96 protein-coding genes and 1 pseudogene (1 of these 97 running past the window's edge) are annotated in these 114,704 nt (G+C 72.5%); 53 read left to right on the top strand and 44 right to left on the bottom strand.

The features are described 5' to 3' along the window. From ACF09C_RS05100 to ACF09C_RS05055, 10 genes are all read left to right on the top strand, one after another. A protein-coding gene (locus tag ACF09C_RS05100; protein WP_362412797.1) for an Rrf2 family transcriptional regulator crosses the window boundary here: on the top strand, nt 1–243 show its 3' portion. Its footprint begins 216 nt before the window's first position; 243 of the gene's 459 nt are visible here — the last part of the coding sequence; its start codon lies beyond the left edge, outside the window; it ends in the stop codon at nt 241–243. Nucleotides 244–408: 165 nt separating this feature from the next. Beyond that, complete coding sequence (locus ACF09C_RS05095) at nt 409–504, top strand: putative leader peptide (RefSeq protein ID WP_392088883.1); 96 nt, start codon at nt 409–411, stop codon at nt 502–504. Nucleotides 505–654: 150 nt separating this feature from the next. After that, nucleotides 655–1,755 carry an aliphatic sulfonate ABC transporter substrate-binding protein gene (locus tag ACF09C_RS05090; protein WP_392088881.1) on the top strand — a complete coding sequence of 367 codons (1,101 nt, stop codon included), beginning with the start codon at nt 655–657 and terminating at the stop codon, nt 1,753–1,755. Between the two features lie 145 nt (nt 1,756–1,900). After that, nucleotides 1,901–2,749: an FAD binding domain-containing protein gene (locus ACF09C_RS05085; protein WP_392088879.1), complete on the top strand. Its 849-nt coding sequence runs from the start codon at nt 1,901–1,903 to the stop codon at nt 2,747–2,749. Continuing rightward, nucleotides 2,746–5,499: a molybdopterin-dependent oxidoreductase gene (locus tag ACF09C_RS05080; RefSeq protein WP_392088877.1), complete on the top strand. Its 2,754-nt coding sequence runs from the start codon at nt 2,746–2,748 to the stop codon at nt 5,497–5,499. The genes ACF09C_RS05085 and ACF09C_RS05080 overlap by 4 nt, the downstream gene beginning before the upstream one ends. 157 nt (nt 5,500–5,656) lie before the next feature. Then, nucleotides 5,657–6,115 carry a molybdopterin-dependent oxidoreductase gene (locus tag ACF09C_RS05075; RefSeq protein ID WP_392088875.1) on the top strand — a complete coding sequence of 153 codons (459 nt, stop codon included), beginning with the start codon at nt 5,657–5,659 and terminating at the stop codon, nt 6,113–6,115. A gap of 40 nt (nt 6,116–6,155) precedes the next feature. Continuing rightward, nucleotides 6,156–6,548, top strand: a complete 393-nt coding sequence (locus ACF09C_RS05070; protein WP_392088873.1) for a molybdopterin-binding protein — start codon at nt 6,156–6,158, stop codon at nt 6,546–6,548. Between the two features lie 108 nt (nt 6,549–6,656). Beyond that, nucleotides 6,657–7,808, top strand: a complete 1,152-nt coding sequence (locus ACF09C_RS05065; protein WP_392088870.1) for an acyl-CoA dehydrogenase family protein — start codon at nt 6,657–6,659, stop codon at nt 7,806–7,808. 28 nt (nt 7,809–7,836) lie between these two features. Next, entirely contained in the window at nt 7,837–8,622 is a 786-nt protein-coding gene (locus ACF09C_RS05060; RefSeq protein ID WP_392088868.1) for an electron transfer flavoprotein subunit beta/FixA family protein, read from the top strand. 33 nt (nt 8,623–8,655) lie between these two features. Next, nucleotides 8,656–9,612 carry an electron transfer flavoprotein subunit alpha/FixB family protein gene (locus ACF09C_RS05055; protein ID WP_362412825.1) on the top strand — a complete coding sequence of 319 codons (957 nt, stop codon included), beginning with the start codon at nt 8,656–8,658 and terminating at the stop codon, nt 9,610–9,612. An 85-nt stretch (nt 9,613–9,697) separates the two neighbouring features. On the opposite strand, the gene ACF09C_RS05050 is transcribed toward ACF09C_RS05055, so the two are convergent. The 7 genes from ACF09C_RS05050 to ACF09C_RS05020 all read right to left on the bottom strand — a co-directional run bounded on the left by ACF09C_RS05050 (nt 9,698) and on the right by ACF09C_RS05020 (nt 20,017). Then, on the bottom strand, nt 9,698–10,096 hold the full coding sequence (locus ACF09C_RS05050; RefSeq protein WP_392088866.1) for a Zn-ribbon domain-containing OB-fold protein: 399 nt from the start codon (nt 10,094–10,096) through the stop codon (nt 9,698–9,700). Between the two features lie 139 nt (nt 10,097–10,235). Beyond that, nucleotides 10,236–10,952, bottom strand: coding sequence for a TetR/AcrR family transcriptional regulator (locus ACF09C_RS05045; RefSeq protein WP_392088863.1), 717 nt, complete (start codon nt 10,950–10,952; stop codon nt 10,236–10,238). Nucleotides 10,953–11,039: 87 nt separating this feature from the next. Beyond that, entirely contained in the window at nt 11,040–11,801 is a 762-nt protein-coding gene (locus ACF09C_RS05040; protein WP_392088861.1) for an SDR family NAD(P)-dependent oxidoreductase, read from the bottom strand. Between the two features lie 180 nt (nt 11,802–11,981). After that, complete coding sequence (locus tag ACF09C_RS05035) at nt 11,982–12,188, bottom strand: hypothetical protein (RefSeq protein WP_362412837.1); 207 nt, start codon at nt 12,186–12,188, stop codon at nt 11,982–11,984. Further along, a complete protein-coding gene (locus tag ACF09C_RS05030) occupies nt 12,185–12,418 on the bottom strand; it encodes a hypothetical protein (protein ID WP_362412840.1) in 234 nt (77 codons plus the stop codon). The genes ACF09C_RS05035 and ACF09C_RS05030 overlap by 4 nt, the downstream gene beginning before the upstream one ends. Before the next feature lie 67 nt (nt 12,419–12,485). Then, nucleotides 12,486–18,680, bottom strand: coding sequence for a DNRLRE domain-containing protein (locus tag ACF09C_RS05025; RefSeq protein ID WP_392088858.1), 6,195 nt, complete (start codon nt 18,678–18,680; stop codon nt 12,486–12,488). Between the two features lie 182 nt (nt 18,681–18,862). Further along, complete coding sequence (locus tag ACF09C_RS05020; RefSeq protein ID WP_392088856.1) at nt 18,863–20,017, bottom strand: acyl-CoA dehydrogenase family protein; 1,155 nt, start codon at nt 20,015–20,017, stop codon at nt 18,863–18,865. A 131-nt stretch (nt 20,018–20,148) separates the two neighbouring features. On the opposite strand from ACF09C_RS05020, the gene ACF09C_RS05015 reads away from it, so the two are divergent. The 3 genes from ACF09C_RS05015 to ACF09C_RS05005 all read left to right on the top strand — a co-directional run bounded on the left by ACF09C_RS05015 (nt 20,149) and on the right by ACF09C_RS05005 (nt 21,811). Further along, nucleotides 20,149–20,754: a TetR/AcrR family transcriptional regulator gene (locus ACF09C_RS05015; RefSeq protein WP_362412846.1), complete on the top strand. Its 606-nt coding sequence runs from the start codon at nt 20,149–20,151 to the stop codon at nt 20,752–20,754. Nucleotides 20,755–20,918: 164 nt separating this feature from the next. Continuing rightward, entirely contained in the window at nt 20,919–21,584 is a 666-nt protein-coding gene (locus tag ACF09C_RS05010) for a TNT domain-containing protein (RefSeq protein WP_392090214.1), read from the top strand. Further along, a complete protein-coding gene (locus ACF09C_RS05005) occupies nt 21,581–21,811 on the top strand; it encodes a hypothetical protein (RefSeq protein ID WP_392088854.1) in 231 nt (76 codons plus the stop codon). The genes ACF09C_RS05010 and ACF09C_RS05005 overlap by 4 nt, the downstream gene beginning before the upstream one ends. Nucleotides 21,812–21,826: 15 nt before the next feature. Here the strand turns inward: ACF09C_RS05005 and ACF09C_RS05000 are convergent, their stop codons facing one another. The 7 genes from ACF09C_RS05000 to ACF09C_RS04970 form a co-directional block, all read right to left on the bottom strand. After that, nucleotides 21,827–23,044, bottom strand: coding sequence for a GNAT family N-acetyltransferase (locus ACF09C_RS05000; RefSeq protein WP_392088851.1), 1,218 nt, complete (start codon nt 23,042–23,044; stop codon nt 21,827–21,829). 35 nt (nt 23,045–23,079) lie between these two features. Next, nucleotides 23,080–24,411, bottom strand: a complete 1,332-nt coding sequence (locus tag ACF09C_RS04995) for a glycoside hydrolase family 6 protein (protein ID WP_392088849.1) — start codon at nt 24,409–24,411, stop codon at nt 23,080–23,082. 106 nt (nt 24,412–24,517) lie between these two features. After that, on the bottom strand, nt 24,518–25,654 hold the full coding sequence (locus tag ACF09C_RS04990; RefSeq protein ID WP_392088847.1) for an XdhC family protein: 1,137 nt from the start codon (nt 25,652–25,654) through the stop codon (nt 24,518–24,520). Between the two features lie 43 nt (nt 25,655–25,697). Beyond that, nucleotides 25,698–27,173, bottom strand: a complete 1,476-nt coding sequence (locus tag ACF09C_RS04985) for an NCS2 family permease (RefSeq protein WP_392088844.1) — start codon at nt 27,171–27,173, stop codon at nt 25,698–25,700. Nucleotides 27,174–27,455: 282 nt separating this feature from the next. Next, nucleotides 27,456–29,858 (bottom strand): xanthine dehydrogenase subunit D, encoded by a 2,403-nt coding sequence (pucD, locus tag ACF09C_RS04980; RefSeq protein WP_392088842.1) that lies wholly within the window; start codon nt 29,856–29,858, stop codon nt 27,456–27,458. A gap of 2 nt (nt 29,859–29,860) precedes the next feature. Further along, the gene (locus ACF09C_RS04975) at nt 29,861–30,454 is read right to left on the bottom strand and encodes a (2Fe-2S)-binding protein (protein ID WP_392088840.1); all 594 of its coding nucleotides are present in this window, start codon (nt 30,452–30,454) and stop codon (nt 29,861–29,863) included. A gap of 2 nt (nt 30,455–30,456) precedes the next feature. Continuing rightward, nucleotides 30,457–31,347, bottom strand: coding sequence for a xanthine dehydrogenase family protein subunit M (locus ACF09C_RS04970; protein ID WP_362017410.1), 891 nt, complete (start codon nt 31,345–31,347; stop codon nt 30,457–30,459). Nucleotides 31,348–31,731: 384 nt separating this feature from the next. On the opposite strand from ACF09C_RS04970, the gene ACF09C_RS04965 reads away from it, so the two are divergent. From ACF09C_RS04965 to ACF09C_RS04955, 3 genes are all read left to right on the top strand, one after another. Further along, the gene (locus ACF09C_RS04965; protein WP_392088838.1) at nt 31,732–33,426 is read left to right on the top strand and encodes a PucR family transcriptional regulator; all 1,695 of its coding nucleotides are present in this window, start codon (nt 31,732–31,734) and stop codon (nt 33,424–33,426) included. 447 nt (nt 33,427–33,873) lie between these two features. Then, nucleotides 33,874–34,086, top strand: coding sequence for a hypothetical protein (locus ACF09C_RS04960; protein WP_392088836.1), 213 nt, complete (start codon nt 33,874–33,876; stop codon nt 34,084–34,086). Nucleotides 34,087–34,255: 169 nt separating this feature from the next. After that, the gene (locus tag ACF09C_RS04955) at nt 34,256–35,044 is read left to right on the top strand and encodes a hypothetical protein (RefSeq protein WP_392088834.1); all 789 of its coding nucleotides are present in this window, start codon (nt 34,256–34,258) and stop codon (nt 35,042–35,044) included. Between the two features lie 60 nt (nt 35,045–35,104). Here ACF09C_RS04955 and ACF09C_RS04950 read toward each other — a convergent pair whose 3' ends face one another. Then, nucleotides 35,105–36,907, bottom strand: coding sequence for a WD40 repeat domain-containing protein (locus ACF09C_RS04950; RefSeq protein ID WP_392088832.1), 1,803 nt, complete (start codon nt 36,905–36,907; stop codon nt 35,105–35,107). 192 nt (nt 36,908–37,099) lie between these two features. Further along, nucleotides 37,100–38,074 (bottom strand): GntR family transcriptional regulator, encoded by a 975-nt coding sequence (locus ACF09C_RS04945; protein WP_392088829.1) that lies wholly within the window; start codon nt 38,072–38,074, stop codon nt 37,100–37,102. Between the two features lie 148 nt (nt 38,075–38,222). Between ACF09C_RS04945 and ACF09C_RS04940 the strand changes: the two genes are divergently transcribed. Together ACF09C_RS04940 and ACF09C_RS04935 are read left to right on the top strand one after the other, a co-directional pair. Further along, nucleotides 38,223–39,080: a (2Fe-2S)-binding protein gene (locus ACF09C_RS04940; protein ID WP_392088827.1), complete on the top strand. Its 858-nt coding sequence runs from the start codon at nt 38,223–38,225 to the stop codon at nt 39,078–39,080. 227 nt (nt 39,081–39,307) lie between these two features. Further along, entirely contained in the window at nt 39,308–40,402 is a 1,095-nt protein-coding gene (locus tag ACF09C_RS04935) for a DUF2637 domain-containing protein (RefSeq protein ID WP_392088826.1), read from the top strand. Between the two features lie 36 nt (nt 40,403–40,438). Here the strand turns inward: ACF09C_RS04935 and ACF09C_RS04930 are convergent, their stop codons facing one another. The 4 genes from ACF09C_RS04930 to ACF09C_RS04915 all read right to left on the bottom strand — a co-directional run bounded on the left by ACF09C_RS04930 (nt 40,439) and on the right by ACF09C_RS04915 (nt 47,892). After that, the gene (locus ACF09C_RS04930; RefSeq protein ID WP_392090212.1) at nt 40,439–40,858 is read right to left on the bottom strand and encodes an ATP-binding protein; all 420 of its coding nucleotides are present in this window, start codon (nt 40,856–40,858) and stop codon (nt 40,439–40,441) included. A 95-nt stretch (nt 40,859–40,953) separates the two neighbouring features. Next, nucleotides 40,954–42,696, bottom strand: a complete 1,743-nt coding sequence (locus tag ACF09C_RS04925; protein ID WP_392088823.1) for a pyruvate dehydrogenase — start codon at nt 42,694–42,696, stop codon at nt 40,954–40,956. A 27-nt stretch (nt 42,697–42,723) separates the two neighbouring features. Beyond that, nucleotides 42,724–44,019 (bottom strand): protein phosphatase 2C domain-containing protein, encoded by a 1,296-nt coding sequence (locus ACF09C_RS04920; protein WP_392088821.1) that lies wholly within the window; start codon nt 44,017–44,019, stop codon nt 42,724–42,726. A 108-nt stretch (nt 44,020–44,127) separates the two neighbouring features. Then, on the bottom strand, nt 44,128–47,892 hold the full coding sequence (locus ACF09C_RS04915) for a S8 family serine peptidase (RefSeq protein ID WP_392088818.1): 3,765 nt from the start codon (nt 47,890–47,892) through the stop codon (nt 44,128–44,130). 233 nt (nt 47,893–48,125) lie between these two features. Between ACF09C_RS04915 and ACF09C_RS04910 the strand changes: the two genes are divergently transcribed. The 3 genes from ACF09C_RS04910 (at nt 48,126) to ACF09C_RS04900 (ending at nt 50,244) form a co-directional block, all read left to right on the top strand. Further along, entirely contained in the window at nt 48,126–49,109 is a 984-nt protein-coding gene (locus ACF09C_RS04910; protein WP_392088816.1) for a helix-turn-helix domain-containing protein, read from the top strand. Between the two features lie 106 nt (nt 49,110–49,215). Further along, nucleotides 49,216–49,698, top strand: a complete 483-nt coding sequence (locus ACF09C_RS04905; RefSeq protein ID WP_362421480.1) for a DUF456 domain-containing protein — start codon at nt 49,216–49,218, stop codon at nt 49,696–49,698. 120 nt (nt 49,699–49,818) lie between these two features. Then, on the top strand, nt 49,819–50,244 hold the full coding sequence (locus tag ACF09C_RS04900) for a PPOX class F420-dependent oxidoreductase (RefSeq protein ID WP_392088814.1): 426 nt from the start codon (nt 49,819–49,821) through the stop codon (nt 50,242–50,244). Here the strand turns inward: ACF09C_RS04900 and ACF09C_RS04895 are convergent. From ACF09C_RS04895 to rsgA, 3 genes are all read right to left on the bottom strand, one after another. Next, nucleotides 50,216–50,656 carry a GNAT family N-acetyltransferase gene (locus tag ACF09C_RS04895; protein ID WP_392088811.1) on the bottom strand — a complete coding sequence of 147 codons (441 nt, stop codon included), beginning with the start codon at nt 50,654–50,656 and terminating at the stop codon, nt 50,216–50,218. The genes ACF09C_RS04900 and ACF09C_RS04895 overlap by 29 nt on opposite strands. A 4-nt stretch (nt 50,657–50,660) precedes the next feature. Continuing rightward, entirely contained in the window at nt 50,661–52,100 is a 1,440-nt protein-coding gene (locus tag ACF09C_RS04890) for a bifunctional transcriptional activator/DNA repair enzyme AdaA (protein ID WP_392088809.1), read from the bottom strand. 88 nt (nt 52,101–52,188) lie between these two features. Beyond that, the gene (gene rsgA, locus ACF09C_RS04885; RefSeq protein ID WP_392088807.1) at nt 52,189–53,316 is read right to left on the bottom strand and encodes a ribosome small subunit-dependent GTPase A; all 1,128 of its coding nucleotides are present in this window, start codon (nt 53,314–53,316) and stop codon (nt 52,189–52,191) included. A gap of 549 nt (nt 53,317–53,865) precedes the next feature. Between rsgA and ACF09C_RS04880 the strand changes: the two genes are divergently transcribed. The 3 genes from ACF09C_RS04880 (at nt 53,866) to ACF09C_RS04870 (ending at nt 56,779) form a co-directional block, all read left to right on the top strand. Continuing rightward, nucleotides 53,866–54,717, top strand: coding sequence for an alpha/beta fold hydrolase (locus ACF09C_RS04880; RefSeq protein ID WP_392088805.1), 852 nt, complete (start codon nt 53,866–53,868; stop codon nt 54,715–54,717). A gap of 188 nt (nt 54,718–54,905) precedes the next feature. After that, complete coding sequence (locus tag ACF09C_RS04875; protein WP_392088803.1) at nt 54,906–55,754, top strand: FG-GAP repeat domain-containing protein; 849 nt, start codon at nt 54,906–54,908, stop codon at nt 55,752–55,754. Nucleotides 55,755–55,951: 197 nt separating this feature from the next. After that, the gene (locus ACF09C_RS04870; RefSeq protein WP_392088801.1) at nt 55,952–56,779 is read left to right on the top strand and encodes a slipin family protein; all 828 of its coding nucleotides are present in this window, start codon (nt 55,952–55,954) and stop codon (nt 56,777–56,779) included. 10 nt (nt 56,780–56,789) lie between these two features. Here ACF09C_RS04870 and ACF09C_RS04865 read toward each other — a convergent pair whose 3' ends face one another. Next, on the bottom strand, nt 56,790–57,905 hold the full coding sequence (locus ACF09C_RS04865; RefSeq protein WP_392088799.1) for a sulfite oxidase: 1,116 nt from the start codon (nt 57,903–57,905) through the stop codon (nt 56,790–56,792). Between the two features lie 166 nt (nt 57,906–58,071). Between ACF09C_RS04865 and ACF09C_RS04860 the strand changes: the two genes are divergently transcribed. The 5 genes from ACF09C_RS04860 to ACF09C_RS04840 all read left to right on the top strand — a co-directional run bounded on the left by ACF09C_RS04860 (nt 58,072) and on the right by ACF09C_RS04840 (nt 65,826). Further along, nucleotides 58,072–58,416 carry a CU044_2847 family protein gene (locus ACF09C_RS04860; protein ID WP_392088797.1) on the top strand — a complete coding sequence of 115 codons (345 nt, stop codon included), beginning with the start codon at nt 58,072–58,074 and terminating at the stop codon, nt 58,414–58,416. Continuing rightward, nucleotides 58,413–60,257, top strand: a complete 1,845-nt coding sequence (locus ACF09C_RS04855) for a trypsin-like peptidase domain-containing protein (RefSeq protein WP_392088794.1) — start codon at nt 58,413–58,415, stop codon at nt 60,255–60,257. The genes ACF09C_RS04860 and ACF09C_RS04855 overlap by 4 nt, the downstream gene beginning before the upstream one ends. Before the next feature lie 63 nt (nt 60,258–60,320). Further along, nucleotides 60,321–61,355, top strand: a complete 1,035-nt coding sequence (locus ACF09C_RS04850; RefSeq protein WP_392088792.1) for an AAA family ATPase — start codon at nt 60,321–60,323, stop codon at nt 61,353–61,355. Beyond that, a complete protein-coding gene (locus ACF09C_RS04845) occupies nt 61,345–65,349 on the top strand; it encodes an SAV_2336 N-terminal domain-related protein (protein ID WP_392088790.1) in 4,005 nt (1,334 codons plus the stop codon). Before ACF09C_RS04850 ends, ACF09C_RS04845 begins: the two co-directional genes overlap by 11 nt. A 78-nt stretch (nt 65,350–65,427) precedes the next feature. Then, nucleotides 65,428–65,826, top strand: a complete 399-nt coding sequence (locus ACF09C_RS04840) for a VOC family protein (RefSeq protein ID WP_392088788.1) — start codon at nt 65,428–65,430, stop codon at nt 65,824–65,826. Here the strand turns inward: ACF09C_RS04840 and ACF09C_RS04835 are convergent. Together ACF09C_RS04835 and ACF09C_RS04830 are read right to left on the bottom strand one after the other, a co-directional pair. Continuing rightward, a complete protein-coding gene (locus tag ACF09C_RS04835) occupies nt 65,763–66,500 on the bottom strand; it encodes a helix-turn-helix domain-containing protein (RefSeq protein WP_392088786.1) in 738 nt (245 codons plus the stop codon). The two genes, ACF09C_RS04840 and ACF09C_RS04835, sit on opposite strands and share 64 nt — an antisense overlap. A gap of 61 nt (nt 66,501–66,561) precedes the next feature. Beyond that, entirely contained in the window at nt 66,562–67,677 is a 1,116-nt protein-coding gene (locus tag ACF09C_RS04830) for a YihY/virulence factor BrkB family protein (RefSeq protein ID WP_362421507.1), read from the bottom strand. 17 nt (nt 67,678–67,694) lie between these two features. Between ACF09C_RS04830 and ACF09C_RS04825 the strand changes: the two genes are divergently transcribed. The 15 genes from ACF09C_RS04825 to ACF09C_RS04755 all read left to right on the top strand — a co-directional run bounded on the left by ACF09C_RS04825 (nt 67,695) and on the right by ACF09C_RS04755 (nt 81,837). Beyond that, a complete protein-coding gene (locus ACF09C_RS04825) occupies nt 67,695–69,341 on the top strand; it encodes an acyl-CoA dehydrogenase family protein (protein ID WP_392088784.1) in 1,647 nt (548 codons plus the stop codon). Nucleotides 69,342–69,597: 256 nt separating this feature from the next. Continuing rightward, the gene (locus ACF09C_RS04820; RefSeq protein WP_392088782.1) at nt 69,598–70,920 is read left to right on the top strand and encodes a GAF domain-containing protein; all 1,323 of its coding nucleotides are present in this window, start codon (nt 69,598–69,600) and stop codon (nt 70,918–70,920) included. Nucleotides 70,921–71,012: 92 nt separating this feature from the next. Then, nucleotides 71,013–71,582, top strand: coding sequence for a GNAT family N-acetyltransferase (locus tag ACF09C_RS04815; RefSeq protein ID WP_392088780.1), 570 nt, complete (start codon nt 71,013–71,015; stop codon nt 71,580–71,582). A gap of 222 nt (nt 71,583–71,804) precedes the next feature. Next, entirely contained in the window at nt 71,805–71,888 is an 84-nt protein-coding gene (locus ACF09C_RS04810) for a putative leader peptide (RefSeq protein ID WP_392090209.1), read from the top strand. 126 nt (nt 71,889–72,014) lie between these two features. Then, complete coding sequence (locus tag ACF09C_RS04805; protein ID WP_392088778.1) at nt 72,015–73,712, top strand: nitrite/sulfite reductase; 1,698 nt, start codon at nt 72,015–72,017, stop codon at nt 73,710–73,712. Next, the gene (locus ACF09C_RS04800) at nt 73,709–73,888 is read left to right on the top strand and encodes a hypothetical protein (RefSeq protein ID WP_392088776.1); all 180 of its coding nucleotides are present in this window, start codon (nt 73,709–73,711) and stop codon (nt 73,886–73,888) included. Before ACF09C_RS04805 ends, ACF09C_RS04800 begins: the two co-directional genes overlap by 4 nt. Next, nucleotides 73,885–74,604 (top strand): phosphoadenylyl-sulfate reductase, encoded by a 720-nt coding sequence (locus ACF09C_RS04795; protein ID WP_392088774.1) that lies wholly within the window; start codon nt 73,885–73,887, stop codon nt 74,602–74,604. The genes ACF09C_RS04800 and ACF09C_RS04795 overlap by 4 nt, the downstream gene beginning before the upstream one ends. Beyond that, entirely contained in the window at nt 74,601–75,188 is a 588-nt protein-coding gene (cysC, locus tag ACF09C_RS04790) for an adenylyl-sulfate kinase (RefSeq protein WP_392088772.1), read from the top strand. The genes ACF09C_RS04795 and cysC overlap by 4 nt, the downstream gene beginning before the upstream one ends. Continuing rightward, a complete protein-coding gene (cysD, locus tag ACF09C_RS04785; protein ID WP_392088770.1) occupies nt 75,185–76,123 on the top strand; it encodes a sulfate adenylyltransferase subunit CysD in 939 nt (312 codons plus the stop codon). The genes cysC and cysD overlap by 4 nt, the downstream gene beginning before the upstream one ends. After that, nucleotides 76,123–77,484: a sulfate adenylyltransferase subunit 1 gene (locus ACF09C_RS04780; protein ID WP_392088768.1), complete on the top strand. Its 1,362-nt coding sequence runs from the start codon at nt 76,123–76,125 to the stop codon at nt 77,482–77,484. The genes cysD and ACF09C_RS04780 overlap by 1 nt, the downstream gene beginning before the upstream one ends. A gap of 203 nt (nt 77,485–77,687) precedes the next feature. After that, on the top strand, nt 77,688–78,794 hold the full coding sequence (locus ACF09C_RS04775) for an aliphatic sulfonate ABC transporter substrate-binding protein (RefSeq protein ID WP_392088766.1): 1,107 nt from the start codon (nt 77,688–77,690) through the stop codon (nt 78,792–78,794). A gap of 43 nt (nt 78,795–78,837) precedes the next feature. Further along, nucleotides 78,838–79,632: an ABC transporter ATP-binding protein gene (locus ACF09C_RS04770; protein ID WP_362421539.1), complete on the top strand. Its 795-nt coding sequence runs from the start codon at nt 78,838–78,840 to the stop codon at nt 79,630–79,632. After that, complete coding sequence (locus tag ACF09C_RS04765) at nt 79,619–80,515, top strand: ABC transporter permease (protein ID WP_392088764.1); 897 nt, start codon at nt 79,619–79,621, stop codon at nt 80,513–80,515. Before ACF09C_RS04770 ends, ACF09C_RS04765 begins: the two co-directional genes overlap by 14 nt. 8 nt (nt 80,516–80,523) lie before the next feature. Next, nucleotides 80,524–81,258: a sirohydrochlorin chelatase gene (locus tag ACF09C_RS04760; RefSeq protein WP_392088762.1), complete on the top strand. Its 735-nt coding sequence runs from the start codon at nt 80,524–80,526 to the stop codon at nt 81,256–81,258. A gap of 108 nt (nt 81,259–81,366) precedes the next feature. After that, nucleotides 81,367–81,837 carry a flavodoxin family protein gene (locus ACF09C_RS04755; protein ID WP_392088760.1) on the top strand — a complete coding sequence of 157 codons (471 nt, stop codon included), beginning with the start codon at nt 81,367–81,369 and terminating at the stop codon, nt 81,835–81,837. Between the two features lie 73 nt (nt 81,838–81,910). On the opposite strand, the gene ACF09C_RS04750 is transcribed toward ACF09C_RS04755, so the two are convergent. Then, entirely contained in the window at nt 81,911–83,050 is a 1,140-nt protein-coding gene (locus tag ACF09C_RS04750) for a hypothetical protein (RefSeq protein ID WP_392088759.1), read from the bottom strand. Between the two features lie 91 nt (nt 83,051–83,141). Between ACF09C_RS04750 and ACF09C_RS04745 the strand changes: the two genes are divergently transcribed. After that, nucleotides 83,142–83,699, top strand: a complete 558-nt coding sequence (locus tag ACF09C_RS04745; protein WP_392088757.1) for a hypothetical protein — start codon at nt 83,142–83,144, stop codon at nt 83,697–83,699. 16 nt (nt 83,700–83,715) lie between these two features. Here ACF09C_RS04745 and ACF09C_RS04740 read toward each other — a convergent pair whose 3' ends face one another. After that, nucleotides 83,716–84,288, bottom strand: coding sequence for a TIGR03086 family metal-binding protein (locus tag ACF09C_RS04740; RefSeq protein ID WP_392088755.1), 573 nt, complete (start codon nt 84,286–84,288; stop codon nt 83,716–83,718). Nucleotides 84,289–84,379: 91 nt separating this feature from the next. Between ACF09C_RS04740 and ACF09C_RS04735 the strand changes: the two genes are divergently transcribed. Next, on the top strand, nt 84,380–85,234 hold the full coding sequence (locus ACF09C_RS04735; RefSeq protein ID WP_392088753.1) for an aldo/keto reductase: 855 nt from the start codon (nt 84,380–84,382) through the stop codon (nt 85,232–85,234). Between the two features lie 4 nt (nt 85,235–85,238). Here ACF09C_RS04735 and helR read toward each other — a convergent pair whose 3' ends face one another. The 7 genes from helR to ACF09C_RS04700 all read right to left on the bottom strand — a co-directional run bounded on the left by helR (nt 85,239) and on the right by ACF09C_RS04700 (nt 94,137). After that, a complete protein-coding gene (gene helR / locus ACF09C_RS04730) occupies nt 85,239–87,389 on the bottom strand; it encodes an RNA polymerase recycling motor ATPase HelR (RefSeq protein WP_392090206.1) in 2,151 nt (716 codons plus the stop codon). Between the two features lie 160 nt (nt 87,390–87,549). After that, nucleotides 87,550–88,104: a DUF1697 domain-containing protein gene (locus ACF09C_RS04725; protein WP_392088751.1), complete on the bottom strand. Its 555-nt coding sequence runs from the start codon at nt 88,102–88,104 to the stop codon at nt 87,550–87,552. Between the two features lie 263 nt (nt 88,105–88,367). Continuing rightward, nucleotides 88,368–89,573, bottom strand: coding sequence for a S8 family serine peptidase (locus tag ACF09C_RS04720; RefSeq protein ID WP_362421565.1), 1,206 nt, complete (start codon nt 89,571–89,573; stop codon nt 88,368–88,370). A 223-nt stretch (nt 89,574–89,796) separates the two neighbouring features. Then, on the bottom strand, nt 89,797–90,993 hold the full coding sequence (gene mgt, locus ACF09C_RS04715) for a macrolide-inactivating glycosyltransferase (RefSeq protein ID WP_392088749.1): 1,197 nt from the start codon (nt 90,991–90,993) through the stop codon (nt 89,797–89,799). Nucleotides 90,994–91,073: 80 nt separating this feature from the next. Next, nucleotides 91,074–92,366, bottom strand: coding sequence for an ABC transporter substrate-binding protein (locus ACF09C_RS04710; protein WP_392088747.1), 1,293 nt, complete (start codon nt 92,364–92,366; stop codon nt 91,074–91,076). Next, on the bottom strand, nt 92,366–93,211 hold the full coding sequence (locus ACF09C_RS04705; RefSeq protein ID WP_392088745.1) for a carbohydrate ABC transporter permease: 846 nt from the start codon (nt 93,209–93,211) through the stop codon (nt 92,366–92,368). Before ACF09C_RS04705 ends, ACF09C_RS04710 begins: the two co-directional genes overlap by 1 nt. Next, nucleotides 93,208–94,137, bottom strand: coding sequence for a carbohydrate ABC transporter permease (locus ACF09C_RS04700; protein WP_392088743.1), 930 nt, complete (start codon nt 94,135–94,137; stop codon nt 93,208–93,210). The genes ACF09C_RS04705 and ACF09C_RS04700 overlap by 4 nt, the downstream gene beginning before the upstream one ends. Nucleotides 94,138–94,286: 149 nt before the next feature. On the opposite strand from ACF09C_RS04700, the gene ACF09C_RS04695 reads away from it, so the two are divergent. Together ACF09C_RS04695 and ACF09C_RS04690 are read left to right on the top strand one after the other, a co-directional pair. Continuing rightward, a complete protein-coding gene (locus ACF09C_RS04695) occupies nt 94,287–95,162 on the top strand; it encodes a phosphotransferase enzyme family protein (RefSeq protein ID WP_392088741.1) in 876 nt (291 codons plus the stop codon). Nucleotides 95,163–95,223: 61 nt separating this feature from the next. Then, a complete protein-coding gene (locus ACF09C_RS04690; protein WP_392088739.1) occupies nt 95,224–96,063 on the top strand; it encodes an alpha/beta fold hydrolase in 840 nt (279 codons plus the stop codon). 26 nt (nt 96,064–96,089) lie between these two features. Here ACF09C_RS04690 and ACF09C_RS04685 read toward each other — a convergent pair whose 3' ends face one another. Then, on the bottom strand, nt 96,090–96,815 hold the full coding sequence (locus ACF09C_RS04685; protein ID WP_392088737.1) for a 3'-5' exonuclease: 726 nt from the start codon (nt 96,813–96,815) through the stop codon (nt 96,090–96,092). 130 nt (nt 96,816–96,945) lie between these two features. Then, nucleotides 96,946–98,196: an SAV2148 family HEPN domain-containing protein gene (locus tag ACF09C_RS04680; RefSeq protein ID WP_392088735.1), complete on the bottom strand. Its 1,251-nt coding sequence runs from the start codon at nt 98,194–98,196 to the stop codon at nt 96,946–96,948. Between the two features lie 443 nt (nt 98,197–98,639). Between ACF09C_RS04680 and glgX the strand changes: the two genes are divergently transcribed. Next, nucleotides 98,640–100,760 (top strand): glycogen debranching protein GlgX, encoded by a 2,121-nt coding sequence (glgX, locus tag ACF09C_RS04675; protein WP_392088733.1) that lies wholly within the window; start codon nt 98,640–98,642, stop codon nt 100,758–100,760. Here the strand turns inward: glgX and ACF09C_RS04670 are convergent. After that, nucleotides 100,744–101,943, bottom strand: coding sequence for an MFS transporter (locus ACF09C_RS04670; RefSeq protein ID WP_392090204.1), 1,200 nt, complete (start codon nt 101,941–101,943; stop codon nt 100,744–100,746). The genes glgX and ACF09C_RS04670 overlap by 17 nt on opposite strands. A gap of 90 nt (nt 101,944–102,033) precedes the next feature. Here ACF09C_RS04670 and treY point away from each other — a divergent pair, with 90 nt between their 5' ends. After that, on the top strand, nt 102,034–104,394 hold the full coding sequence (gene treY, locus ACF09C_RS04665; protein ID WP_392088731.1) for a malto-oligosyltrehalose synthase: 2,361 nt from the start codon (nt 102,034–102,036) through the stop codon (nt 104,392–104,394). Here treY and ACF09C_RS04660 read toward each other — a convergent pair. Beyond that, nucleotides 104,378–105,457 (bottom strand): cytochrome P450, encoded by a 1,080-nt coding sequence (locus ACF09C_RS04660; RefSeq protein ID WP_392088729.1) that lies wholly within the window; start codon nt 105,455–105,457, stop codon nt 104,378–104,380. The two genes, treY and ACF09C_RS04660, sit on opposite strands and share 17 nt — an antisense overlap. 209 nt (nt 105,458–105,666) lie before the next feature. Here ACF09C_RS04660 and ACF09C_RS04655 point away from each other — a divergent pair, with 209 nt between their 5' ends. Continuing rightward, nucleotides 105,667–106,140: a MarR family winged helix-turn-helix transcriptional regulator gene (locus ACF09C_RS04655; RefSeq protein WP_392088727.1), complete on the top strand. Its 474-nt coding sequence runs from the start codon at nt 105,667–105,669 to the stop codon at nt 106,138–106,140. A gap of 20 nt (nt 106,141–106,160) precedes the next feature. On the opposite strand, the gene ACF09C_RS04650 is transcribed toward ACF09C_RS04655, so the two are convergent. Continuing rightward, nucleotides 106,161–108,428, bottom strand: a complete 2,268-nt coding sequence (locus ACF09C_RS04650) for an MMPL family transporter (protein WP_392088725.1) — start codon at nt 108,426–108,428, stop codon at nt 106,161–106,163. A 108-nt stretch (nt 108,429–108,536) separates the two neighbouring features. Beyond that, nucleotides 108,537–109,085: an FHA domain-containing protein gene (locus ACF09C_RS04645; RefSeq protein ID WP_392088723.1), complete on the bottom strand. Its 549-nt coding sequence runs from the start codon at nt 109,083–109,085 to the stop codon at nt 108,537–108,539. Nucleotides 109,086–109,320: 235 nt separating this feature from the next. On the opposite strand from ACF09C_RS04645, the gene ACF09C_RS04640 reads away from it, so the two are divergent. Together ACF09C_RS04640 and treZ are read left to right on the top strand one after the other, a co-directional pair. Next, complete coding sequence (locus tag ACF09C_RS04640) at nt 109,321–110,310, top strand: GNAT family N-acetyltransferase (RefSeq protein WP_392088721.1); 990 nt, start codon at nt 109,321–109,323, stop codon at nt 110,308–110,310. Nucleotides 110,311–110,390: 80 nt separating this feature from the next. After that, on the top strand, nt 110,391–112,142 hold the full coding sequence (gene treZ, locus ACF09C_RS04635) for a malto-oligosyltrehalose trehalohydrolase (RefSeq protein ID WP_392088719.1): 1,752 nt from the start codon (nt 110,391–110,393) through the stop codon (nt 112,140–112,142). Nucleotide 112,143: 1 nt separating this feature from the next. Here treZ and ACF09C_RS04630 read toward each other — a convergent pair whose 3' ends face one another. The 3 genes and pseudogenes from ACF09C_RS04630 to ACF09C_RS04620 form a co-directional block, all read right to left on the bottom strand. Then, the gene (locus tag ACF09C_RS04630) at nt 112,144–113,331 is read right to left on the bottom strand and encodes an aminopeptidase P family protein (protein WP_392088717.1); all 1,188 of its coding nucleotides are present in this window, start codon (nt 113,329–113,331) and stop codon (nt 112,144–112,146) included. 65 nt (nt 113,332–113,396) lie between these two features. Continuing rightward, on the bottom strand, nt 113,397–114,368 hold the full coding sequence (locus tag ACF09C_RS04625) for a hypothetical protein (protein ID WP_392088715.1): 972 nt from the start codon (nt 114,366–114,368) through the stop codon (nt 113,397–113,399). Nucleotides 114,369–114,533: 165 nt separating this feature from the next. After that, a pseudogene (locus ACF09C_RS04620) lies at nt 114,534–114,704 on the bottom strand (IS701 family transposase); the annotation flags it as partial.

The following is a 114,704-nucleotide window of genomic DNA, read 5'->3' as shown; positions in this document are numbered from 1 at the left end:
TCCATCAGCATCGCGGACGTCATACGTGTTGTGGACGGGCCGCTGGTGTCGGTACGCGGCGTCCGCCCACCGGACCTCTCGTACACCGGGGCCGCCGAGTCACTGCTACCGCTCTGGGTCGCCCTGCGGTCCAATGTGCGCGAGATCCTCGAAGGCGTGTCGCTCGCCGATGTGGCGGCAGCGGAACTACCCCTGGAAGTAACCGAGTTGGCGAGCACTCCGGACGCCTGGACGAACCCCTGAGGTAGGCGTGACACATACCTGACGGACGGCCTGGTCTCATCAAGCGAGACCAGGCCGTCCGTCATGTGAACACCCCCTTGGGGCGCGCGCCACCTTCTGCCACGATCCCTATCAACCAGGTAGGAGAACTAGGGATCTGCGGGGGTGGCCGACGTGTGCACGCGAATGTCCGACCGTGCGGTCCGTGTCGCACCCCTGTTGACCTCCCGCCGTCACATCGACCTCGGCCGCCACTCCAGCGCCATCTGTCGGACCGCCTGAGGCCCGTCCGCACTCTGCGCGGATCCGTCCACCCTTTGGGACGCCCGTCGCGCGTTCCCGCGCGTGCGCACCGCCACACCCGTGTCCGTACACCTCCGTACACCTCCGTACGCACCTTCCTGATCACCCAGCTCCCGAGAGGACACCTCCGTGTCTGCCGCCAGACCGCTCACCACCCTGCGTAACGTCGCCGTCATCGCGACGCTCCCCCTTCTGCTCGCCTCGTGCGGCTACGGCTCCGAGACCAAGACCGACGAGAAGAAGGTGGCCGCCGAGGGCGCGAAGCTCTCCGCGGACACGGTCCGGCTCGGCTACTTCCCGAACCTGACCCACGCCACGGCGCTCGTGGGCGACCAGGAAGGCATCCTCCAGAAGGAGCTGGGCGGCACCCAGCTGAAGGTGTCCACCTTCAACGCCGGCCCCTCCGAGATCGAGGCCCTCAACGCCGACTCCATCGACATCGGCTTCATCGGCCCCTCCCCCGCCATCAACGGCTACACCAAGTCCAAGGGCAAGAACCTCCGGATCATCGCCGGCTCCGCCTCCGGCGGCGTGAAGCTGGTCGTCAACCCGGCCAAGATCAAGACCCTCGACGACCTCAAGGGCAAGCGGATCGCCACCCCGCAGCTCGGCAACACCCAGGACGTCGCCTTCCTCAACTGGATCTCCGAGAAGGGCTGGAAGGTCGACGCCCAGTCCGGCAAGGGCGACGTCTCCGTCCTGCGGACGGACAACAAGGTCACCCCCGACGCCTACAGGTCCGGCTCCATCGACGGCGCCTGGGTCCCCGAGCCGACGGCGTCGAAGCTGGTCAGCGAGGGCGGGAAGGTGCTGCTCGACGAGGCGTCGCTGTGGCCCGACAAGAAGTTCGTGATCACGAACATCATCGTGTCCCAGAAGTTCCTCGCCGAGCACCCCGACGTCGTCGAGGCCGTCCTGCGGGGATCGACCAAGACCAACGAGTGGATCAACGCCAACCCGGACAAGGCCAAGGAATCCGCCAACGCCAAGCTGAAGGAACTCACCGGCAAGCCGCTCGGCGCCAAGGTGATCGACGCCGCCTGGCCGTCCATCCAGTTCACCGACGACCCGCTCGCCGCGACCCTCCAGGCCCAGGCCGACCACGCGGTCAAGGCCGGGCTCCTCAAGCAGCCCGACCTCGCCGGGATCTACGACCTGCGCCCCCTGAACAAGATCCTCAAGGGTGCGGGCAAGCCCGAGGTCGCCGACGCCGGACTCGGCACGAAGTAGCGGAAACCTCCTCCGGACGACCTAGGTCGATCCTCCAGGACCCTGTGCGCCACACGGAAGGCATTCCGTGTGGCGCACCAGTCGTTTTCGGCCTTCCGCTCGGGCTTCACTGGCGTGGAAGCAGTGGTCGAAGGGCTGGGGAGACATGGACCTGAACACCGTGACGGAGGTGCGCGACGCCCGACGGCGTGAGCCCTGGCGACCGGGCGACGCGTGGCTGGGCGGCGGGACGTACCTGTTCTCCGAGCCACAGCCGCACCTGCGCCGACTCGTCGATCTGAGCCGGATGGGCTGGGAGCCGCTCGTGCTCCACCCGGACGGCTCCCTCGAGATCGCGGCCACCTGCACGATCGCGCAGCTGTCCCGCTTCGCGCGGACGACGCTCCGCGCCGAGGCGGCGCCGCTGTTCGAGCAGTGCTGCCGGGCGTTCCTGGCCTCGTTCAAGATCTGGAACATGGCAACCGTCGGCGGGAACCTCTGCAACGGGCTGCCGGCCGGGCCGATGATCTCCCTGACCGCGGCCCTGGACGGGGAGTGCCTGCTCCAGTCGCAGGCCGGAACGGTACGCCGGGTGAAGGTCGTGGACTTCATCACCGGCGCGGGGCTCAAGGACCTCGACGAGGGCGAACTGCTGCGCTCGATCACCCTTCCGGCCCGGGCGCTCGCCTCCCGCACGGCGTTCCGGCAGGCCTCGCTGTACGGCCTCGGCCGCTCCGGCGCCCTGGTCATCGGGGCGCTCGACCCGGTGGACGGCTCGCTCGCGGTCACCCTCAGCGCGGCGACCGTACGGCCGTTCCGCCTCTGGTTCCCGCTGTCACCGGACCGGGCGGAGCTGCGCCGGGCCATCGAGGCCGCCGTCGGCGCCGACGACTGGTTCGACGACATCCACGGACTGCCCGAGTGGCGGCGGCACATGGGCTTCCGTCTCGCCGAGGAGATCCGCCGCGACCTGCGCGCGACCACCGCACCGCCGCTCCCGGAGGGGAACCGATGACGTACGAGATCGAGATCAACCGGCGCACCTTCGACCAGGAGCCGCGGGCCGGCCAGTGTCTGCGCACCTATCTCCGGGAGCGCGGCTGGTTCGGGGTGAAGAAGGGGTGCGACGCCGGCGACTGCGGGGCGTGCACCGTGCACGTCGACGGGGAGCCGGTGCACAGCTGCCTCTACCCGGCCGTGCGGGCCGAGGGACGGTCCGTCACGACGGTCGAGGGCCTCGCCTCCCCGGAGGGTGAACTCCACCCGGTGCAGCGGCAGTTCCTCGACGCGCAGGGCTTCCAGTGCGGCTTCTGCACCGCCGGGTTCCTGATGACCACCGCCGCACTGGACGAGGAGCAGCTCACCGACCTGCCCCGCGCCTTCAAGGGCAACATCTGCCGCTGCACCGGCTACCGGGCCATCGAGGACGCCGTACGCGGTGTGCAGCACACCGAACGCCCGTGCGCGGGCAAGGCGGTGGGCAAGAACCTCGGCGCGCCGGCCGGGCCGCTGGTCGTCACCGGCACCGCCCGCTACACCTTCGACGTCGAGGTCCCCGGCCTGCTGCACATGAAGCTGCTGCGCTCCCCGCACCCGCACGCCCGGATCGTCTCCCTCGACACCTCCGCCGCGCTGCGCGTCCCCGGTGTGCACGCCGTCCTCACCCACGAGGACGCCCCGGACGTCCTGTACTCCAGCGCCCGGCACGAGCACCCCACCGAGGACCCGGACGACACCCGCGTCCTCGACTCCACGGTCCGGTTCGTCGGGCAGCGTGTCGCGGCCGTCGTTGCCGACAGCGAGCAGGCGGCCGAGGAGGGCTGCCGGCGGATCGAGGTGGAGTACGAGGAACTCCCCTACGTCACCGACCCCGAGGAGGCGATGGCGCCCGGCGCGCCCGCGTTGCACGGCGACAAGGGGCCCGAGGCGAGGATCGCGCGCGCGGCCGAGAACGTGGCGGGCGAGGTGCACGGTCAGATCGGCGACGTGGAGACGGGGTTCGCGGAGGCGGACGTCGTGTACGAGGAGACCTTCCGCACCCAGCGGGTGCAGCACGCCAGCCTGGAGACCCACGGCTGTGTCGCGTACTTCGAGCCGAAGGAGGACGGCACGGGCGAGCGGCTCACGGTCCGTTCCTCCACGCAGACCCCGTTCCTGACGCGTCGCGCCCTGTGCGCGCTGTACGGCCTGAACGAGGACGACGTCCGGGTCGTCGCGGGCCGGGTGGGCGGTGGTTTCGGCGGCAAGCAGGAGATGCTGACGGAGGACGTCGTCGCCCTGGCCGCGCTGAAGCTGCGCAGGCCGGTGAAGCTGGAGTACACCCGGGCCGAGCAGTTCTACGGCGCGACCACGCGCCACCCCTTCACCATCCGGATCAAGGTCGGGGCGCGCGCCGACGGCACGCTGACCGCCGTCCAGATGCGGGTCGTGGCCAACACGGGCGCGTACGGGAACCACGGCCCGGCCGTCATGTTCCACAGCGTGGGCGAGTCGTTCGCGGTCTACCGCGCCCCGCACAAGAAGGTCGACGCGTTCTCCGTGTACACGAACGTCGTTCCTGCGGGCGCCTTCCGGGGGTACGGGCTCGGCCAGGTCACCTTCGCGGTCGAGTCGGTGATGGACGAGCTGGCCCGGCTGCTCGGCATGGACCCGCTCGCCTTCCGGGAGAAGAACATCATCGGCCCCGGGGAGGCCATGCACAGCCCGATCGGCGAGGAGGAGGACCTGCACATCGCCTCGTACGGCCTCGACCAGTGTCTGGAGGTCGTCCGCACCGCCCTCGCCGAGGACACCAGCGCGAGCGAGGCTCCCGAGGGGTGGCTCGTCGGGCAGGGCACGGCGATGGCGATGATCGCGACCGGGCCGCCGGGAGGCCACTACGCCGACGCGCGGGTGTCCCTTCTCTCGGACGGCACGTACGACATCGCCGTCGGCACGGCCGAGTTCGGCAACGGCACGACGACCGTCCACAAGCAGATCACCGCGGGGGCCCTGAACACCACCGAGGACCGCCTCACGGTCCGCCAGTCCGACACCGATGTCGTCCGGCACGACACGGGGGCCTTCGGCTCGGCCGGCACGGTCGTCGCCGGAAAGGCCGTCCTGCTGGCCGCGAGCTCGCTGGCCGAGCGGCTGCGGACGTTCGCCGCCCGGCACACGGGGGTGGCCCGGCATCTGTGTGTGCTCGGGGCCGAGGCCTTCGACTGCGCGGGCCGGACGGTGACGCTGAAGGAGCTGTACGAGGCGGCGCACGCGAGCGGTGCCACGGACGAGATCGCGGCGGACGGCCACTGGGGCGGGTCTCCCCGGTCGGTCGCCTTCAACGCCCAGTGGTTCCGGATCGCCGTCGACCCGCACACGGGAGAGATGCGCATCCTGCGCAGCGTCCACTCCGCCGACGCGGGCAAGGTGATGAACCCGATGCAGTGCAGGGGCCAGGTCGAGGGCGGTGTCGCGCAGGCGCTGGGGGCCACCCTCTTCGAGACCGTGCGGGTGGACGAGCGGGGCGAGGTCACCACGGCGGCGTTCCGCCGGTACCGGCTGCCGCAGTACGCGGACGTCCCGCGCACCGAGGTCCACTTCACGGAGACGACGGACGCGATCGGCCCGCTGGGCGCCAAGTCGATGAGCGAGAGTCCGTTCAATCCGGTCGCCCCGGCGTTCGCCAACGCGCTGCGCGACGCCACCGGCATCCGCTTCACCGAACTGCCGGTGACCCGGGACCGTGTGTGGCGGGCGATCCACCACCGGGAGCTTGGTGCTTGAGACCGGAAGATGCGTAGCTCCGTCTCGTATCAACCTCACAATCACATAGGAGTAGGCCGTATTTGCATGGCAGACGCGATTCGCGGGCCGGAGGGCCGGGTACCAGTGGGCGCAGTCGCCGCACTGGCGCCCGGCCCGACGTCCTGAGGGGAAGCCGATGAGCACTGGGTCCTTCGACCTCTACGGAGAGGTGGCCCGCCCGGTCACGCTGACCGTCGCGGACCTGCGCCGGGGCTGGGAGCAGCACCGGGCCGAGGTCGTCTTCGACTGCGCGACCGGCGGGGCGCGGCACCACACCTTCGAAGGGCCCCTGCTGCGCGAGGTGGTGAGCGGTACCCGACCCGGCTTCGACCCGGCGCGGCGCAAGGACCGGTCGCGCTTCCTGCTCGCGGTGAGCGGCGGCGACGGTCACCACACCGTCCTTTCGTGGGCGGAGATCGACGCGGACTTCGGCGACGCGCCGATGCTCCTCGCCACGCGGATGGACGACGCGGACCTCGACGAGGCGGGCGCCCAGCTCGTGGTCCCGTCCGACCGCTGCGGCGCGCGGTACGTGAGCGCCGTGAGGCGGATCTGGGTCGGCACCTGCCGGCCGCCGGCCGGCGGGGAGGCCTGAAGGCCGACAGGGAGCCCTGAACCGATCTACGGTGTCGCCCATGCAGTCCTACACGATCGGGCAGGCAGCCCGTCTCCTGGGCGTGAGCCCCGACACCGCACGACGCTGGGCCGACGCCGGCCGCGTCGTGACCCATCGCGACGACAACGGCCACCGGCTGATCGACGGCCGCGACCTGGCCGCCTTCTCCGTGGAGCTGGCCCAGGGCGGCGGCGAGGAGGACGCGTCCTACACCTCGGCCCGCAACGCCTTCCCGGGCATCGTCACGGCGATCGCGCTCGGTGACATCGCGGCCCAGGTCACCATCCAGGCCGGCCCGCACCGGCTGGTCTCCCTGCTCACCCGCGAGGCCGTGGAGGAACTGGGCCTCGAAGTCGGCATGCAGGCCACCGCCCGGGTGAAGTCGACCAGCGTGCACATCGACCGCACCTGACCCCCGCCGCTCGCGGACGCGCCGCTCCCCTGGCCACTGGCGCCCATGGCACTGAGTGTGTTTTGCTGAGGGTACTCAGTGCCACAAGCCTTAGGGGAGCTCACCATCATGGGCAAGGACTTCGACCTGTATCGCCTGTCCGAGGAGCACGAGATGCTCCGGGAGACGGTCCGCGCGCTGGCGGAGGCGAAGATCACGCCGTTCGCGGCGGCGGTCGACGAGGAGGCCCGCTTCCCGCGCGAGGCGCTGGAGGCGCTGGTCGCGGCGGACCTGCACGCGGTGCACGTGCCGGAGACGTACGGCGGTGCGGGCGCGGACGCGCTGGCGACCGTGATCGTCATCGAGGAGGTCGCCCGGGCGTGCGGCTCGTCCTCGCTGATCCCCGCGGTCAACAAGCTGGGCTCACTGCCGGTGATCCTCTCGGGCTCCGAGGAGCTGAAGAAGACCTACCTCGGCCCGCTGGCCAAGGGCGAGGCGATGTTCTCCTACTGCCTGTCCGAGCCGGACGCCGGTTCGGACGCGGCCGGGATGAAGACCCGCGCCGTCCGTGACGGCGACTCCTGGGTCCTCAACGGCGTGAAGCGCTGGATCACCAACGCCGGCGAGTCGGAGTTCTACACGGTGATGGCCGTCACCGACCCGGAGAAGCGCTCCAAGGGCATCTCCGCGTTCGTGGTGGAGAAGGGCGACGAGGGCGTCTCCTTCGGCGCGCCGGAGAAGAAGCTCGGCATCAAGGGCTCCCCGACCCGCGAGGTCTACCTCGACAACGTCCGCATCCCCGCCTCGCGGATGATCGGCGCGGAGGGCACCGGGTTCGCCACCGCGATGAAGACCCTGGACCACACCCGTATCACCATCGCCGCGCAGGCGCTGGGCATCGCGCAGGGCGCGCTCGACTACGCCAAGGGCTACGTCCAGGAGCGCAAGCAGTTCGGCAAGCCGATCGCCGACTTCCAGGGCGTGCAGTTCATGCTCGCCGACATGGCGATGAAGCTCGAGGCCGCGCGCCAGCTCACCTACGCCGCCGCCGCCAAGAGCGAGCGCGTGGAGGGCGACCTGACCTTCTTCGGCGCCGCCGCGAAGTGCTTCGCCTCCGACGTGGCGATGGAGGTCACCACCGACGCCGTCCAGCTCCTCGGCGGCTACGGCTACACCCGTGACTACCCCGTCGAGCGCATGATGCGCGACGCCAAGATCACCCAGATCTACGAGGGCACCAACCAGGTCCAGCGCATCGTCATGGCCCGCAACCTCCCGTAAGCACCCGCCACTTGAAAGGAGCCAGGCCGTGACCCTGAGGATCGCTGTCTGTGTGAAGTACGTTCCCGACGCGACCGGTGACCGCGGTTTCGCCGACGACCTGACCGTCGACCGCGACGAGGTCGACGGGCTGCTCTCGGAGCTGGACGAGTACGCCGTCGAGCAGGCGCTGCGGATCTCCGAGGAGTCCGACGACGCCGAGGTCACCGTCGTCACCGTCGGCCCCGACGACGCCAAGGACGCGCTCCGCAAGGCGCTTTCGATGGGCGCCGACAAGGCCGTCCACGTCAACGACGACGACATCCACGGCACCGACGTCATCGGCACCTCCGCCATCCTCGCCAAGGCCCTGGAGAAGACCGGCTTCGACCTGGTCATCTGCGGCATGGCGTCGACGGACGGCACGATGGGCGTGCTGCCGGCGCTGCTCGCCGAGCGGCTGAGCCTCCCGCAGGTCACCCTGCTCTCCGAGGTGTCGGTGGAGGACGGCACGGTGAAGGGCCGCCGCGACGGCGACGCCGCCACCGAGCTCCTGGAGGCCCCGCTGCCCGCCGTCGTCTCGGTCACCGACCAGTCCGGCGAGGCGCGCTACCCCTCCTTCAAGGGGATCATGGCCGCCAAGAAGAAGCCGGTCGAGGAGCTGGACCTGGACGACCTCGGCATCGACGCCGACGAGGTCGGCCTCGCCGGGTCATGGACCCTCGTCGAGTCGGCCGCCGCGCGCCCGGCGCGTACCGCGGGCACGATCGTCACCGACGAGGGCGACGGCGGCAAGCAGCTCGCCGCGTTCCTCGCCACCCAGAAGTTCATCTGATCCACCGTCACTATCGTTCAGGAGCAAGGAATCATGGCTGAGATCCTGGTTCTCGTGGACCACGCCGACGGTGCGGTCCGCAAGCCGGCACTCGAACTGCTCACGCTGGCCCGCCGGATCGGCGAGCCGACGGCCGTCGTGCTCGGCGCCGGCGAGGCCGCCGCGTCGATCGCCGCCACCGCCGGCGAGTACGGCGCCGCGACCGTGTACGTCGCGGACGGCGCCGAGTTCGCCGAGCAGCTCGTCGTCCCGAAGGTCGACGCGCTCACCCAGCTCGCGAAGGACAAGGGCGTCGCCGCCGTCCTCGTGACCTCCTCGGGCGAGGGCAAGGAGATCGCCGCCCGCGTCGCCCTGCGCCTCGGCTCGGGTCTGATCACCGACGCCGTGGAGCTGGAGGCAGGTGACGAGGGCCCGGTCGCGACCCAGTCCGTCTTCGCCGCCTCGTACTCGGTGAAGTCCCGGGTCTCGCACGGCGTGCCGGTCATCACCGTCAAGCCCAACTCCGCCGCCCCGGAGGCCGCTCCGGCCGCCGGTACGGTCGAGAACGTCACCGTCGCCTTCACCGGCAACGCCGCCAAGGTCGTCTCGCGCACCCCGCGCGTCTCCACCGGCCGCCCCGAGCTGACCGAGTCCGCGATCGTGGTCTCCGGCGGCCGCGGTGTCGGCGCGGCCGAGGGCTTCCAGGTCGTCGAGAAGCTCGCCGACTCGCTGGGCGCCGCCGTGGGCGCCTCGCGCGCCGCGGTCGACGCCGGCTGGTACCCGCACTCCAACCAGGTCGGCCAGACCGGCAAGCAGGTCTCGCCGCAGCTGTACATCGCGGCGGGCATCTCCGGCGCGATCCAGCACCGGGCGGGAATGCAGACGTCCAAGACGATCGTGGCCGTCAACAAGGACGCGGAGGCCCCGATCTTCGATCTGGTGGACTACGGCGTGGTCGGCGACCTCTTCGAGGTCCTGCCGCAGCTGACCGACGAGATCGGCGCGCGGTAGAGGCACTCCCCCGACGGGGTACTCCCCCGACGCAAGCGATCGGCCCGGTGGCACAGAGTGCCACCGGGCCGATCGCTTTCCGGGTTCAGATCCAGCCGTCCAGGGGGACCTCCTCGCAGAGCCGGACGACCGGCTCGTGCCCGGCGACCGCCTCCCGTGAGGAGAGCCGGACACGCACGCCGGGGCGTACCGCGTGCGGCGGTCCGTCGACCCGGCAGCGGACGACGAAGCCCTCGGCCATGTGGACGGGCCACAGATCGCTGTCGGCGGCGGTGACCCCGCGCCGTACGGAGATCACGCCCTCGCCCTCGCTGCGTTCGGGCGCGAGGTCGGTCGACCCGCAGGTCGGACAGAGCAGGCGCTGGAAGGTCGTGGTGTGGCACCAGCGACAGAGCTGGTAGTAGAGCTCGGCGTCGGCGGCCGATTCCTCGGTCCGGACGGCGGTGCCCCCGTTCCTCAGTCCCATGGACCCGGTGTGGAACACGATGCGTTCTCCTTGCACTCGGCGGCTCGACCGTGCATGGAGCAAAGATATGGCACTGAGTGCCATCAAATAAAGACCTCAGTTCCCTCAATTCAAGATACTGAGATCCCTCGGAGAACCCGGCCGAGCCCCGCGCGCCTCAGCCCTCGCCGAGGCTCGACTCCACCTCGCGCACCACCCGCCACATCGGCGTGGACCGCTTGGTGATCACCACCACGACGTCCTCGGCGTCCTCGCCCGCACCCCCGGCGCCGCCGTCGACCGGCTCGCCGCTCCACGTGGCACGGACCAGGTCGAGGGCCCGGTCCACCTCGGCCAGCGGATCGCCCTCGCCGCCGGTGCGCAGCCAGTGGCGCAGGGCGTGGTTGTGGGCGGCGACCACGGAGGCGGCCACCACGTTGGCCCGCAGGGTGCCGTCGCGCCGGTCGGCCCATCGGGTCCGCAGATAGTCGCCGAGCGTCTTCTCGTACCGCCAGACGACCGAGAGCTCGTAGGTCCGCAGCCCGGTCACCTCGCGGGTGAGGCGGTAGCGCTGGACGGAGAAGGTCGGGTTCTCGGCGTACATCCGCATGACGAGGCGGGTGGCGTCGCAGATCCTGACCAGCGGGTCGTCGGTGTCGGCGCTCGCGGCGAGGAACTCGGTCATGTCGGCGAGGCTCTGCTCGTGGTCGGGGAAGACCACGTCCTCCTTCGACGGGAAGTACCGGAAGAAGGACCGCCGGCCGACCCCGGCGAGCGTGACGATGTCGTCGACGGTGGTCTGCTCGTACCCGCGCTCCAGGAAGAGCTGGAAGGCCGCGGCGATGAGGGAGTCCCGCATCGCGGGCTTCGTGGAGTTCGTCGAGGCTGTTCCCATGGCCCGAACCTAACATCCGGAAGCCGACGGCACGGCACTTGGTGCCAGCTCTGCCCGGCACCAAGTGCTATGCGCGCTACGGGAGGGTCAGCGGGCGGCCATCCGCAGGGCGCCGTCCATCCGGATGGTCTCCCCGTTGAGGTAGTCGTGCTCGGCGACCATCGTGACGAGCCGCGCGTACTCGTCGGGGCGGGCGAGCCGCTGCGGGAAGGTGACGCTCGCGGCGAGCCCCGCGCGGATCTCCTCGCTGAATCCGGCCATCATCGGGGTGTCGACGATGCCGGGCGCGATGGTGACGACCCGGATGCCGAACTGGGCGAGATCACGGGCGGCGGTGACGGTCATCCCGGCGACGCCCGCCTTGGAGGCGGCGTAGGCGATCTGGCCGACCTGGCCCTCGAAGGCGGCGATCGAGGCGGTGTTGACCACGAGCCCGCGCTGACCGTGCTCGTCCGCCTCCTGCTTGGCGATGACCTCGGCGGCGAGCCGCATGACGTTGAACGTGCCGAGCAGGTTGACGTTCAGGACCGTGCGGAACAGGTCAAGGTCGTGCGGGCCCTTGCGGCCCAGGACGCGCGCGGAGGGCGCGATGCCCGCGCAGTTGACGGCGAGCCGCAGCTCCGCGCCGTCGCCCTCGATCCGCGCGAGCGCCTCACGGACCGGCCCCTCCTCGGTGACGTCGGCCGCGAGCAGCGTGACGCCCTCGGGCAGCGGCCCGGCCGCGGCGACGGCCTTGTCCAGGTCCAGGCCGTAGACGGTGGCGCCGCGGGCGGCGAGCGCGGCGGCGGTGGCGGCGCCGAGACCGGAAGCGGCGCCGGTGACGAGCGCGGCGGAGCCGGCGATGTCCATGGAACTCCTCGTGGGAAGGTCGTGAGCTGTCGGCGGGTGTGCCTTCGAAGCTGTGCGTGGTCCGCGCCGCTCACAATAGATCCGCGGGCCTGCGGACCGACAGGACCGCCGACACGCGGGAGGGCCGGGCGGCACTCGGCCGCCCGGCCCTCCCTCTCTGCTCCGACGGCTACCGTCGGCTCACTCCTCGGTGAAGTACAGCGATCCCTTCCACCGGAGGTTCAGGACGTCGTACTCGAACGCCATGTCGACGAGCCGTCGCCCCGACCGCTCGGAGATACGGCCGGCGGCCCGGCGCAGCACCGAGACGGGGCTGTCGTCGTCCACGTCCCCATGGACCACGACGCGAAGGGTGGTCACCTCGCCGGAGACCGCACCCCCGCTCATGCGCCGCCCCTGGTCACCGGGTCGGCGAACACGGTGAGCTGCGCGGTCGAGCGCGGGTCGGCCGAGTCGAGCCCGTCCACTCCGATCGCGAACACGTCCCACTTCTCCCCCAGCTTCTCGATCCGGTCCGCCGCGGCGTGCAGCAGATCGGCGACGGTCTCGTCGCTGCCGGCGGGAATGCCGAGGCTGAAGTGATGAGCGGTCCACATCTCCTTCTTCGTGGCTCTCATGCTCAGCTTGTGGTTACGGCTCCTGCGAGCCATCGGTCCTCCAAGGCCTGGTGGTCGAACGGATCGGCTAGCTGGGAAGGAAGAGGGCGAGACGCCAGCCCCAGCGGCTGAAGCGCCTGAAGGCCCGCAGGGACCGGATGAAGGCCTTGCCCACCTTCCGGTTGGCCTTGTAGTGGCTCTGGCGCTTCTGCTTGTTCCGCGAGCCGTTGAACTTCTGGTTCTTCTTGATCTTGTTCATCGCCTTCTTGTAATCCGACGAGTTGTACGGCTTACCGGCGTTCTTGCGATAGTAGGCGTCCTTTTCCTTCTTGCTGAGCGTCTCGGGCCCCTCCAGGCCGTACGCCTCCTGGAGACCACCGTCCCGCCCGTCGAGGTCGAGGCAGTTGACCGGGTCCGCGTCGCAGTACTCGAACGCGTTGGAGTTGCCTCCGTGGACCGGGTCGATCGAGTGGAACCGGCCGACGGCCGGGTCGTACAGGCGGGCGCCCATCAGGGTGAGTCCGCTGGGCGTCTCGCTGGAGCGCTGCTTGGCGCCCAGCCAGTCGTAGCGGACCTGCGCCTGACCGGCGCGCGGGTTGCCGTACTCGTCGCTGTCCAGGGCCACGGGTGCTTCGCCGGCGTTCAGCGGGAGCTGAAGGGCGACATCGCCGTGGACGGTGGTGAGCTGGAGGACGGTGTCGCCGGTCTTGCCCGTGACGGCCGCGAGGTCGCCGGAGACGGACTCGACGTTCCGGGTCACCGCTCCGGAGGCGATGTCCTCGGTGATCCAGCGCGGGTTGTCGCCGTCACCGTCGTAGTGGTTGACGCTCGAACCGGTCTGGGTCCACGTCGAACCGCCGCCCGTCTCGGTCTTCCAGCCGCGGAACCGGAGCGCCGCGTCCAGGGTCCAGGTCTGGCGCTCGCCGTTCGCGGTCTGCTGGTGGGCCAGGTCGTTGGCGTAGTAGCCGACCGTGCCGCCGGGCAGGGCCGTGGTGCGGCCGAACGCGTCATAGGCGTAGCCGGTGTCGACGAGCCGGTCGGCGCTGTCGTAGGTGTGGGTGGTGGTGGTCCCTCCGGTGGTCGGGCAGTCCGCACCGGGCGTGCCGGTCGCGCGGGTGAGGCTCTTGCGGTTGGCGCGGCCGTCGAAGACGTAGGTCCGCCGGGTGCAGAGGGTGTCGGCGGTGTCCTCGGCGGTGGCCAGGCGGCCGGCCGCGTCGTAGCGGTAGACCTGGTCCGACCATCCGGCGTGCGTGGTCACCTGGCGGTGGACGGACCGGGTGACCGTGTCGGAGGCGACGACCGTTCCGTCACTGTCCCGGGTGTACGTCCGGTTCACCGGGGCGCCGGTGGTGTCCTCGCGCACGCTGAGGGTGTAACCGCCGGGCAGTCGCTCGCTGCTGACGGAGCCGTCGGCGTCGTAGACGGCCTTGAAGACACCGGCGACGGAGTCGGTGACCGTCGTGGCGAGACCACGTCGTTCGGCCCCGTGGTCGTAGCTGTAGGTGACGGTCGACGGGACGCTGTCGGCGACCTTGACCTGCCGGTCGAGCAGGTCGTACTCGGTCGTCGTGACGCCGCCGTCGGCGTCCGTGTAGGAGATCGGGCGGCCGAGCCTGTCGAAGGTCTTGGTGATCGTCCCGCCGGTGGGCGAGACCGACTTGACGGCCCGGCCGGTGGCGGGGTCGTACTCGGTGGTCGACTCCGGGACGGCCTGACCGATGCCCCCGGTGAGCGCCACCTTCGTGACACGGCCGGCGGCGTCCTGCGTGGTCGTGGTCGTACGGGTGACGCCGTTGGCGGTCTCGGTGACCTTGGCGGGGGTGCCCCACCAGCTGTACTCGGTGGTGGACGTGGGCAGTTGCGCCGGGTTGGCGCCGCCCCCGGTCACGGCCCCGGCAGGTCCGGTGGAGCAGACCAGGTCGGCCCACTCCGGGCGGCCCTGGCAGGCGCCGGAGCCGGTGGCGGACCAGTAGATGGTCACCCGGGTCCCGGCGTCGGTGCCGGCGGCCCCGGGCAGCAGCTCCTTGGTGGGGCGGCCCTGGGCGTCGTACTCGGTGGTCGTGGTGATCGCGAGACCGCCCGGGTCCTTGACCGTCCGGGTGGGCAGGCCCTTGGCCCAGTCGTAGACCGTCTGGGTGGAGCGGCCCTCACCGAGGACGGTGGGGTGCTCCCGCACCTGGGCTCCGAACGTGGCCTTGGTGATCTGGTCCTTGACCTTGGCGGTGCCGTCGGTCGGGCGACCCGTGTCGTACTCGTTGACGCGCCACTCCCGGGCCGTCACCGACGTTCCGGACGGGACCAGGGTGGTGCTGCCGGACTTCAGGTCGGCGGTGAGTTCGGTACGGCGCAGCGGACCGAACTCCTCCAGGAGACGTGTGCCCGTCCCGTTGTGGACGGAGCGGGTGCTCAGGAGGTCGGCGCGGCCGGCGCCGGTGAGCTGACCGATGCCGAGTTCGGCCTGGACGGCCCGGTCGGCGGCGGTGGTGCCGAGTGCGACGGCCCGGTTGCCCGCGGTCAGCGTGCGCGTGGTGTTCCCGAAGCGGTCGTACTCGGTGGTGGAGACGTGCCCACCAGGCTCGGCGATGTTGACCGGGCGGCCGGAGACGCCCAGGTAGGTGACCGTGGCACGGTGGTAGGAACCGGCGGTCAGGGCGGCTCCGTCGTGGGCGGCGGGCACCGCGTCGGCCGGGAAGACCGCGGTGGCGTCGGTCGGGGCGTCGAGCTGGCCCCAGGCCTTCACGTCGGCCGCGCCCATGCCGTACGGGGCGGTGCCGCCGCTCAGCGGGACGCCGTAGACGACGGAGCTGGCGGCCGTGCCCTCCTCGACGTTCGCGGTGCCCTGCTTGAGGCCGGAGCGGGCCGCCTTCAGGAGCATGCCCTCACCGGCGGTGGCGGCGTTGCCCGCCTTGCCGTAGGTGAAGGACCAGGGCAGTTCACCGGCCGGCGTCAGGCCGGTGACCCGGCCCGCCGCGTCGTAGCCGTACTCGGTCTTCGTGGCCGGGCTGATCTGCGGGTCCCAGGCCTGGCGCAGCCGGCCGGCCGCGTCGTACGCGTACGTCTGGACGGCCTTGGCGGTCGCGGACGCGGCGCCGGGCTCGGTGGACCAGAGGCGGATCTCCTTCACCTGTCCGGTGATGTCACCGAACACGAGGTCGGTCGCCGTCGTGGAGGTCGCGTAGACGAACTCCAGCGCGCGGCAACCCTTGGTGGCGGGGGTCGCCGTGCAGGTGGTCGCGGAGACCGCCGAGGTCGGGGCGACGACCCGCTTGGGTCGGGCCAGGGTCTTGCCGTCGACGGTCACGTTCTCGGAGACCACGGTGGTGGCGGTGTTGGCCAGGCCGTCCAGGAGGGTGGACGAGACCTGCCAGGTCGTGGCCCCGGCACCGGACTTGGTGAACTCGGTGACCGCGCCCTCGGTGTCGGTGAGCGTGAACGAGCCCGCCATGCTGCCGGTGAGCGTCAGCGTCTCCGCGCCCGGCTCGGGGATCCAGCCGGTCTTCGCCGCGTTGGCGGTGAAGTACGTCTCCTGGCCGTCGGTGCCGACCATCGCGAGCGCGGTGTCGGAGGTGCGGCGGATGTGCGCGTACTCCGACTCGACCGACTCGGCGACCGTCCCGGAGACCCACTCCTTGCCGAAGATCGGGGCCTGGCCCTCCTGGCTCCCGGCCTTGAGCGGCTCGCGCGAGGAGGCCGTGCGCGTGACGGAGAGCCCGAACGCGGACAGGTCGGTCTCGGCGATCTCGTAGTCACCGGTCAGCAGGTTCACCGAGCCGGGGCCGATCTCGTCGGTGGCCGCGCCGCTCGCGTCGCGGTCGACGATCACCGTCAGCGGCTCGGTGGAACCGGTCACCGCGCCGGGGCCGGTGAAGTCGGCCTTGATCTGGACCGTGCCGTCGGGGTCGACGGTGTCGGTGGCGTTCCACACGAGCGCCGCGTTCCTGCCGGCCGTCAGCGGCACGGGCCACGCCGTCAGCGGAGTCCCGCCGGAGGTCACCTGCCCCGCGGGGATGGTCACCCAGGCGTCGGCCTCGGAGCGCCGCCACGAGAACGACACGTGGTCGTACGCGGCGGGGTCGGCCTCGGCCACCAGTGGGAGGCGACGGGCGGTGCGCTCACCGTCGCTGGGCTGGACGAAGCCGCCGGGGCCCGCGTGGAAGGTGTGGCCGATCGTCTCGGACTTGTTGTCCGCCCTGTCGGCCGCCCGGACCTGAAGGGTGTGCGTGCCGTTCTTCGGCGGAGTGACGGAGATCGCCTTGGCGCCCGCGGCACCGCCGGTGGGGACCTTGGTCCAGGTCACGCCGTCCAGGGACCACTCGATCCAGTTGTGGTCGGCGGCGGGCGGGGTGACGGTGAAGGTGCCGGCCTGGCCGGCGCCCTTGACCCAGGCGTTCGACGGGTAGTCCGTGGACGTGACGCCGGCCGGGGCCGAGGGGGCGGAGGTGTCGACCGTGAAGGTCTTCCACGCCGACCAGCCCAGGTTGTAGTGCGCGCCGTCGTACGGCGAGGTGCGGAACCTGTAGGTCTTGCCGTTGGTGAGCACCCCGGCCGGGACGGTCACCGAGGCGACCTGCCCCGAGGAGACCCAGGGCGACACGAGGACGTCACCGACCTGGGTGTCTGTGGCCGCGTCGAAGATCTGGAAGGTGCCGTTGACCTTGTCGCCGTTGGCGTCGACGAAGGTGTCCCGCAGCGTGGGCGTCGGCGAGTTGACGACGTAGGCGCCGCCGTAGGAGAAGTACGGCGGGCCGGCCTCCTGCTTGGTGCCCGTGCGGGGCCGGTAGTTGTAGGTGACGACCAGCTTCGGCGGGTTCGACGCGGCGTTGGCGGAGTTGACCCGCTTCCAGCCGGCGACGGTGCTCTCGTCGGTGGCGCGGATGCCCATGCCGCCGGTGGACCACTTGTTGTCGGCCCAGTGCTGGACCAGGCTGGTGACGTTCGCGTTGATCCAGCCGTCGGGCTGTGCGGTGCAGCTCGCGTTGCCCCGGGTCTCGGTGGAGGTGACGTACTTGGCGGCCATGGTGGGCCGGTTGGTCCACCGCGAGGCGGTGCTCGCGTTGTTGGCCGACCAGACCTCCCACGGCTTCGCCGCGCAGTCGGCGACGTTGCCGGAGTGGAAGTTCCACAGCGACAGCTTGGCGTCGGAGACGAGCGCGTCGGAGACCGGGGCGCTGTTCCACGTGATGTACGTCTGCGCCGTGCGCGGCGTGCCGTCGGGGTTCTTGGTGCCGGGGTTGCCGAGGTCGAGTTCGGTCTCGGCGGAGGTGTCGTACGTGACGCCCTGCTGGACGTACGTGTCGAAGAGGTTGCCCAGGGCGGAGGTGGAAGGGTCCACCGTCACCGGGTACCTGGTCTTCGGGTCGGCGAGGAACGCCGGGTCGGGCGTCACGACCAGGTCGACGGTGGCGCCCTTCTGCACGACCTTCATCGCGACCGGCACGGTGCGGGTGTGCCGACCGGAGACGGGGTCGACGGTCGCGTCCCACATCACCGGAGCGGGCATCAGGGCCTGCTTCTTGCTGTTCCGGTCGGTGAACAGCACACTGCCGTCGGCCTGTTCGGTGGCCTTCAGGCCCTTGGCCCGCAGCGGCAGGGTGTAGGTGTAGCCCTCGTCGGCGGGCTTCTGCTTGATCTCGACGAACTGCTCGAAGCCCGTGCGGGTCGCCTCGACGACGACGTCCGCGCCCGGGACCGCGTTGACGTACTCGGCTCGGGTGCCCTTCAGTTCCGGGGCGGGGAGGCCGCCCTTCCACTGGAGGGTGATCTGCTGCTCGCCCTCGCCGAGGGTGACCAGGTCGACGGCCTTGGCCTGCTGGCCCGCGCGGAGCGAAGCGGCCGGGGTGCCGGTCCTGCCGGCCAGTCTCAGGCCCTCGGGGTGCGCCACGGGCTCCACGGTCCCGTCGGAGCCGGCCACGAGGCCCAGGTCGACGTCGCGCCACTGGCCGGTCCCGGGGTCCTTGAACCGTACGGGCCCGGCGGAGATCTCGGAGGTCAGCGAGCCGTCCTTGTTCACCCAGGTGGTGGACGTCTCCGTGCGCTCCGACAGCGCCTCGACGCGCTTGCCCGCCAGCCGGGCCGCGACACGCGCGGAGGCGATGTCCGCCGCCTGCGCGACCACGGGCGCCTGCCGCGGCCCGGCGGCGGGTTCGGCGGAAGCGTCCGTCACCGTCGCGCCGTTGAGCAGCGTGACGGCCAGGGCCATGGTCAGTCCGCCCGCGACATGGCGCAGGCTCCCCCCGGACCACAGCCTCCCGCGCTCGTCGCGCGGGGATATGTGAATCGTCATGATTCCTCGGTCGGTTACTCACATAGGCATCACTTATGTGATGCATAAGCGAAGCTATCGGGGAGGAAATCACGCGAAACGGGAACAATGCCGTTCAAGATCGACAACGGCCGACCGCTCGGGCGCGTGAAGTACGTCACGCCCGGCGGTCGGCCGGTGAACTCCGCCTGCGGGTCGGATGACTAGACGGACAACTGGCGGCTGATGACCAGCCGCTGGATCTGGTTGGTGCCCTCGAAGATCTGCATGATCTTGGCTTCGCGCATGTAGCGCTCGACCGGGAAGTCGCGGGTGTAGCCGTACCCCCCGAGGACCTGGACCGCGTCCGTGGTCACCTTCATGGCCGCGTCGGTGGCGGTCAGCTTCGCCACGCTGGCCTGGCGGCTGAACGGGCGGCCGCGGTCGCGGCGGCGGGCCGCGTCGAGGTAGGTGGCGCGGGCGGAGTCGACGGCGGCGGCCATGTCGGCGAGCAGGAAGCCGAGCCCCTGGTGATCGACGATCTTCCGGCCGAAGGTGGTGCGCTCGTTGGCGTACGCGACGGCGGCGTCGAGCGCGGCCTGGGCCAGGCCCGTGGCGCAGGCGGCGATGCCGAGGCGGCCGGAGTCGAGCGCGCTGAAGGCGATCTGGAGCCCCTGGCCCTCGTCGCCGACGAGCCGGTCGGCGTCCAGGAGCGCGCCGTCCCAGTGGGCGGAGGTGGTGGGGACGGCCTGGAGGCCCATCTTCCGCTCGGGCTTGCCGAAGGAGAGGCCCTCGGTCGCGCCGGGCGCGAGGAAGCAGGAGATGCCGTGGCTGCCGGGGGCGGTGCGGGCGAAGAGCGCGTAGAAGCCCGCCTTGCCGCCGTGGGTGATCCACGCCTTGGTGCCGGTGACGCGGTACGCGGCGCCGTTCGGGCCGTCGTCCACGCGCTCGGCCTTGCAGGAGAGGGCCGCGGCGTCGGAGCCCGCCTGGGGCTCGGAGAGGCTGTAACCGCCGATGGTCTCGCCGGCGAGCATCGCGGGGAGCCAGTGCTCCTTCTGCTCGGCGGTACCGAAGGCGTACACGGGGTGGCAGGCGAGGGTGTGGACGCTGGTGGCGACCGCGACGGCCGCCCAGCGCGCCGCCAACTCCTCGAGGACCTGGAGGTACACCTCGTACGGCTGGCCTCCGCCGCCGAACTCCTCGGGGTAGGCGAGGCCGAGCAGTCCGGCCCGGCCGAGCGTGGTGAACAGGCCTTCGGGGTACGTCTCGGCGGCCTCGTGCTCGTCCACGCGGGAAGAGAGCTCCTTGTCGGCGATCTCCCGCGTCAGGGCGATGAGGTCCGCTGCCTCGGGGGTGGGAAGCAGGCGGTCGACATCCATGGCGACTCCAGTGACACTCGGCCACCAGCACCAGTGAAACGGTACTGTGGGCGGTACGGCAGTACCGTTCAGCGTAGCGCAGAAGGGTTCCGCCGTAACCCCCCGAACGGGTCGACCGGCATACTGTTCAAGTGATCGACACTTCCGCCGCCGGCGCTCCCAAGCTGACGGGCCGCGGCGCGGCCCGCCGGTCCGCCCTGTTCGAGGAGCTGGTGGCCCTTCTGGTCGGCGAGGGCTTCGCCCAGCTGACCCTGGACGATCTCGCCGCCCGGCTGCGCTGCTCCAAGCGCACGCTCTACGGCCTGGCGGACAGCAAGGAGCAGCTCGTCCGGGCCGCCGTGGTCCATTTCTTCCGGCGCGCGACGACCCGGGTCGAGGCGGTCCTCGCGGCGGAGCAGGACCCGGCCGAGCGGCTGGCCGCCTATCTGCGCGCGGTCGCGGCCGAACTGGCCCCGGTCTCCCCGCAGTTCTTCGACGACGTGGCCGCCTTCGAACCGGCCGCCGAGGTCTACGAGCGCAACACCCGGGCGGCGGCCGGACGGGTGCAGCAGCTGATCGAGGAGGGTGTCCGCGCGGGCGTCTTCCGCGAGGTCCATGTCTCCTTCGCGGCCGATGTCATCGCCTCGGTCATGGTCCGCATCCAGCGGCGCCAGGTCGCCGCGGCGACCGGACTCGCGGACGCGGAGGCGTACGGCCAGCTGGCCGAACTGCTCCTGAACGGCCTGCGCAAGAGCTGAGGAACCCCCGCTCGCGCATCTGGCCGATACCAGCCCCTTGTTCGGTCACTCTCCGAAGGTGATCCATTACTGTGTGCGGCGCACCGCCAGCCGACCGTACACAGGGAGATCTCCGCGTGGAGCGCAGCCGTACCGACCTGAGGATCCGTGCCGTACTCGCCGCCATGGGCGTCACCGCCGCCCTCGCCACCGCCCCCGCCGCGCACGCAGCCCCGACGGAAGCCCTCGCGGAAGCACCGGCGGCGGCCCCGGCGGTGGTCACCGCCCCGCCGGCGCCGTGCACCGGCGAGTTCGAGGGCGACAAGCGGCTCGGCCCGAAGTACCTGCCGAAGAAGAGGCAGGAGCCGGTGGGCCCGCTGCTCCGGCACTACCACCGGACCGGGAAGCTCTCCTCGGCGGACTTCCTGAAGAAGTACTGGGAGGGCGAGGCGGACACCGGCAGCTGGAAGTACCCGCCGAACGACGGCTTCGCCGAGGTCAACGGAGAGCTCGACAAGGCGCCCGACCTCCTGGAGAAGGGCGAGCGCCTGGACCGCTTCGGCTCGGAGTACGGCGCCTACCTCGCCCCGGCCGGCGACCTGTACGCGAAGCGCGCGCTGCCCCCGCAGAACCTGAACACCCGGGACGCGGCCTTCCCCTGCGACTACCACCTCTACGAGGTGACCAAGGAGTTCACCGTCTGGGAGGGCGGGATCGCGCCCTGGTTCGAGCAGCCGGGCGGCGGCCGCCAGATCAAGCTGGACGCAGTGTTCCTGAACCCCGGCAAGGGGCAGCGCCTGAACGTCAAGTGGCTCCTGGACAACGGCTACCTGGTGCGCGTCCCCGCGTGAACCGCGCCGAGCTGGCCCGGGCACTCCGCGCCGCCGGAGTGCCCGAGGAGCAGTTCTGGATCGAGGGCGTCCACGAACCGGCGCCCACGCCCCCGGACTTCCTCTACCTCCGGTTCCTGCCGGACGGCCTGTGGGAGGTGGGCGTGTACGAGCGCGGTAGGCACGAGCCGGTCGCCGTCCACGCCACCGAGGCGGAGGCCTGCGCCCACGTCCGCGACCTGGCGTGAGCGACGAGACACCGGCTAGAACTCGTCGCAGGTGTGCGGCAGTCGGGGCGTGCCGAGCGCCGCGTCGAGCGTGGCCGCCGCGCCCGGCGTGTGCTCCTCGACGAGGCCGGCGGCCACCAGGTCCACGGCCTTCGTCCCACCGAGGTAGCAGGCGCCGAGGTCCCGTACGTCGAAGGAGAGGTCCACCGGGTCACCGGTCGGCTCGTATCGGACGCCGTCCGTACCGTCCGAAGTGAGGCGGAAGCGGCCGGAGTTGGCGGGCAGACGGCTGTCGTGCACCTCCAGGACGAGATCGACGGACGCGGCGAAGGTCCGGGCCGTGAGCGCCGCGCGGACGTCGATCAGCCGGAGCCACAGCGCCGGGAACTGTCCGGTGACCCGCACCTGGTCGCGGTCGGCCGCGAAGAGCAGCAGCGGGTCGTCCAGCGGCCGGCCCCAGGCCCGGACGGTGTCGGTCAGGTCGATCGAGGCCAGGTAGCGCCAGAGGGCGGCGGCGACGGCCGGGGTGTCGGCCTCCAGCTCGTCGACGCGGACCAGGCCGGGGGTACGGGCGTCCTCGTCCTCGCCCTTGGTGCGGTAGACGGCGTACCCGGCGACGGGGTCGCCGAGCGCGACGACCCGGGCAGGCGAAAGATCGTCGTCCTCCTCGTCCTCCTCGCGCAGCCACTCGCCGGTCCAGCGCAGCTCGTCGCGGGCGTTGCGGCCCGCCCGCAGCGCGCGGGTGGACTCGAAGTACGGGCCGACGACGGCGGGCGCGTCCGCCGTGTCGACCAGCCGCAGCGGGCGCTCGTCCGGGTCGATCCGCAGGGCGAGGGGCTTCCTGGAGTCGATCTCGACGGTCACGCCCTGGGTGGCGGGACCGAAACCGAACCTCCCGTAGATGGCGTCCTCCGACGCCCAGAGCGCGGCGAGCGGCGCGCCCCGCTCGGCGTACCGCCGGAACGCCTCCTCGATCAGGGCGGTGAGCACGCCGCGCCGCCGGTGGGTGGGGGCGACGGAGACGAGCGTCAGGCCGGGACAGGCGAGGTCCCCGCCGGGAACGGAGACGGTGAAGGGGAACGCCGCGAGGAAGCCGACGAGCTGGTCCCCGTCGTACGCGCCGATGCGGTCGCAGGGCCCGACCATGTCGCGGTGGTGCTTGCGCAGCTCCTCCTCGGGCCGCTCGTGGAAGACGAGATAGGAGAGGTCGAGCGCACGGTCGATATGGGCTTCGGGTACGTCACGAATATCCATGATCGGGACCCTAACCGGCGGCCGGGGCGGGTACGTCACGAATATTCTCGGCCACGCACCTGTCCGGAGGACGCCGGAGGCATGATCGCCGGCTCGGCCAGCCGTACGAGTTCCAGCGCCTGGGCCGGGAACCAGTCGCCGGCCTTGGGGTCGACGGTCCCCCGCTCGGGGTCCTCGGGGCCCGCGGTCCCGCGCAGGCAGTGGCCGTCGGACTCGCCGGGCGTCTTGATCCAGAGCTTGGCGTCGTGGAGCGGGTCGCCGGTCTCGGCGGTGGGCCGGGGGCCGAGTCCCCGCCCGGGCGGGTTGCACCACTCCTGCGGGTCGGCGTGGGCGCCCGGCTTCGGGGTCCAGGGGCCGCGGCCCGCGCGGCTGGTGTCGGTGACGAAGTGGGCGCGGTCGGCGGCCGGCCCGAGGGCGTGCTCGCCCAGCCAGGTCGTGGCCTCGGCCCGCGTCCAGCTCCGCTCGGGGCAGTCCGTGGCCTCACCGGCCCGGGCGACGTGGGCGAGGCAGCCGGAGACGAGGGTGGCGTACCAGGCGCTGTCGGCGTCCGAGTGGTAGTGGGAGACGTTGACCGTGAAGCCGGTGGCCCGGTCGACGCCGGCCTTGACGAGCCGGGGCACGACGGTCTCCACGGCGTGCCAGCCGGGGTTGCCCGCGTCGAGGTAGACCGCGGTCCCGGCGAGTGGTTCGAGGACGTCGACGGCGTGCCGTACGGCGGCGTAGCGGGCGGCGGTCCGGGTCCCGGAGCTGTCGTCCTGGCCGCAGTCGGAGGGCAGCAGGGCGAGGGAGTCGGGTTCGAGGACGACGAGCGCGCGATGGGCGCCGATGCCCCGGGCCACGGCGTCGGTCCAGTCGGTGTACGCGGCGTCGGTGCCGGCGCCGCCCGCGGAGTACTGGGAGCAGTCGCGGCCGGGTGCGTTGTAGAGCACGAGGACGGGCACCGTGCCCTCCCGCGCGGCGGCCTCGACCGTGGCGCGGGCGGTGCGCTCCACCTCGGCGGGGGTGCTGTCGCCGAGCCAGACGGCGTGCGGGGCGCGGACCATGGCGAGCAGCCCGGCGGCCGTACGGGTGTCGCCGCTCGCCGTGAGGTCGCGGTACTGGGCGAGCGCGGCGGGGTTGGCGGCGGGGACGTGGAAGCGGACGGGGTCCGGTGACGCGGCGCTCCCGAGAAGGGTCGGTGCGGCGCTCCCGGAAGGGCCCGGCGCGGCGTTCCCGGAAGGGCCCGGTGCGGCGCTCCGTGAAGCGCCGGGTGGGGCTCCGCCCGCCGCCACGGGCAGCAGGGCCGCGGCCAGCAGGGCGAGGGCCGCGGCGGCGGGGAGCAGGCCCCGGGCGCGGAGGGACGGGACGGCGGTGGAGCGGTGGCGCATGGAAGACGTCCTCTCGGCGCGCTCCGTCAGCGGGAGCGCTCGCGGGAGCGTCGCTCCACCACTCTCCGTGCCCGTCCCTGACGCGAAAGGCCGGCGTGGCGGCCCGTCAGGCGACGGAACCTATCCGTCCGTCGGGGGCGCGTGGGCCATCGTGGTGGATCGGGGTGTGCGCGCCGGTCAGCGACACGCCGGTGCCGCCGCGACGGTTGGCGACGATCTCGGCCGCGATCGACAGGGCCGTCTCCTCCGGGGTGCGGGCCCCCAGGTCGAGGCCTATCGGGGAGCGCAGGCGGGCGAGTTCGAGCTCGGTGACGCCGACCTCGCGCAGCCGCTTGTTGCGGTCCTCGTGGGTGCGGCGGGAGCCCATCGCGCCGACGTAGGCGACGGGAAGCTTCAGGGCCGCTTCGAGGAGCGGGACGTCGAACTTGGCGTCGTGGGTGAGGACGCAGAGCACGGTCCTGGAGTCGACCTCGGTGGACTCCAGATAGCGGTGCGGCCAGTCGACGACGATCTCGTCGGCCTCGGGGAACCGGGCGGCGGTCGCGAAGACGGGCCGGGCGTCGCACACGGTGACGTGGTAGCCGAGGAACTTGCCGACCCTGACGAGGGCGGAGGCGAAGTCGATGGCACCGAAGACGATCATGCGCGGGGCGGGCACGGAGGACTCGACCAGGAGGGTGATCGGCTGCCCGCAGCGGCTGCCGTCCTCACCGATCTCGACGGTGCCGGTGCGGCCCGCGTCCAGCATGGCGAGCGCCTCGCCGGCCGCGGTGCGGTCCAGGGCGGGGTGACCGCCCAGGGCGCCTTCGTACGATCCGTCCGGACGGACCAGGAGGACCCGGCCCATCAGGTCGGCGGGTCCGTCGACGATCCTGGCGAGGGCCGCCGCCTCTCCGGAGACGGCGGCGGCCAGGGCGGCGGGGTAGACCTCGCCGCGGACCGGGGTGACGAGGATGTCGATGATGCCGCCGCAGGTCAGCCCCACGGCGAAGGCGTCCTCGTCGCTGTACCCGAAGCGCTCGACGACGGTCGTGCCGTCCTCGAGGGCCTGCTGGCACAGTTCGTAGACCGCGCCCTCCACACACCCGCCGGAGACCGAGCCGATCGCCGTGCCGTCGCTGTCGACGGCGAGCGCGGCGCCCGGCTGCCGGGGCGCGCTGCCGCCGACCGCCACGACCGTGGCGACGGCGAACTCGCGTCCCTGCTCGACCCACCGGTTCAGCTCTTCGGCGATGTCCAGCATCTCGAACTCCTCAGATGTGTGTGTGGAGGGCGGCGGGGTGGCGTCAGCCGACGCCGAGCCAGCTCTCGATCGGGTGGATCGCGAAGTACACGATGAAGATCGCGGTCAGGCCCCACATGAAGGCCCCGACCTCGCGCGCCTTGCCCTGCGCCACCTTGATGACGGCGTAGGAGATGACACCGGCCGCGACACCCGTGGTGATGGTGTACGTGAACGGCATCAGGACCACGGTGAGGAACACCGGGATCGCCACGGAGCGGTCGCTCCAGTCGACGTGCTTGGCGTTCTGCATCATCATCGCGCCGATGACGACCAGGGCCGCGGAGGCGACCTCGGCGGGCACGATCGCGGTGAGCGGGGTGAAGAAGAGGCAGGCCGCGAAGAAGGCACCGGTGACGACCGAGGAGAGACCCGTACGGGCACCCTCGCCGACGCCGGTGGCCGATTCGACGAAGACCGTCTGGCCGGAGCCGCCGACACCGCCACCGATGACACCGCCGGCGCCGTCGATGAACAGGGCCTTGGACAGGCCCGGCATCCGGCCCTTGTCGTCGGCCAGGTTGGCCTCGGAGCCGACGCCGATGATCGTGGCCATGGCGTCGAAGAAGCCGGCCAGGACCAGGGTGAAGACGATCATGGTGATCGTGATGTAGCCGACGTCGCCCCAGCCGCTGAAGGACACCTGCCCGATGAGCGAGAAGTCCGGCGTGGAGACGGCACTGCCCTTGAGCTCCGGAGCGCCGGAGAACCAGGCGCCCGCGCCCTTCGCCGGGATGTCGGCGACGGCGTTGACGATGAGGGCTATGACGGTGCCCGCGACGATGCCGATCAGGATGGCGCCGGGGATGTTGCGGGCCTGAAGGGCGAAGATCAGGAGCAGGGTGACCGCGAAGATCAGGACGGGCCAGCCCTGGAGCTCACCGAGCGGGCCGAGGGTGACCGGGCCGCCGCCGGGAGACGGGTTCTCGTGGACGAAACCGGCCTTGACGAAGCCGATGATGGCGATGAAGAGACCGATGCCGATCGTGATCGCGTGCTTGATGGCGAGCGGGATCGCGTTCATGATCATCTCACGCAGGCCGGTGACGACCAGAAGGCAGATCACCACACCGTAGGCCACACACATGGCCATCGCCTGCGGCCAGGTCATCACGGAGATGACCTGCGAGGAGAGCACACCGGAGACGCTGAGCCCCGCCGCGAGGGCGAGCGGGACCTTGCCCCAGAAGCCCATCAGCAGGGTGGTCACCGCGGCGGCCAGAGCGGTCGCCGTGATGAGGGCGGGCTGGCTGAGGACGTTGCCGTCCACATCCTTGCCGCCGAGGATCAAGGGGTTGAGCAGGAGAATGTACGCCATCGCCATGAAGGTGGTGACGCCGCCGCGGATCTCCGTCGCGACGGTGGATCCTCTCTCCGAGATGTGAAAGTACCGGTCGAGCCAAGAGCGGCCGGCGGGGACGTTCGAGCCGGAGCCCGCGTCCTCCGAGGCGGTCTTGGGCTCCACTGACGACTGGGTCATGGGGCCTACTCCCAAGGTTCAAAGGGGCACCCGCATAAGACTTTTCGAAGGTCAGAGAAGCTGCGGGATTTGGGATGGTGCATTGGCTGCACGACCCGGGGGACGGCCCGAGACGAACTGGGTGGAACAGGTCGATCTGGTCTTGCTCGGTACTGCGGGTGGTGCTGGTGGTGCTCGGTACTGCTGGTGGTGCTGGTACTGCTGTCCCACGAGTGGGGTGCTCCGGGCGGTGCGGGCGGGGAAGTGTGACGTTCCTGGGAGGCACGCACCGCCCGGAGAGTCCTACAGGGTGCCGGTGAGCGCTTCGGGGCGGACCGGCGTCTTGTTGAGCTCCAGGCCCGTCGCGTTCCGGATCGCCGCGAGGACGGCCGGGGTGGACGACAGGGTCGGGGCCTCGCCGAGTCCCCGCAGGCCGTACGGCGCGTTGGGGTCGGCCAGTTCGAGCACGTCGACCGGGATGGTCGGCGTGTCGAGGATCGTCGGGATCAGGTAGTCCGTGAAGGAGGGGTTGCGCACCTTCGCGGTCTTCGGGTCCACGATGATCTCTTCCATCACCGCGACGCCCAGGCCCTGGGTGGTGCCACCCTGGATCTGGCCGACGACGGAGAGCATGTTGAGCGCCTTGCCGACGTCCTGGGCGGTCGCGAGCTCGATGACCTTCACGAGGCCGAGCTCGGTGTCCACCTCCACCACCGCGCGGTGCGCGGCGAAGGTGTACTGGACGTGGCCGTCGCCCTGGCCGGTGACCAGGTCGAACGGGACGGTCGGGCGGTGCCGGAACTCGTGCTCCTGGTCCACGACCTCGCCCTCGAGGACGTCGGCCAGGTCCGCGAGGACCTCGCCGCCGTCGGTGACGACCTTGCCGCTCTCCAGGAGCAGTTCGGCGGTGGCCCACGCCGGGTGGTACGAGCCGAACTTGCGGCGGCCGATCTCCAGGACGGCCTCGCGCACCTGCTCGCAGGTGTTCTTCACCGCGCCACCGGTCATGTACGTCTGCCGGGAGGCGGACGTCGAGCCGGCGGAGCCGACCTGGGTGTCGGCCGGGTGGATGGTCACCTGGGTGACGCCGAGCTCCGTGCGGGCGATCTGGGCGTGGACGGTGACACCGCCCTGGCCGACCTCCGCCATGGCCGTGTGGACCATCGCGACGGGCTCGCCGTTGATGACCTCCAGGCGCACGCGGGCGGTGGAGTAGTCGTCGAAGCCCTCGGAGAAGCCGACGTTCTTGATGCCGACCGCGTAGCCGACACCTCGGACGACACCCTCGCCGTGCGTGGTGTTCGACAGACCACCGGGGAGCGCGCGGACGTCCGCCGACTCGCCGGCGGAGAGCCACTGCTGCTCCGGCGGGAGCGGACGGGCCTTGACCCGGCGCAGCAGCTCGGAGACCGGGGCCGGGGAGTCCACGACCTGGCCGGTCGGCATGATCGTGCCCTGCTCCATGGCGTTGAGCCGGCGGAACTCCACCGGGTCCATGCCGAGCTTGGCCGCGAGCTTGTCCATCTGCGCCTCGTACGCGAAGCACGCCTGGACCGCGCCGAAGCCGCGCATCGCGCCGCAGGGCGGGTTGTTGGTGTACAGCGCGACGGCCTCGATCTCGACGTCGTCGATCACGTACGGACCGGCGCCGAGCGAGGAGGCGTTGCCGACGACGGCCGGGGAGGCCGAGGCGTAGGCGCCGCCGTCGAGGACGATCCGGGCCTTGAGGTGCGTGAGCTTGCCGTCCTTGGTGGCGCCGTGCTCGTAGTGCAGCTTCGCCGGGTGGCGGTGCACGTGGCCGAAGAAGGACTCGAAGCGGTTGTAGACGATCTTGACCGGCTTGCCGGTGCGGAGCGCCAGGAGGCAGGCGTGGATCTGCATCGACAGGTCCTCGCGGCCACCGAAGGCACCGCCGACGCCGGAGAGCGTCATGCGGACCTTCTCCTCGGGCAGGCCGAGGACGGGGGCGATCTGCTTGAGGTCCGAGTGCAGCCACTGGGTGGCGACGTACAGGTCGACACCGCCGTCCTCGGACGGCACCGCGAGACCGGACTCGGGGCCGAGGAAGGCCTGGTCCTGCATGCCGAAGACGTACTCGCCCTCGACGATCACGTCGGCGCGCTTGCGGGCCTCTTCCACGTTGCCGCGGATGATCGGCTGGCGGTGCACGATGTTCGGGTGCGGGACGTGACCGGAGTGGTGGTCGTCGCGGCCCTCGTGGATCAGCGGCGCGTCGGCGGCGAGGGCGGAGGCCTCGTCCGTGACGACCGGCAGCTCCCTGTACTCGATCTTGACCTTGGCGGCCGCGCGGCGCGCGGTCTCCGGGTGGTCGGCGGCGATCAGGGCCACCGGCTCGCCGTGGTGGCGGACCTTCCCGTGGGCCAGGACGGGGGTGTCCTGGATCTCCAGACCGTAGTTCTTCATCTCGGTCGGCAGGTCGTCGTACGTGAGGACGGCGTACACGCCCGACATCGCGAGCGCCTCGGAGATGTCGATGGAGACGATCTCGGCGTGCGCGACGGTGGAGCGGAGCGTCTGCCCCCAGAGCATGTCCTCGTGCCACATGTCCGAGGAGTAGGCGAACTCACCGGTGACCTTGAGGGTGCCGTCGGGGCGGAGCGTGGACTCGCCGATGCCGCCCTTGGTGTGCTTCTGGGTGACGTTGGTCGGCGTGCCCGCCGGAGCGGTGCGCGTGTTCTGAGCCATGGTCAGACCGCCTCTCCCTGACGGGCGGCCGCCAGGCGGACCGCGTCGAGGATCTTCTCGTAGCCCGTGCAGCGGCAGAGGTTGCCGGAGAGGGCCTCACGGATGTCCTGGTCGGACGGGTCGCTCTGGCGCTCGAGGAGCTCGTCGGCGGCGATCAGCAGACCCGGGGTGCAGAAGCCGCACTGGACGGCGCCGGCGTCGATGAACGCCTGCTGGATCGGGGAGAGTTCGACACCCTCACCGGTCTGCGAGTCGGCCGGCTTGGCCTGCCACTTCTGCGCCGAGTCGAGCGAGGTGCCGCAGCCGCCGGTGCCACAGGCACCGCCCGGATGGGCGTCCTCGCGGTGCTGGGCGTAGTCGGCCAGGCCCTCGACCGTGACGACCTCGCGGCCCTCGACCTGGCCGGCGGCGACCAGGCAGGAACAGACCGGCACGCCGTCGAGGCGGACCGTGCAGGAGCCGCACTCGCCCTGCTCGCACGCGTTCTTGGAGCCGGGAAGACCCATCCGCTCACGCAGAACGTAGAGGAGGGACTCGCCCTCCCAGACGTCGTCGGCTTCCTGCGGACGACCGTTGACCGTGAAATTGACGCGCATGGTTATGCAGCTCCCTCAAGCGTGCGGCCGGTGCCGCGGTACTGCTCCCAGGTCCAGCCGAGCTGACGGCGGGCCATGATGCCGACGGCGTGGCGGCGGTACTTGGCGGTGCCACGGACGTCGTCGATCGGGTTCGCGGCGCCCGAGCACAGGTCCGCGAACTGCTTGGCGATCGACGGGGTGATGATCTTGCCGCTCTCCCAGAAGCCGCCCTCCTCCAGAGCCGCGTTCAGGAAGGCCTCGGCCTCCTTGGCGCGGATCGGGGTCGGCGCGGCCGAACCGATGCCGGTGCGGACCGTGCGGGTCTCCGGGTGGAGCGCCAGGCCGAAGGCGCAGACGGCGATGACCATCGCGTTGCGCGTGCCGACCTTGGAGTACTGCTGGGGGCCGTCCGCCTTCTTGATGTGGACGGTCTTGATGAGCTCGTCGGGCTGCAGCGCGTTGCGCTTCACGCCCGTGTAGAACTCGTCGATCGGGATGAACCGGTTGCCACGTACCGACTCGACCTCGACCTCGGCGCCCGCGGCGAGCAGGGCCGGGTGGGCGTCACCGGCGGGGGACGCGGTGCCGAGGTTGCCGCCGACGCCGCCGCGGTTGCGGATCTGCGGGGAGGCCACGGTGTGCGAGGCGAGCGCCAGGCCCGGCAGCTCGGCCCGCAGGTTCTCCATGATCTGGGTGTACGGGACCGAGGCGCCGAGGCGGACGTTCTCCTCGCCGACCTCCCACTCGCGCAGGAGCTCGATCCGGTTCAGGTCCAGGAGGTACTCGGGCCGCCGGTGGTCGAAGTTGATCTCGACCATGACGTCGGTACCACCCGCGATGGGCACGGCCGTGGGGTGCTCTGCCTTGGCGGCGAGCGCCTCCTCCCAGCTGGCGGGGCGAAGGAAGTCCATGGTGGCTCTCTTCTTGTGCTTCTAGTGATCGGGGGTCGGTCGGTCTGACGGGCCCGGGGGAACGGCCGGCCCTCGACTTCGAAACCATGTTCACGTGCTGTTAACGCGATGTGTGGCCTAGTACACAAGCCTCGCCCGCTCGGGTGCAGTCACCGAAAACATGAAGGAGTTGGCTGGTGACCATGTTCGTCTTGTAGATTCGAACGAACGGCGGTGCTCGGTAACCTCGCCGTTTTCCCCTGGAAACCGTGGCACCAGGCCACCGGCGACAACGCGACAGTCTTCGGGACCGTCGGACGTTCCGCCGCCCCCAGGGGGCACGTCGGGCGAGTACCCCCGAAAGTGACATTCGAGTGACGGACGAGAAGGAACGGCGGCAACGAGATGCGGCTGCGCGCACTGCTGGAAACCGACGCGCTGGGGCTGCGCCTGCTCGGCGGTGAGGACGAGCTGGACCGCACCGTTCGCGGCGTGATGACCACGGACCTCAAGGACCCCAGCCGGTATCTGTCCGGCGGCGAGCTGGTCCTCACCGGCCTCGCCTGGCTGCGGGAGCCCGAGGACGCGGAGCCGTTCGTCCGGATCCTGGCTTCCGCCGGGGTGGCCGCGCTCGCGGCCGGCGAGGCCGAGCTCGGGGACATCCCCGACGATCTCGTGGAGGCATGTTCTCGCCACCGGCTGCCGCTCTTCGCAGTCAACGAAACCGTTGCGTTCGCGACGATCACCGAGCATGTTGTTCGACAGGTGTCCGGCGAACGCGCGGGCGACCTGGCGGCCGTCGTCGACCGCCACCGGCGCCTGATGACCTCCGGTCCGGCCGGCGGCGGACCCGAGGTCGTCCTCGACCTCCTCGGCTCCGACCTGGACCTCCGTGCCTGGGTCCTCTCCCCCACCGGGCGGCAGATCGCCGGGGCCGGGGAGCCGCTGGACGCGGGGCTCGCCTCGACCCTGGCCGGCGAGCACCTGGCCGCCACCCGCACCGGACGGCGCGGCCCGCACCGGCTGAGCGCCGCCGGAATCACGTACTCCCTGTTCCCGATCCGCAACACCGGTCGCGGCGCGGCGCCCGCGGCCCGTGACGTACGGGAGACGGTCCTGTCCGACTGGCTGCTCGCGGTCGAGGCCGACGCGGGCGACTGGCCGGCCGCCCGGCTCGACCTGCTGCAGGGCGTGACGCAGCTGATCGCCGTCGAGCGGGACCGCAGGGACGCGGCCCGTACGGTACGGCGCCGGCTCGCGCAGGAGGTCCTCGAGCTGGTGCAGACGGGCGCCCCGCCCGCCGAGATCGCGGCGCGCCTGCGGGTCGCCGCCCCGGTCCTGCTGCCCGGCCTGGGGACCGCCCCGCACTGGCAGGTCGTCGTCGCCCGCGTCGAATGGGACCCGGAGGGCGGGGCGGGCACGGTGGACACCGGCCCGGTCGCCCAGGCGCTCCTGGAGGAGATCCTCGTCGACCCGGCGACCGTGGGCGCCGACTCGGCCGACCGGATCGCGGTCGCGCACCACGGGGACGAGGCCATCGCCCTCGTCCCGCTCCCCGCGGGCCCGCTGCCCGACAGCGAGGACGAGGGCAGCACGGCGGCCCTCGGGCTGCACGCGGACGCCCTGCTGGCCGCCGTACGGGACCCGCTGTCGTCCGGTCTCGCCGACGACGGCCGGCTCACCCTCGGCGTCAGCGCGGCCGTCCACTCGGCGGAGGGCCTGCGCGGTGCCCTGGAGGAGGCCCGGCACGCCCGCCGCGTCGCGGCCGCCCGCCCGGGCCGGGTCTGCGCGGCGGGCCACCACGAGCTGGCCTCGCACGTCCTGCTGCTGCCGTTCGTCCCCGACGACGTCCGCCGGGCCTTCACGGCCCGTCTCCTGGACCCGCTGCGGGACTACGACCGGCGCCACCGCGCCGAGCTGATCCCCACCCTGGAGGCCTTCCTCGACTGCGACGGCTCCTGGACCCGCTGCGCGACCCGGCTGCACCTGCATGTGAACACCCTGCGCTACCGGGTGGGCCGGATCGAGCAACTGACGGGCAGGGACCTGTCGCGTCTGGAGGACAAGCTCGACTTCTTCCTGGCCCTGCGGATGTCGTAGGGCGGGCCCGCGCCCACGACCCCGCGCGGGCGCGGTCCCAGGGCCCCGCCGCTCCGCGGCGGGTCCACGGGGGCCGCCCCCGCCGCGTCAGGGCTCGGAGCGGCCCCCGTGGGACCTTTCCCGACTCAGGAGGGCCTCAAAGGGGCTTCTCGGGCCGTCAGGGACTCCCAGCCGCCCGTCTCCGCGACGCGCCCGCCGGCCAGGACCGCGATGCGGTCGGCCCGGCGGCCTCTCGGGCAGCTGTACGGGCCCGTTCCGGCGCCGGGGCCCCGGACGGGGCCTCCAGGGCGGCGCCCATCCGGGCGGCGGCCGCCCTGAGACCACCCGCTTGGCCCAGCGCGGCGGCGGAATCCGCGACCGGCGCCAGGCAGCCGAGGGCCAGGGCCGTCGCGGCGGGGGCCCACGGCCCGCTCAGGGCGGGCGCGGCCGCCGCGACGGCCGGGCGGCATGCCCTGGGACGCTGTGCGGTGGCGGGCGATCGCGGCCTCGCCCGGCGCCGCGTACACGGCCGTCAGCCGGGGCGGTCACGGGGAGGTTCATCTCTTCGAGGGAATGAGCCCCCTGACGACCCTGCAGGTGCCGACACCCCTCGACGACGGCGGTCGTCCGGCCCTCGCGGCCCCGGGGAACGGGGCGCAGGCGGACCGGACCGGCCGCTGAGGGTGCCGTCCCGGGGCTCGGACGCACAGCGTCCGCATACCGGTCAAGGTCTTCTCTTGTGAAATCTTTCACCTGACCCCTTGGCCAGCCCCGCGCGTTCGTGCTGAGATGCGGGCTGACCCAATAGCTCAATGGCGCGCTCGGGGAGGGCAATGTGGCGGACACCGCCATGTCTGGTTCCGGAACAACGGGTGGCGACGATCCGGCCCTTGGCTACGGCGGGGCGACCCCGGTGGAGACGGCCATATGGCGTCTGCGCTCACGCGGTTGCTGGACGGACGCGGCAGCTCTGCTCGCCCCCCGCGCGGCGGAACCGGCGGCCGCGCTGGAGCGGGCGGCGCTCCTGATCGAGCGCTGCCTCTACACCGAACAGGGGTGGGCGGACGCGGAGGAGGCGCTGCGGGCGGCCGAGGCCGTGGCGCAGACGGACGAGGAGCGCGGGGCCGCCGCGTGCGAACGCGGCTATCTCGCCTACGCGTCGACGCTGCTCGGCGTACGGGACCGGGCGGACGAGGCGACCGCCGCGCTCGGCCGGGCCGCTGCGCTCATCGGGCCGTCGGCCGAGGGCCGCCCGCTCCTCGACTACCGGCGCGGACTCGTCGCCCAGAACATCGGCGACTCCCCGCAGGCGGCCCGCGCCGCCTACCGGCGCGCCCACGCGGGCGCCTCGGCCCAGGGCGACAGCCTGCTGCTCTCCTCCACCTGGCGGCATCTCGCCGGACTCGCCCTGAGGGAGGGTGAGTTGGCGGAGGCACGGCACGGCTTCGCCGAGTCCCTGCGGATCCGCGAGGAGCTCGGCTACCTGGTCGGTACGGCCCCGGCGCTCACCGCCCTCGCGGACACCGAGACGGAACCCGAGGCGGGTCGCCTGCGCGCGGAGGCGGCCCGCCTCTTCCGTCTCCTGGGTGGCGTACCGACCTGGCTCGCCGCCCAACTGACGCCCAGGCCCGCCATCTGACGGACGGTCGGGCCCAACGGCCGGGCCGCCGCCCCAAGGACGGCGGCCCGGCTGTTCGCCTCACCCCGCCGTCGGCCCCCTGCGGCGCGGCCGCACCCAGCCGGGCACCCGTTCCAGGCACAGCAGCGCCTCGTCCATGCCCACGGCCACCGCTCCGTCCGGTGTGACCGCCACCGCGCGGACCGGTGGTCCCGGACGGAACGGGAGGCGGGCGCGGGTCTCCAGATCGTGGAGCTCGACGAGACCGTCGGCCCAGGCGATCGCGAGCAGCGTGCCCTCGGCGGACTCGGCGGCGTGCAACGAGACGACCGGCACGCGTCGTTCGGCGATCGGGGTGGGTTCCGGGTCCCGGCCCGGGATCCAGCGGCGCACCGTGCCGTCCTGGCCGCCGCTGCAGAGGAAGGGGCCGGTCTCCGTCTCGACGGCCGTCACCGCCGTCACCCGGCCGCTGTGCAGGGCGGCCTGGTGAATGCCCGTCAGGCCGAAGGCGTGGACCGAACCGAGCCGGTCGCCCACCACGACGGAACCGCCGATCGCGGCGAGCGCCGTACCCGGGTGCCGGGTGAGGGTCGCCGCGACGGCGGTCGTGAGCCGTTCGAGATACGGCGGTCGGGGTGCGGGCCCGGGGACGGGCAGCAGCCGGCCCCGTTCGTCGAGGAGCAGGAGCGTGCCGTCCGGTGCGGGGGCCAGCGTCTTGATCCGGCCTCCCGACGGACTCCGCAGCGGCTCGCCCGCGGTCGTCGCGTCGGCCGCGCCGAGGACCTGCACGGTGTCGGACGTGCCCGCGACCAGCAGCTGGTCGCCCGCCGCCCCCAGGGCCGTGACCGGCCCGGGCCACGGCGGGGTCAGGTCGCCGCGCACACGGGTCCACCGCACCCGCCAGGGCGCGTCCGCGGCGAGCCCGCGCAGCGCCGGGCGCAGCCGCGGGTCCGCCCCGTCCCCGAGGGCGCCGAGCAGGACGACGGCCCGGTCGGCCGGGTGCTGGTCACGGCAGAGCGACTGCCCGGTCCGCAGCCACGCCGACCGCAGGCCGCCCCGGTCGTCGCCGGGGCCGGTCACGTACGCGGTGGTGACCCGCAGCGGGTCGGCCGTGCAGACCGCGACCGGATCGGCGAGGTCGACCGCGTGCCGCGCCTCGTACGGCTCCGCCGCCGGCCACCGACCCGGGCCCCACTCCTCTTCCGAGCCCGCACCGTGCTCGGCCCCGTCGCCCTCGCCCGGGTGCGTGCCCGGCGCGGCCGAGTCCGAACCGGCAGCCGCGCGTGCGCCCTTGCCCCCGGCACCACGCCCGTGACCAGAACCGGACCCCGAGCCCGGGCCCCGCCCCGGCTCCGCCCGACCCGCGGTGTCGTCGACGTCGGTGTCCAGGTCCACCACCGTGACCCGGCCCTTCGCCACGAGGAGGTCGTACGACGGTGTGCCCTTGCAGGTCTCGACGACCAGGCGGACCCGGCCCGACGCGGCGAGTTCGGCGACGAGTTCGGCGATCGCCTCGGGTTCCGCGGCGGCGTGGAGGTCCGGCAGGACCAGGGCCGCGCGGCGTGCTTCCGTCGTGGCGACGGCCTGGACGAGTTCGCCGGGCGTGCGGGCCACGACGCCGATCCGGTTCGCGACCGTCCAGGCCGCGCCGAGCGCGCACTGGCCGGCGAGCGGGATCAGCTCGCGCGCCGCCCGCCTGCGGCGCGCGCCCGCGCGCGTGCCGTGTGCGGCGAGCCAGCCGAGGAGCGCCGACTTGCCGCGGCGCGGCCCGCCGACGACCAGGCAGAGGCGCGGGGCGTCCGGGTCGGTGAGCCAGCCGAGCAGGGCCGCCGCCTCGGCCTCCGTACCGGCGGCGGGGCGGTCTCCACGGACGGATCCGGTCACGGGCACCTTCCCCACGCCGGGGAGGGAGTCGCGGACGGCATGGGACACCTCACGGACGGCGCTGTACGGACGGGACGAGGGCGACAACCGACCCTGGGGAGCAGCCGGACGGCGGCAGCGGTCACGGGCAACGGCCGGCCACCGACGGCCGACGCCTGACCCCGTGCCGACTGACGGCAACGACCTTAGTCGTCACTCCGCCGATCCGGTGAAATGCTCTCTGACAAGTGCCTGTACGACGGTGACATCCTGGGCGATCAGGGCGTCGAGGAGGGCGGTGTGCTCCGCCGCGTCCGCCACCAGGTCGCCGTGCCGGATCACCGGGCCGCTCACCAGGGGCCATTGGGACCTGCGGTGCAGGTCGTCGGCGACGAGCAGGAGCTGCTCGTTGCCCGCGAGGGAGAGGACCGCGCGGTGGAAGGCGCGGTCGGCCTCGGCGTAGTGGGCGCGGTCGCCGCGGGCGGCGGCTGCCCCGGTGGCCTCGGCCAGCGGTCTGAGCTCGGCCCAGCGGGCGGCCGGGACCGTGCGGGCGAGCCGCAGCATGACCGGGACCTCGATGAGCGCGCGCACCTCGGCAAGCTCGGCGAGCTCGCGCGGGGTGCGCTCGGTGACGCGGAATCCCCGGTTCGGTACGACTTCCACGGCGCCCTCGACGGCCAGCTGCTGCATGGCCTCCCGCACGGGGGTCGCGGAGACGCCGAAGCGCTCGGCGAGGACGGGGGCGGAGTAGACCTCGCCGGGGACCAGCTCGCCGCCGACGAGCGCGGTGCGCAGGGCCTGGAGGATCTGGCCGCGTACGGAGTGCCGCCGGACGGTGCGCGGAGACGCTTCCGGGGCAGGTGCGGGCGCGGGAACGGGAACGGGTGCGGGTGCGGCCAGGTAGGCGGCCCCGGCGGCCGGTGCCGGCCGGGGTGCGGGCGGCTCACTGTGGGTGTGCTCGCCCCGTACGCCGCCGGACTCGCCCCCCCGTACAGCCGTGGGCTCGCCCCATACGCCCGAGGAATCCCCTCGGACGGCCGCGGGCTCGCCCCGTACCCCTGCGGGCTCGCCCCGTACCCCTGCGGGCTCGCCCCGTTCCGGCAGCGCCGCGCCCCGCGCCTGTGCCGGAACCCGTGCGGACCCGTCGTACGACAGGTGCGACTGTTCGCGCGCTCTGCCCTGCTCCACCCGGGTCCTCCTGCGGGGTCGTGCCGGGCCTGGCTCGCGATACCGAGGCCCCCTGTGCACGATAGGCGGACGGGGCCGCAGTTCAAACCTCGAACGCATCGGGTAAGGTAAGGCTAACCTGCTAACGATCGCGATTCGGTGGTCCCGTATGGCCCTCCCCGCCCTGCTCCCCGCCCCCTTCACCTCGCCCGTCGCGGCCTCGTACGCCCGCCTCGGCGAGGTGTTCCCCAGCCTGCGGATAGAGGAACTGGGCAGCCACGAGCAGACGCCGCGCGGCGCCGGCTGGGTCGGCGCGGACGAGCTCGCGGCCGGCGGAGCGGCCCTGGACGCCTTCCTGGCCTGGGACAACGCGCAGGTGCTGCGCGACTACGGCACACAGGCGAGGCCCGATGTGATCGCCAGCTTCGGACTGCACCGGTACGCCTGGCCCGCCTGCCTCCTGGTCACGGTCCCCTGGTTCCTGCACCGCAGGGTTCCCCGCCTGCCCGTCCGCAACGTGTCCTTCCAGCGGGCCCTGGGACGGATGGCCGTCCGGATCGAGGAGTTCACCTGCCTGCCGGGCGACCCCGCCGCCGAACTCCCCGGCGCCCGGGTGGTCCCGGACGAGGAGGCGCTGCGGGCCGAGGCGCGGGCCGCGCTCGCCGAGCACTTCGAAGAGGTCCTGGCCGGCTTCGGGCCCCGGATGCGGCGCGGGAAGCGGGCGCTGTGGGGGATGGCGACCGACGAGATCGTAGAGGGGCTCTGGTACATCGCGGCGCTGCTCGGCGAGGAGGAGCGGGGCATGGCCGAGCTCGAGCTGCTGATGCCCGGCACGGCCAAGCCGTACGCAGGCGCCGCGGGCTTCCGCGAGCTGCCGGGGGCCGAGGCGCCCGACGGCGCGCCCCGCGCCACCCGGGACCGGGCGACCTGCTGCTTCTTCTACACCCTGCGCCCCGAGGACACCTGTCTGACGTGCCCGCGGACGTGCGACGCCGAGCGGGTCCGCCGGCTCGCCGCGACCGCCTGAAGGACCCGTCCGCCACCCAGCGGCGGGCCGTCGGATTACGCCACCCGATCGGGCGGCGTGAATCGAACGCAACTCCCCTTCATCGCCCGGCAGTTCGACCGGATCGCACCTATTCGTATGCCGTCCGGCCCCAATGGCGTGCTCTTGCCGCGAAACCACGTGGGGGGCCTCCGGGGTCGGCCAGTATGGGCGGCCGAAACGCCCTACTGCGATGCGAGGGACACCGCATGAGACTGACCGACATATCGCTGGACTGGCTGCTTCCCGGTGGGGTGATGGTGGCCGGAGTCCTGACGGCGGTGGCGGTGCTCGCGCGCGGCAAGCGCGCCGGTGACCAGGCCGCGGCCGAGGACTCCTGGGAACGCAGCGAGGAACGCCGCAGGCGCAAGGAAGCGATCTACGGAACCGCCTCCTACGTCCTGCTCTTCTGCTGCGCGGCCGTCGCCGCCGCGCTCTCCTTCCACGGTCTCGTCGGCTTCGGCCGGCAGAACCTGAACCTCACCGGGGGCTGGGAGTACCTCGTCCCCTTCGGCCTCGACGGGGCGGCGATGTTCTGCTCGGTCCTCGCCGTCCGGGAGGCCAGCCACGGCGACGCGGCCCTCGGCTCGCGGCTCCTCGTCTGGCTGTTCGCGGGCGCGGCGGCCTGGTTCAACTGGGTGCACGCGCCGCGCGGCCTGGGCCATGACGGCGCCCCGCAGTTCTTCGCGGGCATGTCCCTCTCGGCCGCGGTCCTCTTCGACCGGGCGCTCAAGCAGACCCGCCGGGCGGCGCTGCGCGAGCAGGGCCTGGTGCCGCGTCCGCTGCCGCAGATCCGGATCGTCCGGTGGCTGCGGGCACCCAGGGAGACCTTCGCCGCGTGGTCGCTGATGCTCCTCGAGGGCGTGCGGACCCTGGACGAGGCCGTCGACGAGGTGCGCGAGGACCGGCGCGAGAAGGAGCAGAACCGGCACCGAAGGCGCGAGCAGGAGAAGCTCGACCGGGCCAGGATCAAGGCGATCAACCGCCAGCACCGGGCCTTCGGCCTGGGGCGTGGCGGGGGCCGTCAGGTCGACGTGCCGTCACTGGGCGCCGGAGCGGGTTCCGCGCCACCGTCCCTGAACGCGGGCACGGGCTCCGCAACGCCGTCCGTGGGGACCGCGGTCGCGGAGCCCGCCATAGCCGACCCCGGACAGCTGCCGCTTCGACACCGGCCCTCCCTCCAGGCCGTACGGGGTACTGAACCCCGAACGGTGGACCTCACCGCAGAGGACGACACCCAGACGCTGCCCCGGCTCGACTCGCTGGAGCGCAAGCTGAAGGACCTGGAACAGCAGTTCGGGTGAACCGCCCGCGAGAACGGCGGGGCGGCGTGAGAGCTCTCACGCCGCCCCGCCGTTCAGTTCGAACCACACCACCTTGCCCACACCGTGGTCCTCCACTCCCCAGGAGTCGGCCAGTTCCTGGACCAGGACGAGCCCCCTGCCGTTCGTACCGTCGTCGGCGACCGGTACGCGCGGTTCGGGGACCCCGGGGACGAAGTCGCGTACTTCCACGCGCAGGCTGTCGGGCACCACGGTCGCGGTCACCACCGCGCCGTGGTCGGTATGGATCAGAGCGTTGGTGACGAGTTCACTGGTGAGCAGCTCCGCGACGTCGGACGCACCCGGTCCGCCCCAGGTCCGCAGCATTCTGCGGAGGGCGTGGCGCACTTCCGGAACCGCGGTGAGATCCGCGCATCCCACCTTTCTGAGCAGTTGAGTCGGCTGTCGTGCCTCCCCGGTCATAACCCCCACCCACATGTCGGTACACATCTCCTCGAACAGGCTCACGGGGATGCATGCCCCACCGAACGTCGCGCATTCATACCGGAGTGGCGCCGAACGGACCGGGCGCCTCAGAGCCGGGGGACGTTGCGCAGGTTGGAGCGGGCCATCTGGACCATCCGGCCGACACCGCCGTCGAGGACGATCTTGCTCGCGGAGAGGGCGAAGCCGGAGACCATCTCGCGGCTGATCCTCGGCGGGATGGAGAGGGCGTTGGGGTCCGTGACGATGTCGACGAGGGCCGGCCCCTTGTGCCTGAAGGCGTCCTTGAGGGCGCCCGCGAGCTGTTTGGGCTTCTCGACGCGGACTCCGTAGGCGCCGGCCGCGCGGGCGACGGCGGCGAGGTCGGGGTTGTGGTTGGTCGTGCCGTACGACGGGAGACCGGACACCAGCATCTCCAACTCGACCATGCCGAGGGAGGAGTTGTTGAAAAGTACGATCTTCACGGGGAGGTCGTACTGCACGAGCGTGAGGAAGTCGCCCATCAGCATGGAGAATCCACCGTCGCCCGACATCGAGATCACCTGACGGCGGCGGTCGGTGAACTGGGCTCCGATGGCCTGCGGCAGCGCGTTCGCCATCGAGCCGTGCGAGAACGAGCCGATGATGCGTCGGCGGCCGTTGGGGGTGATGTATCGCGCGGCCCACACATTGCACATACCGGTGTCGACGGTGAACACCGCGTCGTCGTCGGCGAGTTCGTCGAGGACCGAGGCGACGTACTCCGGGTGGATCGGGACGTGCTTCTCGACCTTGCGGGTGTACGCCTTGACCACCCCTTCCAGGGCGTCGGCGTGCTTCTTCAGCATCCGGTCGAGGAACCGCCGGTCCGCCTTCGCCCGCACCCTCGGGACGACGCAGCGCAGGGTCTCCCGCACGTCGCCCCAGACCGCCAGGTCGAGCTTGGAGCGGCGCCCGAGGTGCTCAGGACGGACGTCCACCTGGACGATCCTGACGTCGTCGGGCAGGAAGGCGTTGTACGGGAAGTCCGTGCCGAGCAGGATCAGCAGATCGCACTCGTGGGTGGCCTCGTAGGCCGCCCCGTAGCCGAGCAGCCCGCTCATCCCGACGTCGAACGGGTTGTCGTACTGGATCCACTCCTTGCCGCGCAGCGCGTGGCCGACGGGCGCCTTGACCCGTTCGGCGAACCGCATCACCTCCGCGTGCGCGCCGGCCGTTCCGCTGCCGCAGAACAGCGTCACCCGATCGGCCTCGTCGACCATCCTCACCAGCGCGTCGATCTCCTCGTCACCCGGACGGACGGTGGGCCGGGACGTCACGAGCGCGGTCTGCCAGGCCTTGTCGGGGGCGGGCTCGGAGGCGATGTCGCCGGGGAGCGCGACGACGCTGACACCGCTCTGCCCGACGGCGTGCTGGATAGCCGTCTGGAGGAGCCTCGGCATCTGCCGGGGGTTGGAGATCAGCTCGCTGTAGTGGCTGCACTCGGCGAAGAGCCGGTCCGGGTGCGTCTCCTGGAAGTAGCCGAGGCCGATCTCGCTGGAGGGGATCTGCGAGGCGAGGGCGAGGACCGGGGCCATCGAGCGGTGTGCGTCGTACAGGCCGTTGATCAGGTGCAGATTGCCCGGGCCGCAGGAGCCGGCGCAGGCGGCGAGCCGGCCGGTGATCTGCGCCTCCGCCCCTGCGGCGAAGGCCGCGACCTCCTCGTGGCGGACCTGGATCCAGTCGATGTCGGGCGTACGCCGGACGGCGTCGACGACCGGGTTCAGGCTGTCGCCCACGACTCCGTACAGCCGCCGGACGCCGGCCCGGACGAGGATGTCGACGAACTGCTCCGCCACGTTCTGTCTGGCCATGGGTCCATCAACCCACGGGGCGGAGCGTCACGCCTCCCAGACGGCGACCCCGGTGCGGTCGTCGGCGTAGCCCTTCACCCGGAGCTGGGTGTCGGCGAGGTAGGCCGCGAGCCCGGGCGGCTCGGCGGAGGCCCAGCGCTGCGCCAGCTCCTTCGCGAGGGCGGGTTCGCCGCGGATCGGTTCGGCGAGGCCGTTCGAGGCGAGCAGGAGGGTGTCGCCGGGGCGGGCGACGGAGGCGCGGAAGCGGAACGGTTCGGCGGGCGGAAGGGGGTCCTCCACGTAGGGCGCGCCGGGCGGGCCCGTGACGCTGAGCCTCATGGTCCGGCGGTCGCCGTCGGCCGTCTCCGACGGCGGGGAGCCGAAGCCGACGACCGGGGCCCCACTGAGCGCGGCGGGCTCGGGGAGCAGCGGCTCGATGTCCTGCCACGCGCCGTCACGGAGTCGGAAGAGGCCGCCCGCGCCGATGCCGAAGAAGACCCGGGTGCGGCAGTCGGGGTCGGCGGAGAGCAGCAGACAGCGCAGGGTCGCGGTGTACTCCTGCGGTTCCACGCCCAGTTCGGCGGCGCGGGCCCGCAGCTTGCCGTAGGCGCGGTCGGTGAGCCGGTGCAGCCCCGACTTGAGGTCGCCCCGGCGGCCGAAGCGGATGTCCTCGGAGAGCCGGGTGTGGCTGCGGCCGACGGCCTCGGCGATCCAGCGGCAGGCGTCGGCGGCGGCGAGGTGCCCGCCCTCGGCGGACCGGGCGCCGCTCGCCACGGCGACGAGGACGAGCGCGGCCTCCTCGTGCCCGAACCGGGCGGTGAGCAGGGCGTCCCTGCGGGGTTCGCCGCGGTAGCGGGCGGAGTCGCCGCGCTGGGAGGCGGCGCGCAGGGTGTACGAGCCGTAGCGGGCGCCGTCGAGGACGGTGTCGGCGACCAGTTCGCCGAGTTCGCCCGGCCGGGCCAGGGGCAGCGCGGTCGGTTCGCCCTCGTACGTGGGTGGGCGGTTGCCGATGTGCGCGGTGCGGGGGCGCGGCAGCGGCGGGGCGGGCGCCTTGGGGGCCTCAGGGGCCTCGGCGGCTGCCGCGGGAGCCGGCTCGGGGGCGGGGAGGTCCACGGCGAGCGTGGCATCGGGGTCCGTGTCCGGGGGCTCCCAGGGAGCCCGGGGCGGGCGCGTCACCGGAGGCGGAGGCGGAGGCGCCGGGTCACCCGCCGTCGCGCTCGTCGTCGTCGCACGTGAAGCGGAGTCGAAGCGGTCGTCGAGCGTGTCGCCCGTGGCAGTCGGGGCCGTGTCCGGCACCGCGTCGTCGTAGAGCTTGTCCCACCAGTGGTCCCCCTGCTGAGTCATGCCCTTATTGTCCACCGCGCAGCCCGCCAGAAAACGGGACATGCAGAAAAAGAGGTCCGCCGGGCGACCCCACCCCCCACGGGAAGGACGCCCGGCGGACCGGCGTGATCAGCGCACGTCGTAAGCGCGGACCACGGTCTGGGTGACGGAGTTGCCGTTGGCGTCCGTCAGTTCGGTCTTCAGTGTGACCGGCTTGCCCGCCGCGCCCGCGTGGTTCACGGTCGCGGTCCAGGCGCCGCCTCGCTGCGAGACCTGCGCCTCCGTCCAGGTCGTGCCTCCGTCGTAGGAGTACGAGAGCCTGGCCGAGGTGAGGGCGGCGGGCTTGTAGCCCGCGTGACCCGTCGCGGTGAGGCCGATCCGCTGGCCGTCCGTCGCGGAGAGGGTCTTCAGTCCGTCCTCCGGCAGGTTGTACCGGGGGAAGAGAATCGGGATGCCTTGAGAGTAGACGCTCTCATCACGCTCGGAGGTGAATTTCCATACCGAGTTGACGGATGTGGAGCGGTTCCACACCCTGCTGCCGATCTTCATGGTGTTCTGTTCGAGCGTGTACGTACCCCGCTCGGACGGGACTTCGAAGACCCCGAACGGCCATCCGGTGTCCCCGAGCGGCTCACCGTCCTTGCTGAGCCGGAGGTTGCCGATGTCCCCGAAGGACCCGGGCTGGGCGTAGTGGGTGTTGTCGCCCCACATGGAGTTGGCGAACCCGATGAGGTTGTCCTGGCGCTCCGCGACGAGGACCGGCTCGCCGGCCGCGTCCTGCGGGGCGGTCGGGGCGACGACACCGTCGTACCAGCGCTCGGTGCGCTTCTCCCCCACCCGGTAGCCGCGCTGGGTCCCGATCATGAACTCGCCGAACGGGAAGCTGGAGGAGAGCATCTGGTCCCACTGGGTGTCCCCGGCCGTGTAGTACTCCGTCCGCGTACCGGGCGCGGGGACCGGCTCGATGGCGCCGAAGTAGACAGACGTGCCGTCCGGCCGGTGGGCCGCCGCGTTGTCGATGAAGTCGGTGGTGACGCCCATGGAACCGTAGGTGGACTCGGTGCGGCCCAGCTGTCCGTCGCGGACCCGGTAGGCCTTGTCGTCGCGGAGCTGACCGGACTCGGGGAAGGCGAGGTTGTAGAGGTACGGGCTCTTCGCGGTCGCCTTCCAGGAGAGGCTGACCGGTCCCGCGGAGAGCTTGGCCAGGAGCGCCGCGCCCTCGGCGGATCCGACGGCGAGGACCGGGAACCCGGCTCCGGCGAAGCCGGCCGTCGGGTACCAGCGGGCGGTCGACGTGCGGTACGCGAGGACCGCGACGGCCCCGGCGGCCTTGGCGTCACGGGCGACGGTCAACGCGTTGGTGGAGGTGTCCGGGAAGCGGACCAGGGCGACGCGGCCGGTGACCCCGGCGGCCGTCAGCTCCGCGGGCGTGCCGGTGCCCGCGTCGACGAGTCCTGCGGTGCCGGTGCCGTCGAGGTTGTCGGAGCCGAGGGAGGCGGTGACCGGGTGCAGGGCCGTGCCGTCGGACGTCCTCAGCGACTCGATCTGGGGGGCGGCGGTGCGCCAGTAGCTGCCGAACTCGAAGTCGCCGTCGTCGGCGCGGCCTTCGACCGAGGCGTAGTAGCCGCGGATCGAGCGCGTACCGGCGGCCGTTCCCGCGTGCAGCCAGGTGCCGTCCCAGGAGCGGGAGAACGCCAGGGTGGTGCCGCGCTGTTCACCGGGCTTGTCGGTGCGTACCGACAGCTTGTGCGCCTTGCGGGCGTCGAGGACGACGGTGGTGTCCTTCTTCACCTCCAGCTGCGGGCGGGCCAGGTAGCTGAGCGAGTCGTTCAGCGTGGCGCCCGCGCCCGCGTCGGGGGTGGCGACGAAGGAGGAGAGGAAGTAGCTCCCGGGCCGCACGGCGTAGACCTGGTCGGTGGCGCCGTCGTTGAAGCGGCGTTCGCCGCTCGCGGTGTCGGTGCCGATGAGGTCCACGGAGGAGGGTCCGGCGGCCGGGTTGCCCTGGCGGTCGATCAGCTTGATCCGCAGGGTGACCGTCTCGGGCTGGACGTAGAGCGAGAACGGCGTCGAGACGTGCAGGCCGTCGCGGCCGGTGGCCACGACGCGGCCGGTGATGTCGCCGTACTGGGCGCGCTCCAGGTGGGCGGTCGGGTCGAGTTCCAGCGGGACCTCGACGGTCGCGCCGGCCGGGACGGTGACCGTCCGCTTGCCGAGCTCGGCGACGGACGAGCGGACGCGGGAGCCGTCGTTGCCGGTGACCTTCTCGACGGCGAGCGTCAGGGTGACGGCCTTGCCCGAGGTGTTGGTGTACGGGACGGCGACCGTGGTGCGGTCGCTGCGGTCCTGGGGCCAGTTGAAGGTGCCGCCCTGGACGGCGTCGGCGCCGAGGACCGTCTGGTCGATGGCGGCCTTGACGTCGAGACGGCCGCCGCCGACCTCGCGCACGTCGCCGGGGACGTCGCTCTCGGCGGAGGAGACGAGCGCGGCCTTGATCTGCTGGGCGGTCCAGTCGGGGTGACGCTGCTTGACGATGGCGGCGGCGCCCGCGACGTGCGGGGTGGCCATCGACGTACCGGACATGGACTGGTAGGCGTACACGCCCCGGCCGCCGACGGCGGCGGCGGAGATGGCGACGCCGGGCGCGGCGATCTCCGGCTTGAGGGTGTGGTTGACGATCGTCGGGCCACGGCTGGAGAAGTACGCGGTGGAGTCGTCGCGGTCGGTGGCGCCGACGGTCAGCACGTCGGGGGCGCAGCCGGGCGAGGAGACGGTGTTCAGCGTCGGTCCGGAGTTGCCGGCGGCTATCACGAACAACGTGCCCTCGTTCTGGGCGAGTTGCTGCGCGGCAGCGCTCATCGGGTCGGTGCAGTCGGTGGGTACGGAGCTGCCGAGGCTCATCGAGACGACGTCGGCGCCCTGGCCGACGGCCCACTCCATGGCGGCGATGATCCAGGAGGCGGCGCCGGAACCGGAGTCGTTGAGGACCTTGCCGTTGAGGAGCTCGGCGCCGGGCGCGACGCCCTTCTTCTTGCCGTCGCTCGCCGCGCCGGAGCCGCCGACGGTGGAGATGGTGTGGGTGCCGTGGCCCGCGCGGTCCTCGGCGGTGTCGGAGTCGGTGAAGTTCTCCGAGGCGACGATCCGGCCCTTGAGGTCGGGGTGCCCGGTGTCGGCGCCGGTGTCGAGGACGGCGACCTTGGTGCCGGTGCCGTCGAAGCCGGCGGCCCAGGCCTCGGGGGCGTGCACCTGCTTGGTCGAACGCTCCAGGGTGGCCTCGACCTTGCGGTCGAGCCAGAGCTTCTTCAGGCCGCCGGCGGAGCGGGCGGCGGGGCCGTTCACGTCGGCCCAGAAGGTGGCGGCCTGCTTCTTGTCGGCCTTGAGGGCGACGCCGTCGACGGCCTTGAGCACCTGGCCGCGCTCGGCGCCGCGCGGGGCGGCGGGGACGGAGCGGGCGAGGTCGGAACCGTAGACCGCGATGAGCGGCAGCGTCGGGGTGCCCGCGTCGTCGTAGCCCTGCCGGACGAGGCCGGTGACGTTGAAGAGTTCCTCGTCGACACGGCCCGCGGCGAGGGCGGCGGTGGCGCCCTCCGGGTAGACGTACAGATCCTGGCCCGAGCGGCGGGTCTGGACGAAGGGCACGGTGCCGTCCTCGCGGGGCAGCGCGGTGGCGGCCGGGTTCCCGCGGGCGTCGCGGGTGACCAGGACCCGGTCGCCGGTGACCAGCGTGACGGTGGCGGTCCGGTCGCCGGCGCGGGCTCCGTGGGCCTCGCTGCCGACCAGCGGTCGATCACCGGTCGGGTCGTCCTGCGGCGCGGCGGCCGTGGACGGCGCGACCGCGGTGACGGCCAGGACGGCGGCGGTCGCCGCTCCCAGGGCCGTACGCGAAATCGGGCGCATCACTCTCCCCATCTGAATCCGGCGCAAGCACGGGCAAAGGCCCCATGGCCGGAGGCTGTTGGTGCTGCGGTGGCGCCACATTGGCAGAGGTGAGGGGGGTACAGGGATGATGGGTGCGGCGGGAATGCGCCGTGGCCGATTCCCGCCAGGGCGCCAACGGAACGAAGGCGTCCGGTGAACGTCCGGGGAATGTCCGGGACGTCCCAGGACGTCCGGTGAGGGGTGGGGCAGCGATGCTGGGAGCGATAGGTCTCGACGAACGGCAGGAGTCCGCGTACCGCGCGCTGGTCGCGCTGGGCGCGGCGGAGGTGGCCGACCTGGCACACCGGCTCGCCCTGCCGGAGTCGGACACCGAGCGGGCGCTGCGGCGTCTGGAGTCGCAGGGGCTGGCCGCGCAGTCCTCGGCGCGGACCGGGCGGTGGGTGGCAGCGCCCCCGGGGGTGGCGCTCGGCGCGCTGCTGACCCAGCAGCGGCACGAGCTGGAGCAGGCGGAGCTGGCGGCGGCGCTGCTCGCGGAGGAGTACCGCGCCGAGGCGGCCGAGCCCGCCGTGCACGACCTGGTCGAGGTGGTGACGGGCGCGAGCGCGGTCACCCACCGGTTCCTCCAGCTCCAGCTGGGCGCGACGGAGGAGGTCTGCGCGCTGGTCACGGGCAAGCCGATCGCGGTGACCGGCATGGAGAACGACGCGGAGGAGCTGGCGGCCGTCCGGGGCGTGCGCTACCGGGTGGTGGTGGAGCGGGAGGTCCTGACGCTGCCCTCGGGGATCGTCGAGCTGTCGGCGGCGCTCGGCCGGGACGAGGAGATCCGGGTGGTGGACCGGGTGCCCACCAAGCTGGTGGTCGCGGACCGGGCCCTGGCGATGGTCCCGCTGACCGGCCGGGGCGCGGAGCCGGCGGCGCTCGTCGTGCACGCGAGCGGGCTCCTGGAGTCCCTGATGGGCCTCTTCGAGGCGGTCTGGCGCGAGGCGCTGCCGCTGCGGCTGGGCGTGGGCGCGCAGGTCACGGAGACGGAGGCGCCGGGCCCCGACGCGACGGACCTGGAGGTCCTCTCCCTGCTCCTGGCCGGTATGACGGACGCGAGCGTGGCCAAGCAGCTGGACCTGGGCCTGCGCACGGTGCAGCGCCGGGTGAAGGGCCTGATGGAGCTCTCGGGTGTGACGACCCGGCTCCAGCTGGGCTGGCACGCGTACGAGAAGGGCTGGGTGGCGCGGGGGTAGGCGCGGGGCCCCGGCGCGGCCGCGTGCCCCGCGGACCGGGCGCCTGGGGCACCCCGTCCGTACGCCGCGACCTGCGAGGAGATCATGGGTCCTGCACGCTGGGCAGATGGGTGTGTGGCAGCTGTTGCTCGTCGCGATGGTGATGCTGCTCGGCCTTTTCGGCGTGCTGGCTCCGGGCGTGCCGGGGCCGTGGCTGGTGTGGGCGGCGATGCTCTGGTGGTCGCTGCACGAGCAGAGCGGGCTCGCCTGGATCCTTCTCGTCGCCTCGACCGCGCTGCTCCTGCTCACCCAGGTGGTCGTATGGCTGCTGCCGCAGCGCCGGATCCGGGGCGTGGGGATCACCCGGCGCATGGTGACGTACGCGGGTCTCGGCGCCTTCCTCGGCTTCTTCCTGGTGCCGGTGATCGGCGCGATCCCCGGTTTCATCGGCGGGATCTACCTCTCCGAGCGCCTCCGGCTGGGCGGCCACGGGCAGGCCAGGGCCTCCACGCGCACGGTGATGCGGGCGGCGGGGACGAGCATCCTCGTCGAGCTGTTCGCCTGTCTGCTGATCGTCGGCGCGTGGGTGGGCGCGCTGATCTGGGGCTGATCCGGCACTGATCCGGTGCCGATCCGGTGCTGATCCGCACGGGGTCCTAGGACCACGGCCCCGCACGGCCTCCGCCGGAGCGCCGATGTGCTCGGCGCGGCCGCGCGCGATGCTGGCCGTATGAGGGACTTCGAGGGCTTCGGCGAGGCCGAACTCGCCTATCTCCGCACGCAGCGGCTCGCCCGAATGGCCACGGTCGACCCCGCGGGCCAGCCGCAGGCCAACCCGGTCGGCTTCTTCCCGCAGCCGGACGGCACCATCCTGGTCGGCGGGCTCGCCATGGGCCGCACGAAGAAGTGGCGCAACCTGGTCGCCAACCCCAAGGTGGCCCTGGTCGTCGACGACCTCGCGAGCGTACGGCCCTGGCGGGTGCGCGGGGTGGAGATCCGGGGCGAGGCCGAGCTGCTCGTCGGGCCGCACGAGCTGGGCCCGCACTTCAGCGAGGAGGTCATCCGGATCCACCCGCGCCGGATCCACAGCTGGGGGCTCCCGCCCGAGGGGGTTCCTGACGAGGGAGCTACTTCGGAAGATCGATCTGGTACTTGATGAATCCGGTGTCGCGGGCGACCTTGTCGTACAGCGTGCGCGCGGTGGTGTTGGACGCCTGGGTGTTCCAGTAGACCCGGTCGCAGCCCTGCTCCCCCGCCCACTGGGCCACGGCGGCGATCAGGGCGCGCGCCACGCCCCGGCCGCGGACCTCGGGGTCGGTGAAGAGGTCCTGGAGGTAGCAGACGTCGGGCCCCGAGGTGCTGGGGTGGACGAAGAAGTGGGTGAAGCCGACGAGCCGGCCGTCGAGCCGGGCCACGCGCGCGTGGACGCGCGTGCCGTCCTGGAAGGCCTGCCAGGCACGCTCGTAGAGGGCGTCGGGCTCGCTGCGGCCGTAGAAGTCGATGTACGCGCGGAAGAGCCGCTCCCAGGCGTCGCGGTCGTCGGGTCCGAGCAGGTCTGTGCTGATCATGGGCTCATTGTGCCGGTGCCGGTACGGGTCCGAGATGCCGGTACCGGTACGCGTACGAGCGCCAGGGCCGCCAGGCGTCGGAGCGGGCCCCGTCCCCGGCGGCCGCGTCCGGGTCCACGTCGGGGTCCGCGTCCGGGTCCACGTCGGGGTCGCCGAGGGCCCGCATCCGGATGAGGGCGGCCCGGCGCGCGCCGACGCCGGGGACGGCGCGCAGGGCGTCCTCCGCCTCGTCGCGGTCGGCTCCCGGGTCGAGGCGGACGGCCCCGCCGGTGAGCGCCGCGGCGAGCGGACCGGCCTCGGGGTGGGCGAGGAGCGCGGCGGGCTCGGGGAAGAGGTGCGTGAGCGCGCCGCAGGCGGCGTCCAGGGGCGTGCCGTGGGCCGGGACCAGGCGGGCCGCCTCCTCGGGACCGATCACGGTCCGCAGCGCGAACTCCTCCGGGTCGGCCGCGCCCGGCGACCGCAGCCCCGGGCACGCGGCGACCCGCTCGGCGAGCACCGGGTCGGGGCCCGCGCCGAGGTGCTCGGCGACGGCGTACGGGTCGGCGTCCAGGTCGAGGAGGCGGCGCAGCCGCTGCACGGCGGTGGTGAGGTCGCGCAGGTCGGTGAGGTGGATCCGGGCGCCGAGCCAGGGCCCGGCGGAGCGCTCGTCGACGGAGACGAGGCCGGTGCCGTACGGGAGACGGAGCGTACGGCGGTAGGTACGGGCTTCGGAGTCGCCGAGCACCTCCTCGACCCCGGGCAGGGCCTCGGCGGCGAGGAGGTCGAAGACCTCGCGGGCGGCGTACGGGCCCCGGTGGGCGAGCCGCAGCGGCACCCCGGCGGCGAGCGCGGTTCGGGGCCCGGCGCCGGTGCCGGACTCGGCGCGCAGCTCGGTGGGGGTACGTGCGTAGACGCGGCGGATCGTGTCGTTGAACTGCCGCACGCTGGCGAAGCCGGACGCGAAGGCGATCTCGGTGACCGGCAGCCCGGTGGTCTGCAGGAGCAGCCGGGCGGTGTGGGCCCGCTGCGCACGGGCGAGGGCGACGGGCCCCGCGCCGAGCTCCGCGGTGAGCTGGCGCTGCACCTGGCGGGCGCTGTAGCCGAGCCGCCCGGCGAGGCCGGGGACGCCCTCACGGTCGACGACCCCGTCCCCGATCAGGCGCATGGCACGGCCGACGACGTCGGCGCGGACGTTCCACTCGGCGGAGCCGGGCACGGCGTCCGGGCGGCAGCGCCGGCAGGCGCGGAAGCCGTGGCCCTGGGCGGCGGCGGCCGTCGGGAAGAACGTGACGTTCTTCCGCTTGGGCGTGACGGCGGGGCAGCTCGGCCGGCAGTAGATGCCGGTCGTCTCGACGGCGAAGAAGAACGCGCCGTCGAAGCGGGCGTCCCTGCTGCTGACGGCCTCGTACCGCCGGTCCTCACCGAGGTCCCTGCGGCCGTCGCCCTGTTCCCTGACGCTGTCCACGGGTTCCAGTGTGCGGGAGCCCCGGGGGCGTGGCTGGCGGTTTTCGGACACCGCGCTGCCCCGGGGTTCCCGTGGCGGACCGCTCTCGTCACCAGCCGGAGTGGCGTGCGCGGCCGCCCGCGCCGCCGCGCTTGGCCTCCATCGCCGCGCGGCCCTCCACGCCCTTGCGCTTCCAGTCCTTGAGGATCTCGGAGCGCAGGCGCGCGTCGGTCTTGGCGACGATCCGCTGGTTCTCGCGGAGGAGCTTGCGGTAGCTCTCCAGGCGGCGGACCGCGAGCGAGCCGTCCTCGACGGCCGCGGTCACGGCACAGCCGGGCTCCGCCTCGTGGGCGCAGTCGTGGAAGCGGCACTCCTCGGCCAGGCTCTCGATCTCCGAGAACACCTGGCCGACGCCGGTCTCGGCGTCCCAGAGCCCGACCCCGCGCAGACCGGGCGTGTCGATGAGGACACCGCCCCCGGGCAGCACGAGCAGGTTGCGCGTGGTCGTGGTGTGACGGCCCTTGCCGTCCACGTCACGGGCGGCCTGGACGTCCATCACGTCCTCGCCGAGGAGCGTGTTGGCGAGCGTCGACTTCCCCGCGCCGGAGACGCCGAGCAGCACGCTCGTACCGCCCGCGACGAGCGAGCGCAGGACCTCGACCCCCTCGCCGGTCGCGGAGCTGACGGGCAGCACCTGGACACCCGGCGCGACGCTCTGCACGTCCTCGACGAGGTACGAGAGCCCGACCGGGTCGGGCACCAGGTCGGCCTTGCTGAGCACGATCAGGGGCTGTGCGCCGGACTCCCAGGCCAGGGCCAGGAAGCGCTCGATGCGGCCGAGGTCGAGCTCGACGGCGAGCGACACGGTGATGATCGCGTGGTCGACGTTGGCGGCGAGGATCTGGCCCTCGGACCGCTTGGAGGACGTCGACCGCGCGAACGCCGTGCGGCGCGGCAGGAGGGCCCGTACGTACCGGGGGTCGCCGGCGGCGTCGACGACGGCCCAGTCGCCGGTGCAGACGACCTTCAGCGGGTCCCGGGGCACGACGAACTCCGTGTCGGCCCGGATGGTGCCGACGGGGGTGATCAGATCGCACTGGCCCCGGTCGACCCGCAGGACGCGGCCCGGCAGCAGGTCCCACACGGTGTAGGGGGCGAACGCGGCCTCCCAGCCCTCGTCCCAGCCGTACGGGGTGAGGGCGTGCGAGATCGAATCCTGAGGAGAGGAGAAAGACAAGGGGTGACCCTTCACAAGGGTGGCCCCGGCAGGCACCGCGCGGTCCAGAGACTGGACGCGCGGAGAGAGTGAAGGAAGGTCAGCCGGAGGCCACGGAGGTGGTGTTGACGAGCTTCTGGATGAGGGCATTGCCCACCGTCATGACAGCCATCGGTCACACCTCCTGGATCCTTCTCCGTGGTCGCCGACGCGGCGACACCCGCGGAAGCCTTGGCAGCCCGCAGGAACGACTTCACCCTAGCCCCACCCCCGACGACCGCGCGATCGATTTTCCGCACGACCGCCGCACGGCTTCCGAGCGGCTTCCGACCGGCTTCCGCTCGGCCTTCCCGCCGCGCCGGCACGCGGCGCGGGTGCGGCCGTCAAGAGCGCGCAAGTTCGGGCGCCGAATCGTTCTCCGCGGCTTCCCCGAGGCTTAGATTCCCTGCACGGCCGCCCGACGACCTGAAAGTCAGCGGCATCGGGCCGGGCCGATCGGTCCGGCCGCCGGAGGGACGAGACTCGGCGGTGTCTCGTCCCTCCCTCCATCCACGCGGGAGGCACGGGCTCGTGAGCGGATCGTCCATCTACCGGAGCGCCGCGGGCGGAGAGGCGATCCGGCGCTGGTGCCTCGATCGGTTGGCCGCCTGGCACGTACCGCACACCTGTGAGGTGTTCACCGCCGCCGGCGCCGAGACCCGCGTGGTCCTCGCCGGTGACGGCGGCCCGACCGTGGTGGTGGTCCCGGGTACGAACTTCAACGCGGCGACGTGCCTGCCGCTGGCGACGGCGCTCGCCGCGCGGTACCGGACCGTCGTGGTGGACGTGCCGGGCCAGCCCGGCCTCAGCTCGCCCGAGCGGGGCCGGGGCGGCGGCCGACTCGGCTGGTACGGAACATGGCTGTCCGAGGTGATCGAGGCCTGTACGTCCGGCCCGGTGATCGTGCTGGGGCACTCCTTCGGCGCGGCGATCGCACTGTCCACCACCTCTCCCCGGGTCGAGGGGCAGGTCCTCGTCTCCCCCGGCGGCCTGACCTCGCTGCGGCTGACGCCGCGCCTGCTCTGCGCCTCCGCGGCCTGGCTCGCGCTGCCCCGACCGCGGCACAGCGCGTGGCTCCTGCGCACCATGTCCGCACCCGACGCCCCCGCGCCGCGCCCCGCGCTCGTGGAGTGGATGACCCTCGTCGCCCGGCACGCCCGCTCCAGCGGCGCGCCGGAACCGGCCCGAGCGCCCCATCAGACCCTCCCGCGCCGGGTGGCCACGGGGGATCAGGACGTCTTCCTGCCGCCGCGCCGTCTCGCCGCGCCGGTACGCCGGACGCTCTCGGTGGAACTGCGGGTCCTGCCCCGGGCGGGCCACCTCGTCATCGAGGAACACCCCGATCGTGTCGCGGACCTCGTCGCCGAACTTGTCGGGCGGTGAGTCGCCGAACCGGTCGGGCGGTGAGCCAGGGCCTCGACCCCCTGTGCGAACCCCGTGCCGGCCTCCTCTAGCCTTGGGGTCGAGAGCCGTGGGGGCCGGTTCGCTTCAGAACTCCTGTTCCGGTGCACCGCCATGACCAGCGTGACGCACCGCGGGGCCGGCTTCTCACCTGATCATCCGGAGTTCCTTTGAAGCACCTCGTCCCCCGTCGGCGCGGCCTCGCCCGCCTGGCCGCCGTGGCCACGACCGTCGCGCTCGCCGCCACGGTCGCCGGCCCCGCGGTCGCGGGCACCGCGCCCGAACCGACTCCCACCGCGCCGGCCTACTACCTGAGCGGGATCCTCCCGTCGGGTCAGATGTACGTCTACATGCGGGACGGCAAGGGCGGCCTCGACCCCCGGTCGGGCGCCTACGTCTGGAAGGGACTGACGACCGCCGTGCCGGTCGACCCCGACCTGACCGGGTACCAGGACGGCGCGTACCACGTGATGTCCAACGGGGTGGTCAACCAGTGGCGTGGCGGGAACCTCAAGCAGGTCGCCACCGGCTGGCAGCAGTACACCAGCGTCCATTCGCCGGGCACCCTGGCCCGCGCCGCCCACCCCGACCTGCTGGCGCGTGACCGGCAGGGCGTCCTGTGGCGCGTCCAGACCCGGGCGGACGGCACGCTCGCGCCGCGCGTCAGGATCGGCGCCGGCTGGAACGCGTACACCCAGATCGCCGGGGTCGGCGACTACACCGGCGACACCAAGCCGGACATCGTCGCCCGCGACAAGCAGGGCGTGCTCTGGCTGTACAAGGGCACCGGCGACGGACGCGCGCCGTTCGCCCCGCGCGCCCGGGTCGGCGCCGGCTGGAACATGTTCAACAGGCTGGTCGCCACCGGCGACGTCGACGCCGACCGCCGCAGCGACCTGGTCGCCCGTGACCCCAAGGGCGACCTGTGGCTGTACAAGGGCACGGGCAGCGCGGCGGCGCCGTTCAAGCCCCGCGTCAAGATCGGCTGGGGATTCCAGCAGTACCGCGACCTCTTCTGATCCCACCCGCGCCCCGGCACCCGGCGGCCCCCGTCCGTCCGGGCGGGGGCCGTCGGGCTCCGCTGCGGTCCGCAGGGGGACCTCTGCGGTCAACCCGCCTGCATTTACGCGCTCTTGACGCGGCATCCGCATCCGCTCGCTCCACCATGACCGTCCTGAGGAGTGTCGAACCGCACCCACAAAGGGAGTGTGCTGCCATGGATGGCGTCGCTGTCGGAGCCGTCGTCACCGTCGTCTGTGTCCTGCTGGTGTTGCGCAGCGGGCTGAGGGTGATCAATCAGGTCGAGCGGGGCGTGGTGTTCCGCTTCGGCAAGGCGCTGCCCGGTCACCGGCAGCCGGGCATCACCCTGCTCATTCCCGTCGCCGACCGGATGCGGAAGGTGAACGTGCAGGTCGCGACCCTGCCGATCCCGACGCAGGAGGGCATCACCCGGGACAACGTCTCGGTGAAGGTCGACGCCGTCGTCTACTACCGGGTCGTCGATCCCGCGCGGGCGGCGATCGAGGTACAGGACTACGCCTTCGCCGTCGGGCAGGTCGCCCAGTCCTCGCTGCGCTCGATCATCGGAAAGAGCGATCTGGACGACCTGCTGTCCGACCGGGAGCGGCTGCACGAGGGGCTCGCGCTGATGATCGACAGTCCGGCGGCCGGCTGGGGCGTGCACATCGACCGGGTCGAGATCAAGGACGTCCAGCTGCCGGAGTCCCTGAAGCGGTCGATGTCGCGACAGGCCGAGGCGGAGCGCGAGCGGCGGGCCAGGGTCATCACCGCCGACGGCGAGTTCCAGGCGGCGCAGCAGCTCGCCAACGCGTCGCGGATCATGGCGGACACGCCGGAGGCCATGCAACTGCGGCTGCTCCAGACAGTGGTGGAGGTCGCCGCCGAGAAGAACTCCACGCTCGTGATGCCCTTCCCCGTGGAGCTGCTCCGCTACTTCGACCGGGCCGCCCGCCAGTTCGACCAGCCCCAGGAGCAGGACCCTGCGGCCGGCAACCTTCCCGAGCAGCGCTCCCTCGGGGAGTAGGCCGCGCGGGTCAGACGACGACCACCTCGACCGAGGCGACGGTGTTGCAGCCGTAGCCCTGGGCGTTCCAGGGGGCGTGGTCCGGCTGGGTGGCGCCGTGCGAGTCGGTCGCCCGGGCGAGCAGGCGGTACCGGCCGGGGCGGCGCGGGGTCCACGGGTACGACCAGCCGGTCCAGGCGTAGGGGCCGCTGGGCGGCTCCAGTGCGGCGTCGTGCCATCCCGTGTCCGGGTCGCCGTCCCCCGCGCCCGTGCCGTCCTCGTCCTCGGCCCTGACCTCGACGCGGCCGACGGCCCGCCCGCCGCCGGACCAGGCCCTGCCGCGGACGACGGTCTCCGTCCCGCGCCGCAGGTCCTCGTCCGGTTCGGGCGCGGTGATGAGCGACTTGACGCGGATCGCCCCGACGGGCCCGTCGGGGGTGCCGTCCGAGGCGATGTAGACGTACTCCTCGGTCTGGAAGACCCCGGTGAAGGGCGCCGTGACGGCGCGCGCCCCGACGAGCCACTTCACGTCGGCGACGGCGTACCGTCCGGGCACGACGAGCCGGACGGGGGCGCCGTGCCGGGGCGGAAGCGGTTCGCCGTTGAGGTGCGTCGCGAGGAGCGTGTCGGGGTGCAGGGCCTCGGCGAGCGGGAGGGCGCGTTCGAAGGCGACCGGGCGTCCCCGGAACGAGCCCTCGTCGGCGCCGGTGAAGACGAACTCGACCGCGTCCGGGGCGATGCCCGCCCGTTCGGCGAGCAGGTGGAAGGGGACGCCCGCGAACCGGGCGCAGCCGACCGCCCCGCGCTCCCAGGCCAGGCCGGGCGGGCGCGGGTTCATCAGGGCGCGCCCGTTGCCCGCGCACTCCAGGACGACGTCGAGTTCGCGCCGCCCACCCCTGCCGAGCGCGATGAGCTGCTCGTAGTCGACCGTGAGCGGGGCGGTCACGGCGCCGTCGACGCGCAGCCGCCACCGGGCGAGTTCCGGGCGCGGGACACCGAAGTGGTCCCGTACGAAGAGGGCGTCGGCGGGCGTCAGCGGATCGGCGAGCGCGGCCAGCGGGGTCTGCGCGTTGTACGGCTCCGTGGTCACCGTCTCGGGCGCCCAGGCGGTGGCCCCGGGGCCGTGGGGAATCGCCGATGCGGTCATGCCGACACCTCCGTCGGGCGCGGTCCCGCTCTCAGCGTACGTCGGGCCTGTCCGCGCCACCCGACGAGCGGCCGCACGCCCTGGAGGTGGGCGGTTCCGAGGACAAGGAAGCGTCCTGCGGGACAGAATGTTGCGTGGACCAACTGTTCAGTCCTCGGGGGTAGTTGTGAGCACACTGATGGAGTTCACCACGCAGAGCGGCGCGCGGGTCGTGGTCGAGGCGGACGGCCATCAGCCCGGGGCGCAACTCGTCTCACGTGGAGGGAACTCCCTGGTCCAGGCCGGGCGCACACTCGACGAGGCACTGCAGGGCATCCGCTCGGCGGCCGAGTCGGCGCTCACGGTCTTCCGGGAGGGGGCGCTCAAGCCGGACGGTGTGGAGCTGGAGTTCGGCGTGAAGCTGACGGCGGAGGCGGGCGCGGTCATCGCCAAGACCGCGGTCGAGGGCCATCTGACCGTGAAGCTCTCCTGGGCGCCGAACGGTGTGGGCGTGGGGGCAAGCGCCTCGTGACAGGCTCTCCCGCTTGGCATGTTCGCATCGAGCACGAGGGCGTGGTCTCCGGCTCCGGCTTCCTCGTCGGCGAGGACAGGATCCTCACGTGCGCGCATGTCGTCCAGGGCCTCGACCGGTCGGCGGTGTCCTTCCCCGGCGCCCCCGGTCTCGGCGTGCTCCAGGCGCGCGTCGCGGAACGGGGCGCCTGGGCGGGCCGGGGGACGGACCCCGGCGATGTCGCCGTCCTGGCCCTCGACGGTCCCGCCCCGGTCGCACCCGCGGCCTTCGCGGAGCGGGAGGAGCCGCTCGGCGCCGGCGAGCCGGCCCGGCTCGTCGCCTACGGCTTCCCCCACGGCTACGGCGAGGAAGGGGCACAGACCGAGCTTCGCGTCACTCACGACCGACTGTTGATCGGTGGCGAGTGGAGCCAGGTGGAGTTCTGGAAGGCGTACGGCCAGGAGCCCTCGCACGGCTTCAGCGGGGCGGCCGCCATGCGGGCGGACAGCGGCGAGGTGGTCGGCATGATCTCCTCGTACGACCCGGTGACCCGCAACGGGCGGATGATCCCCGCTCGCGTCCTGGCCCGGCACGTGCCCGCCCTGGCCGAGCGGGTCCCGACCCCGGGCTATCCCGCCGAGGAGAAACGCCGGCTGCGGGAATTGGTCGACCGGGTCGGCACGCCGCCGTGGCCGGTGGACCGTCTGATGAGCATCGCGACCGGGTCGCTGGGGATCGCTCCGTACGCGACACGGTCGAGTGGTCTCTGGGAGTCCGTCTGGTACCTGCTCACCGAGACGTCTCCCCGCCCGGGGCACCTGCCACTGGCCGCACTCACCCTGCGGCTCGCGGACCTGGTCGACGACCCCGCGCTCGGGCGCGACCTACGTGTCTGGTCGCGCGAGCACAGAGCGCGGAACCAGGACGGCCCGGACAGGAACGGGACCCAGGCCCGCGGCACGGAACGGTGCGGCGCGCCCGACCCGGACGAACCCCACCGACAGAGCCCCGCCGCCGTCCGGAACGACGGCCCGCACGCCCCTCTCCGGGCGGCCCCGCCTCCCTGGGCTCCGATACTCGTCGAGATCCGCCGCAGCGGCGCCGACCGCGGCACGGTCATCGCGGAGGTCTCCGTCTACCGGGACGGCGATCGGCTCCTCGTCAACGAGAAGCGGCTCACCACCGTGCACCTGCGCTCCTGGGTCCTGGACCGGATCGACGAGGCGTACGACGAGATCGGTGAAGGTCGTCCCCTCATCGCCTTCGCCCTCCCCCGCGACTGGCTCAATCGACCGGTCGACCTGTGGACCAGGAGCAAGGGGAAGGAGGCCCCGCTCGGCTGCACGTCGCCGGTCGTCGTCATGGATCACGACCGACGCGGCAAGGCACGGCTGCAGTTCCAGCTCAAGCGGATGTGGGAGGAGCTGGACCGCCAGGACGGCTCGCCGCTGCACCGGGTCGCGTGCTCCAGCACCCAGCGAGGCCCGCAGCTGTCGGTGCTGCTCCAGGACATACGCGGCCCCGTCGGATTCGCCCGGCCGCCGAAGACCGCTCGTGACCGGGAGTTGCACGGCGCCGCCCTGAACGCGCCCGCACCCATCGTGATGTGGCCGCGCACCAGCTGCCCGCCGGGCGGGCCGTGCTCGGGGAGCTGCGCCGGTTCGGGCTTCCTCAACCGGATCGCCGAACGGATCTCGCGGCTGGCGCCGACCGAACTTCCCGAGCTGGTATTCCGGTTGCGCAAGGAGGCCTTCCTCCACGAGGGCCCGGAACCACACTGGGCCGCGGAGTTGTCCCTCGTCTGGGAGGACCCGCGCCGTTTCCCCGAGATCCGACCGATGCGCCGGTCACCCGTCGGGTGAGCCGGACCGACACGCACCGAAGAACCACGACGCCGACGACCGCGAAGAACGGAAGCTGCCCCGATGTCCCTGTGGCCCGTCTACACCGGATCGAGCGAGCCGCACGACGGCATCGACGCGCTGCCCGCGCCGCCGCCGTGGCGGTCCTTCGACGGCGGGCCGGCGCTGCCGCCGCCGTCCGAGCAGGATGAGGTGCCAGGCGGAATCCACCGGGCGGAGACGTACCAGCCCACCAGTAAGACCGTCCAACTGGTCAACGCGGCCCTGTACCTCCGCCGCCCGCTCCTGGTGACCGGACCGCCGGGCAGCGGCAAGTCGAGCCTTCCGTTCGCCGTGGCCAGGGAGTTGAGGCTGGGCGGGGTCCTGCGCTGGAACATCACCAGCCGCACGGCCGTCACCGACGGCCTGTACCAGTACGACCCCCTCTCCCGCCTGTACGCCGCCGGGAAGACCGGCGTACGGGCCGACGGGCCGAGGCCGGCGGCGCCCGACCGCGAAGAGACAGCGATCGAGGACCATCTGCGACTCGGTCCGCTCGGTACGGCGCTGCTTCCGTACGACCGGCCCCGCGTGCTGCTGATCGACGAGATCGACAAGGGCGACCTCGATCTGCCGAACGACCTGCTGCACGTCCTGGAGGAGGGACGGTACGAGATTCCGGAACTCGTCCGGGCGGCGAGGACGCACCCGGTGGCCGAGGTGATGGTCGCCGACTCCGAGCAGCGGGTCGCGGTCCGGCACGGCGAAGTAGGGTGCCGCGCCTTCCCGTTCGTCGTTCTGACCAGCAACGGAGAGCGCGAGTTCCCGCCGGCCTTCCTGCGCCGCTGTGTGCGTCTCGAACTGCGACAGCCGTTGCGCGAGCAGTTGGAGGACATCGTGCGGGCCCATCTCGGGCCCCTGGACGAGCGGGACCACGCGCTGGTCGACGCCTTCCTGCACCGCGGCAGCGCCGGCGAGCTGGCCACCGACCAGCTGCTCAACGCCATCTACCTGACCCGCACGTCGGGCCTGGACGCCGAGTCCCGGGAGGAGCTGGCCGGGGCGCTAATGCCGTACCTGGGCCGTGCGGCGGAGACCTGGGACGTCGATGACGTCTGAGCGGGCCGGGTCCCTGGACGTCCTCGCCAAGGTCCTGGGCCGAGCGGGAGAGGAACCGCCGACCGGTGGGGAACTGGCCGAACTCCTCTGGCTGGCGCGGCATATGCGCGACCCGGATCCGCAGGAGCCGGAGATCGCGCCCGCCGTCGTACCACCGGCCCCGCCCCCGTCGGCGGTGTCGCGGACGCCCGCGGGCCCGCCGTCGGGGCACCGCCCCGTGGATCCCGTCCCGTCCGCCGCGGCGGAGCCCCCGGCTCCCGGTCCGCAGGGACCTCCCCACGCCATGCCGCCGTCCCCGGCCCGCATGCCCCTCCACACGCCGCAGGCCGGACCTGCGCCCGCTTCCGGGGAGCCGGCGGAACCGTCCAGGCACACCCCGCTGCTGGCGCCCGCCCCGCCGATGCTCTCCCACCCACTCGCCCTCCAGCGGTCGCTGCGTCCGCTGCGTCGCACCGTACCGAGCACCACGCGCTGGGAGTTGGACGAGTCCGCGACCGCCCATCGGATCGCCAGACTCGGCGCCGCTCCCGGCCTCTGGTTACCCGTGCTGCGTCCTCAGCGCGAGCGTTGGCTCCATCTGCGCCTCGTCGTCGACTCCGGGCCGACGATGACGATGTGGCGGCCCCTGGTGCGGGAACTGCACACCGCGCTCGCGCAGACCGGAGCATTCCGGACGCTCGACGTCCTCTACCTGGGAGAGGACGGGCGGCTGCCCCGACGCCACCGGGAGCTCGGGAGGACGGCGACCCTGGTCGTGAGCGACTGCATGGGTCCGCAGTGGCGGACCGGCCCCGCAGGGGTGCGCTGGCGCTCCACCCTCGCCGCGCTGGGCCGCGAGCTGCCGGTGGCTGTTCTCCAGCCCCTGCCGGAGAGGCTGTGGCGGTACACGGCCGCGCCACCGCTGCCGGGCCTCTTCGTCGCCCCGGGGCCCGGCATGTCCAACTCCGCCCTGGACTTCGCCCCGTACCACGGTGGTCCGCCGTCGGCCGGAATCCCGATGCCGATGCTGGAACCCTCCGGCGGCTGGCTGGGCAATTGGGCCACCCTGATCGCCTCACCGGGCGGCACAGAGGTGCCGGGAGCGGCGGCGTTCGTGGGGGCGGGCGACCTGTCGGCAGAGCAGGCGAACGAGGGCGACCAGGACGAGAGCCACGAGACGTTCGATCCGGAGGAAGGAGATCCGGAGGGTCTGGTGCTGCGCTTCCGGTCCATCGCCTCGCCACAGGCGTTCCGGCTGGCGGCGCACGTGGCGGTGGGATCCGCCCATCTGCCGGTCATGCGGCTCGTCCAGGCGGCGATCGAGGAGCACCCGGCGCCGCAGCACCTGGCCGAGGTCGTCCTCAGCGGCATGCTCCGGACTCAGCCGGAGGCCCGACCGGGGGCGTACGAGTTCCGTCCCGGTGTTCGGGAGGTTCTGCTCGGGACACTGCCGCGCACGGCCCTCGTCGGCACCACGGGGCTGCTGGCCCGGATCTCCGCCGAGATCGAGTCCCGCGCAGGATCCCTGCCCGGCGAGTTCCGGGCGCTGGTGGAGAGCCTTGCCCCGGCAAGCGGCGAACGGGCCGTGGGCCGGCCGTTCGCGCTGGTGAGCGAGGAGAGCGTACGGCTGCTGCGGGGGCCCGAGCGCCGAGGGGCGAGCGGGGAGCCGTCCCCGACGGGCTCCTCCGTCGCGAACCCGACCACCGGTCCGGAGGGCGAGCGGGCCCGTGCCACCGGGCTCGGTGCCCGCATCGCCGCGTCAGAGCCCGCCGGCGCCGCCTTCCGGCTGAACAGCGACCGCTACGAACTCGTCGAGCGGATCGAAGGAGGGCCGGCCGAGATGTGGCTGGCCGACGACCGGTATCTCAACCAGTCCGTGGCTGTCTGGTTCTTCCGCTTCCCGCCGGAGGAAGAGCGCCTGCGGACCGGGAAGAACGGGCGCGACGGGGGCTCCGCGGCCGCCGACTTCCTGGCCAGGGCCTACGATGTCGCCCGTATCGTCAGCCCGTATCTGCTCAGGGTGTTCGACGCCGTGGTCGTCGACGAGGGCTGCTGTCTCATCACGGAGCGCCTGCACGGTCGCACGCTCGCGCAGCTCCTCGCCACCACACCCGGGCCGCTCCCCGTGGACGAGGCCGTGTCGATCGCTCAGGACATCCTCCGCGGCTTGTGGGCCCTCCACCACGGTCCGGGCATCGCCCATGGCGACCTGACCCCCGCCAAGGTCGTGGGGGTCGACGACATGGTGCGCCGGCTCGCCAACTACGGCCTGCGCTGGCCGTACTCCGAACGCCCTGGTGACCCCGACAGGACGGCGCAGTTCCCCCTTGACGCCGGCCCGGAGGGCAGGACCTACCCGGGGACTGCCCGGTACATGGCGCCGGAACGCCAGTCGGGGCTCGTACTGCCGGAAAGCGACCTCTACGCGTTGGGCTGCATCCTGTTCGAGATGCTGACGGGGGCGCCGCCGTTTCAAGGTGGCGATCTGACGTCCGTGCTCGCGCAGCACGCGGAGGCGCCTCCGCCGGATCTGGAGGAGACCCGCCCGGACATCCCTCCGGAGCTGGGGCGGGCCGTGACGCGACTGCTGGCCAAGGAGCATGGTGTCCGGCACCGGGGAGCCGCGGCCCTGTCCCGGCTGCGCCGCCCCAGCTCCCCGCTGGAGCAGTTCTCGGTCCGATACCAGCTCCTAGGTCCTCCCAAGGCGGCGATCGAGGGGAAGGACGTCTCCGCGCCCGCGTTCCAGGACGGCAACGCCTTCCTGTGCCGGTTGCTGCTGGCTGGAGGGTTTCCCGTCTGGGAGGCGCAGATGCTCGAGGCGCTGGGGGACGAGCCGAGCGTCCCCCCCGCCGAGCGCTTCCGTCACCTGATGGCTCTCGGTCTGCCGTTGCGGGTGGAACGCGGCGCGTACTGGCTGCCCGTCCGGGGGACGTCCTTGGACCTGGCGCACGCGAGGTCGCTGGCCGGGAGGGCGGACCAGGCCGTCTCCCGCGGGAACCTGAGGCAGGCCCGTGAGCATCTCGATGCCGCGTTGGCTCTCTGGTACGGCGAGCCGCTCGACGGGATCGAGGGCCATTGGGCCGAGGAGGAACGGTCGCGCCTACGGGAGTGGAAGGCTGAGCTCCTCGAGAAGCGCGCGTCCCTTGACCGGCCCGTGGAGACGTCGCCGGGCTGGCTGGTGGTCAGGCTGCCCCATGCGGCGCCACGTCTCGCGGACGACCTCCGGAACATCGTGGTCGGGCTGGTCCAGAGCGTCCTCGGCGGTGCGCAGGCGAGAGGCAGGGACCTGGTCCGCACACCGATTCCGCCGGGGAACTCCGCCGAAGAACTGGTCGAATGGGCGGTCGACGCGTTCCCCCGGGCCCTGGCACGGCAGCTGCCCCCGCACGCCCTGTCGCAGGTCCGGCTGAACGTCGTCATCCACGAGGGCACGGAGCAGGCGGCGAGTGCGCTCGGAGAGGCGACGGACGTGCAGGTCGCGGACGCCGGACGGAACGTCCTCCTGGTGACGGTCCTGGTCTCCCACAGCCTGCGGGCGCGTCTTCCCCGAGCGAGACAGCGTGAGTTCGACGGGATCACGGCGACGGCGGGTGGCTGGCAGCACGTGGTGGTCGTCGAGCCTGAGCGTGGCCGGGCGGAAGATGCCCGGGCGGAGGGCGCGGTGGCCCCGCCGCTCCTGTCGCCGAGCGCGGATCCTCCGGCCGGTGACCCGCCCGGCCCGGAGGCGCCTCGTCCTCGCGGCTGGTTCGCCGGCCTCGCCGCCCGTCTGACCGGCGGGCAGGCCGAGGACGCGGACGGGAGCAGGAACGAGAGCGGGGACGAGGACGGGCACAACCGCCGGATCGAGGTCACGCCTGCCGGCCAGGACTCGCCGAAGGATCCGGGACCCGGCAGCCCGGAGCCCGGCAGGGTCAGCGGTCCCGATGCCGTCGACGCCACCGCGCGCGAACCCGACGGCTCACCCGCCCCCGAGGACTGGGGCCGGCGGTTCGGGTCGCCGGACGGCCCCATGTAGCCGCGCCCTCCCGCCTCGCCGGTGCGGACGTCCGATTCGTCCAAGACCCGGGCGCCCCGCCCTGCCTACCGTGGCCCCATGAACACACCACGACTCGACGTCATCGGCCTGGTCGTCTCCGACATGGCCGCCTCGCTCGCCTTCTACCGGCGGCTCGGTCTCGACGTGCCCGCCGACGCGGACACGCAGCCGCATGTGGAGGCCGCGCTGCCCGGGGGGATGCGGATCGCGTGGGACACCGAGGAGGTCATCCGGTCCTTCGATCCCGAGTGGTCCCGTCCCGAGGGCGGTGACCGGATCGGGCTCGCGTTCCTCTGCGGCTCGCCGGCGGAGGTGGACGCCACCTTCGAGGCGCTGGTCGCCGCCGGGTACCGGGGGCATCTGAAGCCCTGGGACGCCGTGTGGGGCCAGCGCTACGCCGTCGTGCTCGACCCGGACGGCTGCGGGGTCTCCCTCTTCGCCCAGTCCGAGGCGTAGGCGGACAGCGTCGTTCCGGCCAGCGCCCTGGTCTCACGGGCCAGGTGCGCCTGGTCGGCGCAGCCCGCGCGCAGGGCCGCCTCGGCGTACGGGACGCCCGCTCTGACCAGGGTCAGGGCGCGTTGCAGCCGCAGGATCCTGGCCAGCGTCTTGGGCCCGTAGCCGAACGCGTCCAAGGACCGCCGGTGCAGCTGCCGCGCGCCCAGGCCGACGGCGTCGGCGGTCTCGGCGACGGGCCGTCCGGCGGCAAGGCGGCGGGCGACGGCGCGGATCAGCGGATCGGGGGCCGGGGCGTCCACCGCCCGGTCCACGGCGAGCGCCTCGAGCGCGTCGGCCGGGTCGGGCGCCGCGGCCACCCGCTCGGCGAGCCGCCGGGCCCGCGCCTCGCCCCAGAGCGCGCCGAGATCGACCCGCCGGTCCCGCAGGGCGCTCGCGGGGACGCCGAGCAGCGCGGGCGCGTCCCCGGGCGCGAAGCGCAGGCCCGCGTACCGGCCGGGTCCGCCCTCGGGGACGTACGCGAACGTGTCGGGGCCGGCGACGAAGAGCCGGCCGTCGTGCCACAGCAGATCCATGCAGCCGTCGGGCAGCACGGGCACCGGCTCCTCGCCCACGGGTGAGGGCCCGATGCTCCAGACGACCGCGCCGTCGAGGCGCGCGGGGCGTTCCTCGTACACGCCTCCGAGCGTAGTCCGGTCGGCGGTAGGTCGTGTCCGGCGGATCAGGGCCGGACAGGCCCTAGTCCTTCTCCCAGCCCGAGTGCAGACGCGACTTGACGTCGTCCGGGGGCAGGAAGCGGGACCAGCGTTCGGGGAACTCCGAGGGCATGTCGGGGTCGTCCTCGTCGACCTCCTCCGCCTCCGCGCGGAGTCGGGCGACGAGCTCGGCGGCCTGGGCGGCGCGGGCGCGGTCGGAGGCCTCGCGGGCGGCGGCGGTGGCGACGGAGGGCCAGACCCGGTCGATCGCCGCGTTCACCGCCGCGCCGACGAGCACGGCGAAGGCGGAGATGCCGATCCAGAGGAGGACGGCGATCGGGGCGGCGAGTGAGCCGTAGATGGTCGGGCCCTCGACCTGGCTGGTGAGGTAGATCCGCAGCAGGAAGCTGCCGAGCACCCACATCCCGAGCGCCACGAGCGAGCCCGGGATGTCCTCGATCCAGGGCGATCTGACGGGCACGGAGACGTGGTACAGCGTGGTGAGGAAGGCGATGGACAGGAGGATGACGACCGGCCAGTAGAGGACGGAGACGACCTCGGTGCCCCAGGGGATGAGTTCCACCACCCGGTCGGGGCCGACCACGGCGAGCGGCAGCACGACCGCGCCGATGAGCAGCGCCACGATGTAGAGCAGGAAGGCGAGCAGCCGGGTCTTGACGATGCCCCGGTGGCCGTCGAGCCCGTACATGACGGTGATGGTGTCGATGAAGACGTTCACGGCGCGGGAGCCCGACCACAGGGCGATGGCGAAGCCGAGCGAGACGAGTTCGGGGCGGGTGCCCTGGGTGACGTCGTCCAGGAGCGGCTTGGCGATGTCGCGGACGCCCCGGTCGGAGAGGACCGTTCCGGCGGCGTGGAGGATGTTCTCCTGGATGCTCGCGACGGTGTCGGTGTTGGTCCAGTCGTCGGCGTAGCCGAGGAGGGCGATCAGGCCGAGCAGCAGCGGGGGCAGCGACAGGAGGGTGAAGAACGCCGCTTCGGCGGCGAGGCCGAGGATGCGGTACTCGATGCACGAGTTGACGGTGTCCTTCAGGAGCAGCCAGACCATCTTCCGCTTCGACACGTTGCGGTAGAGGACCCGGGCCCGGTGGAGTCTGTTCCCGGGCCGCCGCTCGGGTGTTTCGTTTGCTGCCTGCACCTCCTTACCGTATCGGCATGGCAGCCAGCACCCACACCGTGACCAACCAGCCTCCGCCCCTGGTGGGATACGACGTCTTCACCGCGGACCGGGCTCTCTCGGAGGCGGTGGAGCGCCATCTGGAGCCGCTCGGCCCGGAGGTCTCGGCGGTCGCGCGCGAGGAGCTCGCGGAGTGCGGCCGGGCCGCCGGTTCGGAGCAGGCGCGTGAGTGGGGGGAGCTGGCGAACACGTGTCCGCCCCGGCTGCGGACGCACGACCGGTACGGGCACCGGATCGACGAGGTCGAGTTCCACCCGGCCTGGCACCGGCTGCTGGGCCGGGCGGTCGGCGCGGGCCTCACAGACGCGTGGGGCCGTCCGGGTGGACACGTGCGGCGCGCGGCGGGCTTCTTCCTCGCCACGCAGACCGAGGCCGGGCACGGCTGCCCGCTGTCGATGACGCACTCCGCCGTGCCCGCGCTGCGGGCGGACCCGGAGCTGGCCGCCGTGTGGGCGCCGCTGCTGACCTCGCGGGTGTACGAGCAGGGTCTGCGGCCGCCGGCGGAGAAGGCCGGGGTGCTCTTCGGCATGGGGATGACGGAGAAGCAGGGCGGGAGCGACGTCCGGGCGAACACGACGGAGGCGCGTCCGCTGGCCGAGGACGGCGCGTACGTGCTCACCGGGCACAAGTGGTTCTGCTCGGCGCCGATGTCGGACGGTTCCCTGGTGCTGGCCCAGGCGCCGGGCGGCCTGAGCTGCTTCCTGGTGCCCCGGGTGCTGTCGGACGGGACGCGGAACGCGTTCGCGATCCAGCGGCTCAAGGACAAGCTCGGCAACCGGTCGAACGCCTCGGCCGAGGTCGAGTTCGACGGGACGACCTGGGCGCGCCGGGTCGGTGAGGAGGGCCGGGGGATCCGCACCATCATCGGGATGGTGGCGGCGACCCGGCTCGACTGCGTCCTGGGCTCCGCGGCGCTGATGCGGCAGGCGGTGGCGCAGGCCGTGCACCACACCGCGTACCGCAGGGCGTTCGGCGGGGTGCTGATCGAGAAGCCGCTGATGCGCAATGTGCTGGCCGACCTGGCGCTGGAGTCGGAGGCGGCGACGGTCCTCGGGATGCGGCTCGCGGCGGCGTACGACACGGACACGGAGGCCGAGCGGGCGTTCCTGCGGATCGCGGTGCCGGTGGCGAAGTACTGGGTGACGAAGCGGTGCACGCCCACGGTGGCGGAGGCGCTGGAGTGCCTGGGCGGCAACGGCTACGTGGAGGAGTCGGGGATGCCCCGGCTGCTGCGCGAGTCGCCGCTCAACTCGATCTGGGAGGGCTCGGGCAACGTCCAGGCGCTCGACGTGCTGCGGGCGCTCCAGAACGAGCCGATGGCGCTGAACGCGTTCCTGCGGGAGGTCGGGCAGGCGCGGGGCGCCGACCACCGCCTCGACAGGGCGATCCGCGACATGCTGGCCGAACTGGCCGACCTGGACGGGATCGAGGGACGGGCGCGGCGGCTCGTGGAACGGATGGCCCTGGTGTTGCAGGGGGCGCTCCTGGTGCGCTGGGCACCGCCCGAGGTGTCGGACGCTTTCTGTGCCTCGCGGCTGGGCGGCGACTGGGGCACGGCGTTCGGGACGCTGCCCTCGACGCTCGATCTGGGAGCGGTGGTGGAGCGGGCGCGGGCGGAGGTCTGACGCCTCTCGGCCCCTCCAGGAGCACGAAAAAGCGGTGGGTGGTGCTGCGCCGACACGGCACCACCCTCCGCTCGCACCACCTTCACGCACGAGAGCGGTTGCTACCAGAGTTGCAAAGGGTTGCAGGATTACCGGAATCGGGCTCTCCCGGCGGGCGCCGGACGGCACGATATGCATCCAGGGTCCGGAGTCCGGCAGAACCGATACAGCATCGATACGGCACCGACGCGGCAGTGCAGGTGGCTGGGAGAGACCGATGAAGAACACTCAGCTGAACAACACGCGGCTCGACATGAAGCGACTGGCCGCCATGGACGCCGCGCAGGCGACCCGGCTGCTGCACCGGGTGCGGGACGAGACGCTGGCGGGCCGCACGCCGCCGATCGCTCCCCGGCCGGTCATCGACGCCTCCTGGCAGCGGATGTTCCGGCTCGGCCTCGACCCGGACCAGGGCACCAGCAGCGTGCTGCTCCAGCGCGACGAGCTGGAGCAGCGGCGCCGCACGACCGTCCTCGGCGAGGTGATGCGCACGCTGAGCACGATGCTCGCCGGGATCGCGGACGCCTCGATGCAGATCATGGTGGTCACCGACGAGCACGGCCGGGTGCTGTGGCGCGAGGGCAACCTCTCGGTGATGCGGCAGGCCAACGGCATCTGTCTGGAGGAGGGCGCGGCCTGGACCGAGCACACCACCGGGACGAACGCGGTGGGCACGGCGCTCGCGATGGGACGGGCCGTCCAGGTCCACTCGGCCGAGCACTATGTCCAGACGCTGCACAGCTGGACGTGTGCCGCGGCCCCGGTGCACGATCCGCGCGACCAGCGGCTGCTGGGGATCGTGGACGTCAGCGGACCGGCGTCGAGCTTCCACCCGTCGACGCTCGCGCTCGTCGGCTCGGTGGCCCAGCTCGCCGAGGCGGAGATGCGGGACCGTCATCTGCGCACGATCGAACGGCTCCGCTCGGTGGCCGCGCCGATCCTGTGCCGGGTGGGCGGGCGCGCGGTCGCCGTGGACGCGCACGGCTGGACGGCGGCGGTGACCGGGCTCGCCCCGGTCGACCGGATCACGCTGCCGAAGTCCTTCCGGGCCGGGCGGGTGTGGCTGCCGTCGCTCGGGATGTGCGCGGTGGAGCCGCTGCCCGGTGGCTGGCTGCTCCGGATCGAGGACGAGAAAAACGCGGGGGCGTCGGCACCGGGCGGCGCGGAGGCGGCCGGCCGGGTCGTGCTCGACCTGAGCCGGCCGCGCCGCTGGACGGTGGCCGTGTCGGGGGCGGCGGGCAGCTGGACCCAGGAGCTGAGCCCGCGCCACGCCGAGCTGCTGTACGTCCTGGCCCTGCACCGGGACGGGCGGTCGGCGGCGGAGCTGGCCGAGGACGTGTTCGGCGACCGGACGCGGACGGTGACGGTGCGGGCGGAGATGTCGCGGATCCGCCGCAACCTGGCGAGCGTGCTGGCCCACCGCCCGTACCGCTTCAGCGAGGAGGTCGAGGTCGAGATCGTGGCCCCGGCCGACCCGGTGGACCTGCTGCCGCATTCGACGGCCCCGGCGGTGCGGTCGGCCCGGCTGGGCGGGGTGTAGCCGGGCCCTGCGGTCCCACCGCTGTCCACCATGCGGACAGGCGGCGGAGGGGGCCCTTGGGGATCACGGACCGGGCATGATGCGATGAGTCCATGAGCATCACTCTCACCACCTGGTCCCTCGAACAGACCTCGCCGTCCGATCTGCGCGCCTCGACCCCGCCGGACGGGGACGACGTGACGATCCGGCGCGCCGAGGTGCCCTCGCCCGAGTACAGCCGCTTCCTCTATACGGCGGTCGGTGGCGACATCCGCTGGAACGACCGGCTGTCGCTGACGTACAAGCAGTGGCAGGAGATCGTCGAGAAGCCGGCGGCCGAGATCTGGGTGGCGTACGACAAGGGGACGCCGGCCGGGTACGTGGAGCTGGACCCGCAGGACGACGGTGTCGTGGAGATCGTCTACTTCGGGCTGATCCCCGCGTTCCGGGGCCGCAGGATCGGCGGGCACCTCCTCTCCTACGGTGTCCAGCGCGCCTGGGACCTGGCCGAGCGCTGGCCCGGGCGGGAGGCGACCCGCCGGGTCTGGCTGCACACCTGCTCGCTGGACGGGCCGCACGCGATGGACAACTACCTGCGGCGAGGGTTCCGGCTCTTCGACACCAAGGTGGAGGAGGTCGAGGAGTCCGAGACCCCGGGCCCCTGGCCCGGCGCGCACGGCTGAGTACGGCCGAGCACGACCGAGTACGACTGAGTACGGCTGAGTACGACTGAGTACGGCCGACCACGTTCGAACGGTGGCCCGGGCCCGCGGGAGGGCGGCCCGGGCGGGGCACGAGGGCGCGCCTGCGTGACCCACACCACACCATCTCGTCCAGCGAGACACTCTTGTCCACATAGCGGACGAAGCTGGACTGGGTCCAAAGTCCCGTGACACGCTTCCGTCATGTCTGGAACTGGAATTGCCTTGGTGAGTCGGCGGCACGTCGACCTCGGCCGCATGTCCAGCGCCATGTGTTCGACGCGCTGAGCGAACCAGCACCGCCGCGAACACCTTTCAGACCGACCCTGCTGCGCACCGTCGCGCCATCCCCTGACCCACGTACGAGTGTGCAGGTCAGAGCCGCCCTCCCGCAGTCCCGAAGGACAAAACGCCATGGCCGCCACCCCGGAAAACCCCGCACCCGCCACGCCCCGCCGCAAGGTGAGCCGTCACCGTGGCGAGGGCCAGTGGGCCGTGGGGCACTTCACCCCGCTGAACGGCAATGAGCAGTTCAAGAAGGACGACGACGGTCTCAATGTGCGGACACGCATTGAGACGATCTACTCCAAGCGTGGATTCGACTCGATCGACCCCAACGACCTTCGGGGCCGCATGCGCTGGTGGGGTCTCTACACCCAGCGCAAGGAGGGCCTCGACGGCACCAAGACCGGGGTCCTGGAGCCGGAGGAGCTGGACGCGGAGTTCTTCATGCTCCGGGTCCGCATCGACGGCGGCCGGCTGACCACCGAGCAGCTGCGGGTCATCGGCGAGATCTCGCAGGAGTTCGCGCGCGGCACGGCCGACATCACCGACCGGCAGAACGTCCAGTACCACTGGATCCGGATCGAGGACGTCCCGGAGATCTGGAACCGGCTGGAGGCCGTCGGCCTGTCGACCACCGAGGCCTGCGGCGACACCCCGCGTGTCATCCTCGGCTCGCCGGTCGCCGGCATCGCCGAGGACGAGATCATCGACGGCACGCCCGCCATCGACGAGATCTACCGCCGGATCGTGGGCAACAAGGACTTCTCGAACCTGCCCCGCAAGTTCAAGTCGGCCGTCTCCGGCTCGCCGCTGCTCGACGTGGCGCACGAGATCAACGACATCGCCTTCGTCGGCGTGGAGCACCCCGAGCACGGCCCCGGCTTCGACGTCTGGGTCGGCGGCGGCCTCTCCACCAACCCCAAGCTCGGCGTCCGCCTGGGCACCTGGGTCTCCCTGGACGAGGTCCCCGACGTCTACACCGGCGTCATCTCGATCTTCCGCGACTACGGCTACCGCCGGCTGCGCACCCGCGCCCGCCTGAAGTTCCTCGTCGCCGACTGGGGCGCGGAGAAGTTCCGCCAGGTCCTGGAGGACGAGTACCTCAAGCGCAAGCTGACCGACGGCCCCGCGCCCGAGCAGCCGGCCGGCCAGTGGCGCGACCACATGGGTGTGCACCGTCAGAAGGACGGCCGCTTCTACGTGGGCTTCGCCCCGCGCGTCGGCCGGGTCGACGGCGCCACCCTGACCAAGATCGCCGACCTGGCCGAGCAGCACGGTTCGGCCCGACTGCGGACCACCGCCGACCAGAAGATGATCCTGCTGGACGTCGAGGAGGCCCAGGTCGAGGCCGCGGTCGCCGCCCTGGAGGCGCTCGACCTGCAGGTGAACCCGTCCCCGTTCCGGCGCGGCACGATGGCCTGCACCGGCATCGAGTTCTGCAAGCTGGCGATCGTCGAGACCAAGGCGCGCGGCGCCTCCCTCATCGACGAACTCGAGCGCCGTATCCCCGAGTTCGACGAGCCGATCACCATCAACATCAACGGCTGCCCCAACGCCTGCGCCCGTATCCAGGTCGCGGACATCGGTCTCAAGGGCCAGCTGGTCCTGGACGACGAGGGCAACCGCGTCGAGGGCTACCAGGTCCACCTGGGCGGCGCCCTCGGCCTGGAGGCCGGGTTCGGCCGCAAGGTCCGTGGCCTGAAGGTCACCTCGGCCGAACTGCCCGACTACGTCGAGCGGGTCCTCACGCGCTTCCAGGAGCAGCGCGAGGACGGCGAGCGCTTCGCCACCTGGGCGGCCCGCGCGTCGGAGGAGGCCCTCTCATGAGCGAGCGTGCCGCACCGTTCTACTGCCCGTACTGCGGGGACGAGGACCTGTTCCCGCACGAGCAGGGTCACGGGGCCTGGGAATGCCGGGCATGCAGTCGAGCCTTCCAGCTGAAGTTCCTGGGGCTCCTCGCCCCGGGCGCTTCGAGCAACCCAGCTGGAGGGGAAGAGATATGACGACGGCTCAGGCCATCACCGAGGACACCACGGACGCCGAGCTGAAGGCGCTGGCCGAGCAGGCCGGGCGCGCCCTGGAGGACGCCTCCGCGCTGGAGATCCTCCAGTGGGCGGCCCAGACCTTCGGCAAGCGGTTCTGTGTCACCTCCTCCATGGAGGACGCGGTCGTCGCCCACCTCGCCTCCCGGGCCATGCCCGGGGTCGACGTGGTCTTCCTCGACACCGGCTACCACTTCCCGGAGACCATCGGCACCCGTGACGCGGTCGACGCCGTCATGGACGTCCACGTCATCACGCTGACCCCGCGTCAGACGGTGGCCGAGCAGGACGCCGAGTACGGCCCGAAGCTGCACGACCGCGACCCCGACCTGTGCTGCGCGCTGCGCAAGGTCGCACCGCTCGCGGACGGCCTCGGCGCCTACCGCGCCTGGGCGACGGGGCTGCGCCGCGACGAGTCCCCGACCAGGGCGAACACCCCGGTGGTCGGCTGGGACGAGAAGCGGCGGAAGGTCAAGGTCTCCCCCATCGCCCGCTGGACCCAGGACGACGTGGACACCTACGTCGCCCAGCACGGCGTCCTCACCAACCCGCTCCTCATGGACGGTTACGCCTCCGTCGGCTGCGCGCCCTGCACGCGCCGCGTCGAGGAGGGCGAGGACGCCCGGGCCGGACGCTGGGCCGGACGCGGCAAGACCGAATGCGGGCTGCACGGATGACGGCCGCTCAGGAACAGCAGGAACACCACCAGGACCCCCAGGAGAATCACGTGACCGGTGCCACCATCTGGCTCACGGGCCTGCCCAGCGCCGGCAAGACGACGATCGCGTACGAGCTCGCCGGCACGCTGCGCGGCGAGGGCCACCGGGTCGAGGTGCTCGACGGCGACGAGATCCGCGAGTTCCTCTCCGCGGGCCTCGGCTTCAGCCGCGAGGACCGGCACACCAACGTGCAGCGGATCGGCTTCGTCGCCGAACTGCTCGCCTCGAACGGCGTGAAGGTGCTGGTCCCGGTCATCGCCCCGTACGAGGACAGCCGCGAGGCCGTCCGCAAGCGCCACCAGAGCGAGGGCACGGCGTACGTCGAGGTGCACGTCGCGACCCCGCTGGACGTGTGCTCCGTACGCGATGTGAAGGGGCTCTACGCCAAGCAGGCCGCGGGCGAGCTCAGCGGTCTGACCGGGGTCGACGACCCGTACGACGAGCCGCGCAACCCGGATCTGCGGATCGAGTCCCAGAACCAGACCGTGCAGGAGTCCGCGGCGCAGCTGTACGCGCTGCTCACCGAGAGGGGCCTGGCGTGACCACCACCGTCGCTCATGTTCATGAGGAGACCGACAGCCCGTTCGCGCTGTCGCACCTGGACTCGCTGGAGTCCGAGGCCGTGCACATCTTCCGTGAGGTGGCGGGTGAGTTCGAGCGGCCGGTGATCCTCTTCTCCGGTGGCAAGGACTCCATCGTCATGCTGCACCTGGCGCTGAAGGCGTTCGCGCCGGCACCGGTGCCGTTCACGCTGCTGCACGTCGACACCGGGCACAACTTCCCCGAGGTCATCGAGTACCGCGACCGGGTCGTCGCCCAGCACGGGCTGCGGCTGCACGTGGCCTCCGTGCAGGAGTACATCGACGCCGGGAAGCTGCGCGAGCGTCCCGACGGGACGCGCAACCCGCTGCAGACGGTGCCGCTGACCGAGGCGATCCAGCAGCAGCGTTTCGACGCGGTGTTCGGAGGCGGCCGGCGCGACGAGGAGAAGGCCCGCGCGAAGGAGCGGGTGTTCTCGCTCCGCGACGAGTTCTCGCAGTGGGACCCGCGCCGCCAGCGCCCCGAGCTGTGGCAGCTCTACAACGGCCGGCACGCGGCGGGTGAGCACGTCCGGGTCTTCCCGCTCTCCAACTGGACCGAGCTGGACGTCTGGCAGTACATCCAGCGGGAGAAGATCGACCTCCCGGACATCTACTTCGCCCACGAGCGCGATGTGTTCGCCCGTAACGGCATGTGGCTGACGGCCGGCGAGTGGGGCGGCCCGAAGGAGTCCGAGACGGTCGAGAAGCGGCTGATCCGCTACCGCACCGTCGGCGACATGTCCTGCACCGGCGCCGTCGACTCCGACGCCACCACGCTGGACGCCGTCATCGCCGAGATCGCCGCCTCCCGGCTCACCGAGCGGGGCGCGACCCGCGCCGACGACAAGCTGTCCGAGGCCGCGATGGAAGACCGCAAGCGCGAAGGGTACTTCTAATGAGCACGTCCACCGAGCAGCCGGCCGCCGAGCTGGCCGCCACCACCCTGCTGCGTTTCGCCACCGCCGGCTCCGTCGACGACGGCAAGTCCACGCTGGTCGGCCGGCTCCTGCACGACTCCAAGTCGGTCCTCGCCGACCAGCTGGAGGCCGTCGAGCACGCCTCCCGCTCGCGCGGCCAGGAAGCGCCCGACCTGGCGCTGCTGACCGACGGCCTGCGGGCCGAGCGGGAGCAGGGCATCACGATCGACGTCGCCTACCGCTACTTCGCGACCCCGCGCCGCCGGTTCATCCTGGCCGACACCCCCGGGCATGTGCAGTACACCCGGAACATGGTGACCGGCGCCTCCACCGCCGAGCTGGCCGTGGTCCTGGTCGACGCCCGCAACGGCGTGGTCGAGCAGACCCGTCGGCACGCGGCCGTCGCCGCGCTGCTGCGCGTGCCGCACGTGGTCCTGGCGGTCAACAAGATGGACCTCGTCGACTACGCGGAGCCCGTCTTCGCGGCGATCGCCGAGGAGTTCACGACGTACGCCTCCGAGCTCGGCGTCCCGGAGATCACCGCGATCCCGATCTCGGCGCTCGCCGGCGACAACGTGGTGGAGCCGTCGGCCAACATGGACTGGTACGGCGGGCCGACGGTCCTTGAGCACCTGGAAACCGTCCCGGTCAGCCACGACCTGACGGCCTGCCACGCGCGGTTCCCGGTCCAGTACGTGATCCGTCCGCAGACCGCCGAGCACCCGGACTACCGGGGCTACGCGGGCCAGATCGCGGCGGGCGCCTTCCGCGTCGGCGAGCAGGTCGCCGTGCTGCCGTCGGGGAAGACGTCGACGATCACCGCGATCGACGCGCTGGGCGAGTCGGTGGACATCGCCTGGGCCCCGCAGTCGGTCACGATCCGGCTGGCCGACGACATCGACATCTCGCGCGGCGACCTCCTCGCCCCGACCGGCGACGCCCCGGCCACCAGCCAGGACGTCGAGGCGACGGTCTGCCACGTGGCGGACCAGCCGCTGACGGTGGGCCAGCGGGTGCTGCTCAAGCACACCACCCGCACGGTCAAGGCGATCGTCAAGGAGATCCCGTCCAGGCTCACCCTGGACGACCTCTCCCAGCACCCCGAGCCGGGGCAGCTCGTCGCCAACGACATCGGCCGGGTCAAGGTGCGTACCGCCGAGCCGCTCGCGCTCGACTCGTACGCCGACTCGCGCCGTACCGGCTCGTTCCTGCTGATCGACCCGGCGGACGGCACCACGCTCGCGGCCGGCATGGCGGGTGAGTCCTTCGCCGACGCCAAGGCCGTGAAGGCCGGTTCGGACGCGGCGGACGCCGCGGACGACGAGGGCTGGGACTTCTGACATGACGTACGCCGACGTCTACGGCACCTTCGCCAAGGAGGGCGGCCGCGTGGGTTCCGGCGCCCTCGGCGCGGGCAACGGGGGGGTCGCGCGATGTGCGTGCTGATTCCGGCGCGGCGCGTACGTGCCGCGATGCCGCTCCACCCGTACCACGAACGACATAGCCGAAGAAGCCTTCGAAGACCCTGAGGGGAACCACCGCCGTGCCTGCCTTCCGCACCACCCCGCGCCGCTCGATCACCGCTCTCGCGGCTCTGCCGCTGCTGATCGGCGCGCTCGCCTCGTGCGGGTACGGTTCGCAGGCGAAGGGCGACGAGCAGAAGGTGGCCGCCGTCGGCGCGAAGCTCTCCGCGGACGCGGTCCGGGTCGGCTACTTCCCGAACCTGACCCACGCCACGGCGCTCGTGGGCGACCAGGAAGGCATCCTGCAGAAGGAGCTGGGCGGGACGCAGCTGAAGGTGTCGACCTTCAACGCGGGCCCGTCGGAGATCGAGGCCCTCAACGCCGACTCGATCGACATCGGCTTCATCGGCCCCTCCCCCGCCATCAACGGCTACACCAAGTCCAAGGGCAAGAACCTCCGGATCGTGGGGGGTTCGGCGTCGGGCGGCGTGAAGCTGGTCGTGAACCCCGCGAAGATCAAGACCCTGGACGACGTGCGGGGCAAGCGGATCGCGACCCCGCAGCTCGGCAACACCCAGGACGTCGCCTTCCTCAACTGGATCTCCGAGAAGGGCTGGAAGGTCGACGCCCAGTCCGGCAAGGGCGACGTCTCCGTCCTGCGGACGGACAACAAGGTCACCCCCGACGCCTACAGGTCCGGCTCCATCGACGGCGCCTGGGTCCCCGAGCCGACGGCGTCGAAGCTGGTCAGCGAGGGCGGGAAGGTGCTGCTCGACGAGGCGTCGCTGTGGCCCGACAAGAAGTTCGTGATCACGAACATCATCGTGTCCCAGAAGTTCCTCAGCGAGCACCCGGACGTCGTGGAGGCGGTGCTGCGCGGCTCGTCGAAGACCAACGCGTGGATCAACGCCAACCCGGACCAGGCCAAGGCATCGGCCAACGCCAAGCTGAAGGAACTCACCGGCAAGCCGCTCGGCGCCGAGGTCATCGACGCCGCCTGGCCGTCGATCGAGTTCACCGACGACCCGCTCGCCGCGACCCTCCGCGCCCAGGCGGACCACGCGGTGAAGGCCGGGCTCCTCAAGCAGCCGGATCTGAACGGCATCTACGACCTGGGGCCCCTGAACAAGGTCCTGACGGCCGCGGGCAGGTCCGCCGCCTCCGACGCCGGTCTCGGCGCCAAGTAACCGCACATCAGCCAGAGTTCAGGATTCCCAGGAGGTGACGACCATGGCAACGACCGCGACGCTCGCCAAGGCCGAGGACCGTGCGGCGGTGACGCACGCCGCCCGGCTCAGCCACGTCTCCAAGTCCTTCGGCGGGCCCGCAGGGGGGCAGCTCGTCCTCGACGACATCTCGCTCGATGTCGCCCCGGGCGAGTTCGTCACCCTGCTCGGCGCCTCCGGCTGTGGAAAGTCGACGCTGCTCAACCTGGTCGCCGGGCTCGACCGGCCCTCCGCCGGGTCCATCGAGACCCCCGGCGGCCGGCCCGCCCTGATGTTCCAGGAGCACGCCCTCTTCCCGTGGCTGACCGCGGGCAAGAACATCGAACTCGCCCTGCGGCTGCGCGGGGTGCCGAAGTCCGAGCGGCGCGCGGAGGCCGAGCGCCTGCTCGAACTGGTGCGGCTCTCGGACTCGTACCGCAAGCGGGTGCACGAGTTGTCCGGCGGCATGCGCCAGCGCGTCGCGCTGGCCCGTGCGCTCGCCCAGGACAGCGACCTGCTGCTGATGGACGAGCCCTTCGCGGCGCTCGACGCCATCACCCGGGACGTGCTGCACGACGAGCTGACCCGGATCTGGCGCGAGACGAAGCTCTCGGTGCTGTTCGTGACCCACAACGTGCGTGAGGCCGTGCGGCTGGCCGAGCGCGTGGTGCTGCTGTCGTCCCGGCCCGGCCGGATCGCCCGCGAGTGGACCATCGACATTCCGCAGCCGCGCCGTATCGAGGACGCCGCCGTGGCGGAACTGTCCATCGAGATCACCGAAGAACTGCGTGGGGAGATCCGCCGTCATGGCCAGCACTGAGACGACCACCACGAAGGCCGCCAAGGCCGACGACCTGGCCGGTCTGGAGGCCGGCCTCGACGCGCTCGACGCGGTGCAGGTGCGCCGGACGCCGGTGCGCGAGGTCCTGGTGAAGAAGGTCCTGCCGCCGGTCATCGCCGTGGTCCTCGTCCTCGCGGTCTGGCAGCTCCTCGTCAACCTCGAAGTCACCGACGAGTCGAAGCTGCCCGCGCCGCTCGCCGTCTGGGACAGCCTCAGGACCATGTGGCTGGAGGGCACGCTCCTCGACGTCCTCTGGACGAGCGTGTCGCGCGCCCTGCTCGGCTTCCTGATGGCGCTCGCCATCGGTACGCCGCTGGGCCTGCTGGTCGCCCGGGTGCGGTTCGTCCGCGCGGCGATCGGCCCGGTGCTCGCGGGCCTGCAGTCGCTGCCCTCGGTGGCCTGGGTGGCCCCCGCGGTGCTGTGGATCGGCCTCAACGACTCGATGATGTACGCGGTGATCCTGCTGGGCGCCGTCCCGTCGATCGCCAACGGCCTGGTGGCCGGCGTCGACCAGGTGCCGCCGCTGTTCCTGCGGGCCGGGCGGACGCTCGGCGCGACGGGCCTCAAGGGCGCCTGGCACATCGTGATGCCGGCCGCGCTGCCGGGCTATCTCGCGGGCCTGAAGCAGGGCTGGGCGTTCTCCTGGCGGTCCCTGATGGCGGCGGAGATCATCGCGTCCTCGCCGGATCTGGGCCTGGGGCTCGGCCAGTTGCTGGAGAACGGCCGGAACAACTTCGACATGCCGGGCATCTTCCTGGCGATCATCCTGATCCTGCTGGTGGGCGTCGCCATCGACCTGCTGATCTTCAGCCCGCTGGAGCGCGCGGTGCTGCGCGGCCGCGGTCTGCTGGTGAAGGGCTGATCCGCGCCATGTCGTCCGAGGTCCTTCTCGTCGTCGCCCACGGCAGCCGCGATCCGCGGCACGCCGCGACCGTGCACGCTCTCGTGCGGCGCGTGCGGTCGCTCCGTCCCGGCCTGCGGGTGGAGACGGCGTTCCTGGACTTCAACCTGCCGTCCGTGCCCGGCACCCTCGACCGTCTCGCGGCCGAGGGCGTACGGGACGTGGTGGCCCTGCCGCTCCTGCTGACCCGCGCCTTCCACGCGAAGGCGGACATCCCTGCGGTCCTCAGGCAGGCCCCGCCGAGCCTGCGGATCCACCAGGCGGAGGTCCTGGGCCCGTCCCCGCTGCTGATCGCGGCGCTGGAACACCGCCTGTACGAGGCGGGCCTGGCGCCCGACGACAAGCGCTCGACCGGGGTCGTTCTGGCCTCGGCGGGCTCCACAGACCCGGAGGCGATCGCAGCGATCGCAGAAACGGCGCGGGAGCTGCGGCGCACCGGTTGGTGCTCCGTGCGGCCTGCGTTCGCCTCCGCATCTCTCCCGAGGACCGAGGACGCGGTCCGGGCGATGCGCGCCGACGGCGTGCGCCGGGTGGCGGTGGCGCCTTATGTCATCGCCCCCGGTCGCCTTCCTGACCGCATCGCGGCGGGCGCGGCGGAGGCCGACGTCCTGGCGGATGTCCTCGGGCCCTCGGAGGAGCTGGCCCGTCTGCTGCTCCGGCGCCACGACGAGTGCCGTACGGCGGAGCGCGTGGCCGTCGCCTGACGAGTCGGCCGCACCCCGGCCCCTGTGACCCTCCTCACACCCGCGCGGGTGTCACGCCCGTCGTCCCTCCGGTGTCTTCATGACAGGAGCGAGGGAAGGATCGTGAGGATGAAGACCGTCATCGTGTGCGTCTCCGTTTCGCACGGCAATACGCGTCGCGTCGCCGACACCATGGCCGAGGTCCTGGGCGCGAAGGTCGTGTCGCCCGAGGAGGCCGACCCGGCGGAGCTGGCCGCGGCCGATCTGGTGGGCTTCGGCTCGGGTGTCTTCTACGGCAGGCTCCATGCGCACCTGACCGACTTCGTGAAGGCGCTTCCCGCCGGGCGGGGCCGGGCGTTCGTGTTCTCCACCAGCGGGCTCCCCGAGCCGCCTCCCGCTCCGTACGCCCGCCCCCTGATCCGGCTGCTCAAGGGCAGGGGCTTCACGGTGGAGGGACGCTTCTCGTGCCGGGCGTTCGACACCTGGGCTCTCTTCAAGCTCGTCGGCGGTGTCAACAAGCGGCGGCCGGACGGCGCGGACCTGGCCGCCGCACGGGCGTTCGCCGAGCGGCTTCGGGACGGGCGAGCGGCCGGGGCCTGAGAAGGCCGCGCCCACCGCAGCACCCACCTGCCGCGCCCCGGACCGCGTCACGCCTCCGCGCCCCCGGACCGCGTCACGCCTCCGCGCCGCTCTCCGTGTCGCGGTGTCCCGCCGCCCGTAGCGCGGCGGCCGCCGCGAGCCCGGCGACCGAACCCACCGTCAGGGCCGCCGGGACGCCGTTGCCGAGGGTGCCGGAGAGCTGGAGCAGGTCCCAGCGCATGCCCGTCCCGTTCGTCACCATCCCGAGGAGCTGGCTCGCGATCAGGCCGACGACCGTCGCGCAGACGGCGCCGAGCGCCATGGCCGGGAACGTGGCGCGGGTGAGCAGGCCGGGGAGGGCGCGCAGGGCCCACCACACCAGCACGAGCAGCAGCACGTCACCCGCCCGGTACAGGAGCCAGTCGCCGATCGACCCGCCGGACGGGCCCACCCAGCCGCCGAGCAGCAGCCACTGGCGCAACAGGTCGCCCGGTTCGGCGAGCGGCCCTCCGTCCGGCGAGATCATCTGGATCTGCGCGGCGACCGACTGGTAGGAGAGGACGATCAGGGACAGGGCCACGACGGCCGTCCCGACGCTGGCCGACAGGCGCGCGGCGCGCGCCGCGACCGGCCGGCGAGGCGCGGGTTCGGCTCCCTTGAGGGCGATCCGCGCGACGAGGACGGTCACGGCCGCCGCCACCAGCGCGGTCAGGACGAGGACCTGCCGCCCCGAGCCGATCACGCTCGCCAGGTGCGGCAGGAAACGGTAGCTGCCGCGTCCGTTCGCGGCGATCGACCACGGCGCGGAGACCGCCACCGCCAGCGTGCCGGCCACCACGCCCCAGGCCCACACACCGAGCAGGGTGGCCGGAGTCCGCCCCTGTACCGGCGGCAGTCTGCGGAGCAGCAGCAGCGCCCCGGGCAGGAAGAAGGCGAAGACCGCCGCGAACCGGATCTGCATCGCGGTGGTGTAGAGCGAGAGGTAGCGGCTGTTGTCGACCGAGGCGGTGTCCCCGATCCCGCCGGACACCTCGGCGCCGAGGCGGTACCCCTCCGGCGGGTCGTACGCCCAGGGGGCGAGCCAGCGTTCCAGCTCGGCGGCGGCCCGGCCGCCGATGGTGCTCGTGGTGCCCTCCAGGTGGAGCGCCTGCGTGCTGGCCCCCGCCCACCACAGCAGCGCGGTGAGCAGAAGGCCTCCCGCCAGTGCCGGTATCGCCGCTCTCCGGTATGTCATGTCCCGCCCCCGTCACTCGTCCGATCACAAGGAGGCTACGGCGTGTCGATCACGTACATGTCACGGCCTCCCCTCGCCTAAGCTCTTGATCATGACGGCGTATCAAGAAGCGGACGAGGAGACGGACTCGACGGCACGGCCTCGGCGGATACGGAGGCCCCTGCGCTGGGCGGTCGGCGCGCTCGTGCTCGCGGTCCTCGCCGGCGGTGGTCTCTGGGTGTTCCAGGACGAGCTGTTCAGCCCGTTCGGCGACGCCCGTGCCTGCGAGGGCACGCAGGCCGCGCTGCCCGAGGTGATCGCGCCGGGGGGCACGCCCCTCCCCGACGACGCTTCCGAGGTCCACTACGTCGTCCGGAAGGGCCGCGCCCAGGTCTCCTTCCTGAGCGGCCGGATCCCCGAGTACCTCGTGCGCTCGGGCATGCTCACCCCGGGCGAACCGCTCATCGACGAACGGAAGGACACGAAGTACGCGCTCGCCGACGGCGAGGCCGAGCTGCCCGGGGGCCTGTGCGGCTCCCCGCTGTACGGCCCCGTCTGGTTCTACGGCGACGGCGACGGCTCCGTCGGGGTCGAGGTCGAGCGCTCGCCGGTCTCCCGCGACCGCTTCCCCAGCCCGGCGCGCGCCGTCGTCACGTACACCGTCGGCTGACCCGGACGCCGCCCGCTCAGGCGCGCGGGTCGCGGCCGCTCGTGGCGAGGGCGCGCTCGAAGTCGGAGGCGTTCTCCGGCACGTCGACGGGGGCGGCGAAGCCCTCGTACTGACGGTAGACCTCGGCGTGCTCCTCGACGACCGCGAGGACGAACGTCCCCGTCGCTTCGGGGAGGGCGAAGGACTGCCCCGTCGAGCGGGCCAGGTCCCAGCCGTGCAGGGCGAGTTCCTTGACGATCAGCGAGGCGATCACCGGCGCGGGCATCGTGACGTAGCCGGTGTCGACGTCGCCGGCCCAGACGTCCGGCTTCTCCCAGGCGGCCAGCGCCCGGTCCAGCTGGGCCGCGTACCGCTCCGCCCAGTCGGCGTCGGCGGTGAAGTCCCGCTGGACGAGGGACTCGGGAAGCTGCTCGCGCAGCGCGCGACGCTCCAGGCCGTGGGAGGAGTAGAGGACGAGGTGGTTGACGAGTGCGCGCACCGTCCAGTCGGTGGCCACGGACGGCCGGGCGAGCTGGTCGCCGGTGACCGCCCGGGCGACCCGGACGGCCTCGGCCGCGCACACGGTGAGGTGGGTGTGGATGGCGTTCATGCGGTCGACGCTACGGAGCACCCGGCCGCCCGGTCTTGAAGAATCGCGACACCCCCGCCGTGCGCCGCGGGCCCTGGGGTAGCGTCCGACCATGATCCAGGACACCTTCCCGCTCGGCGGCGACCTTCCCGTACGGCGGCTCGGTTACGGCACCGCCCAGCTGACCGGCCCGGGCTACTGGGGCCCGCGCGGCGAACGGGCGGACGCCGTGGCCGTGCTGCGGCGGGCCGTGGAGCGCGGGGTCACCCTGATCGACACGGCCGACAACTACGGCCCGGACCTCGCCGAGGAACTGGTCGCCGAGGCCCTCCACCCCTACCGGGACGGCCTGGTGATCGCCGCCAAGGGCGGGGTCGTACGGACCGGTGACAGCGCCTGGCACGTCGACGGGCGGCCTGAGCGGCTGCGCTCGATGTGCGAGGCGAGCCTGCGCCGGCTGCGCACCGACCGGATCGACCTGTACCAGCTCCACCGGCTCGACCCGCGGGTCCCGATGGCCGAGCAGCTCGGCACCCTGGACGAGCTGCGCGCCGAGGGGAAGATCCGGTACGTCGGCCTGGACTCGGTCACCGCCGACCGGCTCACCGAGGCGCTGGACCTGACCTCCTCGATCGTGTCCGTGCAGAACCGCTTCAACCTGCTCGACCGGGAGTCGGCGGACGTGCTGGACCTGTGCGCCGCGCACGAGTTGGCGTTCCTGCCCTGGTTCCCGCTGGCCAACGGCGCCCTCACCGACGGGGCCGCGGACACCCTCGACAGCGTGGCCGAGCGGCACGGGGCGAGCCGGGGCCAGGTCGCCCTGGCCTGGCTGCTCCACCACTCCCCCGTCCTGCTGCCCACCCCCGGCACGGGCTCCCTCGCGCACCTGGAGGAGAACCTGCAGGCGGCGGAGGTGGCCCTGACCGCATCGGACGTCTCCCTCCTGGACGCCCTGACGGACTCCTAGGACCTCAGCTCTTCAGCACCACCAGCCGCTGGGTCGCCCGGGTCATCGCGACATAGCGGTCGACGGCGCCCTCGACGCCCTCGCCGAAGGCCTCCGGGTCGACGACCACGACCAGGTCGAACTCCAGGCCCTTCGACAGACTCGGTGTCAACGACCGTACGCGCGCGGTCTCCTCGAAGGTCGGGTCGCCGATGACGCAGGCGACGCCGTCGGCGTGGTCGGCCAGCCAGCCGTCGAGGACGGCGTCCCGGTCCGCGAGCGGGCCGCGGAGGACGGGGATGCCGTTGGAGCGGATGGAGGTCGGCACGTTGGCGTCCGGGATCGCGGCCCGGATGGCCGGCGCGGCCTCCGCCATGACCTCTTCCGGCGTGCGGTAGTTGATGGAGAGCGAGGCCACCTCGATCCGGTCGAGCCCGATCCGCTTGAGCCGTTCCTCCCACGACTCGGTGAAGCCGTCCCTGGCCTGGGCCCGGTCGCCGACGACGGTGAAGGACCGGGACGGGCAGCGGAGCAGCAGCATCTGCCACTCGGCGTCGGTCAGCTCCTGCGCCTCGTCGACGACGACGTGCGCGAACGGGCCGTCGAGCGGCCGGTGTTCCGTACCGGGCAGCGCGTCCTCGTCGATCAGGCTGTCCTGGAGGTCCCGTCCGCGCAGCATCGTCACGGCGCCCTCGCCGTCGGCGTCGGCGGCGACGACGTTCTCGATGACCCCGGCCATCCGCTCGCGTTCGGCGGCCACGGACGCCTCGTGCCGGCGCTTGCGCTGGGACGCCTTCGGGTCGCCGAGCCGCTGCCGGGCCGCGTCCAGGAGGGGCAGGTCGGAGACCGTCCAGGCCTGCGGGGCGTGCTTGCGCTGGAGCGTCCGCACCTCGTCGGGGCCGAGCCAGGGCGCGCACATCCGCAGGTAGGCGGGGACGGACCAGAGGTCGCCGACGAGGTCGGCGGCGTCGATCATCGGCCACGCGCGGTCGAGGGTCTCGACCAGCTCCTCGTCGTGGCGCAGCGACTGGCGGAACTGCTGCTCGGACGCGACGTCGCCGCTGTGCTTGTCCAGCAGGATCGTGACCAGCTCCTCCCAGATCTCCTCGCGGGCCTCGTTGTGCGGTGTGCTCGGCCCGGGCGCCCGGAACGCCTCGGCCCAGTCGTCGGCGGTCAGCCGGACCTCCGCCCACGGGGTGGTGACGGTCATGCCGTGGGTGGGCGGCTCCTCGTAGAAGCGGACGGCCTTCTCGATCGCCCGGACCATGTCGGCGGAGGACTTCAGGCGGGCCACGTCCGGGTCGGTCTCGGGCGCGGCGCCGGCTCCCTCGGGGAGCAGGTCGCGCAGGGTGCAGGTCCGTACGCCCTCCTCGCCGAGACTGGGCAGGACGTCCTCGACGTAGTTCAGGTAGGGCTGGTGGGGGCCGACGAAGAGCACACCGCCGCGCCGGTGGCCGAGGCGCGGGTCGGCGTAGAGCAGGTACGCGGAGCGGTGCAGGGCCACGACGGTCTTGCCGGTGCCGGGGCCGCCGTCGACGACGAGGGCGCCCCTGGAGCCGGCCCGGATGACGGCGTCCTGGTCGGACTGGATGGTGGCGAGCACGTCGCGCATCCGGGACGAGCGCTCCGCGCCCAGGCTGGCGACGAAGGCGGAGTGGTCGTCGAGCGCCGCGTGTCCCTCGCGGCCGTCGGCGGTGAACACCTCGTCCCAGTAGTCGGTGATCCGGCCCCGGGTCCAGCGGTACCTGCGGCGGCTGGCCAGACCCATGGGGTGGGCGTGGGTCGCCGCGAAGAACGGTTCGGCGGCCGGGGAGCGCCAGTCGAGGAGCAGCCGACGGCCGGTGCTGTCGGTGAGCCCGAGGCGGCCGATGTAGACGGGCTCGGGGCTGTCGGCGAGGACGACGTGCCCGAGGCACAGGTCAAGGCCGAACCGGCGCAGGGTCCGCAGGCGGGCGGTGAGACGGTGGATCTCCGTGTCGCGCTCCAGTGCCTCGCGGCCGGCGCCGCCGGGCGCCTTCCGCGCGATGTCGAGCTGCTCGGACAGCTCGGCGATCGTCCGGTCGAGGCAGTCCGCGACGGCCGCGAAGTGCTGCTCGTCGCCGGCGATCAGGGCCGGGTCGGCCTTGGAGGACAGTCGGTCGGAAAGGGCGAACGCGCTGGTGGTCAGGGGATTCATCTCCTCGGTGATGCCACGGATTCGGGCCAAGGCCTGAGATTGTGCGGCACCACCGGGGCCTTGCCGCAAGGCCCCCCATGCGCTATACCTTAGGAGTGGAAAGGAGTGGGTACACCTCCTGCCCCCCCTTCTGACTCTCCTCATGCGGACCCGCAGCGGCTCAGCCCCGGGTCATCTCCACCAGTTTCGCCACGGTGTTCCAGTTGCGCGTCGTCGCCACGATGCCCTTGACCAGGGCGGGCCGGGCGAGCGCCTCGGCAAGCTTGGACCGGCCCAGGCCGTCGGGCGCGTAGAGGTAGAGCACGCGGTCGCCGAGCCTGAACTCCTCGGGCAGGAAAGCCTGTTGGTCGACCGGGGCGAAGCGTTCGGGGCCGACCGGTGCGGAGAAGTACGTGACGTGGAGCTGCTTGCCCTCCAGCTCGGCGGCCGGGAAGGGGCAGCCCTCGACGACGGCCGCGAGATAGTCGGCGGACCGGACGAGACAGTCGACGCGGAAGCCGAAGCGCTGCTCGATCGCGTCCTCGATCGCGGAGGTCAGCTGCTCCTCCGCCGGCTCGTCCGCGTCGCTGGTGAAGACGGCGTTGCCGCTCTGCAGATACGTCCGGACATCACGGAGCCCGAGCCCCTCCAGTACGGAACGGAGGTCCGCCATCGGGACCTTGCGGTGTCCGCCCACGTTGATCCCGCGCAGCAGCACGGCGTACGTCGTCGTCATGGGCACACCATAGGGGGTGTCTCGTCGATCAGGCCGGATCAGGGAGCGGGGTCTGGTGCGTGCGATCGCAAGGCGGAGGAGGGAGTCGACGCGGAGCGTCGGCGAGTGACGACAACGCGGCGTGGGGGTCCCCCCTGCTCGAAGAGCTCGGGGGAGTGCGTGCCAGACCCCGCGAGCCCGGCATGATCGACGAGACACCCCCTGTGGCGGGCGCCGGGCCCCGGGGGGGGGGGCGCGGCGGCCGCCGGTTCAGCGGGGCTGGACTACTCGACGATCTTGAGCAGCTTGTTGGCGGTGCCCCCGGTCGGGTTGCTGATCTTGTCCGGGGTGGCCCCGGAGACCAGCGCCTCGGCCACCTGGTCCGGCGTGGCGTCCTGGTGCGCCGCGAGGTAGACGGCGGCGGCGCCGACCACGTGCGGGGTGGCCATGGAGGTGCCGGAGATGGTCTTGGTGCCCTCGTCGCTGTCGTTCCACGCCGAGGTGATCTCCGAGCCCGGGGCGTAGAGGTCCACCACGGAGCCGAAGTTGGAGAAGCTGGACTGCTGGTCGTCCTCGGTCGAGGAGGCGACGGTGATCGCCTCCTGGACGCGGGAGGGGGAGCCCTCGCCCGCGTCGGAGGACTCGTTGCCGGCGGCGACACCGAAGGTGACGCCCGAGGCGATGGCCTTCTGGACGGCCTCGTCGAGAGCCGGGTCGGCACCTCCGCCGAGGCTCATGTTGGCGACGGACGGGCCCTGGTGGTTCTTGGTGACCCAGTCGATGCCCGCGACGACCTGCTCGGTGGTGCCGGAGCCCTGGTCGTCGAGGACGCGGACGGCGACGATCTTCGCCTTCTTGGCGACGCCGTGCGCCGCGCCGGCGATGGTGCCGGCGACGTGGGTGCCGTGGCCGTTGCCGTCGGAGGCGTCGTCGTCGTTGTCGACGGCGTCGAAGCCGGAGGTGGCCCGGCCCTCGAAGTCCTTGTGCGTGGTGCGGACTCCGGTGTCGATGACGTAGGCGGTGACGCCCTCGCCGCCGTTGTCCGGGTAGGTGTACTTCTTGTCGCCCGCGGTCTCGGTCTGGTCGACCCGGTCGAGACCCCAGGACGGCGGGTTCTCCTGGGTCGCGTTGATGGTGAACTTCTTGTTCTGGACGACCTTGGCGACGGCCGGGTCGGCGGCGAGGCGCTTGGCCTCGGTCTCCGAAAGGCCGTTCACCGAGAAGCCGTTGACGGCGGAGTCGTAGCTGCGGCGCAGGGTGCCGCCGTACTCCTCCGCGAGCTCGCCCTTGTCGGCCTTCTCGTCCAGCAGAACGATGTAGCTGCCTGCGACAGCGCCCTCGACGCCGAGTCCGTGCACCGTTCCGAGGGCGGGCGTGGGGGCCGCGCCGGCGAACGGGCTCGTGAGGATGGTGGCTCCGGCCGCGGCAGCGATCGCGGTGGAGACGGCGACGATGAGCTTGGTCTTGCGGGCACGCTTGTGTATTGCCATGAAGAGGGGTCTCCTCGCCAGGATTTGTGGGGGGTTGAGCCTCCGAAAGGAAACCCTTCGGTGACTGCTCGAAAACCCTTGCCCATTGACGAGTGCAAATCAAGGCCTTCAGGCAGCTGTGACTTAAGCAACAAGCTTTCGTAACAATAAAGCCACGCATCCCTCCCAACTCCGGCACAACAAAAGGCCCCCGGGTACCCCCGGGGGCCATCTACGTGCGGAATCAAGGGAGTTCGGCCTCGATGAGGTCGGCCGCCCGGCGCGTACCACCCTCGGCCGCCATCCGCTCCTGGACCTCCTTGGCACGGACGGCCACTTCGGGATCGTCCACGAGCGCGAACACGGACGCCCGCAGCAACTCGGCCGTGACCTCCGCCATCTCCAGGCGCCGGGCCACCCCGAGGGACTGCAGCATGTCGGCGTTGCCGAACTGGTCGGTGGCGAGCGGGACCGCGACCATCGGGGTCGCGGTGGCGAGCCCCTCCTGGCTGCCACCCGCGCCGGCATGGGTGATGAAGGCGTCCGCCTGCTTCAGGATGGCCAACTGCGGTACCCAGGAGTCGACTTCGACATTGGCTGGAATCTCGCCCAGTTCGGCGGGGTCGACGAAGGCGCCGATCTGCAGCACGACGTGCCAGCCGGGCAGGTCCCCGAAGGCGGCCACGCACGTGCGGTAGAAGTCCGGCAGCTTGGTGAAGGCCGAGCCCATCGAGACGAGCAGCACCTTCTCGGCCCCCTCGGGACGGTGCCACTCCCCCTGGTCCGCGCGCTCGCCCTGGCAGGCGCCGACGAAGGTGAAGACGGAGCCGTCGACCCGGTCCGCGTTCGGCTGGAGGGCGCTCGGGATGAGCGCGAGGGCGCGGCGGGGGCGGGCGACGAGGCGGTCCGGGTGGGTGTCCACGCCGTGTTCGGCGAGCCAGTTCTCGAAGCGGGCGTAGTACGCCTTGCCCCGCTCGGAGGCCTTCAGTTCGGCGAACATGGGCTCGGCGACCTCCTGCTCGTACCCCTCCCAGGGGACGAAATTCGGCCAGAGCCCTACGACGGGGACACCCCAGCGCTGGGCGAGCACGGGCGCCGGGTAGGCGGTGATGTCGTGCAGGACGAGGTCGGGCCGGTCGGCCTCGAAGGCCTCGGCCAGCTGGGGCAGCGCCTGGATCCCGTCGGCGAGGAACGGCTCGATGTGGTCGATCAGTTCGGTGCCCCAGGCGTCCGGGTCGTCGTCGGTGGGGAGCGTGGAGGTGTAGACGACGGGCGTGGCGCCGGTCGCGGCGACCTTCTCCGCGAAGGCGGCGGGGATGGCGTAGCTGACACGGTGGCCCCGGTCGACGAGCTCGCGGATCACTTCGAGGCTCGGGTTCACGTGCCCGTGGGCGGCGATGGAGAACATGGCGATATGAGCGGGGCGTGGCGTGGTGGTCATGCGCACACATTAAGCGAGACGAGACGTCTCGTCCAGTCGATCGTGCGCGACGACTCCCCGGAGGGGCCGGGTACGGGTCATCAGCGCTGGTAGCGGGCGAGGACGAGGTTGCCGTCCTCCTCCAGGCGCGCACGCAGCTCCGCCGCGTCGATCGCCCCGCTGTAGTACTCCTGGTAGGCCGGGGTGGCCACCTTGTCCTTCCACTCGGGATAGCCGCGGACGGACTGCGCGGGCGCGGGGCGCAGGTGCGCGGCGACGGCGGCGCCGGTCGCCCAGCCGTCCTTCGCCGTGTGCAGGGACGGGTCCGCGAGCGCCGCGGTCCCGGTGGGCAGCATCCAGTCGCCGCGCGCGAGCCGGACCATGTTGGCCGGCTGGAGGAAGAAGTCGAGGAAGGCGGCCGCCTCCTTCTTGTGGCGGCTGTCCTCGGCGATGGAGAGCGTCTGCGGGCTGACGCCCTGGGCGAGCCCGTCCGCCCCGGCGGGCGCGGGCAGCACGATCCACTCGAAGCCCTTCGGCGCCTGCTGGGTGATCTGCTGGCGGTACGAGAACCCGAGCGGGACCATCGCGTACTTGCCGCCGAAGAACCCGGGCAGGGCGTCGGAGCCGCCGGTGCCGAGCGTGGAACGGGAGGCGCTGAGATCGGTGTTGACCTGATCGTGGATGGTGCCGGGCACCACGCCATCCTGCTCGGTGAAGCGGATCGTCACCTTCCCGTCGGGGCCCCGGTGGAAGAGCTGTCCGCCGGCCGAGAGCCCCAGGTTGAGGCTGACCGAGACCGGCTCCTTGAGCGGCCAGGCGACCGCGTACCTCCCCTCCCCCATCCTGGCCGTGAGGTCCTCGGTGATCTGCCGGAACTCCGGCCAGCTCCAGGGCTTCTCGGGGGTCGGGAGGCGGACGCCGGAGGACTCCAGGATCTCCTTGTTCGCCATGATCACGCGCGGTTCCTGAAGGAACGGCACACCGTAGATCCCGCCGCCGAAGGTCGCGGTCTCCCAGCTGCGCGCCGGGATGTCGGCCTTCAGCCGCTCGGGCAGGAGGCCGGTCAGATCGGCGAGGTAGCCGCCGTAGGCGAAGTCGGCCAGGTCGTCGGAGGCGTCGTGGATGATGTCGGGCGCCTCGCCGCCCTCGAAGGAGGTGAGGAGCTGGTCGTGGACGGAGTCCCAGCTGCCCTGGACGTAGTCGACCTGGATGCCCGGGTGGGCCGCGTTCCACTCCGCGACCAGCTCCTTGTTGGCGTCGACGGACTCCTTCTGCCAGGCCAGCGACTGGAAGCGGAGCCGTACCGGGCCGCCGTCGGGTTCGCCACCGCCCGAGCAGCCGGTGAGGAGCAGCGCGAGCGCCGCGACGACGGCGGCGAACCTCCGTACCCGCATCAGGACTTCACCGCCCCGGCCAGCATGCCGCCTGTGATGCGTTTCTGGATGACGGCGAAGATGACGAGCGAGGGGATCGTGGCCAGGAACGCGGCCGCGGCCAGCGGTCCAAGGTCGGCGACGCCCTCCGCGCCGAGGAAGTGGGTCAGGACGACCGGCAAGGTCTGCTTCTCCGGGGTCTTGAGCAGGACGAGCGCGAAGAAGAACTCGTTCCACGCGGTGATGAAGGCGAAGAGCGCCGTGGCGACGATGCCCGGCGCGAGCAGCGGGGCGGTGACCGAGACGAGCGTACGGAGCCTGCCCGCGCCGTCGACGGCCGCGGCCTCCTCCAGCTCGGCCGGGACGGCCCGTACGTACCCCACGAGCATCCAGAGCGCGAAGGGCAGCGACCAGACGACGTACACCATGACCAGGCCGAGGAGGCTGTTGATCAGGTGCAGGTAATTGAGGACGAGGAAGAGCGGGATGATCACCAGGACGAACGGGAACGCCTGGCTGATCACGACCCAGCCGGTGGCGGCGGTGGAGAGCCTGCCGCGGTGGCGGGCCATCACATAGGCCATGGGCGTGGCGATGACGACGGCGATCAGGGCCGCCGCGAGCGCGGCGACCAGGCTGTTCGCCGCGGCCTGAAGCAGCGGCTGCTCGTCGAAGGCCTGCCGGAAGTTGGCGAGGGTGGGGTCCTTCGGGATCCAGGTGGGGTGGAGCGAGCCGAGTTCGGTCGCCGGCTTGAAGGCGGTGGAGATCAGCCAGAGGAACGGGAAGGCGAGGAAGACCAGATACGCGAGGAGCGCGAGGTACTGGCCGAGGCGCGCGGGTCGGCTCGCCCGCAGGGTGCTGCTCACCGGTCCTGGTCCCCCTTCAGCCGTCCGACGAGATAGAGGGCGAGGAGTACGGAGATGACGGCGACCATGACACAGCCCATGGCGGCGGCGTATCCGAACTGCCCGTAGCGGAAGGCCTCTTCGTAGGCGAAGAGCATGGGCAGCCGGGTGCGACCGCCGGGTCCGCCGTTGGTCAGGACGTAGACCAGGGCGAAGGAGTTGAAGTTCCAGATGAAGTTGAGGGCCGTGATGGCGAGGGCCACCGGTCGGAGCGCGGGCCAGGTGACGGTACGGAAGCGGCGCCAGGCGCCGGCGCCGTCGAGGGCAGCCGCCTCGTGGAGTTCGTGCGGGGTGTTCTGGAGCCCCGCGAGCAGGGCGACCGTGGTCTGCGGCATGCCCGCCCAGATGCCGACGACGATCACGGCGGGCAGCGCGGTCGCGAGCCCGGTGAGCCAGTCCCGCCCGTCTCCGAGGCCCAGGTCGCGGAGGGTCTCGTTGAGGATGCCCGCGTCCGGGTTGTAGACCAGGCGCCACATGATGCCGACGACGACCTCAGGCATGGCCCACGGGATGATCGCGAGCGCCCGGGCCAGCCAGCGGAAGCGGAGCTTCTCGTTGAGCAGCAGCGCGAGGCCGAGGGCCAGGAGGAACTGGGGCACGGTGACGCCGACGGCCCAGAGCAGGCCGATCCGGAAGGAGTCCCAGAAGAGGGTGTCGTGGAGCAGGTCCTGGAAGTTGAGGGTGCCGACCCACTGGGTGGACTGGGTGCGGCCGGACTGGGAGTCGGTGAAGGCGAGCGCGATGCCGTAGAGGAGGGGGCCGACGCTCAGGACCAGGATCGGGATGAGCGCGGGGAGCACCAGGAACCAGGCGCCGTGGTCCCGGACCGGTCCGGGTCTCCGGCCCGCTGCCGTCGCCCCTGCGGTCTGCTTCGTTGCGGTCGCCACTCCCACAGATCGACCCCTTATGCACCTTTTTCCTCATGCACCCCGGCCTCCGTCATGGTCCTGACGGTCCGTCGGTTCGTCAAGGCCACCTGCGCGGATGCGAGACTTTGGCTGATTCGCACATGCATCGGGGCAGCTGGGAGAGACGGATGGACGAGGCGCGGGCACGGGAGATCCTGACGGCCGCGGGGCTGTCGACGGATGGGGAGGCCCCGGAGACACGGCCACGGCTGCTGGCGCTCGGCGAGAACGCGGTCTTCGCCGTGGGCGAGCTCGTGGTGAAGATCGGCCGGGACCCGGAGCTGCTCCCCCGCGCCGAACGGGAACTCGCGCTCGCCGCCTGGCTGGCGGAGACGGACATCCCGGCGGTACGGGCGGCCGAGCCGAAGCCCCGGCTGGTCGACGGCCACCCGGTCACGCTCTGGCACCGGCTGCCCGAAGCCGTGCGCCCCGCCGAGCCGCGCGATCTCGCACCGCTGCTCCGGCGGATCCACGCCCTGCCCGAGCCGACGGACTTCACGCTGCCGCGCCGTGAGCTCCTGGGCGGTGTGGAGCGGTGGCTGCGGCTCGCCGGAGACGCCATCGACCCGGCAGACGCCGCCTTCCTGCGCGAGCGGCGGGACGCCTTCGCCCCGGCGGCGGCCGCGCTCACCCCCCACCTCGCCCCGGGCCCGATCCACGGCGACGCCCTGCCCCGGAACGTCCATGTCGGCCCCGAGGGGCCGGTCCTGGTCGATCTGGAGACCTTCTCCTCCGATCTGCGCGAACACGATCTGGTGGTCCTCGCCCTCTCCCGCGACCGGTACGGACTCGATCCCGCCGCCTACGACGCCTTCACCGAGGCGTACGGCTGGGACGTCCGCGCGTGGGACGGCTGCGCGGTACTGCGCGGGGCCCGGGAGACCGCGAGCTGCGCCTGGGTGGCCCAGCACGCGCCGACGAACCCCAAGGCACTGGCCGAATTCGAGCGCCGCGTCACCTCGCTGCGGGAGGGTGATGCCACCGTGCGGTGGTACCCCTTCTGACACGCGGACGGGGTCGGTCGTGCGAGTCCTGCGAAGTCCCACTCATGAACGGGGTGTTGTGATGCGCGTGGAACTGTCCGAGGTGACCCTGGACGTCGAGGTGAGCGGCGAGGGACCGGCCGTGCTGCTGGTGCACGGCTTCCCCGACAGCCACCGTCTCTGGCGCCACCAGGTGCCGGCCCTGACCGCCGCCGGGTACAAGTGCGTCGCGCCGACCCTGCGGGGCTTCGGCTCCTCCGGCCGACCCGAAGAGGGCGGCGGGGTCGAGGCGTACCACCCGGCCAAGCACGTCGGCGACCTGCTGGAGCTGCTGGCCCACCTGGAGATCGACGGCCGCGTCCATGTCGTCGGGCACGACTGGGGTTCGGGCGTCGTCCAGGGCCTCGCCCAGTTCGCGCCCGAGCGGGTGGCGTCCCTGAGCATCCTGTCGGTCGGACACCTGTCGGCCGTCCTGGACGCGGGCTTCGAGCAGAAGCAGCGGTCCTGGTACATGATCCTGTTCCAGTTCCCGGGGCTCGCCGAGGACTGGCTCGCCCGGGACGACTTCGCCCACCTCAGGGAGATGCTGACCGAGCACCCCGACGCGGAGGCGATCATCGAGCCGCTGCGGGCGCCGGGTGCGCTGACGGCGGCCCTGAACATCTACCGGGCGGGCGTGCCCGCCGAGGTGCAGTTCGGCCCGGCGCTGCCCCTGCCGCCCCTGCCGGGCCCGGTCCTCGGCGTCTGGTCGACCGGCGACCGCTTCATGACCGAGCGGTCCATGGCCGGCACCGGCAAGCACGTGGACGGCACCTGGCGCTACGAGCGCGTGGAGAACGCGGGCCACTGGCTCCAGCTGGACCAGCCCGAGCGGATCAACACGCTGCTTCTGGACTTCCTGGCGGAGAACCCGATCGGCTGACCGACCGCTCCGCGCGACACGGTCCGTCAGCGGGCCACCGGGGCGAGCTCCCGCAGGGGCCACGACGGGTCGACGACGGCGTCCGGGCTGCCCTTGCGGCGCAGGAAGGCCTGGAAGTCCTCGGCCCAGGCGCGGTACCAGTCGATCTGACGGCCGTGCAGTTCGGCCGGGGTCAGTGCGGCGACCGAAGCGTGCCGCTCGGCTATCGCGACGGCCACCCGCACGGCGGCCTCCGCGTCGGCGGACGCCTGGTGGGCCGCTTCGAGGACGACGCCGTACTCGGCGCAGACCGCCTCCAGGGTCCGCTTGCCCCTGCGGTACCGGTCGACGGACCGGTCGATGGTGTACGGGTCGACGACCGGGCCTATCGGGGCGCCCCCGCGCCGCTCGCTCAACGACGGCAGCCCGTGGCGGCGCAGCTCGGCGGAGAGGAGCGTGAGGTCGAACGAGGCGTTGTACGCCACGATCGGGACGCCCTGGTTCCAGTACCCCGTCAGGGTCTCCGCGATCTCGTCGGCCACCTCGGCCACCGGCCGCCCCTCGGCGGCGGCCCGCTCGCTGCTGATGCCGTGGATCGCGGACGCCTGCTCCGGGATCCGGATGCCCGGGTCGGCGAGCCAGTCCCGGTGCCGCGTGACCCGTCCGTCCCCCGAGACGCCGACGATCGCGGCGGTCACGATCCGCGCCTCCAGCGGTTCCGTGCCGGTCGTCTCCAGGTCGAATCCGACCAGCGGTTCCCCGTGCCAAGCCATCGGGCCTCCTTACGTGATCTCCCCCGTGGTGCTGAACACCCTCGCACGCGCCACTGACAACGCACCCCTGCGGGCCGTCTCCCGGCCGGCGCGCAGCTTCCCCCCGGCCGTCGCGCGGCCGTCGCAGGCCTCAGGAGACCGGGCGCGAGTCGAGCCAGACCGACTCGAACTCCTCCCTGTATGTCGAGAAAAGTCCGTATTCGCCGTCGCGTGCCGACTGGCCCGAACGCACCAGGTTCCGGCCGCCCCCGCGCAGCACGAGCACCGGCGCCTCCATCCCCCGCGCCTTCCGGAGGTACGACTGGATCACGGCGACCCCGTCCGGCCCGTCCCCGTCCACCAGGTACGCGGTGAAGCGCGGGGTCTCGTCGAAGACATGGATCTGGAAGGCGTCCGGGTCGCGCAGCCGGGACCGCACCCGCCGCATGTGGAGGATGTTCATCTCCACCGAGCGGCTCAGCTCACCCTTCTTCAGCCCCAGTTCCCGCTCACGCCGCTTCACGGCGCTGCTCGCCGGGTTCAGGAACAGCAGGCGTATCCGGCAGCCGGACTCGGCGAGCCGCACGAGCCGCCGCCCGGAGAAGTTCTGCACGAGGAGGTTCAGGCCTATGCCCGTGGCGTCCAGGCGGCGGGCTCCGCCGAAGAGGTCCTCGGCCGGCAGCTGCCGCTGCAGCCGCACCCGGTCCGGGTGGACGGAGACGACGTCCGCGTACCGGTCGCCGACGAGGTCCTCGACCGCGTCGACCGGCAGCCGGTCGGCGGACGGCACGCCCGCGCCGCTGCCCAGGATCTCCAGGAGCCGGGCGGACGCGCGTTCGGACTGGGCGAGGACGGTGAGCGAGAGGGCCCGGTTGCGGGAGACGACGTTCCGCGTCACCTCCAGCTCGTCCAGGGCGAGTTCGACCTCGCGCCGGTCGTCGAAGTACGGCTCGAAGCACGGCCAGTGCTGCACCATCAGCTCCCGCAGCTGCGGGAGCGTGAGGAAGCTGAGGACGTTGTCGTCGGCCGGGTCCAGGAGGTAGCCCTTGCGCCGCGAGACCTCGCGGACGGCGACGGCCCGCTGCACCCACTCCTGTCCGGCGGGCCCGGCCGCGGCCACCACCCACTCCTCGCCGTGCACCGGTTCGTACACCGGACGCAGTACGGCGGCCACTACCGCGCGCAGCCGCTGCTCGACGAGATTCAGCCAGATATAGGCCCGCCCGGCCCGCTGGGCGCGGGTGCGCACCTCGCTCCAGGCCTCGGCGCCCCAGTCGAGCTCTGCCCCGATCTCCATCGGCCTGGCGACGGAGACCGCTCCGGGCGGTACCTCCACGGGGTCGGGCGAGCCCCCCTCGTGACCCGCGTCACCTGGGGGCAGCTCCAGACCTCCCGAGCTCACCCGCGCACCGCCTTCTGCTCCTGGACGCCCGATCCGACCGTCTGTCAACGATCAAGGAAGGGTACTCCGCGAGCGGGAGCCGGTGCAGCAGGATCGACAGGCTGCTCGCTCAACTCCCCTGATTCCGAGTGCCGTTCCACGTGGCGAGATGGACCGGAGTGAGCGGATTCATAGCGGAAGCGTCCCTGGGTGCGGGCCGGAAGCCCACCCGGCAGGCGGGCGGCGGTCGGCACCGGGGTCCGGGCCCGGAAGGGAACACGATGTCGAGCCGTACGACAGGGTCGGCGGGCGTTCCGCCGTTGACGCGGCGGCCGGAACCCGACCCCCGTCCCGCGCGGCTCGCCCGCGCCCGGCGTGTCGGGTCGCCCGCGCCCCGCCCTCTTTCGGCAGGATCTGGCCGGAGTGCACCCCCACACCCGGATCAGAATGGAAGAGTCTTATCTATGCAGGTCTGGCCGGGACAGGCGTATCCCCTGGGCGCGACGTACGACGGCGCCGGAACCAACTTCGCGGTCTACTCCGAGGCCGCCCACAGGATCGAGCTGTGTCTGCTCCATGACGACGGCTCGGAGACAGCGGTGGAGCTGCGCGAGACGGACGCCTTCGTCCGGCACGCCTATCTGCCGGGAGTGATGCCGGGTCAGCGGTACGGATTCCGGGTCCACGGTCCGTACGCGCCGGAGCGCGGGCAGCGCTGCAACGCGGCGAAGCTGCTCCTCGACCCCTACGCGCGGGCCGTGTCGGGCTCGATCGAGTGGGGGGAGGCGGTGTACGGCTACCACTTCGGGCGGCCGGACTCGCGCAACGACCTCGACTCGGCGCCGCACACGATGACCTCGGTCGTGGTCAATCCGTACTTCGACTGGGGCGACGACCGGCGTCCGCGCACCGACTACCACCGCACGGTGATCTACGAGGCTCATGTGAAGGGCCTGACCATGCTCCACCCGGAGCTGCCGGAGGAGCTGCGCGGGACGTACGCGGGGCTCGCCCATCCGGCGGTGATCGGGCACCTGAAGGAACTGGGCGTCACGGCGCTCGAATTGATGCCGGTGCACCAGTTCGTCAACGACCACCGCCTGGTGGACGCCGGGCTCGCCAACTACTGGGGCTACAACACGATCGGCTTCTTCGCCCCGCACAACGCGTACGCCTCCTGGGGCGACCGGGGCCAGCAGGTCCTGGAGTTCAAGTCGGCGGTGCGGGCGCTGCACCAGGCGGGCATCGAGGTCATCCTCGACGTGGTCTACAACCACACGGCGGAGGGCAACCACCTGGGCCCCACGCTCTCCTTCCGGGGCCTGGACAACCCCTCGTACTACCGGCTCTCGAACGATCCCCGGTACTACACGGACACCACCGGCACCGGGAACTCGCTGCTCATGCGGTCCCCGCACGTGCTGCAGCTGATCATGGACAGCCTGCGGTACTGGGTGACGGAGATGCATGTCGACGGCTTCCGCTTCGACCTCGCGGCGACGCTGGCCCGCCAGTTCCACGAGGTGGACCGGCTGTCGTCCTTCTTCGACCTGGTGCAGCAGGACCCGGTGGTCAGCCAGGTGAAGCTGATCGCCGAGCCGTGGGACGTCGGCGAGGGCGGCTACCAGGTGGGGAACTTCCCGCCGCTGTGGACCGAATGGAACGGCAAGTACCGTGACTGCGTACGGGACTTGTGGCGCGGTGAGCCGCGTACGCTCGCCGAGTTCGCGTCGCGGCTCACCGGCTCCTCCGACCTGTACCAGGACGACGGCCGCCGGCCGCTCGCCTCGGTCAACTTCGTGACCTGCCACGACGGTTTCACGCTGCGCGACCTCGTGTCGTACGACGGGAAGCACAACGAGGCGAACGGCGAGGGCAACCGGGACGGCGAGAGCTACAACCGGTCCTGGAACTGCGGGGCCGAGGGCGACACCGACGACATCGGGATCCGGGAGCTGCGGGCCCGCCAGATGCGGAACTTCCTCGCGACGCTGATGCTCTCGCAGGGCGTGCCGATGCTGAGCCACGGCGACGAGTTCGGCCGGACGCAGGGCGGCAACAACAACGCGTACTGCCAGGACAACGAGGTGGCGTGGGTGCGCTGGCCGGAGCCGGGCGCGTCGGAGGAGGGCACGCTCCTGGAGTTCACCCGGGCCATGGTGCGGCTGCGCCGTGACCACCCGGTCTTCCGGCGCCGCCGCTTCTTCCACGGGCGCCCGGTGGAGGGGACGCACGACGAGCTGACGGACATCGCCTGGTTCACGCCGGAGGGCGAGGAGATGACCGCGCGGGACTGGCAGGCGGCGCACGCGCAGGCCCTGTCGGTCTTCCTCAACGGCAACGCGATCTCGGAGCCGGGACCGCAGGGGGAGCGCATCGGGGACGACTCGTTCCTGCTGATGTTCAACGCATCCGCGCAGGAGCTGGAGTTCGCGGTCCCGATCAACCACGGGGAGAGCTGGCGGGTCGTCGTGGACACCTCCCACCCGGAGGGCATCCCCCCGCAGGAGGGTCCGAAGGTCGCGGCGGGCGAACGCGTCTCCCTGGCTCCGCTGAGCCTGACGGTCCTCAGGCGGCCCGCCTGACCGCGACGCCCCGGCGGGACGGCCGGGTGCGGACCGACCAGGAAAGCGCCGCGCAGAGCAGCGCCGCGACGACCGCCACCGCGAACGCGGCGGACGCCCCGCGCGTGTCCGCGAGGCGGCCGGAGAGCGCGAGAGCGAGCGCCTGGCCGCCGACGACGCCGCTGGTGAGGAAGGCCATCGACTCGGCGAGCCGGGCGGCGGGCACGGTCCGCTCGGTCAGTCCGAAGACGGTGATCAGGTGCGGCGCGTACGCGGCACCCAGGACGACCACGACCACGTAGAGACCGATCAGCGAGTCCACGAACAGGAGCGGTACCGACAGCAGCACGAGCCCCGCCGTGGCCGCCCGCCAGCGGGTCCGCAGCCCGATCCGGACCGGCAGGGCGGCCATCGAGAGGCCCACGGCGGCGCTCATCACCCCCATCGCCGCGTAGACGAGCCCCGCCTGCGCGGGCGCCCCGAGCTTCTCGGTCAGCGCGGTGATGCCGGCCTGCGAGGCTCCGAACATGGCGCCCTGGAGCACCATCGCGGCCCGAAGGGCGTACGCGGAGCCCGGCAGCCGGCCTCGTTCGGCGGCGCCCGAACGGGTGGCGCCGCCGGGCGCCGACGGGTGCAGCGCGAACGCCGTGCCGCAGGTCGCGAGGAGGGCGGCCGCCGTCAGGAGGGCGGCCGCCGGATGGGCGAGGGCGGCGGCGAGGCCCACGAGAGCGGGACCCAGGACGAAGGAGACCTCGTCCAGGGTGCCCTCGAACGAGAGGACCGTGCCGACCAGCCGGTCGTCCCCGCCGGAGCGGCGGGCCAGGGCCACCGAGCGGCTCCGGGCGAGCGGCCCGACCTGCGGGACGGTCGCCCCGGCGAGCGCGCCCAGGAGCATCAGCCAGCCGGTCTCCGCCCGCGCCGTGGCGGCCAGGACGAGCGCCACGACGGCCACCGCGTTGGCGAGGGACGCGGCCAGGACCACCCCGCGCTGACCGCGCCGGTCCGCGAGCCGGCCGATGACGGGACCGGCGACCGTCTGCCCCGCCGCGAGCGCCCCGCCCGCGAGCCCGGCGGTCGTCAGCGACCCGCTGGTCTCGGCGACCAGGAGCAGGCTGCCGAGCTGACACATGGCGGTGGGGAGACGTCCCAGGAACGACACGACCGGCAGGACCGGTCCGAGCAGGGACAATGTGTCGCGATACATCCGGAGCATCGCCAGAACGTAACGCGATGCACCCGAACGGACGCATGAGGCGATGACACAGAAGGCGCCCGGCCGGGTACGTACGTTCGCATGACGCCCTCGCTCCCGGCCCCGCCGGCCGCCCGGACCGTGCCCACCGCCACCTACCGGCTCCAACTCCAGCCGGAGTTCCCGTTCTCGGCTGCCGAGCGCGCGGTCCCGTACCTCGCCGGGCTCGGGGTGTCCCATCTGCACCTCTCCCCCGTCCTGGAGGCCGTGCCCGGATCGACGCACGGGTACGACGTGACCGACCACCGTGCGGTCCGGGCCGAACTGGGCGGGGAGGCGGGGCTGCGGGCGCTCGCCACGACCGCCCGGGCACACGGCCTCGGCCTGGTCGTGGACCTGGTGCCGAACCACATGGCGACCTCGCCCGTGCACAACCACGCGCTGCGCGCCGTGCTCCGGGACGGTCCCGACTCGCCGTACGCCCGCTGGTTCGACGTCGACTGGGCGGCCGGCGACGGCAGGATCCTGCTGCCGGTGCTGCCGGCGCGGCTGCCGGAGGCGCGGGAGCACATGCGGGTCGCCGACGGCGCGCTGTGGGTGGACGGCCTCTCGCTCCCGCTCCGCGCGGGGACGGAGCGGCTGCCGCTGCCGGAGCTGCTGGACGCACAGTGGTACCGGCTCGGCTGGTGGCGGCTGGCCCGTACGGAGCTCAACTACCGGCGCTTCTTCACCATTTCGGAGCTGATCGGGGTCCGCGTGGAAGATCCCGAGGTCTTCGACGCGACGCACGGCACGATCGTGGAGCTGGTACGGGACGGGGTGATCGAGGGGCTGCGGATCGACCACCCGGACGGGCTCGCCGATCCCGAGGGGTATCTCGAGCGGCTGCGGGAGGCGACGGGAGGCCGGTGCTGGACGGTCGCGGAGAAGATCCTCACCGGCGCGGAACCGCTGCCGGCGAGCTGGCCGGTCGCGGGGACCACCGGCTACGACGCCCTGCGCCAGGTGGACGGCGTTTTCACGGACGGCGTCGGCGCTGACGAACTCGCCGATCTGTACCGGGAGTTCGTGGGGCGCGCCGGGGACAGGGGCGGCTCCTGGGAGGCGACCGCGCGCCGCGCCGCGTACGAGGTCGTGACGCACGACCTCGCCGCCGAGACCGGCGCGCTGACCCGGCTGGCGGAGCGGATCTGCGCGGCCGACCCCGCCCTGCGCGACCACGCGCCCTGGGCCTTGCGGACGGCCGTGCGGGAACTCCTGGTGCGCGTGCCGGTCTACCGCTTCTACCGCACCGGCGACGAGTCGGTGCTGACGCCGGAGGCGGCGCGGGGCGCGAAGGCGGCCTTCGCCGTGGCGGAGGAGGCCTCGGCGGTCGACACCGTACGGGACCTGGCCCTCGGCCGGCTCGGCGACGGTCCCGAACACCGGGCGTTCCGGGCCAGGTTCGCGCAGACCTCATCGGCGCTGCGTGCCAAGTCCGTGGAGGACACGGCCTTCTACCGCTACACCCCGCTCCTCTCGGCGAACGAGGTGGGCGGCGAACCGGGGCGTCCTGGCGTCGGGCCCGAGGAGTTCCACGCGTACTGCCTGCGGCTGTCCAGGGACTGGCCGGAGACCGGGACGGTGCTGTCCACGCACGACACCAAGCGCAGCGCGGACGTCCGCGCGGGGATCGCGGTGCTCTCCCAATGCCCGCAGGTGTGGCGGGAGTTGCTCGACGAGGTGGCGGGGGTCCCGGCGCCCGATCCGCATCTGGCGTGGACGGCGTGGCAGACGGCGTTCGGCTTCGGCACCCCGGACGCGGGGCGGATCGGACCGGCGGTGCTGAAGTCCGTACGGGAGGCGGGGCTGCACACGAGCTGGACCGAGCCCGACCCGGGGTACGAGCGGGCGGTGACCGACTTCGTGGCCGCAGGACCGGGCCGGATCCCGTTGCGGGCGGCCTCGGAGGCGGCGTTCGCCCTGGAGCCGCACATCCGGACGCACATGCTGGGCGCGGCCCTGGTGCAGCTGACGATGCCGGGGGTGCCGGAGCTGTACCAGGGGACGGAGCGGGAGTACCGGGCGCTGGTCGACCCGGACAACCGGCGGCCGTTCACGGTCGGCGAGGACGACGACAGGACGGCGCTGGTACGGGCCGCACTCGCCGTGCGGCGGCTGCGGCCCGAGGTGTTCGCCGCGCGGGACTCGTACGTCCCGCTCACGGTGACCGGGGGCGCCGCGCAGCACTGTCTGGCCTTCGCGCGCGGGCGCGCGGCCGCCGCGCCCGCGGTGGTCACGGCGGTCACACGGCTGCCGCTGCGCCTTGCGGAGGCGGGCGGCTGGCAGGACACGGAGCTGGTGCTGCCGCCGGGCCGCTGGGTCGATCTCCTCGACGGAGAGCGGGAGTTCACGGGCGGTGCGGTGAAGCCCGTCGACCTGTTCGACGCGCGTCCGGTGGCGTTGCTCAGCCGCCCGGCCTGACCAGCAGGCTCCGCGGGGCGCGGGTGATCAGGCCGGTCCGCTCGGGCCGGAAGCCGTCGGCGAGCCGGAGGCGGGGCATGGCGTCGAGGAGCGCCCGCAGGGCGTACTCGGCCTCGAATCCGGCGAGGAGGACGGCCGGGCACGCGCCGCTGCCGTAGGTGAGCTGGCCGGGGTCGTCGCGGAGCGGGTCGTAGCGGTCGGGTTCGCGGAACCGTTCCGGGTCCCGGCACGCGGAGCCGATCAGCAGGGCGACGGGATCCCCCGCCGGGATCGTGCCGCCGCTCACCCGCACCTCGGCGGCGGTGCGGCGCACGGCGATCTGGACGGGCGGGTCGCGGCGCAGCGACTCGGTCCAGGCGCGGGCGAGTTGTCCGGGTGGCGCGGTGTGGAGGTCCCGCGCGTGGTCCGGGTCGGCGAGCACGTTGGCGAGGAAGGAGGCGAGGGCCTTCTCCCGTACGGCGATCTGGCCGGTGCACTGGCCGGCGAGCGCGGCGGCGGCCCGGCCCCTGACCAGGCGCATCATGTCCCGGTAGGGCACGCCGAGGGCGGCGGCGACGGTGCCGGAGGGCAGCCAGTGGCAGAAGTCGGCGACCAGGTCGGCCTGGGGCCGGTCGGCGATCCGGCGGGCGAGGACGTGGGCGGTGCGCGCGGTCACGCTGCGCAGCTCTGCCTCGTCGACGTCGACATGGGTGCGGGCGCAGGGCGGGTCGCCCGGGCGGTGGCCGTGGGTGAAGCGCGCGTCGGTGAGGGCGGTGGCCACGTCGGCGTACCGGCTGAGGACCCAGGCGCGCAGCAACGGGTCGTAGGTGAGCGGGAACTGCTCGCGCAGGACGCGGTGGACGCGGTGCGGGTACCGCGTGCCCCCGGGGTCGAGGGGGCTGGGGGCCACGGTCCGGGCGGGTGACCGTTCGGCGACCGGCCCGCTGCCCCAGAGCCGGCCGGCGGCCGCCGCCGCGGCGGCGAGGGTCGTGCGGGCGGGGGCGCTCGGGGAGGGCCAGGACTCCATGGGCGGCAGGTCGGCCCAGCGGTCGGGGCGCGCGCCCGGCTTCGACTCGTCGCTCATCGCGCCCCCTGTCGGTCCGGCGTGGCGGGTGTGCACCCACCTGATCACCCACCGGGGTACGACGCAGCCCGCGTACCGCCGAACGGGTGAGGCGACCGACGACGGCGGAACGCGACTCGACGGTTGACCTCAACAAAAGTTGAGGTTCTACCGTACGGGTACCGGCACCCGGACCGGGACCCGCCACGGCACCCACAGGGGGAACTCCGATGACCACGAACCAGCACCTCACCGACGCCGAACTCGCCGCCCAGCCGGCCGCGTACTGGACGGGCATGGCCTACGAGGCCCTGATCGCCTTCACGCGGGCCCGCCAGGCGGAGCTCGGGTTCACCCAGCCGCAGTACTGGCTGCTGCGCAATCTCTCGAAGGACGACCTCTCGCCCGACGGCGAGGGCATGACCGTCCCGGAGCTCCAGCGGGCGATGGCCTCCTACCTCAGGCCCGAGGACGACCTCGTGACGGAGTCGCACAGCCTCCTGGAGCGCGGCTGGCTGACCCGCGACGGAGACGACCGCCTGTGGATCACACCCGAGGGCGACGAGGCGCGCGCCGACTTCAAACGGCACGCCCCGTCGATCCGCGCCCGGATCCACGAAGGGATCACGGACGCGGACTACGTGACGACACTGAGGGTCCTCCGGCGCATGCTCCGGAACGTGGGCGGACCGACCACCACCTGACGCCTCGGGGAGGGGCGGGTTCAGACGAGGATCGTCCGGCCGGCCGGCGACTGCTCCCGCACGTCAAGCGGCGGCGGCCCGGTCGCCGCCGGGCGGTGCGGCCACCAGGCGCGGTCGCCCAGGAGGGCAAGGGCCGAAGGGAGGATCACGGCGCGCAGCACGATCGCGTCGAACAGGACCGCGCCCGTCAGGCCCACCGCCAGCTGCTTCATCTCGATCCGGTCGATGAAGAGGAAGCTCACGAAGACCGACACCATGATCACCGCCGCGCTGGTCACCACGCTCGCCGAGCCCGCGATCCCGTCGACCACCGCCTCCCGGGTCGGCACCCCGCGCCGTACGGCCTCGCGGATGCGGCTGACCACGAAGATCTGGTAGTCGGTGGAGAGCCCGACCAGGATCGCGAAGACCATCAGCGGCATGCGGGAGCCGACGAAGCCCAGGGACTCGAAGCCCAGGAGACCCTCCGCCCACGTCCCCTGGAACACCAGGGTGAGCACGCCCCAGGCCACCATGACCGCGGCCAGGTTGAGGACCGTGCCGAGCACCGCGAGGACCACCGAGCGGAACGCCACGTACATGATCGCCAGGCTCGCCAGCGAGACGAAGAGGACCACCCACGGCAGCCGCCGCTCCTGGTGGGCCGCGTAGTCCGCGCCCGCCGCGATCTCGCCCGAGACCGCCCGTTCGAGCCCCCGTGTCCCCTCGACGGCCGCGGGCAGCAGCACCTCGCGCACCCGCTCCAGGGAGCGCGTGGCCTCCGGCGAGTTCGCCGCGTACGGGACGGGCAGCGCGAGCAGCGCCGTACGGCCGTCCTCGGCGACCCGCACCACCGGTTCCGTGTCCTGGGCGAACAGCGCGTCACCCCGCGTCGCCGCCGCGATCTTTCGCAGCGGGGCCGCCGGATCCTCGGCCCGTACGAGCACGAGATGCGCGGGCCCCTCGGACGGGAAGGCCGCCACGAGCCGGTCGTACGCCGCCACGGCGGGGACGCTGTCGGGGAACGTCTCCTTGCCCTCGGTACCGAGCCGCATCCCGAGCGCCGGCGCCGCGAGCGCGACCGTCGCCGCGACACCGGCCAGCAGCGCCACGAGCGGCCGGCGCACGACCGGCCCCAACAGCACCGCCCACACACGCCCCTCTCCGCGCCCGCTTCCGTTCCCACGTCGCGCGGCGCGTCGACGGGCCGCGCGTCGACGGGCGAGCCGGCCGCCGTCCATCCGGTGGCCCGCCTTCGCGAGGAGGGCGGGCAGGACGGTCAGCGAGCCGCCGACCGCCACCAGCGTGACCAGGATCGCGCCCGTGGCGATCGACGAGAAGACGACGTCCCCGACGAGGTACAGACCGGCGAGGGAGAGCGCGACCGCGAGCCCGGAGTCGACGACGGCGCGGCCGGAGGTCGCGGCGGCCAGTTCGACGGCGCGGGCGGGCGGGATCGTGCCGCCGGAGCGCTCGCGTTCCTCACGGGCCCGCTTGAGGTAGAAGAGCGAGTAGTCGACGCCGACGGCCATGCCCATCATGAAGATGACGCTGAGCGCGGCGCCGCCCGCGTCCGGGAAGACCCAGGAGGCGAGCCCGTACAGGCCGACCGCGCCGACGAAGGCGAACAGGGCGAGGAGAACGGGGATTCCGGCGGCGAGCACCGCGCCGAAGACGACCAGCAGGATGAGGAAGGTGACCGGGAGGCTGATCATCTCGGTCCGCCGGAGCTCCTGCCCCTGCTTGTCGTTGACCGCGACGGAGATGGACGCGCTGCCGGTCTGCTCGATCGTCAGGTCCGGGTGCGCCCGTCGGACGGCGGCCGTCTCGGCGAGGAGCGTCCCGACGTCCTTCTTCGCCGTCTCCCGGTCCCCGCGCAGCGTGACCGCGACCCGCACCGTTTCCGGGTGCGCGGCGGAGACGACGGGTGCGGCGACGGACTCGACGGCGGGCAGCGCGGCCATCCGCCGCCGGATCTCCTCCGCCGCGGCGGCGGGTTGCCCCGCGTCGGCGGTCGCCTTCCCTACGGTCGAGTTCCCTGCGGTCGACCTCGCCTCGCCCGCCGGCTTCCGCTCGATCAGGACCTGCTCCACCGGCGGGGGCGTGAGACCGCTCCCGGAGGCCATGGCCTCCGCCCGTCCCGCCTCGCCGATCCAGAAGTCGGCGAAGGTCCCCTTGTTCGTGCCGACGGCCGCTCCCGCGCCGACGCACAGGGCGAGCAGGAGCACCCAGCCCGCGATGGCCTTCCACGGATGGACCGCGCACCACCGCGCCGTACGGACCGTGACCGGAACGTCAGTTCTTCTCATGCCGAGAAGCCTCCCGGCGGAGGCGGTCGCGCGTCACTGGTGGACTCCCGTGCAGTGAAGGGGGGTTACCCCCACCCTTAGGGGAAGTCCCTGAGGAGGAAGGGGTGTTCAGCGCACCGAGAGGCGGAACGTCATCTGCCCGAAGCCGACCGCGTCCCCCGGCCGGACCGCCACCGCGCCCGTGACCCGGCGTCCGTTGACCGTCGTGCCGTTGGTCGAGCCGAGGTCCCGCAGGACCCAGAGACCGCCCTGGAGGGAGAGTTCGGCGTGCAGCCGGGAGACCGTCTCGTGGCTGAGCCGCAGCCCGTTCACCGGGTCGCGGCCGATCCTCAGCGGGTGCGGACCCGGCTCCGGCATCAGCAGCTTCGGCAGCCGCTCGGCGTGCCAGGCGCGGCCGAGCTTGGCGGTGAACGCCGACATCTTCTCCACCGCCCCGACCACCCGGCGCGTCCAGCCGGACTCGGTGCGCAGGTCGGCGGTGAGGAGGGCGAGTTCGTCCGGCTGCCGGGCGGCGAGCGCCCGCTCCATCCGGAACAGGAAGGTGTCGTGCGAGAGTCGGCCCTGCGCGGCACCCTCACGGAGCAGCTCCAGCGCACGGTCCCGCTCGGCGTCGGAGAGCCGAGCCGGGTGCGTGGAGAACTCGAAAGGGGTGGTCACACGGTGATTGTCCGTCCGAGGGGCCCGAGGTGTCCAGAACGCGGGCCGACGGGGGCCGCGGGGCGGCGCTGTCCGGGGCCCGCGGGGCGCGCGTCGCCCCCGCTCCGGGCCTCCGCCGGGGCCGGTGGACCGGCGGGCCGGGCTCCGCGGACCGGGCTCGGCGGCCGAAACCCCGTACCGGGCGCGCCAAGATCACTGGTAGCTTCTGCGGACTCGACTCCCTGGGGGATATGACGTGACCGCGTCCTCGACCACCACGCCCGACGGCGTGATACTCCGCCCGCTCGCCGGACCGGAGGAGCTGGAGCTGTTCCAGCGGCTCAGCTATGTCCTCGACCACGAACTCGAGGACGATCTCGCCGCCGGCCGCCGCGTGCCGGCCTGGATGTGGGTCGCCCTGCGCGGCGACCGGGTCCTCGCCAGGATCTCCTGGTGGACCAAGAAGGCGGGCGGAGAGCCGCTCGCCCTCGACTTCTTCGACCTCGACCCCGAACTCGCCGACGAGGAGCGCGCCGAGATCGGCCTCGCCCTCCTGGAGACGGCGACCGCCGCGGTCGTACCGGCGGGCACGGCCCGCCCCGAGTTCAACCGGTTCCTGCCGGCGGACTGGCGCGAGGTGCCGGGGACGCGCGCCGAACTGGAGACGCTGTTCGGCGTCCTGGAGGCCTCGGGAGCCCGCCCGCTGGTCGAGCGGCTGCGCCTGGAGTGGCTCCCCGGCACGCCCGTGCCCGAGCCGACGGGCCGTCTCGACTTCCTCCCGGTGCGCGACCGCGAGGAGCTCGTCGCGCTGATGGCCCCGGTCCTGGAGGGCACCCTCGACGCGCACGGACAGGCCGACCTCGCGTCCGGGATGACGCCACGGGAGGCGGCCGAGCAGCACTACGACGAGGAGTTCGCGCAGTACGCCTCGCCCCGGGAGTGGTGGCGGATCGCGCGGCTGCCGGAGAGCGGCGAGCCGGTCGGCTTCGTCGTGCCCGCCCGGAACAACTACAACCACACGATCGCCTACATCGGCGTGGTCCCCGCCCACCGGGGCCGGGGCTACATCGACGACATCCTCGCCGAGGGCACCCGCGTCCTGGCCGAGCAGAACGTGCCCCGCATCAGGGCGGCGACCGACCTGGGCAACGTCCCGATGGCCGCGGCCTTCGCCCGGACGGGGTACGCGACCTTCCAGCGGGCGATCGACTTCGTGTGGGACACGCCGGGCGCGGCCGGGTCCTGACTGGAAGGATGGTCGCCGTGGCCGCGGGTTCCCGGCGGCCCAGGTGTGAGCGCGAGGACCATCGACGAGGGGATCGGCCGGTGCTGTTCGAGGTGTGGGCCCCGCAGGCCCGGGACCGGGTGACGCTTGAGCTCGACGGCACCGGGCACCCGCTGGAGCGGGACGCCGAGCGGGCCGGCTGGTGGACCGGTGTCGTGCCGGCCGAGGACGGCGACCGGTACGGCTACTCCCTGGACGGCGGCCCCGTCCTGCCCGACCCGCGTTCGCGCCGTCAGCCGGACGGCCCGGACGGACTGAGCGCGGTCGTCGACCATTCCGCGTACGTCTGGTTCAACGAGGCGCCGAAGCTGCGGCTGCGCGCCGCCGTCCTGTACGAGCTGCACATCGGGACCTTCACCGAGGACGGGACCCTGGACGCGGCCGCCGAGCGGCTCGGGGAGCTGGCGGGGCTCGGCATCACCCATGTGGAGCTGATGCCGCTCTGCCCCTTCCCCGGCACACGCGGCTGGGGGTACGACGGGGTGGCCCCGTGGGCGGTGCACGAGCCGTACGGCGGCCCGACGGCGCTCAAGCGCTTCGTCGACACCGCCCACGGGCTCGGCATGGGCGTGGTCCTGGACGTCGTCCACAACCACTGGGGCCCGTCCGGGAACCACCTGCCGTCCTTCGGCCCGTACTTCACCGACACCCACCACACGCCGTGGGGCGCGGCGGTGAACCTGGACGCGCCCGGCTCGGACGAGGTCCGCCGGTATCTGCGGGACAGCGCGCTCGCCTGGCTCCAGGACTACCGGATCGACGGGCTCCGCCTCGACGCCGTGCACGCCCTGGTGGACGGCCGGGCGCTGACGTTCCTGGAGGAGCTGAGCGAGGCGGTGGACGAGCTGGCGCGGGAGCAGGGCCGCCAGCACTTCCTGATCGCCGAGTCGGACCTCGCCGACCCGCGCACCACGACCCCGCGCGTCGCGGGCGGCCTGGGCCTGCACGCCCAGTGGAACGACGACTTCCACCACGCCCTGCACACGGCGCTGACCGGCGAGGACCAGGGCTACTACGCCGACTTCGCGCGCGCCCCGCTGGCCGCGCTCGCCAAGACGCTGACGCATGTCTTCTTCCACGACGGTACGTACTCGACCTTCCGGGGCCGCCACCACGGGCGGCCGGTGGACCGGGTCCGTACGCCCGCGCACCGCTTCCTCGGCTACGCCCAGACGCACGACCAGATCGGCAACCGGGCGCTCGGCGACCGGCTCTCGGCGACCCTCTCCCCCGGGCTGCTCGCCTGCGCGGCGACGCTCGTCCTGACGGGGCCCTCGGTGCCGATGCTGTTCATGGGCGAGGAGTGGGGGGCGACGACGCCCTGGATGTACTTCACCGACCACACGGACGAGGAGCTCGCGGAGGCGGTACGGCGGGGCAGGCGGCGGGAGTTCGCCGAGCACGGCTGGGCGGAGGAGGACATCCCCGACCCGCAGGACCCGTCCACCCGGGACCGTTCCGTCCTGGACCGTACGGAGCGCGAGCGCGCCCCGCACAACCGGCTCGCGGCCTGGCACCGGGAGCTGATCGCGCTGCGCCGTACGCTGCCCGACCTCACCGACCCGGACCTGGCGGCGGTCCGGGTCGCCTTCGACGAGGAGGCGCGCTGGCTGGCGTTCCGGCGCGGGGTGCTGCGGGTCGCGGTCAACCTGGGCAAGGAACCGGTGGCGATCCCGCTGGGCTCCAACGGCCGCGACCGGGTCCTCGCGGCCTGGGAACCGGTCGAGGTTCCGGGCACCGACGGGCTGCTGCGGCTGCCCGCCGAGTGCGCGGTGGTCCTGACGGACGGCTGAGCTACTCCACGATCGCCATCTCGTGCGGCGTGTTGTTGAAGCGCCGGCCGGCGCCCCTGCCGTCCGGGCCGCCGTCCTCCGTGGCCGTCACGATGTCCTCGATGCGGACCCCGAAGCGGCCCGGCAGATAGACGCCCGGCTCGATGGAGAAGCACATGCCGGGGACGATCGGGCGCTCCTCGCCCTCGATCATGTACGGCGGCTCGTGGGTCGTGACGCCGATGCCGTGGCCGGTGCGGTGGATGAAGTACTCGCCGTAGCCCGCGTCCGTGATCACCTTGCGGGCCGCCCGGTCGACGTCCTGGCAGGCCGCGCCGGGCCGTACGGCCTCGAAGCCGGCCTGCTGCGCCTCCCGTACGAGGTCGTGCACGCGCCGCTCCTCCTCGGTCGGTTCGCCGACGTGGACGGTACGGGTGGTGTCGGAGCCGTAGCCGTGCTTGAGCCCGCCGAAGTCGAGGACGACCATGTCCCCGCGTTCGATGACCCGCTCGCCCGCCTCGTGGTGCGGGTTGGCGCCGTTGGGCCCCGAGCCGACGACGGTGAAGTCGACCTGGGAGTGGCCGAAGCGCATGAGCAGCGCGGCGAGGTCGGCGGCCACCTCGGTCTCTCTGCGGCCCGCGAAGGCGACCTTGAGGATCTCGCCGTACGCCCGGTCGGCGGCGGCGCCGGCCGCGGCGATCCGCTCCAGCTCGTGGGCGTCCTTGACGGCGCGCAGCATCGGCAGCGCCTCGGTGAGCGAGACGTACGACGTGTCGGGGAGCCGCTGCTGCAGGCCGAGCAGGTGCATGGCCCAGGCGTTGTCGCTGACGCCGAACCGTCCGGTGACGTCGAGGAGCGGCGCGGTGACGGCGTACGGGTCCTTGCCGTCGGTCCAGTCGCGCAGCGTGAGCGCGGCGGCGCCGGGGGCCTTCTCGGCGTCCGGGGCCTCCAGGGTGGGCACGACGAGGACGGGGTCCTGACCTGCGGCGAGGACGAGGACGGTGAGGCGTTCGGTGATCGCGGTCGGCTGGTAGCCGGTCAGGTAGACGAGGTCGGGTCCTGGGGCGACGAGGACGCCGGCGAGTCCGGCGTCGGCGGCCGACGCGACGGCCCGGTCCATGCGGGCGCGGTAGTCCTCGGCGGTGAAGGGCGCGGGGGCGGACTCGGTGCTTCCGGGTCCGGACGTACGGGACTCAGGCGTACTCGACATGGGTTCATCCTGCCCGGCACGGGCCGGGGACGCGACCGGTCAGCGCGGGCCGGGGCCGTGGCCGGTCAGCGCGGGTCGGGGCCGTGTCCGGGCCCCTGGGAGATGAGGCGTTCGAGCAGCTCGTGGAAGTCGTCGCCGACGACGATCCGCAGCTCGCCGCCGTCCTCGTCGTGGTCGCTGAGCTGGGTGAGCGTGCCGTCGCGCCACCAGAAGACGTACGGGCTGATGGCACCGGGGGTGTCCTCGTGGCCGGAGGCGGCGAACGAGGCCATCGCGCCGAGCGCGGGCACGATCGACGTGTCGTGGATCGGGTGGAAGGCCAGCTGGTGCCGGAACGGCATGGCGACCAGGGCTCCGTGCTCGCCGAGCGGCCGCCCGGTGACGCGCCGGACGACGGCGTCCAGGTCGAGGACGCGGCTCGCGGTGTAGAAGGAGTCGCCGAGGATGACCTCGAAGCACATGCCGTCGGCGTCCCGCACCGTCTCGTGCCCCTCGACGGGCAGCCCGCGCAGGTTGGCGAGGGCCCGGGCCCGCAGGTCCTCGAGGTCGCCGAGGGGTTCGAGCGCCTCGTCGGTGAGCATCATGACGCTCTCCGGGAGGTCGAGGGCGAGCACCTCGTACAGCCCGGGCGCGACGCTGCGGGCGTAGCCGAACGTGCCGGGGTCGATGCCCTCGCCGCTGACGACGCGGGGGTAGAGCTGGGCGCGGATCTGTTCGGGCCGGAGGGTGTCGAGTGCCGAGGGGCCGTCCATCGTCTTCAGCACGAGGCCGACGTGGCGTCGGATCAGGGCGGGCCAGACGCGCGGTCCGCGCCGGTCGTTGTGGCAGACGGCGGCGAGGTTGCCGAGGCCGAAGGCGCGGCCGTCGGCGTCGCGCACCAGGTCGGCGTAGAGGGTGACTTCGAGGCCTCGCTCGGCGAAGGCCTCGCGAACGCCGCTGCGGAAGAGCGCGGCCTCGCGGACGGAGAAGTACGAGAACTCGGGGTCCCTGGGCGCGTCGTCACCGTCACGCCGTGGCCCTCGCCGGAACAACCCCACGCCAGCCCCGCCTTCCCTCACGCCCTCGCCGTGGCACCAGCCTAGTAGTGCTTCGTTAGGTTCTGAGTCTGGTTGTGTTGCGCGGCAGGGGTCGGCCGCAGGTGGTGCAGGTGCCGGTCCAGCACTGCAGCAGGTCCTGGAGGGTGTCGAGGACCTGGTAGAGGGTCAGGCCGGCGTGTGGGCTTTTGGGTCGAGTCGCCGCAGGGTGAGGAAGGCCTGGGCGGCGGTGACGAGGGTGACATGGTGGTGCCAGCCGCGCCAGGTGCGGCCTTCGAAGTGGTCAAGGCCGAGGCCGTGTTTGAGTTCGCGGTAGTCGTGTTCGATGCGCCATCGCAT

The sequence above is a fragment of the Streptomyces sp. NPDC014870 genome (assembly GCF_043081505.1).
Taxonomy (GTDB): domain Bacteria; phylum Actinomycetota; class Actinomycetes; order Streptomycetales; family Streptomycetaceae; genus Streptomyces.
Note: the sequence above shows the minus strand (reverse complement) of the source record. Positions and strands in the feature narration are given on the sequence as shown.

Excerpts from the sequence above, each read along its gene's own strand:
- ACF09C_RS05095 (WP_392088883.1), top strand. The coding sequence starts at position 409 with ATGTCCGACCGTGCGGTCCGTGTCGCACCCCTGTTGACCTCCCGCCGT.
- ACF09C_RS05085 (WP_392088879.1), top strand. The coding sequence starts at position 1,901 with ATGGACCTGAACACCGTGACGGAGGTGCGCGACGCCCGACGGCGTGAG.
- ACF09C_RS05080 (WP_392088877.1), top strand. The coding sequence starts at position 2,746 with ATGACGTACGAGATCGAGATCAACCGGCGCACCTTCGACCAGGAGCCG.
- ACF09C_RS05075 (WP_392088875.1), top strand. The coding sequence starts at position 5,657 with ATGAGCACTGGGTCCTTCGACCTCTACGGAGAGGTGGCCCGCCCGGTC.
- ACF09C_RS05070 (WP_392088873.1), top strand. The coding sequence starts at position 6,156 with ATGCAGTCCTACACGATCGGGCAGGCAGCCCGTCTCCTGGGCGTGAGC.
- ACF09C_RS05065 (WP_392088870.1), top strand. The coding sequence starts at position 6,657 with ATGGGCAAGGACTTCGACCTGTATCGCCTGTCCGAGGAGCACGAGATG.
- ACF09C_RS05055 (WP_362412825.1), top strand. The coding sequence starts at position 8,656 with ATGGCTGAGATCCTGGTTCTCGTGGACCACGCCGACGGTGCGGTCCGC.
- ACF09C_RS05045 (WP_392088863.1), bottom strand. The coding sequence starts at position 10,952 with ATGGGAACAGCCTCGACGAACTCCACGAAGCCCGCGATGCGGGACTCC.
- ACF09C_RS05040 (WP_392088861.1), bottom strand. The coding sequence starts at position 11,801 with ATGGACATCGCCGGCTCCGCCGCGCTCGTCACCGGCGCCGCTTCCGGT.
- ACF09C_RS05035 (WP_362412837.1), bottom strand. The coding sequence starts at position 12,188 with ATGAGCGGGGGTGCGGTCTCCGGCGAGGTGACCACCCTTCGCGTCGTG.
- ACF09C_RS05030 (WP_362412840.1), bottom strand. The coding sequence starts at position 12,418 with ATGAGAGCCACGAAGAAGGAGATGTGGACCGCTCATCACTTCAGCCTC.
- ACF09C_RS05025 (WP_392088858.1), bottom strand. The coding sequence starts at position 18,680 with ATGACGATTCACATATCCCCGCGCGACGAGCGCGGGAGGCTGTGGTCC.
- ACF09C_RS05020 (WP_392088856.1), bottom strand. The coding sequence starts at position 20,017 with ATGGATGTCGACCGCCTGCTTCCCACCCCCGAGGCAGCGGACCTCATC.
- ACF09C_RS05010 (WP_392090214.1), top strand. The coding sequence starts at position 20,919 with ATGGGCGTCACCGCCGCCCTCGCCACCGCCCCCGCCGCGCACGCAGCC.
- ACF09C_RS05000 (WP_392088851.1), bottom strand. The coding sequence starts at position 23,044 with ATGGATATTCGTGACGTACCCGAAGCCCATATCGACCGTGCGCTCGAC.
- ACF09C_RS04995 (WP_392088849.1), bottom strand. The coding sequence starts at position 24,411 with ATGCGCCACCGCTCCACCGCCGTCCCGTCCCTCCGCGCCCGGGGCCTG.
- ACF09C_RS04990 (WP_392088847.1), bottom strand. The coding sequence starts at position 25,654 with ATGCTGGACATCGCCGAAGAGCTGAACCGGTGGGTCGAGCAGGGACGC.
- ACF09C_RS04985 (WP_392088844.1), bottom strand. The coding sequence starts at position 27,173 with ATGACCCAGTCGTCAGTGGAGCCCAAGACCGCCTCGGAGGACGCGGGC.
- pucD (WP_392088842.1), bottom strand. The coding sequence starts at position 29,858 with ATGGCTCAGAACACGCGCACCGCTCCGGCGGGCACGCCGACCAACGTC.
- ACF09C_RS04975 (WP_392088840.1), bottom strand. The coding sequence starts at position 30,454 with ATGCGCGTCAATTTCACGGTCAACGGTCGTCCGCAGGAAGCCGACGAC.
- ACF09C_RS04970 (WP_362017410.1), bottom strand. The coding sequence starts at position 31,347 with ATGGACTTCCTTCGCCCCGCCAGCTGGGAGGAGGCGCTCGCCGCCAAG.
- ACF09C_RS04965 (WP_392088838.1), top strand. The coding sequence starts at position 31,732 with ATGCGGCTGCGCGCACTGCTGGAAACCGACGCGCTGGGGCTGCGCCTG.
- ACF09C_RS04960 (WP_392088836.1), top strand. The coding sequence starts at position 33,874 with ATGCCCTGGGACGCTGTGCGGTGGCGGGCGATCGCGGCCTCGCCCGGC.
- ACF09C_RS04955 (WP_392088834.1), top strand. The coding sequence starts at position 34,256 with ATGTCTGGTTCCGGAACAACGGGTGGCGACGATCCGGCCCTTGGCTAC.
- ACF09C_RS04940 (WP_392088827.1), top strand. The coding sequence starts at position 38,223 with ATGGCCCTCCCCGCCCTGCTCCCCGCCCCCTTCACCTCGCCCGTCGCG.
- ACF09C_RS04935 (WP_392088826.1), top strand. The coding sequence starts at position 39,308 with ATGAGACTGACCGACATATCGCTGGACTGGCTGCTTCCCGGTGGGGTG.
- ACF09C_RS04930 (WP_392090212.1), bottom strand. The coding sequence starts at position 40,858 with ATGTGGGTGGGGGTTATGACCGGGGAGGCACGACAGCCGACTCAACTG.
- ACF09C_RS04925 (WP_392088823.1), bottom strand. The coding sequence starts at position 42,696 with ATGGCCAGACAGAACGTGGCGGAGCAGTTCGTCGACATCCTCGTCCGG.
- ACF09C_RS04920 (WP_392088821.1), bottom strand. The coding sequence starts at position 44,019 with ATGACTCAGCAGGGGGACCACTGGTGGGACAAGCTCTACGACGACGCG.
- ACF09C_RS04915 (WP_392088818.1), bottom strand. The coding sequence starts at position 47,892 with ATGCGCCCGATTTCGCGTACGGCCCTGGGAGCGGCGACCGCCGCCGTC.
- ACF09C_RS04910 (WP_392088816.1), top strand. The coding sequence starts at position 48,126 with ATGCTGGGAGCGATAGGTCTCGACGAACGGCAGGAGTCCGCGTACCGC.
- ACF09C_RS04905 (WP_362421480.1), top strand. The coding sequence starts at position 49,216 with ATGGGTGTGTGGCAGCTGTTGCTCGTCGCGATGGTGATGCTGCTCGGC.
- ACF09C_RS04900 (WP_392088814.1), top strand. The coding sequence starts at position 49,819 with ATGAGGGACTTCGAGGGCTTCGGCGAGGCCGAACTCGCCTATCTCCGC.
- ACF09C_RS04895 (WP_392088811.1), bottom strand. The coding sequence starts at position 50,656 with ATGATCAGCACAGACCTGCTCGGACCCGACGACCGCGACGCCTGGGAG.
- ACF09C_RS04870 (WP_392088801.1), top strand. The coding sequence starts at position 55,952 with ATGGATGGCGTCGCTGTCGGAGCCGTCGTCACCGTCGTCTGTGTCCTG.
- ACF09C_RS04865 (WP_392088799.1), bottom strand. The coding sequence starts at position 57,905 with ATGACCGCATCGGCGATTCCCCACGGCCCCGGGGCCACCGCCTGGGCG.
- ACF09C_RS04850 (WP_392088792.1), top strand. The coding sequence starts at position 60,321 with ATGTCCCTGTGGCCCGTCTACACCGGATCGAGCGAGCCGCACGACGGC.
- ACF09C_RS04845 (WP_392088790.1), top strand. The coding sequence starts at position 61,345 with ATGACGTCTGAGCGGGCCGGGTCCCTGGACGTCCTCGCCAAGGTCCTG.
- ACF09C_RS04840 (WP_392088788.1), top strand. The coding sequence starts at position 65,428 with ATGAACACACCACGACTCGACGTCATCGGCCTGGTCGTCTCCGACATG.
- ACF09C_RS04825 (WP_392088784.1), top strand. The coding sequence starts at position 67,695 with ATGGCAGCCAGCACCCACACCGTGACCAACCAGCCTCCGCCCCTGGTG.
- ACF09C_RS04820 (WP_392088782.1), top strand. The coding sequence starts at position 69,598 with ATGAAGAACACTCAGCTGAACAACACGCGGCTCGACATGAAGCGACTG.
- ACF09C_RS04815 (WP_392088780.1), top strand. The coding sequence starts at position 71,013 with ATGAGCATCACTCTCACCACCTGGTCCCTCGAACAGACCTCGCCGTCC.
- ACF09C_RS04810 (WP_392090209.1), top strand. The coding sequence starts at position 71,805 with ATGTCTGGAACTGGAATTGCCTTGGTGAGTCGGCGGCACGTCGACCTC.
- ACF09C_RS04805 (WP_392088778.1), top strand. The coding sequence starts at position 72,015 with ATGGCCGCCACCCCGGAAAACCCCGCACCCGCCACGCCCCGCCGCAAG.
- ACF09C_RS04800 (WP_392088776.1), top strand. The coding sequence starts at position 73,709 with ATGAGCGAGCGTGCCGCACCGTTCTACTGCCCGTACTGCGGGGACGAG.
- ACF09C_RS04795 (WP_392088774.1), top strand. The coding sequence starts at position 73,885 with ATGACGACGGCTCAGGCCATCACCGAGGACACCACGGACGCCGAGCTG.
- cysC (WP_392088772.1), top strand. The coding sequence starts at position 74,601 with ATGACGGCCGCTCAGGAACAGCAGGAACACCACCAGGACCCCCAGGAG.
- ACF09C_RS04780 (WP_392088768.1), top strand. The coding sequence starts at position 76,123 with ATGAGCACGTCCACCGAGCAGCCGGCCGCCGAGCTGGCCGCCACCACC.
- ACF09C_RS04770 (WP_362421539.1), top strand. The coding sequence starts at position 78,838 with ATGGCAACGACCGCGACGCTCGCCAAGGCCGAGGACCGTGCGGCGGTG.
- ACF09C_RS04765 (WP_392088764.1), top strand. The coding sequence starts at position 79,619 with ATGGCCAGCACTGAGACGACCACCACGAAGGCCGCCAAGGCCGACGAC.
- ACF09C_RS04760 (WP_392088762.1), top strand. The coding sequence starts at position 80,524 with ATGTCGTCCGAGGTCCTTCTCGTCGTCGCCCACGGCAGCCGCGATCCG.
- ACF09C_RS04755 (WP_392088760.1), top strand. The coding sequence starts at position 81,367 with ATGAAGACCGTCATCGTGTGCGTCTCCGTTTCGCACGGCAATACGCGT.
- ACF09C_RS04750 (WP_392088759.1), bottom strand. The coding sequence starts at position 83,050 with ATGACATACCGGAGAGCGGCGATACCGGCACTGGCGGGAGGCCTTCTG.
- ACF09C_RS04745 (WP_392088757.1), top strand. The coding sequence starts at position 83,142 with ATGACGGCGTATCAAGAAGCGGACGAGGAGACGGACTCGACGGCACGG.
- ACF09C_RS04740 (WP_392088755.1), bottom strand. The coding sequence starts at position 84,288 with ATGAACGCCATCCACACCCACCTCACCGTGTGCGCGGCCGAGGCCGTC.
- ACF09C_RS04735 (WP_392088753.1), top strand. The coding sequence starts at position 84,380 with ATGATCCAGGACACCTTCCCGCTCGGCGGCGACCTTCCCGTACGGCGG.
- helR (WP_392090206.1), bottom strand. The coding sequence starts at position 87,389 with ATGAATCCCCTGACCACCAGCGCGTTCGCCCTTTCCGACCGACTGTCC.
- ACF09C_RS04725 (WP_392088751.1), bottom strand. The coding sequence starts at position 88,104 with ATGACGACGACGTACGCCGTGCTGCTGCGCGGGATCAACGTGGGCGGA.
- ACF09C_RS04720 (WP_362421565.1), bottom strand. The coding sequence starts at position 89,573 with ATGGCAATACACAAGCGTGCCCGCAAGACCAAGCTCATCGTCGCCGTC.
- mgt (WP_392088749.1), bottom strand. The coding sequence starts at position 90,993 with ATGACCACCACGCCACGCCCCGCTCATATCGCCATGTTCTCCATCGCC.
- ACF09C_RS04710 (WP_392088747.1), bottom strand. The coding sequence starts at position 92,366 with ATGCGGGTACGGAGGTTCGCCGCCGTCGTCGCGGCGCTCGCGCTGCTC.
- ACF09C_RS04695 (WP_392088741.1), top strand. The coding sequence starts at position 94,287 with ATGGACGAGGCGCGGGCACGGGAGATCCTGACGGCCGCGGGGCTGTCG.
- ACF09C_RS04690 (WP_392088739.1), top strand. The coding sequence starts at position 95,224 with ATGCGCGTGGAACTGTCCGAGGTGACCCTGGACGTCGAGGTGAGCGGC.
- ACF09C_RS04685 (WP_392088737.1), bottom strand. The coding sequence starts at position 96,815 with ATGGCTTGGCACGGGGAACCGCTGGTCGGATTCGACCTGGAGACGACC.
- glgX (WP_392088733.1), top strand. The coding sequence starts at position 98,640 with ATGCAGGTCTGGCCGGGACAGGCGTATCCCCTGGGCGCGACGTACGAC.
- ACF09C_RS04670 (WP_392090204.1), bottom strand. The coding sequence starts at position 101,943 with ATGTATCGCGACACATTGTCCCTGCTCGGACCGGTCCTGCCGGTCGTG.
- treY (WP_392088731.1), top strand. The coding sequence starts at position 102,034 with ATGACGCCCTCGCTCCCGGCCCCGCCGGCCGCCCGGACCGTGCCCACC.
- ACF09C_RS04660 (WP_392088729.1), bottom strand. The coding sequence starts at position 105,457 with ATGAGCGACGAGTCGAAGCCGGGCGCGCGCCCCGACCGCTGGGCCGAC.
- ACF09C_RS04655 (WP_392088727.1), top strand. The coding sequence starts at position 105,667 with ATGACCACGAACCAGCACCTCACCGACGCCGAACTCGCCGCCCAGCCG.
- ACF09C_RS04650 (WP_392088725.1), bottom strand. The coding sequence starts at position 108,428 with ATGAGAAGAACTGACGTTCCGGTCACGGTCCGTACGGCGCGGTGGTGC.
- ACF09C_RS04630 (WP_392088717.1), bottom strand. The coding sequence starts at position 113,331 with ATGTCGAGTACGCCTGAGTCCCGTACGTCCGGACCCGGAAGCACCGAG.